General features: G+C 67.9%; 86 protein-coding genes (1 of these 86 cut by a window edge). 33 read left to right on the top strand and 53 right to left on the bottom strand.

Translation table 11 applies throughout. The features are described 5' to 3' along the window. Positions 1-742 precede the first annotated feature (742 nt). The gene (locus tag B7R21_RS19635) at positions 743-982 is read left to right on the top strand and encodes a hypothetical protein (protein ID WP_147305771.1); all 240 of its coding nucleotides are present in this window, start codon (positions 743-745) and stop codon (positions 980-982) included. Positions 983-1,087: 105 nt separating this feature from the next. Here the strand turns inward: B7R21_RS19635 and B7R21_RS01800 are convergent, their stop codons facing one another. The 3 genes from B7R21_RS01800 to B7R21_RS01790 form a co-directional block, all read right to left on the bottom strand. Then, positions 1,088-2,449: an FAD-dependent oxidoreductase gene (locus tag B7R21_RS01800; RefSeq protein WP_116281525.1), complete on the bottom strand. Its 1,362-nt coding sequence runs from the start codon at positions 2,447-2,449 to the stop codon at positions 1,088-1,090. A 162-nt stretch (positions 2,450-2,611) separates the two neighbouring features. After that, the gene (locus tag B7R21_RS01795) at positions 2,612-3,670 is read right to left on the bottom strand and encodes a polyprenyl synthetase family protein (RefSeq protein ID WP_116281550.1); all 1,059 of its coding nucleotides are present in this window, start codon (positions 3,668-3,670) and stop codon (positions 2,612-2,614) included. A gap of 38 nt (positions 3,671-3,708) precedes the next feature. Further along, a complete protein-coding gene (locus B7R21_RS01790; protein ID WP_116281524.1) occupies positions 3,709-4,470 on the bottom strand; it encodes a class I SAM-dependent methyltransferase in 762 nt (253 codons plus the stop codon). A gap of 510 nt (positions 4,471-4,980) precedes the next feature. Here B7R21_RS01790 and B7R21_RS01785 point away from each other — a divergent pair. Beyond that, positions 4,981-6,198: an isochorismate synthase gene (locus tag B7R21_RS01785; RefSeq protein ID WP_116281549.1), complete on the top strand. Its 1,218-nt coding sequence runs from the start codon at positions 4,981-4,983 to the stop codon at positions 6,196-6,198. A gap of 41 nt (positions 6,199-6,239) precedes the next feature. On the opposite strand, the gene B7R21_RS01780 is transcribed toward B7R21_RS01785, so the two are convergent. The 3 genes from B7R21_RS01780 to B7R21_RS01765 all read right to left on the bottom strand — a co-directional run bounded on the left by B7R21_RS01780 (position 6,240) and on the right by B7R21_RS01765 (position 9,847). After that, complete coding sequence (locus tag B7R21_RS01780; protein WP_253259585.1) at positions 6,240-7,064, bottom strand: PPK2 family polyphosphate kinase; 825 nt, start codon at positions 7,062-7,064, stop codon at positions 6,240-6,242. Between the two features lie 471 nt (positions 7,065-7,535). Next, positions 7,536-9,485: a 2-succinyl-5-enolpyruvyl-6-hydroxy-3-cyclohexene-1-carboxylic-acid synthase gene (menD, locus tag B7R21_RS01770; protein WP_116281522.1), complete on the bottom strand. Its 1,950-nt coding sequence runs from the start codon at positions 9,483-9,485 to the stop codon at positions 7,536-7,538. Continuing rightward, complete coding sequence (locus B7R21_RS01765) at positions 9,482-9,847, bottom strand: PLD nuclease N-terminal domain-containing protein (protein ID WP_116281521.1); 366 nt, start codon at positions 9,845-9,847, stop codon at positions 9,482-9,484. The genes menD and B7R21_RS01765 overlap by 4 nt, the downstream gene beginning before the upstream one ends. A gap of 102 nt (positions 9,848-9,949) precedes the next feature. Here B7R21_RS01765 and B7R21_RS01760 point away from each other — a divergent pair, with 102 nt between their 5' ends. Beyond that, the gene (locus B7R21_RS01760; RefSeq protein ID WP_116281520.1) at positions 9,950-10,342 is read left to right on the top strand and encodes a DUF4229 domain-containing protein; all 393 of its coding nucleotides are present in this window, start codon (positions 9,950-9,952) and stop codon (positions 10,340-10,342) included. Here the strand turns inward: B7R21_RS01760 and B7R21_RS01755 are convergent. Together B7R21_RS01755 and B7R21_RS01750 are read right to left on the bottom strand one after the other, a co-directional pair. Then, the gene (locus B7R21_RS01755) at positions 10,339-11,295 is read right to left on the bottom strand and encodes a 1,4-dihydroxy-2-naphthoate polyprenyltransferase (protein WP_367379379.1); all 957 of its coding nucleotides are present in this window, start codon (positions 11,293-11,295) and stop codon (positions 10,339-10,341) included. The genes B7R21_RS01760 and B7R21_RS01755 overlap by 4 nt on opposite strands. Before the next feature lie 76 nt (positions 11,296-11,371). Then, positions 11,372-12,694 (bottom strand): AMP-binding protein, encoded by a 1,323-nt coding sequence (locus B7R21_RS01750; protein ID WP_253259580.1) that lies wholly within the window; start codon positions 12,692-12,694, stop codon positions 11,372-11,374. A gap of 117 nt (positions 12,695-12,811) precedes the next feature. Here B7R21_RS01750 and B7R21_RS01745 point away from each other — a divergent pair, with 117 nt between their 5' ends. Then, the gene (locus B7R21_RS01745) at positions 12,812-13,849 is read left to right on the top strand and encodes an o-succinylbenzoate synthase (RefSeq protein WP_116281519.1); all 1,038 of its coding nucleotides are present in this window, start codon (positions 12,812-12,814) and stop codon (positions 13,847-13,849) included. Between the two features lie 135 nt (positions 13,850-13,984). On the opposite strand, the gene B7R21_RS01740 is transcribed toward B7R21_RS01745, so the two are convergent. From B7R21_RS01740 to B7R21_RS01725, 4 genes are read right to left on the bottom strand one after another with little or no spacing between them, the layout of a single operon-like run. Then, positions 13,985-15,136 (bottom strand): aminotransferase class V-fold PLP-dependent enzyme, encoded by a 1,152-nt coding sequence (locus B7R21_RS01740; protein WP_116281518.1) that lies wholly within the window; start codon positions 15,134-15,136, stop codon positions 13,985-13,987. Next, positions 15,133-15,948 (bottom strand): amino acid ABC transporter ATP-binding protein, encoded by an 816-nt coding sequence (locus tag B7R21_RS01735; protein WP_116281517.1) that lies wholly within the window; start codon positions 15,946-15,948, stop codon positions 15,133-15,135. Before B7R21_RS01735 ends, B7R21_RS01740 begins: the two co-directional genes overlap by 4 nt. Next, positions 15,945-16,880, bottom strand: a complete 936-nt coding sequence (locus B7R21_RS01730; protein WP_116281516.1) for an amino acid ABC transporter permease — start codon at positions 16,878-16,880, stop codon at positions 15,945-15,947. Before B7R21_RS01730 ends, B7R21_RS01735 begins: the two co-directional genes overlap by 4 nt. Continuing rightward, complete coding sequence (locus B7R21_RS01725; protein ID WP_116281515.1) at positions 16,880-17,851, bottom strand: ABC transporter substrate-binding protein; 972 nt, start codon at positions 17,849-17,851, stop codon at positions 16,880-16,882. The genes B7R21_RS01730 and B7R21_RS01725 overlap by 1 nt, the downstream gene beginning before the upstream one ends. A gap of 171 nt (positions 17,852-18,022) precedes the next feature. Between B7R21_RS01725 and B7R21_RS01720 the strand changes: the two genes are divergently transcribed. Then, on the top strand, positions 18,023-18,760 hold the full coding sequence (locus B7R21_RS01720) for a helix-turn-helix transcriptional regulator (RefSeq protein ID WP_116281514.1): 738 nt from the start codon (positions 18,023-18,025) through the stop codon (positions 18,758-18,760). A 61-nt stretch (positions 18,761-18,821) separates the two neighbouring features. On the opposite strand, the gene ccsB is transcribed toward B7R21_RS01720, so the two are convergent. From ccsB to B7R21_RS01695, 5 genes are read right to left on the bottom strand one after another with little or no spacing between them, the layout of a single operon-like run. Beyond that, positions 18,822-19,910: a c-type cytochrome biogenesis protein CcsB gene (gene ccsB / locus B7R21_RS01715; protein WP_253259579.1), complete on the bottom strand. Its 1,089-nt coding sequence runs from the start codon at positions 19,908-19,910 to the stop codon at positions 18,822-18,824. Between the two features lie 9 nt (positions 19,911-19,919). After that, the gene (gene resB / locus B7R21_RS01710; RefSeq protein ID WP_437184170.1) at positions 19,920-21,629 is read right to left on the bottom strand and encodes a cytochrome c biogenesis protein ResB; all 1,710 of its coding nucleotides are present in this window, start codon (positions 21,627-21,629) and stop codon (positions 19,920-19,922) included. Continuing rightward, positions 21,613-22,356: a cytochrome c biogenesis CcdA family protein gene (locus B7R21_RS01705; RefSeq protein ID WP_437184169.1), complete on the bottom strand. Its 744-nt coding sequence runs from the start codon at positions 22,354-22,356 to the stop codon at positions 21,613-21,615. Before B7R21_RS01705 ends, resB begins: the two co-directional genes overlap by 17 nt. A gap of 3 nt (positions 22,357-22,359) precedes the next feature. Continuing rightward, the gene (locus B7R21_RS01700) at positions 22,360-22,980 is read right to left on the bottom strand and encodes a TlpA family protein disulfide reductase (RefSeq protein WP_116281513.1); all 621 of its coding nucleotides are present in this window, start codon (positions 22,978-22,980) and stop codon (positions 22,360-22,362) included. Between the two features lie 3 nt (positions 22,981-22,983). Next, complete coding sequence (locus B7R21_RS01695) at positions 22,984-23,628, bottom strand: histidine phosphatase family protein (protein WP_116281512.1); 645 nt, start codon at positions 23,626-23,628, stop codon at positions 22,984-22,986. 151 nt (positions 23,629-23,779) lie between these two features. Between B7R21_RS01695 and B7R21_RS20835 the strand changes: the two genes are divergently transcribed. Together B7R21_RS20835 and aspS are read left to right on the top strand one after the other, a co-directional pair. Further along, positions 23,780-23,911 carry a hypothetical protein gene (locus B7R21_RS20835; RefSeq protein ID WP_301182541.1) on the top strand — a complete coding sequence of 44 codons (132 nt, stop codon included), beginning with the start codon at positions 23,780-23,782 and terminating at the stop codon, positions 23,909-23,911. 34 nt (positions 23,912-23,945) lie between these two features. Beyond that, positions 23,946-25,274, top strand: a complete 1,329-nt coding sequence (gene aspS / locus B7R21_RS01690; RefSeq protein WP_116281511.1) for an aspartate--tRNA(Asn) ligase — start codon at positions 23,946-23,948, stop codon at positions 25,272-25,274. A 32-nt stretch (positions 25,275-25,306) separates the two neighbouring features. Here the strand turns inward: aspS and B7R21_RS01685 are convergent, their stop codons facing one another. The 3 genes from B7R21_RS01685 to B7R21_RS01675 form a co-directional block, all read right to left on the bottom strand. Next, positions 25,307-26,029 (bottom strand): UPF0758 domain-containing protein, encoded by a 723-nt coding sequence (locus B7R21_RS01685; RefSeq protein ID WP_147305770.1) that lies wholly within the window; start codon positions 26,027-26,029, stop codon positions 25,307-25,309. A 143-nt stretch (positions 26,030-26,172) separates the two neighbouring features. Continuing rightward, positions 26,173-26,472 carry a Dabb family protein gene (locus B7R21_RS01680; RefSeq protein ID WP_116281509.1) on the bottom strand — a complete coding sequence of 100 codons (300 nt, stop codon included), beginning with the start codon at positions 26,470-26,472 and terminating at the stop codon, positions 26,173-26,175. Then, the gene (locus B7R21_RS01675; RefSeq protein ID WP_116281508.1) at positions 26,469-26,738 is read right to left on the bottom strand and encodes a glutaredoxin family protein; all 270 of its coding nucleotides are present in this window, start codon (positions 26,736-26,738) and stop codon (positions 26,469-26,471) included. The genes B7R21_RS01680 and B7R21_RS01675 overlap by 4 nt, the downstream gene beginning before the upstream one ends. A 75-nt stretch (positions 26,739-26,813) precedes the next feature. On the opposite strand from B7R21_RS01675, the gene B7R21_RS01670 reads away from it, so the two are divergent. Continuing rightward, positions 26,814-27,584 (top strand): HAD family hydrolase, encoded by a 771-nt coding sequence (locus tag B7R21_RS01670; RefSeq protein ID WP_116281507.1) that lies wholly within the window; start codon positions 26,814-26,816, stop codon positions 27,582-27,584. Between the two features lie 38 nt (positions 27,585-27,622). On the opposite strand, the gene B7R21_RS01665 is transcribed toward B7R21_RS01670, so the two are convergent. The 4 genes from B7R21_RS01665 to B7R21_RS01650 form a co-directional block, all read right to left on the bottom strand. After that, positions 27,623-27,721, bottom strand: coding sequence for a 30S ribosomal protein bS22 (locus B7R21_RS01665; RefSeq protein WP_003792170.1), 99 nt, complete (start codon positions 27,719-27,721; stop codon positions 27,623-27,625). 95 nt (positions 27,722-27,816) lie between these two features. Beyond that, a complete protein-coding gene (locus B7R21_RS01660; protein WP_116281506.1) occupies positions 27,817-28,038 on the bottom strand; it encodes a helix-turn-helix domain-containing protein in 222 nt (73 codons plus the stop codon). Positions 28,039-28,199: 161 nt separating this feature from the next. Continuing rightward, complete coding sequence (locus tag B7R21_RS01655) at positions 28,200-31,634, bottom strand: S8 family serine peptidase (RefSeq protein ID WP_172592003.1); 3,435 nt, start codon at positions 31,632-31,634, stop codon at positions 28,200-28,202. A gap of 198 nt (positions 31,635-31,832) precedes the next feature. Then, a complete protein-coding gene (locus B7R21_RS01650) occupies positions 31,833-32,342 on the bottom strand; it encodes an ArsR/SmtB family transcription factor (RefSeq protein WP_116281504.1) in 510 nt (169 codons plus the stop codon). A gap of 63 nt (positions 32,343-32,405) precedes the next feature. Between B7R21_RS01650 and B7R21_RS01645 the strand changes: the two genes are divergently transcribed. From B7R21_RS01645 to B7R21_RS01635, 3 genes are all read left to right on the top strand, one after another. Further along, the gene (locus B7R21_RS01645) at positions 32,406-33,854 is read left to right on the top strand and encodes a TrkH family potassium uptake protein (protein ID WP_116281503.1); all 1,449 of its coding nucleotides are present in this window, start codon (positions 32,406-32,408) and stop codon (positions 33,852-33,854) included. Further along, a complete protein-coding gene (locus B7R21_RS01640) occupies positions 33,847-34,518 on the top strand; it encodes a potassium channel family protein (protein WP_116281502.1) in 672 nt (223 codons plus the stop codon). Before B7R21_RS01645 ends, B7R21_RS01640 begins: the two co-directional genes overlap by 8 nt. A 62-nt stretch (positions 34,519-34,580) precedes the next feature. Continuing rightward, entirely contained in the window at positions 34,581-35,543 is a 963-nt protein-coding gene (locus B7R21_RS01635) for a cation diffusion facilitator family transporter (RefSeq protein ID WP_116281501.1), read from the top strand. Between the two features lie 88 nt (positions 35,544-35,631). Here the strand turns inward: B7R21_RS01635 and B7R21_RS01630 are convergent, their stop codons facing one another. From B7R21_RS01630 to tadA, 4 genes are all read right to left on the bottom strand, one after another. Further along, positions 35,632-36,345 (bottom strand): class F sortase, encoded by a 714-nt coding sequence (locus B7R21_RS01630; protein WP_216364075.1) that lies wholly within the window; start codon positions 36,343-36,345, stop codon positions 35,632-35,634. A gap of 5 nt (positions 36,346-36,350) precedes the next feature. Then, positions 36,351-37,322 carry a DUF4397 domain-containing protein gene (locus B7R21_RS01625; protein ID WP_116281500.1) on the bottom strand — a complete coding sequence of 324 codons (972 nt, stop codon included), beginning with the start codon at positions 37,320-37,322 and terminating at the stop codon, positions 36,351-36,353. 111 nt (positions 37,323-37,433) lie between these two features. Next, positions 37,434-38,882, bottom strand: coding sequence for a hypothetical protein (locus tag B7R21_RS01620; RefSeq protein WP_147305769.1), 1,449 nt, complete (start codon positions 38,880-38,882; stop codon positions 37,434-37,436). Positions 38,883-39,060: 178 nt separating this feature from the next. Then, a complete protein-coding gene (gene tadA, locus B7R21_RS01615) occupies positions 39,061-39,537 on the bottom strand; it encodes a tRNA adenosine(34) deaminase TadA (RefSeq protein WP_116281498.1) in 477 nt (158 codons plus the stop codon). Positions 39,538-39,605: 68 nt separating this feature from the next. On the opposite strand from tadA, the gene upp reads away from it, so the two are divergent. The 3 genes from upp (at position 39,606) to fdhA (ending at position 42,744) form a co-directional block, all read left to right on the top strand. Further along, positions 39,606-40,238, top strand: coding sequence for a uracil phosphoribosyltransferase (gene upp, locus B7R21_RS01610; protein ID WP_116281497.1), 633 nt, complete (start codon positions 39,606-39,608; stop codon positions 40,236-40,238). 403 nt (positions 40,239-40,641) lie between these two features. Further along, positions 40,642-41,385, top strand: coding sequence for a winged helix-turn-helix domain-containing protein (locus B7R21_RS01605; RefSeq protein WP_116281496.1), 744 nt, complete (start codon positions 40,642-40,644; stop codon positions 41,383-41,385). Positions 41,386-41,520: 135 nt separating this feature from the next. Beyond that, positions 41,521-42,744 carry a formaldehyde dehydrogenase, glutathione-independent gene (gene fdhA, locus B7R21_RS01600; protein ID WP_116281495.1) on the top strand — a complete coding sequence of 408 codons (1,224 nt, stop codon included), beginning with the start codon at positions 41,521-41,523 and terminating at the stop codon, positions 42,742-42,744. Between the two features lie 140 nt (positions 42,745-42,884). Here the strand turns inward: fdhA and B7R21_RS19630 are convergent, their stop codons facing one another. Beyond that, positions 42,885-43,847, bottom strand: a complete 963-nt coding sequence (locus tag B7R21_RS19630) for a hypothetical protein (protein WP_147305768.1) — start codon at positions 43,845-43,847, stop codon at positions 42,885-42,887. Positions 43,848-44,118: 271 nt separating this feature from the next. Between B7R21_RS19630 and B7R21_RS01595 the strand changes: the two genes are divergently transcribed. Both B7R21_RS01595 and B7R21_RS01590 read left to right on the top strand, forming a co-directional pair. Beyond that, a complete protein-coding gene (locus B7R21_RS01595; RefSeq protein WP_116281494.1) occupies positions 44,119-44,610 on the top strand; it encodes a MarR family winged helix-turn-helix transcriptional regulator in 492 nt (163 codons plus the stop codon). Next, on the top strand, positions 44,610-46,022 hold the full coding sequence (locus tag B7R21_RS01590) for a cryptochrome/photolyase family protein (RefSeq protein ID WP_116281493.1): 1,413 nt from the start codon (positions 44,610-44,612) through the stop codon (positions 46,020-46,022). Before B7R21_RS01595 ends, B7R21_RS01590 begins: the two co-directional genes overlap by 1 nt. A 29-nt stretch (positions 46,023-46,051) precedes the next feature. On the opposite strand, the gene B7R21_RS01585 is transcribed toward B7R21_RS01590, so the two are convergent. After that, the gene (locus B7R21_RS01585) at positions 46,052-47,149 is read right to left on the bottom strand and encodes a hypothetical protein (protein WP_116281492.1); all 1,098 of its coding nucleotides are present in this window, start codon (positions 47,147-47,149) and stop codon (positions 46,052-46,054) included. Positions 47,150-47,233: 84 nt separating this feature from the next. On the opposite strand from B7R21_RS01585, the gene B7R21_RS01580 reads away from it, so the two are divergent. Then, positions 47,234-47,827 carry a molybdopterin-dependent oxidoreductase gene (locus B7R21_RS01580; RefSeq protein WP_116281491.1) on the top strand — a complete coding sequence of 198 codons (594 nt, stop codon included), beginning with the start codon at positions 47,234-47,236 and terminating at the stop codon, positions 47,825-47,827. After that, entirely contained in the window at positions 47,796-48,575 is a 780-nt protein-coding gene (locus B7R21_RS01575; protein WP_253259578.1) for an FAD-binding oxidoreductase, read from the top strand. The genes B7R21_RS01580 and B7R21_RS01575 overlap by 32 nt, the downstream gene beginning before the upstream one ends. Positions 48,576-48,745: 170 nt before the next feature. Here the strand turns inward: B7R21_RS01575 and B7R21_RS01570 are convergent, their stop codons facing one another. From B7R21_RS01570 to B7R21_RS01555, 4 genes are all read right to left on the bottom strand, one after another. Further along, a complete protein-coding gene (locus B7R21_RS01570) occupies positions 48,746-49,498 on the bottom strand; it encodes a dienelactone hydrolase family protein (protein WP_116281490.1) in 753 nt (250 codons plus the stop codon). Positions 49,499-49,631: 133 nt separating this feature from the next. After that, positions 49,632-50,606: a TIGR03557 family F420-dependent LLM class oxidoreductase gene (locus tag B7R21_RS01565; protein ID WP_116281489.1), complete on the bottom strand. Its 975-nt coding sequence runs from the start codon at positions 50,604-50,606 to the stop codon at positions 49,632-49,634. A 107-nt stretch (positions 50,607-50,713) separates the two neighbouring features. Then, complete coding sequence (locus tag B7R21_RS01560; protein ID WP_253259577.1) at positions 50,714-51,301, bottom strand: MOSC domain-containing protein; 588 nt, start codon at positions 51,299-51,301, stop codon at positions 50,714-50,716. Between the two features lie 226 nt (positions 51,302-51,527). Further along, positions 51,528-53,237: a TolB family protein gene (locus B7R21_RS01555; protein WP_116281488.1), complete on the bottom strand. Its 1,710-nt coding sequence runs from the start codon at positions 53,235-53,237 to the stop codon at positions 51,528-51,530. A gap of 170 nt (positions 53,238-53,407) precedes the next feature. On the opposite strand from B7R21_RS01555, the gene B7R21_RS01550 reads away from it, so the two are divergent. Next, positions 53,408-54,199: an endonuclease/exonuclease/phosphatase family protein gene (locus tag B7R21_RS01550; protein ID WP_253259576.1), complete on the top strand. Its 792-nt coding sequence runs from the start codon at positions 53,408-53,410 to the stop codon at positions 54,197-54,199. Between the two features lie 99 nt (positions 54,200-54,298). Here the strand turns inward: B7R21_RS01550 and B7R21_RS01545 are convergent, their stop codons facing one another. Genes B7R21_RS01545 through B7R21_RS01535 form a run of 3 tightly spaced genes read right to left on the bottom strand, consistent with a single transcriptional unit; the run spans position 54,299 to position 57,553 of the window. Beyond that, the gene (locus tag B7R21_RS01545; protein WP_116281487.1) at positions 54,299-55,969 is read right to left on the bottom strand and encodes an FAD-binding oxidoreductase; all 1,671 of its coding nucleotides are present in this window, start codon (positions 55,967-55,969) and stop codon (positions 54,299-54,301) included. Further along, complete coding sequence (locus B7R21_RS01540) at positions 55,966-56,730, bottom strand: lysophospholipid acyltransferase family protein (RefSeq protein ID WP_253259575.1); 765 nt, start codon at positions 56,728-56,730, stop codon at positions 55,966-55,968. Before B7R21_RS01540 ends, B7R21_RS01545 begins: the two co-directional genes overlap by 4 nt. Before the next feature lie 52 nt (positions 56,731-56,782). After that, a complete protein-coding gene (locus tag B7R21_RS01535; protein WP_116281486.1) occupies positions 56,783-57,553 on the bottom strand; it encodes an SDR family NAD(P)-dependent oxidoreductase in 771 nt (256 codons plus the stop codon). A gap of 83 nt (positions 57,554-57,636) precedes the next feature. On the opposite strand from B7R21_RS01535, the gene B7R21_RS01530 reads away from it, so the two are divergent. From B7R21_RS01530 to B7R21_RS01505, 6 genes are all read left to right on the top strand, one after another. Beyond that, positions 57,637-58,452, top strand: coding sequence for a hypothetical protein (locus tag B7R21_RS01530; RefSeq protein WP_116281485.1), 816 nt, complete (start codon positions 57,637-57,639; stop codon positions 58,450-58,452). Then, positions 58,449-60,779, top strand: coding sequence for an HAD-IB family hydrolase (locus B7R21_RS01525; RefSeq protein WP_367379378.1), 2,331 nt, complete (start codon positions 58,449-58,451; stop codon positions 60,777-60,779). The genes B7R21_RS01530 and B7R21_RS01525 overlap by 4 nt, the downstream gene beginning before the upstream one ends. Then, positions 60,772-62,325 carry a lactate racemase domain-containing protein gene (locus B7R21_RS01520; protein WP_116281484.1) on the top strand — a complete coding sequence of 518 codons (1,554 nt, stop codon included), beginning with the start codon at positions 60,772-60,774 and terminating at the stop codon, positions 62,323-62,325. Before B7R21_RS01525 ends, B7R21_RS01520 begins: the two co-directional genes overlap by 8 nt. Further along, positions 62,325-63,017, top strand: a complete 693-nt coding sequence (locus B7R21_RS01515; RefSeq protein WP_116281483.1) for a lysophospholipid acyltransferase family protein — start codon at positions 62,325-62,327, stop codon at positions 63,015-63,017. Before B7R21_RS01520 ends, B7R21_RS01515 begins: the two co-directional genes overlap by 1 nt. Before the next feature lie 149 nt (positions 63,018-63,166). Continuing rightward, positions 63,167-63,964 carry a ferritin-like domain-containing protein gene (locus tag B7R21_RS01510; RefSeq protein ID WP_116281482.1) on the top strand — a complete coding sequence of 266 codons (798 nt, stop codon included), beginning with the start codon at positions 63,167-63,169 and terminating at the stop codon, positions 63,962-63,964. Between the two features lie 20 nt (positions 63,965-63,984). After that, positions 63,985-65,100 (top strand): diacylglycerol/lipid kinase family protein, encoded by a 1,116-nt coding sequence (locus B7R21_RS01505; RefSeq protein WP_147305767.1) that lies wholly within the window; start codon positions 63,985-63,987, stop codon positions 65,098-65,100. A 48-nt stretch (positions 65,101-65,148) separates the two neighbouring features. On the opposite strand, the gene B7R21_RS01500 is transcribed toward B7R21_RS01505, so the two are convergent. Continuing rightward, on the bottom strand, positions 65,149-65,595 hold the full coding sequence (locus tag B7R21_RS01500) for a DUF4440 domain-containing protein (protein WP_116281480.1): 447 nt from the start codon (positions 65,593-65,595) through the stop codon (positions 65,149-65,151). 278 nt (positions 65,596-65,873) lie between these two features. Here B7R21_RS01500 and B7R21_RS01495 point away from each other — a divergent pair, with 278 nt between their 5' ends. From B7R21_RS01495 to B7R21_RS01465, 7 genes are all read left to right on the top strand, one after another. Continuing rightward, complete coding sequence (locus B7R21_RS01495; RefSeq protein ID WP_116281479.1) at positions 65,874-66,434, top strand: hypothetical protein; 561 nt, start codon at positions 65,874-65,876, stop codon at positions 66,432-66,434. Between the two features lie 77 nt (positions 66,435-66,511). Beyond that, entirely contained in the window at positions 66,512-68,059 is a 1,548-nt protein-coding gene (locus tag B7R21_RS01490; protein WP_116281478.1) for a helix-turn-helix transcriptional regulator, read from the top strand. A gap of 112 nt (positions 68,060-68,171) precedes the next feature. Then, complete coding sequence (locus B7R21_RS01485) at positions 68,172-68,408, top strand: hypothetical protein (protein WP_116281477.1); 237 nt, start codon at positions 68,172-68,174, stop codon at positions 68,406-68,408. A gap of 80 nt (positions 68,409-68,488) precedes the next feature. Then, positions 68,489-69,877 carry an LLM class flavin-dependent oxidoreductase gene (locus tag B7R21_RS01480; RefSeq protein WP_116281476.1) on the top strand — a complete coding sequence of 463 codons (1,389 nt, stop codon included), beginning with the start codon at positions 68,489-68,491 and terminating at the stop codon, positions 69,875-69,877. Further along, a complete protein-coding gene (locus B7R21_RS01475) occupies positions 69,834-70,985 on the top strand; it encodes a methionine ABC transporter ATP-binding protein (RefSeq protein ID WP_253259574.1) in 1,152 nt (383 codons plus the stop codon). The genes B7R21_RS01480 and B7R21_RS01475 overlap by 44 nt, the downstream gene beginning before the upstream one ends. Further along, positions 70,982-71,743 (top strand): methionine ABC transporter permease, encoded by a 762-nt coding sequence (locus tag B7R21_RS01470; RefSeq protein WP_116281474.1) that lies wholly within the window; start codon positions 70,982-70,984, stop codon positions 71,741-71,743. The genes B7R21_RS01475 and B7R21_RS01470 overlap by 4 nt, the downstream gene beginning before the upstream one ends. Positions 71,744-71,808: 65 nt before the next feature. Next, the gene (locus B7R21_RS01465; protein ID WP_116281473.1) at positions 71,809-72,723 is read left to right on the top strand and encodes a MetQ/NlpA family ABC transporter substrate-binding protein; all 915 of its coding nucleotides are present in this window, start codon (positions 71,809-71,811) and stop codon (positions 72,721-72,723) included. A 109-nt stretch (positions 72,724-72,832) separates the two neighbouring features. On the opposite strand, the gene B7R21_RS01460 is transcribed toward B7R21_RS01465, so the two are convergent. The 7 genes from B7R21_RS01460 to B7R21_RS01430 all read right to left on the bottom strand — a co-directional run bounded on the left by B7R21_RS01460 (position 72,833) and on the right by B7R21_RS01430 (position 81,734). Beyond that, positions 72,833-74,785 carry a cation:proton antiporter gene (locus B7R21_RS01460; protein WP_116281472.1) on the bottom strand — a complete coding sequence of 651 codons (1,953 nt, stop codon included), beginning with the start codon at positions 74,783-74,785 and terminating at the stop codon, positions 72,833-72,835. A 71-nt stretch (positions 74,786-74,856) separates the two neighbouring features. Beyond that, entirely contained in the window at positions 74,857-75,741 is an 885-nt protein-coding gene (locus B7R21_RS19925; protein ID WP_172592001.1) for a glycerophosphodiester phosphodiesterase, read from the bottom strand. Continuing rightward, complete coding sequence (locus B7R21_RS01450; protein ID WP_116281471.1) at positions 75,738-77,117, bottom strand: ABC transporter substrate-binding protein; 1,380 nt, start codon at positions 77,115-77,117, stop codon at positions 75,738-75,740. The genes B7R21_RS19925 and B7R21_RS01450 overlap by 4 nt, the downstream gene beginning before the upstream one ends. A gap of 80 nt (positions 77,118-77,197) precedes the next feature. Then, a complete protein-coding gene (locus tag B7R21_RS01445; RefSeq protein ID WP_116281470.1) occupies positions 77,198-78,019 on the bottom strand; it encodes a carbohydrate ABC transporter permease in 822 nt (273 codons plus the stop codon). Continuing rightward, positions 78,016-79,053, bottom strand: a complete 1,038-nt coding sequence (locus B7R21_RS01440; protein ID WP_116281469.1) for a carbohydrate ABC transporter permease — start codon at positions 79,051-79,053, stop codon at positions 78,016-78,018. The genes B7R21_RS01445 and B7R21_RS01440 overlap by 4 nt, the downstream gene beginning before the upstream one ends. Positions 79,054-79,284: 231 nt before the next feature. Further along, the gene (locus B7R21_RS01435) at positions 79,285-80,037 is read right to left on the bottom strand and encodes a response regulator (RefSeq protein ID WP_116281468.1); all 753 of its coding nucleotides are present in this window, start codon (positions 80,035-80,037) and stop codon (positions 79,285-79,287) included. Further along, on the bottom strand, positions 80,034-81,734 hold the full coding sequence (locus tag B7R21_RS01430; protein ID WP_116281467.1) for a sensor histidine kinase: 1,701 nt from the start codon (positions 81,732-81,734) through the stop codon (positions 80,034-80,036). Before B7R21_RS01430 ends, B7R21_RS01435 begins: the two co-directional genes overlap by 4 nt. A gap of 195 nt (positions 81,735-81,929) precedes the next feature. Between B7R21_RS01430 and B7R21_RS01425 the strand changes: the two genes are divergently transcribed. Next, on the top strand, positions 81,930-83,414 hold the full coding sequence (locus B7R21_RS01425) for a cation:dicarboxylate symporter family transporter (protein ID WP_116281466.1): 1,485 nt from the start codon (positions 81,930-81,932) through the stop codon (positions 83,412-83,414). 97 nt (positions 83,415-83,511) lie between these two features. Here B7R21_RS01425 and B7R21_RS01420 read toward each other — a convergent pair whose 3' ends face one another. The 8 genes in view from B7R21_RS01420 to B7R21_RS01385 are tightly spaced (at most 47 nt apart) and all read right to left on the bottom strand, a layout consistent with a single transcriptional unit that may run on beyond the window. Next, the gene (locus B7R21_RS01420; RefSeq protein ID WP_116281465.1) at positions 83,512-84,372 is read right to left on the bottom strand and encodes an aldehyde dehydrogenase family protein; all 861 of its coding nucleotides are present in this window, start codon (positions 84,370-84,372) and stop codon (positions 83,512-83,514) included. Beyond that, complete coding sequence (locus B7R21_RS01415; protein WP_116281464.1) at positions 84,369-85,907, bottom strand: aldehyde dehydrogenase family protein; 1,539 nt, start codon at positions 85,905-85,907, stop codon at positions 84,369-84,371. Before B7R21_RS01415 ends, B7R21_RS01420 begins: the two co-directional genes overlap by 4 nt. 47 nt (positions 85,908-85,954) lie before the next feature. Then, positions 85,955-86,959, bottom strand: a complete 1,005-nt coding sequence (gene deoC, locus B7R21_RS01410) for a deoxyribose-phosphate aldolase (protein ID WP_116281463.1) — start codon at positions 86,957-86,959, stop codon at positions 85,955-85,957. A gap of 14 nt (positions 86,960-86,973) precedes the next feature. Beyond that, positions 86,974-88,020 (bottom strand): ABC transporter permease, encoded by a 1,047-nt coding sequence (locus tag B7R21_RS01405; RefSeq protein ID WP_116281462.1) that lies wholly within the window; start codon positions 88,018-88,020, stop codon positions 86,974-86,976. Next, the gene (locus B7R21_RS01400; RefSeq protein WP_116281461.1) at positions 88,017-89,546 is read right to left on the bottom strand and encodes a sugar ABC transporter ATP-binding protein; all 1,530 of its coding nucleotides are present in this window, start codon (positions 89,544-89,546) and stop codon (positions 88,017-88,019) included. The genes B7R21_RS01405 and B7R21_RS01400 overlap by 4 nt, the downstream gene beginning before the upstream one ends. After that, a complete protein-coding gene (locus B7R21_RS01395) occupies positions 89,543-90,493 on the bottom strand; it encodes a sugar-binding transcriptional regulator (RefSeq protein WP_116281460.1) in 951 nt (316 codons plus the stop codon). Before B7R21_RS01395 ends, B7R21_RS01400 begins: the two co-directional genes overlap by 4 nt. Continuing rightward, positions 90,490-92,031: an FGGY-family carbohydrate kinase gene (locus B7R21_RS01390; protein ID WP_116281459.1), complete on the bottom strand. Its 1,542-nt coding sequence runs from the start codon at positions 92,029-92,031 to the stop codon at positions 90,490-90,492. Before B7R21_RS01390 ends, B7R21_RS01395 begins: the two co-directional genes overlap by 4 nt. Position 92,032: 1 nt before the next feature. Further along, a protein-coding gene (locus B7R21_RS01385) for a galactitol-1-phosphate 5-dehydrogenase (protein WP_216364073.1) crosses the window boundary here: on the bottom strand, positions 92,033-92,239 show its final stretch. It continues 882 nt past the right edge of the window; only the last 207 of its 1,089 coding nucleotides appear in the window; the start codon falls outside the window, past its right edge; its stop codon occupies positions 92,033-92,035.

Genomic DNA, 92,239 nt, shown 5'->3' with positions numbered 1-92,239 from the left:
CCCCCCCCCCCCCCCCCCCCCCCCCCCCCGCACCCGCACCAGCTGAGCGCGACCGAGAATGCTGAGTGCCACCGCTGTGGCGCACGCACTCAGCAGATGGGGTCGCGCTCACCGCGCGTCGGCGCGCCACCCGGGGGGCACGCCGACGGTTGACGGGAGGCGGGGGGTCGGACGCCTGGTCCCAGGTGGCGGAGCACAGCGGCGCGTTCTGGGACACGTGGTTCGGGCGGAAGTCCTCGGGGGCCTTCTGGCCCTCCTCGATGAAGCAGAGCTGCGGCAGCACTTGCGCATTCTCGTCCGGGCTGTGGCAACGGGGCCCACCCGAAGGCGAGCCCCTTTGGGGACAGATTGATTCAGTTCTCAGTGCTGGAGGAAATTGATCTGCCAATATGCGTGAAAGAAGGTGGAAGAGGTGACTGGACTCACGAAGGTTCGGGCTAGCTTGAGACCGAGAACACTCTGGTCCCACGTTGAAGCGGTGCACGAACCGGCCGCTTCACCCGCGGCGGCCGAGAAGTACGCTTCCAAAACGCTGCCCCCGACACCGATCCGTAACTTGAGCGGGACCGAACGAAAGTATCCGTTCGTGCAACTGAGGGAGACACGGTACTTCGTGATGTCGCCAGACGCGTAGCCCGTCAAAGCAGCCGGGTCAGCACCCGTGGCAATGAAGAAATCGTTCTGAACCCCAACGACGGGGAAGAACGCCGGAGTATCAAGCGTCGGGGGGGCTTTTGGTGTCTTGGGCGGCGCAGGGGTGCAAGCCGGCGGGGCATCGGGGCCCGAGCAGTTCGCAGGGGCGGCGCTTGCGCCGGAAGCGCCGACCGATACCAATCCGCTGACTGCGATCATGGCGGCGATGGCGAAGCAACTGAAACGTGTGCGTGATCTCATTCTTTTGGTCTCCTCGAAAGGTGTGCCGCCTGCTGACCATTTCAGCCGGGCCGAGGTCAACCCCGCGGCAAAATACTGCACCTTCTAGGAAAAGAGAGTCGAAGAACCTCCATCCACTACGGCAGTTCCGCACATTCCATGCCACACACAATGTGTCGGAAGACGAGGAGGATGTCGCGCGGACGGCGGCGCGTCAGCCGACGGGCTGCTGGTTCGAGACCGCCACCATCTCGTCACGCTCGACGACCTTGATGCGGGTGCGGCCGGCGGCCTCACCGAGGCCGAGCTCGTACTGGTCGAGGTGGTGCCACCCCTCGGTGCTCGTGTAGTCGACACCGCGCGACTGGAGAAGCGCGACGACCGACTCCTCGGAGGGGTCCTCGGGCGCCCACCAGTTCGCCTGGTCGCGGACCACGTGGCTGAGGGTCTCCATGGCGTCGCTCTTCGTGTGGCCGATCAGCCCGACGGGGCCGCGCTTGATCCACCCGGTGGCGTAGACGCCCGGGATGACCTGGTCGTGATCATCCAGAACCTGCCCTTCTCGGTTCGGGATGACGCCGTGCAGCGAATCGAAGGGAACACCGTCGAGCGGCGAACCGAAGTACCCCACTGCGCGGTACAGAGCCTGGATCGGGAAGTCCCGGAACTCGCCCGTGCCCTCGACCCCGCCGGCGCCGTCGGGCCGGGTGCGCTCCATGCGAAGGCCTGCCACACGCCCATCCGAGCCGAGAACCTCGATGGGGCGCGCGTAGAAGTGCAGGTGCAGGCGACGGGAGGCCTCACCCGACGGACGCGTACGCCACTGGTTCATCACACGGTTGATCACCATGACCTGTTTGTTCGAGGCGATCGCGGCCTCCGAGGCGGGGTCGAGGTCGAAGTCCTCGTCGTAGACGACGATGTCGACGTCGTTCACCTCGCCGAGCTCGCGGAGCTCCAGCGGCGTGAACTTCACCTGCGCGGGGCCGCGGCGGCCGAACACGTGCACGTCGGTGACCGGCGACGCCTTCAGACCCTCGTAGACGTTTGCGGGGATCTCGGTGACGAGCAGGTCGTCGGCGTGCTTCGCGAGGATGCGCGCCACGTCGAGCGCGACGTTGCCATTGCCGAGCACAGCGACTTCGCGCGCCTCGAGCGGCCAGGTGCGCGGCACATCGGGGTGCCCGTCGAACCAGCTCACGAACTCGGCAGCGCCGTAGGAGCCGTCGAGGTCGATCCCGGGGATGTCGAGTTCGGCATCTTTGATCGCACCGGTCGCGAAGATCACCGCGTTGTAGTGCTTCTTCAGGTCGTCGAGGGTGAGGTCGATCCCGTAGCGCACATTGCCGAAGAACCGGATGTCGCCCCGGTCGAGCACCTCCCGGAGCGCACCGATGATGCCTTTGATGCGCGGATGATCGGGGGCGACGCCGTAGCGCACCAGGCCGTAGGGCGCAGGCAGGTGGTCGAAGAGGTCGATCGACACGTCGAACGAGCGTTCTGCCTTGATCAGCAGGTCGGCGGCGTAGATGCCGGCCGGTCCTGCGCCGACGATGGCCAGGCGGAGCTTGGTCATGAGGGTGTGTTTCCTTACGTTGTGGGGGCTGCGGCTACGCGGTGGGCGTGGTTCCGACGGGTTGTTCGGAGCCGCGGCCCGGCCCGGCGGGCCAGCGGCTCGGGCCGGTCGCTCGGTTCTGGAGGGTCAGGCCATTCGGCCCGGTCGCGCCGTTCTGGAGATTCAGGCGGATCGCTCCACCATCGTGGCTGCGAAACGGATCAGGGTCTTCTTCACGGTACCGTCGGGCAGCGGGTCGAGTGCGGCGACCGCATCGGCCGCCCAGCGGCGCGACTCGACCTGCGTCTCGAGCGTCACCGGGTGGGCGCGGAGTTCGGCGATCAAGGCGTCGACCTGCGCGGGAGGAGTGGACGCGATCGCCTCGGGGTCGAGCCGCGCGAGCAAGTCGGCGGCTGCCGGGTCGGTCGCCGCATCCCGTCGCAGGTAGAGAAGGGGCAGCGTGACAACGCCGGCCCGGATGTCGGTGCCCGCCGTCTTGCCGGTCGCATCGCTCGGCGGGGCGAGGTCGATGACGTCGTCGACGAGCTGGAACGCGATGCCGATCTTCTCGCCGAAGTCGAACACGGGCTGCTCGTACTCGCTCGGCGCGCGCGACACGAGGATGCCGAGCTGGGCGGAGGCCGCGATCAGCGACCCCGTCTTGTCGGCGAGCACCTGGAGGTAGTGCGTGACCTCGTTCTCGCCCGCGCGGGGACCGACCGTCTCGTGCAGCTGCCCGAGGCAGAGCCGTTCGAACGTGTCGGCCTGCAGGCGGATTGCCCGCTCTCCGAGGATCGACAGGAGTTTCGATGCGCGCGCGAACAGGAGGTCGCCGGTGAGGATCGCGATCGAGTTGCTCCACACGGTATGCGCTGTCGGTACGCCGCGGCGCTGCTCCGCTTCATCCATCACGTCGTCGTGGTAGAGCGAGGCGAGGTGGATCAGCTCGATGGATGTCGCGGCCGTGACCACATCGTCGGTCACTCCTTCGCCGAGCTGGGCTGTGAGGAACGCAAGCAGCGGACGCACCCGCTTGCCGCCCGCGTCGAGCAGGTAGCGCGCGGAGACCTCCGCCATGCCGTCGTGGAAGACGGTCTCGGCGAGCAGCTGGTCTTCGAGCCTCACGATGCCGTCTTCGACAGCCTTCGCCGCGCGGCGGTCGTCACCCGTCGAGAACAGCCGTTCTGCGAGCGAGAACGGAGAAGAGGAGGACGGGCTGCGGCGGGCGCTCTTGCTCGCGATGGAAGCCCCGGACGCGTTCCCGGGCCGGTTGGCCTTGTTCACGAGGTCAAGCCTACTGAGGGTGCGGCGTCGGTGTGAGCGGCGGCACCCGCGGGGGTGCGCGGCTTCGTGCCCCGGTGCAGTGCGACGATGCCGAACGTGAGGTTGCGGTAGCCCACCTCCGTGAACCCTGCGGCGCTCATCCAGCCGGCCAGCGTCTTCTGGTTCGGCCACGCCTCGATGGAGTCGGCGAGGTACGTGTAGGCGTCGGGATTGGATGACGCGAGCTTGGCGATCGCGGGCATGAAACGCTGCAGGTAGGCGGAGTAGCCGAACTTCACGACTCCCACCGGGGGCGTGCTGAACTCGCAGATGACGATGCGGCCGCCGGGCTTCGTCACTCGGTAGAGCTCGGCGAGCGCAGTGCGCGGCTCGACGATGTTGCGGAGGCCGAACGAGATGGTCACGGCGTCGAACTCGTCGTCGGCGAACGGGAGATCCATGCCGTCTGCCACCACGAACTCCACGTTGCGGTTGCCGGCCTGCTGCTTTTTGCCCACCTCGATCATGCCGGGCGAGAAGTCGGCAGCGACGACCTGGGCTCCACCGGCGGCGAGGCTCGCGCTCGACGTGCCGGTGCCGGCGGCGAGGTCGAGGATGCGCTCGCCCCGCTTCGGGGCGACCGCCTTCGTCGTGGCGATCCGCCACAACAGGGCGTTGCCGACCGAGAGCACGTTGTTCGTGCGGTCGTAGTGGGTCGACACATCGTCGAACATCGCAGAAACCTGCGCGGGTTGCTTGCTGAGGTCGGCCTTGGACACTCCTCCAGTTTACGGTGCGTCTCGTCGGCATTCGGCAAAGGCTCAGGATGCGCACAGGGCTTGCGCGAGGCGGCTCTGCTGTGCGGTCTGCGGGCGCGGGGCGGGCGGGCGCGGCAGTTCGCCCGATCATGTGGATGCCGCTCCGGCGAAATTCCCGTCCGGGAGGAGCTGGGCCGATCCGAGGCCGTATACGAGCTGGAGCGGCTGAGCTCCTCCCGGGGTACAACCTGGGAGGAGGGTGCATCCACCTGCGAGAGCCGGGGAGCGCAGCCGGGGGCGAATCGAGCCCGGAGGAAGACGGCGGCCACGCGGCGGGATCGCCGAGCGGGTGCTGTGGGCGCGTGCGGCGGGCGCGCACGCTGCGGGCGCGCAGGCAGTGGGCGAGCGTACGCTGAGATCGTGACTGATTCCCGCGTGACATCCGCACCGCCCGCTGCAGCATCACCCGCCGGTGCATCACCCGCAACGCCCCGCCTGTACGTCGAGACGTTCCCGGTCGGCGACATCCGGATGCTCGTGCCGCTGCTCGACGCGCGGCATCCGCTGCTCTGGATCCGCAAGGGCCAGGGCATGGCCGGCCGGGGTGAAGCGCTCCGGCTGGAGTTCACGGGCGACTCCCGCTTCCGCGACGCCTGTGAAGCGTGGCGGGGGGTCACCGCCGCCGCGACCGTGGTCGACCCGCTCGGCACTCCGGGCACCGGCCTCATCGCCTTCGGGGCGTTCGCGTTCTCGGGGCAGTCCGGTCGCACCAGCGTTCTCATCGTGCCCGAGCTCGTGATCGGCAAGCGCGACGGGGTGTTCTGGCTCACCCGGGTGCGCGTGCTGGCCGAGGGCGAGACGGTGCCGTCCGGGCATCCGGAGTCGGCGCCTGCCGCCCCCGACCTGCCCCCCGCCACGGGTTTCGGGGCCGAGTACCGCATCTCGCTGCTGCCCGGCGCGGCGAACCCCGACACGTATCGCGCCGCCGTCGAGGAGGCTGTGGCCCGCATCACCCACGGCGACCTCGAGAAGGTCGTGCTCGCCCGCGACCTGGTGGGGCGCCTGCCGGGCGACTCCGACCTCCGCCGCGTGATCTTCGACCTCGCGCTCGGCTACCCCGACTGCTGGACGTTCGCGGTCGACGGCCTCATCGGCTCCAGCCCCGAGACGCTCGTGCGGGTCGACCGAGGAACGGTCTCCGCACGCGTGCTCGCTGGCACGATCTCGCGTGGGCGCGACGCCGAGGCCGACCACGACCAGGCCGTCGCTCTCGCGACCAGCGCGAAAGATCTCGACGAGCACCGCTTTGCAGTCGCCAGTGTGATGACCGCGCTCGCACCCCATTCGACAACCCTGATCGCGAGCGAGATCCCGTTCACCCTGAAGCTGCCGAACCTCTGGCACCTCGCGAGCGACGTCGAGGGCGCCCTCAGCGACGGAAGCACCTCGCTCGACCTGATCGCGTCGCTGCACCCGACGGCGGCCGTGGCCGGCACTCCGACTCTGGATGCGCTGGCGCTCATCGAGCGTCTCGAACCCTTCGACCGTGGCCGCTACGCGGGCCCTGTGGGCTGGGTCGGCGCCGACGGTGACGGCGAGTGGGCGGTCGCGCTCCGCTGCGCCCAGGTCGACGATTCGGGGAGCATCACGGCCTACGCCGGGGCCGGGATCGTCGCCGGCTCCGAACCGCAGCACGAACTGCTCGAGACCAAGATGAAGTTCCGGCCGATGGTGGAGGCGTTCGGGTAGCACCGGGCGTTCGGTAGGATCTTGCCGACCCCGGGCATCCGCTAACTCGCGGCCAGCCGTGCCTTCTCGGCCTCGATGTCGTAGTCCGCGGCTGGCCAGCTCTGGTGGAGGTTCTGCAGGGCATCCAGAACCAGGCGCTGCACCGCGAGCCGGGCGTACCACTTGTGATCGGCGGGCACGACATGCCAGGGAGCCGCCTCGGTGGAGGTGCGGTCGAAGACGACCTGGTAGGCGTCCTGGTACTGGTTCCAGAGCAGGCGCGAGTCGATGTCGTTGGGGTTGTACTTCCAGTGCTTGTCGGGGCGTTCGAGCCGCGCTCCGAGGCGGGCCTTCTGCTCGTCGGGGCTGATGTTCAGGAACACCTTGACCACCGTGGTGCCGTGGTCGGTGAGTTCGCGCTCGAAATCGTTGATCACGCCGTAGCGGCCGTCGATCTCCTCGGGGCTCGCAAGGTTCAGCACGCGGCCGGCGAGAACGTCCTCGTAGTGGGACCGGTCGAACACGCCGATCTGGCCGTCGGCTGGCAGGTGCTTGCGGATGCGCCACAGGAAGTCATGGCTGAGTTCCTCGTCGGTGGGCTTCTTGAACGAGGCGTGGGTGACGCCGCCGGGGTCGACGGATCCGACCACGTGCCGCACGATGCCGCCCTTGCCGGAGGAGTCCATTCCCTGCAGCACGAGCAGGATCGAGCGGTGCTGGTCGGGTCCCTCGAACAGGCTGTTGGCGAAGAGCTTCTCCTGCAGGCTGTCGACCTCCGCGGCCGCAGTCGCGAGGTCGCGCTGCCCGTCGGACTTGTGGCCCTCGTAGCCGGGGGTCGCCCGCGTGTCGGTCTCGCTCAGACGAAAACCGGCCCCGACCCCGAGCAACGGTGTCGGATCGGCGACCCACGCGGTGGCGGGGAGGGCGGGCGTGCCGGCGGTGGGATCGGCCGGGTTCTTCGCGTGCTTGGCCTCTGCCTCGGCGGCTTCGGCCTTCGCGTCCTTCACCTTCGCGGCCTGCTCCGCAGACGTGGGCTTCGACCCCTTCGCCTTCGAGCCCCCAGCGCCCTTCGACTTCGAGCCCTTCGACTTCGAGCCCTCCGACTTCGAGCCCCCTGACTTCGAGCCCCCTGACTTCGAGCCCTTCGACTTCTTCGTGGCCACGTCGCCCGCCTTCCGTTTCGCGTTCCCTCAGCCTATGCCGCGCATCCCCCGATCGAGTGGGCAGTTCGGGCCCCTTCGTCGCCGGTTTTGGGCCGGAACTGCCCACTCGATCGCGGTGGAGCGCGGGTGGGGGCGGCGCGGCGGGGGGCCGGGCGGGCGGGCGGGACGGGACGGGGCGGCGTCGGGGCGCGGGCGTCAGCGCGGGAGGGGGACCTCGAGGAGGGTGGGGCCCGCGAGGGGCGCGGTGAGGGCACGGTCGAGCTCGACGCGGGTGGATGCGCGGGCGTACGACCAGCCGTAGGCCTTCGCGAGCGCCTCCAGGTCGACGGTCTGCGGGGTGAGCATGACCCGGTCGAAGGCGGCCCTGTCGGCGGTGGCCGCGACCTCGAGGGTGTCGAAGATGGTTCCGCCGCCGTCGTTCGCCACGATGAGCTGGATGCGCGGGCGGGCCTCCCCCGTGCCGAACAGCAGCGCCCCCGCATCGTGGAGCAGCGTCAGGTCACCGAGCAGCACGCGGGTGACCCCGTGCTCGGTCGCCGGATCGCGCTGGCTCGACAGGGCGATGCCGATGGCCGTCGACACGGTTCCGTCGATGCCGGCGAGCCCGCGGTTGGCGTGCACGCGGATGTTCTTGCCGGGAGCGACCCGATCCAGATCCCGGATGAGGCGCGATGCACCCAGAATCAGCCGATCGTGCGGCCAGGTCGCCTGCCACACGGCGAGCGCCAGGGTGCGCCTGGTCACGGGCGCCTTGAGCGCTGCCGTCTCGGCGAGGCGGTAGGCGCGGCGCTCGGCGATGTCCGGGGAGTTCGCGAACTCGATGTTCGGAGCCGGGATCGGATCGTCGGCACCCTGCTCGTCGATCAGCGCCCTGCTCGCCAGCACCCAGGAGCGCAGCCAGTCACGCTCCTCGCTGATCGCATCTGTGCCACCAGCTGTACCACCAGCGCCAGCAACACCAGCTGTACGACCAACGCCAGCGGTTCCAGCCGCGCTGGCGGCCGCCACCTCCACCCCCGTCACGAACGTACTCACACGGTGCCCCGGGTTGTAGGCATCGAGCACCACCTCACCGGGCTCCGCGGATGCCGCGGCGGGCGTCACGACGACGGTCTCGACATCCTCGCGGAGCGACAGCGCGGGAACCTCCCGCGACAGCGTCGGGTGCCCGAACACGATCGCCCGCTCCACCCGGCCGCCGAAGTCGGCATCGCGCAGCAGCTCTCGGGAGGCGACGATCAGGTTCCGTCCGAAACGGGATCCGCTCGACGGCTCGGCAATCAGCGGCCAGCCGCCCCGGTGCGCGAGCTCCTCAGCGGCCGGACCCGCGTCGTGGCCCGCGATGACGACGGTGCGGGGCCCGCGCGCGAGCACGAGAGGCGTGCGGGCGCTGTCCTCCGCAGCAGCGACGCCCGTCTCGACGCCGACAGCGGCACCGCCACCGTCAGCGGCACCGCCACCGTCACCGTCACCGTCACCGTCACCGGCACCCACACGAGCACCGGCACCCCCGGGCATCCACTCCCCCGACGCGAGCAGCGCCACCAGGTCGGGCACCGTTCCCGAGAGGGGCTCCCGCAGCTGCAGGTTCAGGTGCACCGGCCCCGGGTTGCCGGTGTGGGTGCCGAGGGCCGCCTCGACGGCCGACACGGCGAGCTGGGCCGCGAGCGCGCCCTCGGCCGGGTCGCCGGAGGGCGCCGGCACGTCGACCGCCAGCCGCACGAATCGGCCGAAGATGCCGGGCTGCCACGTGGTCTGGTTGCCGGCGGTGCCGCGCATCGACTCGGGGCGATCGGAGGTCAGCAGCAGCATCGGAACCCGGCTGTGGTGCGCTTCGAGCACCGCCGGGAGGAGGTTGGCGACGGCTGTGCCCGACGTGGTGACGACGATGGCGGGCCGGGCTGTCTCCACTCCGAGACCGAGTGCGGTGAACCCCGCGACACGTTCGTCGACGCGAACCTGGAGGTCGAGCATCCGTGCCCGGTGCAGTTCGGCGAGCGTGAGGGCGAGTGCCTGCGAGCGGGATCCGGGGGTGAGCACGGCGTCCGTCACACCGAGGCCGACAAGTTCAGCGAGAACGGCGAGGGAGAAGTCTGCGGCGGGACTGGATGAGGGGCTGCCTGCGGGGCCGGCCGCCGCGTTCACCGTTCGGTTCTGCCGTTGTCGGTCTTCTTGCTGTCGGGGTCGTCGTCGACCTCTGCCAGCTGCTGCTCGAGGTCGCGGAGCTGCGCGTCGGTCACCGGATCGGCCTTCAGCCCACCGAGGAACTCGGGATCGTCATCCGGACCGATCGTGCGGTAGACAGGCCCGCGCGCCGAGCGCTTCCGGCCCCGGCCCACCAGGAACCACAGCACCCCGCCGATCACCGGGAACAGCACCACGATGAACACCCAGGCGATCTTCGGAAGGCCCCGCACCCGGAACCGCGGGAAGAGCAGGCAGTCGACGAGCGCATACACGTAGAAAGCTGCCGCGAGTGCGGCTACACCAACCAGGAGACGTGCCATAGAGAAACCATACGCCTTGAAATTGAGGGTTTCCTCCCGGTCTTCGAATGTGCTCGAACGGCTTGCAGCGGGCGGTCAGACCGGGTCGCCTAAGCTGCATACGTGAAAACAGGACGTACGTGGCTGGTGTACACGCTGATCCGCCTCGGCATCTTCGTGGTGGTGCTCGTTGTGCTGCTGCTGACGCAGATGACCCCGTGGATCGCGGCCGCTCTCGCAGCCGTCATCTCCCTCTGTGCGTCGTACATCTTCCTGCGGAAGCCGCGGGAGGAACTCGCCGCCGGGCTCTACGAGGCACGGCACGGCGAGGGCAGGGCCGCGAAGCGTGCGCCCGAGAAGGCGGGCTCCGACGAGGAGAACGAGGACGCGGTGGTGGACGGCGCGGCAGTGGACGGCGCGGCAGTGGACGGCGCGGCAGTGGACGGCACGGCAGTGGACGGCGCAGTGGTGGATCGCGCACCCGCCGACGACCAGCCCGGCAGCTCACCCCGCTAGAACGCGATCGCGGCCCCCAGGCCGAGGCCGAACAGCAGCCCGGCGAAACTCGTGAGCTTCAACGCGAGGATGAGTTCCTTCGAGGTCGTGGCCGTCAGCGTGATGATGGCCGCCGGCAGGGTCAGCAGCAGCGTGAAGAACACCAGCGGCGCGAGCGGGAACAGCAGCGAGAAGTAGAACAGCACCGCGTAGGCGATCGCCAGGAACACGACGAACACGATCCTGGCTGCCCGGTTTCCGATCAGCACCGCGAGTGTGCGCTTCTTCGCGACCCTGTCCTGGGCGATGTCCCGGATGTTGTTGACCATCAGCACAGCGCAGGCGATCGCTCCCGCCGCAATGCTCGCGTACACCGCGATCGTGTCGAAGGTTCCCGCCACGATGTAGGTCGTGCCGACCGTCGCCACCACGCCGAAGAACAGGAAGACGAACACCTCGCCGAACCCGTAGTAGCCGTAGGGCCGCTTGCCGCCGGTGTAGAAGTAGGCAGCCGCAATGGCGAGGGCTCCCGGGATGAGCAGCCAGTAGTACCCGGTGAGGATCACGATCGCGATGCCTGCGAGGGCTCCCAGGCCGAAGAACACGAGCGCGACGGCGAGCACCCGCTTCGGGTTGGCGACACCCGACCCGGTGAGGCGCGGCGGCCCCACCCGGAACTCGTCGGTGCCCCGAACGCCATCCGAGTAGTCGTTGGAGTAGTTCACCCCGATCTGCAGGAACAGCGCCACCGCAAGGCTGAGCAGCACGAGGCCCCAGTCGAGCGAGCCGACTCCGCCGACCAGCAGCGCCGCGGCCCCCGTACCGAGGGCGACCGGAGCCACCGCCAGGGGGAGCGTGCGGATGCGGGCTCCCGCGATCCACATCGCCGGGGTCGGCTTCACGAGTGCATTCGGGGCCGAGTGATGTTTCTTGCCGGCCGGGTGACCCGACGTCTTCTTCTTGGTTTGCGCCACCAGAAGATTCTAGTGACGCGAGCAGGGTCATCGGCTGGGTCGGCGACTGCGGTCATCTTCTGGCTGCGGCAGCCGTTCAGTCGAGTGGATGCGCGGCCAGCGACCTCGCAACCGAGAGCCGGTCGGGCTTGCCCGAGCTCAGGGTCGGGATGCTCGGCAGCAGCACGATCCGCGTGGGCGCAGCAGCCCGTCCGACGAGCTCGGTGACCCGGGCGCGGAGCTGGTCGAGGGCGCCGGGCCCGTAGGGCTCTGCCGTGACGACCACCGGCGTCTGCCCCCACTCCGCGCTCGGCTGCGGAACGACGATCGCGGTATGGAAACCCTCCTGGGCCTGGACGGCGCGCTCGACCCGGTCGAGGGCGACCTTGATGCCGCCGGAGATGATGACGTTGTCGATCCGGCCCGTGACCGTGACCGTCACCCCGGGGCTGCCCGCTTCAGCGCTGCCCGTCACGTCGCCGCTGTCGGCCGTGCGGTACCAGCGCACCCCGGCGTCGGTGTAGAACTTGCGTGCCGTGAGCTCGTCGTCGCCGAGATAGCCCTCGGCGAGCATCGGGCCCGAGAGCTCGAGCTCCCCTCCGGTGATCCGCACCACGGTACGGCCGATCGGATGCCCGTCGTAGACGCAGCCGCCGGCGGTCTCGCTCGAACCGTACGTGCGCATCACACTCAGCCCGAGGTCGTTCGCCCGGGAGAACAGCGCGGCGGGCACGGCCTGGCCGCCGATCAGCAGGGCATCCAGCCGACCGAGCGATTCGCGCACCCCGTTGTCGTTCTCGGCTGCATCGACGAGCCGGGCGAGCTGGGCCGGCACGATCGACGAGAACTTCAACGGCGCGGTGAGCGTGTCGACCAGGCCGGCGAACGAGCGGGCGCTGAAGTGGCCGGGCGGCATCACGACGGGGTCGGTTCCGGCGACGATCGAGCGCACGAGCACCTGGACTCCGGCGATGTAGTGCGACGGCAGAGCGAGCAGCCACTGCCCGCCTCCCCCGAGGTGAGCCTCGGTCGCTGCGGCGCTCGCCAGCAGGGCGTCGGCGCTCAGTGCCACGCGTTTCGGCACTCCCGAACTCCCCGAGGTCTCGATGACGAGCGCGACGTTCTTCGCGACCTCCGCGGGCACGGGATGCGCGTCGCCGACGGCGACGAGGCTCGCGTGGCGGGCGGCCTGGGTCGTGTTCGCTGGCGGCAGCTCCCCCACAGGCATCTCCCCGGCACGCACATCCGCCGCACGCACCTCCCCCGCACGCACCTCACGCACCTGACCGGTCGCCGCAGGCGCCGCAGTGCCCGCTTCCCGCGGCAGGATGGCCGGACCACTGCCGTCCAACGCCGCGCGGAGCGCTGCTCCGACCTCGACCGGGTCGGCTCCGCCCAACACCTCGAGTCGTCTCGTCATCCACCAACCCTAGGCTGCACCCCCGAGACGGCGCGAGCCCCGGCGGGGCGACACGCGTGAATGAGGCCAGAACGGCGTGGGCTCGCCCCCACGACCCCCGGGGCGCGACAATGGGGCATGACCGCAACGCCCCGCCCCCTGCCGACGCTGGCAGAACTCCTCGAACTGGCGAGCGTCGTCTCGCTGCCGCTGCACACGACCTTCCGGGGCGTGGACACCCGCGAGGCCCTGATCCTGCGGGGGCCCGAGGGCGCATCCGAGTTCTCGCCCTTCGTCGAGTACAGCGACGAGGAGGCCGCCGCCTGGCTCGCAGCGGCGATCGACTTCGGGTGGGTGGCAACGCCGCCGACGCTCCGCGACCGCATTCCGGTCAATGCGACGCTGCCCGCTGTCGGAGTGGAGGACATCGGCAGTGTCCTCGACCGTTACCCCGGCTGCCGCACGATCAAGATCAAGGTGGCAGAGCACGGGCAGACGCTGGGCGATGACATCGCCCGGGTGCGCGAAGCCCGGAACCGCCTGGGAGCAGACGGCCGCATCCGCCTCGACGCCAACGGCGGCTGGAACGTCGACGAGGCCGAGCACGCCATCCATGCTCTGGCCGAGTTCGATCTCGAATACGTCGAACAGCCCTGTGCGAGCGTGGACGATCTGTGGGAGATCCGACAGCGCGTGAAGTACATGGGCATCCCCGTCGCCGCCGACGAGAGCGTGCGCAAGGCCGATGACCCGCTCGACGTCGCACGCCGGGGTGCCGCCGATCTGCTGGTGATCAAGGCACAACCCCTGGGCGGCATCCGCTCGGCCCTCGACATCGTCGAGCGTGCGGGCCTGCCGGTGGTCGTCTCGTCGGCTCTCGACACCTCCATCGGCATCGCCATGGGAGCGCACCTCGCGGCCTGTATTCCCGAACTGGAATACGACTGCGGGCTGGCCACAGCAGCACTGTTGGTCGCCGACGTGACCGCCGAGCCTCTGGTTCCCGTCGACGGCTCGATCCCCGTGGTGCGGCCGGAACTAGACGAGACTCTGGTGCAGCAGAGCCTCGCATCCACCGACCGTGACCTGTGGTGGCGGCAACGTCTGGAGCGCGTCTACGGGGTGCTGCAGGGGTGGTCGGAGTCGACGGGTCGGCACGCCGCGCCCACGGAGTAGCCCGGTCGACCTACTGCGGAGCCGACCGCTCAGCTGGCTGGGCGGGGCGGCGTGGGCCGCTTCGGCGTTTTGCAGTGCCTGCGTGGTGTGGGGCGGTGAGCTGCGGGATGGGCAGCATCGGCGCCGTCGTCGCGGTCATACGAACTCCCCCAGAGTCTCGGCGACCGTCGTGAACACAGCTGGGTCGGTCGTGGCGTGCACGGCGATCCGGATCCGATCGGCGCCGTGCAGTGTGGTGGTGACGCCATGGGCGGCGAGGGCAGCATGCGCGGCGGCGGCACGGCCACCAGCACCTCCGAGCGGAACCGCGACGATACCCGCGCGGAGTTCGCGCTCACGCGGCGACGCGGGAACGATACCCACCTCGGCGAGCGCTGCAATGAGCAGGTCGACGATGTCAGCGATGCGCGCCTCGATCGAAGCGACTGTTGCCGACTCGACCAACTCCAGTGCGGTGGCGAACGAGCCGGTCGCGAACGGCGACAGATTGGAGATGCCGAAAGCGAGCGCGTCACCTCGCAGCGGATGCTCGGTGCCGTCGTAGTGCGACGGCTGCTCGACCCCTGTCCAGCCGCCGAGGACCGGGCGGATACGTTCGAGCCCCGCCTCGGAGAACGCGAGCGCACCGGCGCCCCAGCCCGCCCGCAGCCACTTCTGGCCGCCGACCACGAGCGCGTCAGCGAGCGCCCACGGCTGCTCGATCACCCCGAAACCCTGGATCCCGTCGACGACCAACAGCCGGTCCGGCCCGATCACGTCGCGGATGCCGGCGAGGTCGGCGCGGAATCCGGTGCGGAAGTCGACGGCGCTCACCGTGACCGCCGTCACCTCAGGGGCGAGCGCGCGGGCGATGACTTCCGGGGTGACAGGTTCGCCGACGGCACCGATCAGCCGGGCATCCGAGAGCCCGACCTGGTTCGCACGGAGCCACGGGTACAGATTCGACGGGAACTCGGAGCGGCCGACCAGCACGGTACCCCCGGTGATTCCGAAGGCGACCTGAAAGAGTCCCAGCGAGGTGTGCGGAACCAGCGAGACAGCATCGACGCCGAATCCGCTGAGCCGCGCAAAGGCGCCCCGGGCGCGAAGATCTTCGCCGTGCATCCGCTCGCTCGCACCCGGAGCTCCGGCGATGGCGGTTGCGAGCAACCCGGCCGTCGTCTCGGCGACGGCATGAGACGGGGGGCCGTAGCTTGCGAAGTTGAGGTAGCCCTGCTCCTCGCCGAAGCTGCCGAGGTAGGCGTCGAACGCAGAGGCGGCGCGGGCGCCGGCGGCCACGTCGCTCACGCCAGCACCCGCTCGAGGAACCGCTTCGTGCGAGCCTCCCGCGGGTTCACCAGAACCTCGTCGACCGTTCCCTGTTCGACGATCCCGCCGTCGGCCATGAAGACGACCCTGTCGGCGACCTCGCGGGCGAAACCCATCTCATGGGTCACCACCAACATCGTCATGCCATCGGCGGCAAGCCCCGCCATCACGGTGAGCACTTCGCCCACCAGTTCCGGGTCGAGCGCACTCGTCGGCTCGTCGAACAGCAGAAACAGCGGCTTCATCGCCACGGCCCGAGCGATGGCGACGCGCTGGCGCTGCCCGCCGGAGAGCTGGCTGGGGTAGCTGTCGATCTTGTCGCCGAGCCCGACCCGCTCGAGCACCGCGCGCGCCTCGGCGTCCACGGTCCTGGACGCACGTTTCTGCACGCGCACCGGCCCCTCCATGACGTTGCCGAGCACGGTGAGGTGCGGGAAGAGGTTGAAGTGCTGGAAGACCATTCCGGTGGAGGCCCTCTGCTTCGAGAGTTTCCGCTCGGTCAACTCGTACAGCTTGCCGTCGCGCTCCTCGAAGCCCATCGCCTGCCCGTCAACCCATACCTCCCCCGCATCGGGCACCTCGAGACGGTTGATGCAGCGCAGGAAGGTCGACTTGCCGGCGCCCGACGGCCCGATGATGCAGACGACCTCCCCCGCGGCGACCTGCAGCGAGACATCCTTCAGCACCTCGTTCGAGCCGTAGTGCTTGCTGACACGTACCGCGTCGAGGAGGGGTCGAAGCGGACGTTGCGGCTCGGCCTGGCCAACCGTGCCCGGGTGGATGTTCGTCATGGGTGGCTCCTCACGAGCGGTGGTGTCACGAGATCACGGGCGAGCCTGCGCCGGGCGCGACGCGTGGGCCCACCCCGTGCGCGGTCGCTGCGATCGAACGAGCGCTCGAGGTAGGACTGCCCCACACTCGCCACACTGACGATCACCATGTACCAGAAAGCCGCCGCGATCAGCGTCTCCATGACCTGCAGGTTGAAGGAGGCGATGTTGTTCGCCGCCCTGATCAGCTCGACATAGCCGATGACCGAAGCCATCGCCGTACCCTTCAGCATGTTGATGAAGTCGTTGCCTGTCGGCGGGATGATCACCCTCATCGCCTGCGGGAGGACGATCCGCCACATCCGCTGCAGGGGCGTCTCACCGATGGACTGGGCGGCCTCGATCTGGCCGCGGTCGACACTGTTCAGCCCGGCCCGCACGATTTCGGCCATATAGGCGCTCTCGTTCAGCATGAGGCCGAGGAACGCCGCCACAAAGGTGGTCATGACCGCGTTCGTGGAGAGGTCGACGAATACCACGTCGGTGAACGGGATGCCCAGCTGCAGCCGGGGGAAGATGAGCGCGAGGTTGTACCAGAGCAGGATCTGCAGAAGCACGGGCAGCCCGCGGAAGAGCCACGTGTAGGCCGCCGCGAACCACTTCGCCACCGGGTTCTCTGAGATGCGCATCAGGGCGATGATCACCCCGAGGATCACCGCCGACACCTGGGCCGCAACGGCCAGGATGATCGTGTTGACCAGTCCCTGCAGGATGATCGGCGAGATGACGTAGTACGGGATGTCACGCCAGGAGATGTCGCCCTGCGACGCTCCGTAGGCGAGCGCGCCGAGGATGACGAGGATGACCGCCGCGATCACCCACCTGCCCCAGTGGCGAAGGCGCACCTGGGGCAGGAGTTCCCGCACGGATTCCCGCGCAGAGGGGGTCGACATCACTTGCCGCCGTTGACGACCGCGCTGGTCACCTTGCCCGAGGAGATGCCCCAGGCATCGAGGATCTTGCCGTACGTACCGTCTTCGATCAGCTGGTCGAGAGCCTTGGCGATCGCGTCGCGGAGGCCGGGGTTGTCCTTGTTCACACCGATGCCGTACGGGGCGCCGTCGATGACGTCACCGGGCACGACCTCGAATGCGTTTCCGTCCTGGGTGGTCTTCGAGATATAGACGGCGCTCGGCAGGTCGTTCACGATCGCATCGATGCGGCCGGTGCGCAGCTGAGTCTGGTTCTGGCTGTCGCTGTCCGTCACCGAGATGTTCAGGGCGGCCTTGCCATCTGCGACGCACTTTGTGCTGGTGTCCTCGGCGAAGGTCTGCTGACTCGTTCCGGTGACAACGGCGATGTTCTTGCCGCAGAGCGTGTCGGGCCCGGTGATACCGGCCGGGTTGCCCTTCTGCACCATGAGCGTGATGCCGCTGGTGAGGTAGTCGACGAAGTCGATCGACTGCTGGCGCGTGGCGGTGTCGTTCATAGCAGCGATGGTGGTGTCGACGCGGCCGGACTGGAGGCTCGTGATGAGGGCGCCGAAGTCGAGGTTCGAGTACGTTGCCGTGAGGCCGAGTTTGGTGCCGATCGCAGTGATGATGTCGTGGTCGGAGCCGATGACCGTCGATCCGTCGGCCGCGAAGAAGTTGTTCGGCGCCGACTGCACGTTCGAACCCACCTTGAGCTCCTTCGTCGACGCGATTGCCTCCGGCACCATGGCGGCGAGTGTCGTGTCCTTGCTGACGGCCGAGAGCAGCGCGGAGGTGTCGGGGATGGTGCTCGAGCCACCACCGGCGGAAGCATCCGAGGCGCCCGCGGCACCGGGCTGGGGTGCGGAAGGTCCGCCGCAGGCGGAGAGCAGGATGGCCAGGGAAGCTGCGGCGAGCGTGGTCGCCAGCGCTGTTCTGCGAGTGGTTCGCATGGGGGATTCGTCCTTTTGGTCGTCTTCGGCAAAGAGGCTGAGGAGCACGCTCTGGCGCTCCGGGCCTTACATTAGTCCATTTTTTGCACGATAATAGTTATTTATTATGCCGATGATGACTTTTTACCGGAACGAAACAATCCACCCTCAGACGTCGGGCAAGATGTGCCCATGACCGTTTCCGCACATGCTGAGCCAGAGCGGCAGATCAGGACCGAGTTCGAGCCCTACCTCGCGCTCCTGCCTTTTCTCGCCTCGTTGATGGGTTCGCGCACCGAGATCGTGCTGCACGACACCAGCGACCTCTCGCGCTCGATCATCGCCGTCGAGAACGGTGAGATGAGCGGCCGGAGTGTTGGCGGGCCGGCCACCGACCTCGTTCTGAAGATCCTGCAGAACCGCGACTACCTCGAACGCGACTACCTCACCAACTACCTGGCGCAGTCGCAGACCGGAGGCTACTTCCGGTCCTCGACATTCTTCGTCCGCGATGACGCGGGCCAGGTGATCGGGATGCTCTGCCTCAACGTCGACGACGGGCCCCTCCACGAGGCGCGACAGCTGCTCGAGTCGATCACGCGCACCACAGGACTCCTGAAGTCGTCGGGCCAGGCTCCGGATGCGCCGCCCGCCGTCTCGGCGGCCGCCTCATCGTCCAGCACCGAGGTCGCCGAGCGCCTCAGCCTGAGCGTCGACGAGCTCACCCGCGACAACGTGGCCCGGACGGTCTCCCGGCTGGGCGTCGACGGATCACGAATGACGCCCGACGAGAAAGTCCAGGCCGTGCGAGAGCTCGACTCCGCCGGGATCTTCCTCATGAAGGGTGCCGTCTCGCACGCCGCCGTCGAGCTGCACGTCTCGGAGCCCACTGTCTACCGCTACCTCAAGCTGGCCCGCGGCCAGCGCTGAGCAGTCCGCTGCGGCGTGCAGCCGCAGGGGGCTGGGAGCGAGCGCAGCGCGAGAGGGCGGCCTACAGGCCGGAGTACGAGTGCAGGCCGTGGAAGAAGACGTTGACGATGCCGAAGTTGAACAGCACCGCGGCGAAGCCGATGATCGCCAGCACTGCCGAGCGGGATCCGCGCCAGCCGCGGGTTGCCCGTGCGTGGATGTAGCCGGCGTAGATGACCCAGATGATGAAGGTCCAGACCTCCTTGGTGTCCCAGCCCCAGTAGCGACCCCAGGCACGTTCGGCCCAGACGGCGCCCGCGATCAGGGTGAAGGTCCAGAACACGAAGCCGACGATGTTCACCCGGTAGGCGAGGTTCTCGAGACGGTTCGAGTCGGGCAGGGACGCCATGAACTTGAGGCGCCAGAACTTCGCGCCCTCAACGATCGACTCTCGGCGGTACTGCACAAGCTGGATGGCCGACAGGGCGAACCCGAGGGCGAAGAACGCTGTGCCGAGGCTGGCGACGAAGACGTGGATGACGAGCCACGCCGACTGGAGCGCCGGCGGCAGAGGGGAGACGCCGACGTAGTAGTTCACCGTCGAGATGCCCAGCAGGATGAGAACGAGACCGGTGATGAAGGTACCGAGGAACCGGAGGTCGACCCGGGTGATGACCACCAGGAAGACGCCGACGATCAACACGGTCCCGGTCATCGAGAACTCGTACATGTTCGCCCACGGAACCCGGGCGGCCGCGATGCCGCGAAGGATGTCGGCGGTCGCCTCGAGCAGGAACCCGATCAGCGTGAACGCCACACCGAGCCGCAGGCTGAGGGAGCGCTTCGTCGTGCCGGTACCGGAACCACCGTCGATGGATGCCGGATCGCCGCCGCGCGAGAACAGGCTCCGGCGCGGGGGAGTCGACACCCCGACAGCGGATCCGCCTCCGACCGCCGATCCGTTCACCGAAAGAGGCGCACCCGCGCCGACCTTCTCGAGCACACGTTCGTCGGCGGTCGTCACCGAGCCGTCGACACCGACCCTGTTGCCGGCGCCCACCTGGGCGGAACGACGGGCCAGATCGAGCGCGAAGGCGATGAAGGCCATCGCGTACACCGCCATGGCGGCATACAGGAAGAAGACCGAGTACTCATCGATGGTTTGGGTCACGTGGATAGCCTAAGCGTTAGATTCCGGCGGCGGTTGGCTGCCGATCAATTTGGTGTGGCGGTCTGCGATCTCGGCGACGGCAGGCACGAGCCGGGGGTCTTCGCCCCGGGCGAGGCCCGCGTATTCGAGAGTGACGGTGCCGTCGTCCCGCTCCGTCGCCTTGACCCACACGCGACGCCTCGGAATGAAGAGCGAGACGAGCAGACCGAGCAGGGCGAGCGTGGCGAACAGCAGCACATACCCCTGGGTGGGGTCGTGGTGGATGTCGAGGGAGGCGAAGCGGGAGACCTTGTCGAAGCTGACGGTTCCGAGGCCGTTCGGCAGTTCCGTGCTGTCGCCGGGCTTGAGCTCGATCGACTTCGTGCCCGTCGATCCACCGGTCAACTGCGTGAGGGTGTCGGTGTCGAGGGAGTAGACCGACGTGGGCGTTCCGCCGTTCAGGCCGAGGTCGCCCTGGTAGACGTTCAGCGTCAGCACGGGATAGTCGTCGTCGGGATACGTCGAGTAGAAGGCGCCGGTTGTCGAGACGGCCTGGGTCGGGTAGAAGAACCCGATCATGCCGAGCTGTTCGGTGAGGCCATCCGGAACCTTGACCACACCGACACTCGTGAGGCTCGCATCCTGCGGCAGGAAGGGGATCGAGTCGGTGAACACGACCTTCCCGGTTGGGTCCTTCACCGTGATCGTCGGGGCGTAGCCGTTGCCGAGGAGGTAGACGTCTGTTCCCCCGATACGCAACGGCGAGTTCACTTTGATGTCTGCCTGCTGCTCGGCGCCGCCCTGCTCCTGGGTCGTCACCTGTGCGTTGTAGTCGAGCGGTTGGCCGAACGCGCCGTCGGCCTTGGTCTCGTAGGTGGCCGAGAACTGGTCGAGCTTCATCGTGTAGGGGGTGAGAGAACTCTCAGTGAAGAATCTGCCGGGGTTGAAGGAGTCGAAGGCACTGAGCGTGTTCACGAACGTCTGGCCGTTCTCGACCAGCACCCGCTGGCCGCTGAAACCGAACCCGCCGCCGACGCCGACGGTGATCAGGATGCCCACCAGCGCGGCGTGGAAGACGAGATTGCCCGTCTCCCGCGCGTAGCCGCGCTCGGCCGACACCGACGTGACCTCGCCGCCGTTCCGGCCCGGTGCGCTGAAGACCACGGTGCGGTACCCCGACCGACGGAGCATCGCCCGCGCAGCCTCAATCGCCTCGGCACCGTTCGTGCCCGGCCCCGCCTCGCGCTGCTGGAAACCGGCCAGACGGGAGAGCCTGGCGGGTGTGCGCGGCGGCTTCGCCCGCAGGGCATCGAAGTGGTGCTTCGCCCGCGGAATGACACAGCCCACAAGCGAGATGAACAACAGCAGGTAGATGCTCGAGAACCACACCGAGGTGTACACGTCGAAGGCCTGCACCTTGTCGAGCACGGGCGCAAGGTCGGGGTTGTCGACGAAGTACTGCGTGACCCCGTTCGGGTCGGCGGCCCGCTGCGGAACGAGCGAACCGGGCACCGCCGCAAGCGCGAGCAGGAGCAGGAGGAACAGCGCGGTGCGCATGCTCGTGAGCTGCCGCCAGAACCAGCGGAGCCAGCCCACGACGCCGAGCTTCGGCTGCAGGATGTCGCCACCGGCGGTTCCGTCGGTGGCGCCGGAACCCGTGCCGTCGGTCGCTCTGCCGCCGGCGGAGCGCTCGGCCAGGGCCGGATCGGGTGAGTCGTAGTGGTCAGATGGCCGGGACAAAACCGGTGATCACCGCCTGCAGTTGGTAGGTCCAGGCAGTCCAGAGACCGCTGACCATGAGGATTCCGATGACCACGAGGCCGACTCCCCCAAGGATGTTGATGACGCGGATGTGCCGCTTGAGAAAGCTGATCGTGTGGGTGACCCAGTTGAGTCCGAGGGCTACGAGCAGGAAGGGCACACCGAGGCCGAAGCAGTAGAAGAGACCGAGGAGGGCACCGTTCCAAGCGGATCCGCCGGTGAGGCTCAGCGCCTGGATCGCGCCGAGGGTCGGGCCGATGCAGGGCGTCCAGCCGAGGCCGAAGACGATACCGAGGATGGGAGCGCCGGCCAGGCCCGTCGCCGGGCGCCAGGTGGTCTTGAAGGTGCGCTGGAAGAAGCTGAACTGCCCGATGAAGACCAGCCCCAGCAGGATCACCACCACGCCGAGCACCCGGGTGATGACCTCGCCCCACACCAGGAGCCAGACCCCGAGAGCCCCGAACAGGGTGGATGCCGCCACGAACACGAGTGAGAACCCGAGCACGAACAGGCTGATGCCGAGCAGCACCCGACGGCGGTTGCTCGCGGCGCCCGGCTCGCTCAGCCCGCCCACATAGGCGAGGTAGCCCGGCACGAGCGGCAGCACACACGGCGACGCGAACGAGACGAGACCGGCGAGCATCGCAATCGGGATGGCGACGATCAGTTGGCCGTTCAGCACGGCGTCGGCGAAGGGGTTGACCACGCCTCAGCTCGTTTCGGCGATGGTGCTCGAGATCAGCGTGTCGAGGATGCTCGGGGCCGTCGCCTGCCCGAGGATCCGTGCGGCCACCCGGCCCTGCTTGTCGATGACGAGGGTGGTGGGCACGGCATTCGGCGCCACGACCCCGCTCATCGCGAGCTGCACGGCACCGTCGGTGTCGATCACCGATGGGTAGGTCACGCCGAAGGAGGTGCCGAAGGCGACCGCCGTCGCAGCCTGGTCGCGCACGTTCACGCCGAGGAACGAAGCCCCGTTGTCGGTGTACTTCGTGTTGAGGGTCTCGAGCGCGGGCGCCTCGGCGCGGCACGGCGCGCAGCCGGCGTACCAGAAGTTCAGCACCAGCACCTGCCCGAGGTACTGCGACGAATCGACCGATGCGCCGGTCTCCGTGGTGCCCGTGAACGAGACGGGGGCAGCGCGGTCGGCGAGGGGGATCTCGGTGACGGTGCCGTCGCCGGCGATGTACTGCTTGCTGTCACCGCTTCTGTACTGGGCCGCGAGAGGGTCGCTCGAGCATCCGGCGAGCACGCCGAGGGCGATCGCCGCCGCGGCCACCGCGAGGGCGGCGCGCCTGGTGGCTCGAATGTCGGTGCCGAAGAGTGCCATGGCTCAGACCGCCCCGTCGTCGACAGCAGCTGCCAGGAGCAACCCGGCCGGGTCTTCGTAGCCGACCTCGACGAACCGGGCACCCCGACGTTCGAAGGAGGTGATGCTCGAGAGGTTGCACCGGCGCTTGCGAGGGTCGTGCCAGAGGCGCTGCCCCGTGATCTGGAGGTGTGTCGACCAGATCGGGAGCTGGTGGCTCACCATGACGACATCGCCCCCCTCCACCGAATCGTAGGCGTCGTTCATGGCGGCGATCATCCGGGTGGTGATGCTCACGTAGGGCTCCCCCCAGCTGGGCTGGAAGGGATTGCGCACCCAGTGCCAGTTCTTCGGGTTGCGGAGGGCGCGGTTCCGCACGGCGGGGCTCATTCCCTCGAACCGGTTCGTCGGTTCGATGATGCGCGGCTCGGTCTGGATGGTGATCCCGAAGGCGCGTTCGAGGGGCGCGGCCGATTCCTGGGCGCGCTGGAGCGGCGACGCGAAGAGCGCAGAGACGGGTCGACCCCGCTCGACGAGCTCGTCGGCGGCCGACTGGGCGATGCGTACTCCGAGCTCGGAGAGACCGAATCCGGGCAGGCGCCCATAGAGCACGTGCTCGGGGTTGAAGACCTCGCCGTGACGCACGAGATGAAGTTGGCTGGCTACCACAGCGACAAGTCTACGGAGCGTAGAAGTCATCAAGCTGCCCGCCACCTGAATGCGCCTCCAAATGTGTAGCTCTGCTTCATGAAAACTCAAGATGAAAGAGATTGTGCTGAACAGTTGTCGAGGGAAGTATTGAGTCCGGAAAGGTTCACTCATGGCACTCATCATCGTTCTCTCCGTCTTCGCACTGCTCGCCCTCGTCGGCATCGTCGCGGCCATCATCCAGACCGCGACCGACGGCTACGGCCACGTCGCAACCCGCTCGTACTTCCGCCGTCTCCCCTGAGGCTGCCCGGGCGGACCGCATAGGATGAGTGCCCGTGACTGAACGCGTTCTCATCAAAGACCTGCCCGCTCTCGCCGACGGAACCGTCACGGTCTCCGGCTGGGTCGAGACCGTCCGCGACCAGAAGAAGGTGCAGTTCGTCGTTCTCCGCGACGAGTCCGGCGCCGTGCAACTGGTGAACCCTCGCACGTCGGATGCTGACGGCGTCGTGGTCGCCGACGAGCCGGCCACGACGATCTCGTCTTTGACCCAGGGCTCGTTCGTCACGGCGACCGGTGAGCTGAAGCACGACGAACGGGTCAAGCTCGGTGGCCTCGAGGTGAAGCTGGCTTCGCTCACGGTCTCCGCTCTGGCCGACCCGGCCACGCCCATCGCCGCCGACAGCGGGATCGACAAGCGGATGGACTGGCGCTTCCTCGACCTGCGGGTTCCGCGGAACGCTCTCATCTTCCGCATCCAGACGACGCTGGAACACGCGTTCCGTACCTACTGGATCGACCGCGACTACGTCGAGATCCACACCCCCAAGCTGATGGCGAGCCCGTCGGAGTCGAATGCCGAGCTCTTCAAGCTCGACTACTTCGACACCACTGCCTACCTCGCGCAGAGTCCGCAATTCTTCAAGCAGATGGCCCAGTCGGCCGGGTTCGGCAAGATCTTCGACATCGGCCCGGTCTTCCGCGCAGATCCGTCGTTCACCTCGCGTCACGCCACCGAGTACACCGGTGTCGACGCGGAGATCAGCTGGATCGACAGTCACGAAGACGTCATGGCGATGCAGGAGGAACTGCTCGTCGCAGGATTCAGTGCCGTCAAAGCGAAGCACGGGGCTGAGATCTCGGAACTCTTCGGCATCGACATCGTCGTGCCGAGCATCCCGTTCCCGCGCATCCCGCTGCTCGAGGCGAAGCAGATCGTCGCCGCCCGCGGTCACGTCATCGACCGCGCAGACGACGACCTCGACCCCGAGGGCGAGCGCCAGATCGCGGCCCACGTCGAGGAGACCTTCGGGCACCAGTTCGTCTTCCTCACCGAGTACCCGACGAGCATCAGGCCGTTCTACCACATGCACAGCGACGAGGATCCGGCTCTCACGAAGAGCTACGACCTCATCTTCCGCGGCACGGAGATCACCACCGGAGCGCAGCGCGAGCACCGCGTCGACATCCTCGAGGCCCAGGCTGCCCAGAAGGGGCTCGACCCGCGGGAACTCGACTACTACCTCGACTTCTTCCGCCACGGCGTGCCGCCGCACGGCGGTTTCGGCATGGGCCTCGCCCGTGTGCTGATGCTGATGCTCGACCAGGGGAACCTCCGCGAGGTCACGTACCTCTTCCGCGGCCCGACGCGCCTCACTCCCTAGCCGCCTCACGCGCTCGGGGCGCTCGGGGCTGGTCACGCGAGGGGCGCCCAGTCGTCTTCGGCCACGACGACGGTCGACAGACAGCGCAGTCCCACGGTCGTCGACGCAAGCTTCAGCACGTCGCGGATGGCGCGGAGCTCGTCGGTCGGCTCTGGATGCTCGCCGGGAACGAGAGCCAGCGCGAATGCCGAACCCCCGCGGTACAGCACCTCGTGCAGGGTCGCCGCGACGAGCGCGTGCATGGTCATGGGTGCGGATGCGGATGCCGGAGCGGAGACCGGCACCAGCGCGCCGACGAGCGGCACCACCTGTCGCAGCCGGAGTTCGCTGTCGGCCACCACAACCACGAGCGCAGGCGCGGCGCCGCCGTTGACCGGCCCCGCGCGTTCCGCCGCGAGGAACGCCCGCACCGCGCGCACCACATGCTGGGGCGTCTCGAGCACGTCACCCGGCGGCGGGTCGTTCGCGCGGCGCCAGAGCTCGGCCACGGCGACGATCCGCCCCGCGGTGGCCACGCCGACGCCCGCCAGCGACCGCAGTTCGCTCACGGTCATGCTCATCAGTTCGGTGACACCGCCCGTCTGACGAAGGAGCGACCCGGCACTGTCGAGAACGTTCACCCCGGGCATCCCGGAACCGAGAACGAGCGCAACGAGCTCGGCGTCACTCAGACCACCCGGGCCCAACCGGGCGAGTCTTTCGCGCGGCCGGTCTTCTGGAGCGACTGTCCAGAGCGATTCACGAGGCGTTGTCATGCGGCAACGGTAGAGCTGCCCGGCCTCCGATACCGGGCCGGGCCCTGAACTGTGGAGAAACTCTCGTCGGAAGCGCCTGTGGACGAGAAGACAGCCTCCGCAGGGCAGCGGGCGGCTCAGCCCACGAAAGGAACCAGCCTCGCTCAGACCTCGAAGTCGATGGCAGCCCGCCCCGAGAAGAGCGGCTTGATCGACGACGACACCCGCACGTGGTCAGGATGCACCTGGTACCGCTCCAACGCCGCCTGGTCTTCGTAGTCCGAGATCAGGGCGACGTGGGCATTGCCCGGCGTCGCGTGCACGTCGGTCACCACGTCGAGCGCGATGATCTCGGAAACGACCCCCACCAGCGAGCGCAACTGGCTGGCGACGAACGACGCCTGTTCCGCGCGCTTCTCGGGCGAGGGATCGGCGAGGGTGAACGTGACGATGTGACGGATCATGAGGCTCCCAGGAGTGCCGAGGTGAGACGCGCCGGGTCGACGCGCCAGAAGGTGTGGACCCGGCCGTCGATCAGCACGACCGGAATGTCTTCGACGTGCTCGTCGTAGAGCGCCTGGTCGTCGAAGATCGACACTTCGTGCACGTCGACCACCACGGACGGTTCGCGCCGCGCAAGACCTTCGACCACAGTTTCGATCACGGACCGCGCATCGTCGCAGAGGTGGCACCCCGGCTTCGAGACGAGGGTGAGTTCGGTTCGGGCCACGATTTCACTCTAGCGCGGCAGATCGCGGCGCACCCCGGGCGACCGCCTGTAACCCGGACTCGCTAGCATGGCGCCATGCTTCCCGCCGACAGACGCCCCGCCATCGCGTTCTTCGACATCGACAACACCCTCGTGCGCGGTGCCACCGTGTACTTCGTCGGGTTCGGCGCCTGGCGCCTGCGCCTGCTCAACGTGCGGGATGTCGCGACCTTCGCCTGGCAACAGGCACGCTTCATCTCGGTCGGCGAGAACATGCGCCACACCGAGAGCATGAAGACCCGCACCCTGCAGATGCTGTCGGGGCACACCGAAGACGAGCTGCTGCGGCTCGGCGAAGACGTCTACGACCGCCAGATCGCCGCCCGGCTCTGGCCCGACGTCGTCGCGAAGGCGCACGAGCACCTCGAGCAGGGGGACCAAGTCTGGCTGGTCTCGGCCACCGGCGAGATCGTCGCGCAGGTCATCGCCCGCAGGCTCGGCCTCACCGGAGCGCTCGGCACGCGCTTCGAGGCGGCCGACGGGGTCTTCACGGGCCGGCTCGACGGCGAGATGCTGCACGGCGGCGCCAAGGCGGAGGCCGCACGGAGCCTCGCCGCAGAGAACGGGGTCGATCTCGAGGACTGCTGGGCCTACTCCGACTCCGCGAACGACCTGCCTCTGCTCGGGATGGTCGGGCATCCGGTGGCCGTCAACCCTGACGACCGCCTCCGCGTCGAGGCATCCACCCGGGGCTGGCCGGTGATTGACCTGACCAGGAAGCGCAGGCAGCGTACGCGGAGCCCGCAACGCCGCAACCCCGCACCGGGCACGCACCGACACAAAAAGCGCCAGACCGGATCATCCTGAGAGGAGACGGTTCTGACGCTGATTGGCTGAAGTAGGAGCTACTTCTTGTTGCGTCGCTGGTGGCGCGTCTTACGAAGCAGCTTGCGGTGCTTCTTCTTCGCCATGCGCTTACGACGCTTCTTAATTACGGAGCCCACATGTACCTCACAAGATTGGGGAGTGGCCACACCGGCGAGAACATGCTGCCGCGCGCAACCGAGAAGGAAAAATTGCCTCGCAGCAGTCTAGCGCACTACCGCGCCTGCTGATTCTCCGCGGCCGGGGGCAGGGAGGAAGCGGGCCGCGCGAGCACCTCGGCGACGGCCGTCTCCGGCACCCGGAAGGAGCGCCCGAACCGGATGGCCGGCAGCTCACCCGAGTGCACCAGCCGGTAGACGGTCATCTTCGAGACACGCATCATGTCGGCCACTTCGGCGACGGTGAGAAAACGCACGTCAGCCAGATCGTTCGGCATTGCGTACGCCTTTCACAGAGCCGTGCGGGAGAGAAGAAGGTGGATGTTGCCTGAGTGAACTCTAGGGGCTGGTGTGAACCGCTGTAAAGCGCTGGTACACGGGAGGAGGGCCGGGCCCCGCACCTTGCGATGCAGAACCCGGCCCCGATCATCTGCGACTGCTACTCGTCGCTGCTGTCCGCCCGGCCGACGCGGCGCTGGTGGCGCACAACGAGGGCTGCGATGCCGGCGAGCAACAGGATGCCCGCCAGTCCGATCGGCACGATGGTGCTGAGACCGGTGCTGGCGAGGCCACCACTGGGGTCTCCGCCGCCGTCACCCGGAACCGGGGTCGCGGTGGGCGTTCCCGGGCCACCGGTCGGCAGCGGAACAGCCGTCGAGGTGGGCGTCGCCGTGGGAGTCGGCGTCGGTGTGGGCGCTGCCTCCGTGCTCACTCCGACGAAGGTCGAGACTCCCGAGTCACCGTAGGCGACAAGCCCGAGGTACTTCGAGGAGTAGTCGAGACCCGTCCACGATGCGGTGTAGGTGACCGGCGTGCCCTGCACTCCTTCGACGGTCGCCGGCGCGGTGAAGGCCCCGTCTCCGCTGTCCGGTGTGACGTAGAACGCGTTGAGGTCCATCGCTGCATCGGCCTGGCCTGTCGGCAGGGCGAACACATCGGCGCGCACGGCATACTTTCCCGCCTCAGGGGCCGGAATGTCGACACGTTCGTCGGCCGCCCCTGTCGCCGAGCTGTAGGTCGCGATGACCGTACCGTCGGCGTCGAGCTGGTCGACGGTCAGGTCGAGGTCAGCACCTTCTTCTGCCGTCGTGATCGACTTCAGGTCGAAGCGTGCCTCGGTGAGACCTGCCGGAATGGTGACCGCGAACGTCGCCGTGCCCTTCAGCGGCGTGACCGCCGAGTGACCGTCGAGCGGGATGGCCGGGTCCTGGTTGTCGGCGACCAGCAGGTCGGCCTTCGCCAGTCCTTCGACCACGAGCGGGATGGCGCCGTCGGAGCCGGGCGTCACCGAGACATCCACCGAACCGGTGGTGCCGGTTCCGTCGACCTCGTAGGGCGCGGCGATCGGAACGGGCTGCAGCGCGATGGGGCTGCGAACCGTCTGGTCACCGTTCGCCCAGGTGAGGTACCCGGTCGTGAACTCGTTCAGTGGGGCATCCGTGCGGGTGAACGACACCGTGTAAGTCTTCGACTCGCCAGCAGCCGAGAAGGAGAGCGTCGACGGGGTCACGACAGTGTCGATGCCGGGAACCGTGACGGGCAGAGCGGTGAAGGTACCCGCCTCTGTCGACGTGACCGTGCGGGTCACCGTCTGGGTTCCGGTCAGCGAACCGATCGCGATCGACGCCAGGTTCAGGTCGCTCGCATCGATCGGCTTCGGGGTGCGTCCGACGTCGTAGCCGATGCCCTCGAGGTAGGAGTACCAGTCGTCGACGCCGTTCAGGTAGAGCAGACCCGGGTTGAAGTACTTCGTCGGGGTCACCTCACCGGCACCCTGGCCGAAGACGTCTTCGACGGGCTTTCCGTCAGACGAGACAGTGTCGGTCGCGGTGGTCATCATCGCACTCTTGATCTCCGACACCGAGGCCTTCGGATGCACACCGAGGTAGAGCGCGGCCAGACCGGCGATGTGCGGGGCGGCCATGGAGGTTCCGGAGAGGAACTCCCACGTCGGCGACGCACCTTCGGCGTTCGCAGCGGCGGCGAGGATCGCCACACCCGGGGCCGTGATGTCCGGCTTCAGGATGTCGCTGCCGTCCGCGACAACGGGTCCGTGGCTGGAGAATCCGGCCAGAACGGGAACGGCGGGCGAGGCGCCTGCCGTGTTGCCCTTGGTGAACGTGACGGTCGCGCCGGCCTTCGCTGCGTAGGCGTAGGTCGCATCCCACGCCGGAGCGTCGAGGTGCACGGTGGGCACGGAGTGCTCGTCGAGGTCGATCGAGGAGCCGGTCTTGTTCACCAGCAGCATGCCGATACCACCGGCGCGCTTCACCTCGGCCGACTTGGCCGTGCGGTCGTAGACCCCCCGCTGGCAGAAGACGATCTTGCCGTCGACCTTTGTGGGGTCGAGCGATTTCGGCGCGCAGAGCAGTGCGTCGGCGACACTGGCGGTGTCGGCCTTCACGAGGTCGGCACGAACGAGGTCGCCCTCGACGGGAGCCTCGTCACCCGGCTGCACGGTGATCGATCCGCCGGCGTACTTGCTGCCGTCGCCGAGGGTGGCGGTGGCTTCGTAGCTCGGGATCGTGGATGCCGCCACCGTGGTGTACCACGGCGAGGCGTTGTCCAGGGTGGAGGCCCCGGGGCCGGAGTTGCCCGCGGAGGCTGCGACGAAGATACCGGCCGAGGCCGCTCCGAGGAACGCCTGGTCGGTCAGCGACACGGTCGTCTGTGCGGAGCTGCCGCCGATAGAGAAGTTCAGCACGTCGACGCCGTCGAGCACTGCCTGGTCGATCGCGGCGAGCATGTCGGCCGTCGAGCATCCGTCGTCTGCCGTTCCGACGGGGTCGGGGCCCGACCAGCAGACCTTGTAGACCGCGATCTTCGCCGCCGGGGCGACACCGCTGATGTTACCGAAGCTGTTGCCGGCGATGGTCGCATCGGTGGCGTTGTTGCCACCCGCGGTGCTGGCGGTGTGCGAACCATGGCCGTCGCCGTCACGCGGGGAGACGTACTCGCCGGTGGCTGCGGTGCCGATGTTGGCCTTTCCGAAACCGTCGAGGTAGTAGCGCGCCCCGACGATCTTGGTCGTGCAGTCGCTCGCGTCGAACTGCTCACCGGTGACACAGGCGCCGTAGAAGGTGCTGCCGTCTGCCTTGTTGAAACGGATGTCCGTGTCGTTGTGCGCCGGGTCGACCTCGTCGGTCAGGTACGGCGCGTCGCCCGGCGTGGTGCCGAGCTGGTCGCCTGAGAAGGAGGGGTTCTCGGGGGCGATGCCGGTATCGAGGTCGCCGATGACGATCCCCTTGCCCGCATCCGCCACGCCGCCGTGCTGCGCCCAGACGCCCGTGTCGCCGTCGAGGCCGAGGTAGGTGGTGGAGGGTTCAGCGGCGGTGATGTGCTGGATCTCGTCATGGGTGACCTGGGCGACATCCTTGCTCGAGGTCAGGGCCGAGGCCTGCTCGGGCGTGAGGTTCGCCGAGAACGCGTTGAGGGAGAGCGTGTACGAATAGTCGATGCTGACTCCCGCAGACGCTGCGACATCCTTCTGGCGGCCGGCGAGGAAGTCGGTGTAGCTGGAGACCGGCGCCGAGCGGGCGTTCATCTGGTCACCGGCCGACGGCTTGGTGGCTGCGAAGCCGTCGATGCCTCCGCTGTAGGTGGCCGCCGAGGGGTTCGTCAGAGTGACGATGTAGCGCCCTGCCGTGAAGTCGGTCGAGGGCTTCGTCGCACCACCCGGGAGGGGAACGAGGCCGACAGCCCTGTCGGTCTGCGCTGAGACGGCTGCAGATGTCGCTGCGGGCGTGAAGGCCGCAGCACTTCCTGCTGCACCGGCGACGGCGAGCACGAGCGCAGCCGCTGCGGCGACGACACCGCCCCGCCTGGAGAATGAACGGGGATGGGGCGCAGGAATACGTCGCCGGGAACTACTCACGTAGGAACCTCTATCTGTAGACGAACAGTGTCTGGGCGCGGGACAGGCCCGCACTCGTTCGTCCACCCTAAGCAAATTCCCGGCATATACAAGGGAAAGCTATGTTTCCGTTGTGTTAAGGATGTGAGCTGGCACAGAATCTTTGCGCTCACAGTGCTTTCTCAGCGCGTATGTCGCGCGGACGAAAGATTCCCGCGACTAATCGCTACTTCTTGTAATGTTCGGAAATCTCCGAGTGACTTCTTCGAAGATCGAGCGGGCACGACCGGTCGCCGTGGCGACAGACTGGCCGACCCGCTCCCCCACGATCGACGCCTGCGACTTGCCCTGCTCGGCCAAATCGGCGAGGTTCCCCTCGACGCCCGACCCGTCCTCCTGCTCGACCTCGTCGAAGTCGGCACTCAGGAACGGGATCAGCCAGTCCTCGACCTCTTCGAGTGGCGACGCTTCGAGCGCGTAGTATCGATGCTGCCCGACCTCGCGAACGCTCACGAGCCCGGCATCCCGCAGCACCTTCAGGTGCTTGGAGACCGTCGGCTGGCTCAGTTCCAACTGGGCGACCAGCTCGGAGACGCCGATCGCGCCGAACGGTTCGGCGCCCTCGCCGTCGCCCTCGTCATCGCGGTCGGCTGCGACGTATCTCTTCAACAGCAGCGAGAGCACGTGGCGGCGCGTGGGGTCAGCTATCACAGAGAAGATGTCGGCCATGGCTACAGGGTAGTGCGCCGCGCCGCGTTGTGTCCGCCGTACGCGGGTGCCAAGCTGGGGGGCATGGACCAGGGCGCACCCGTCAGAGCGCCCCGCTACGGTGTGCGGTCGGGTTCGAGGCGGGTCAGGGACGCCATCGAGGACTTCTCGGGCAGGTCACCCTCACGCTTCGCGGTGCTCGTCTTCCTGCTCCTGATCGTGCTGTTCACGTTCCTCTTCTCGTTGCCGATCTCGAGCGCGACCGGCACGTCGACGAATCTGGCGGACTCACTCTTCACCGCCGTCACCGTGATCTGCGTCACCGGTCTCTCCACCGTCGACATGGCCACCCACTGGTCGTTCTTCGGCGAGGTGGTCATCTACATCGGTGTGCAGATCGGCGCCGTCGGAGTGCTGACTCTGGCGTCGATCCTCGGCCTCGTCGTCTCGCGGCGCCTCGGCCTCCGTTCGCGCATCCTCGCGGCAGGCGAGGCCGATCCCTCACGTACCCACTCGGGCGTGGCCGGTGCCAGCCAGGCCGTGCGGCTCGGCGAGGTGGGCGGGCTGCTCGCCACCGTGGCCGTGAGCGCGCTGGTGATCGAGGGCGGCCTGGCGCTCCTCCTCTTCCCCCGGCTGCTCATCGCCGGCGTACCCGTCGGCACCGCCGCACTCGAGAGCCTCTACTACTCGGCGATGGCCTTCACCAACACGGGCTTCACCCCGAACTCCGAGGGGCTCACACCGTTCGCGTCGGACTACTACTTCCTCACGGTCCTCATGATCGGCGTCTTCCTCGGCAGCATCGGCTTTCCCGTGATCTACGCCTTCTCGCGGGCGCTCCGCACGCCTGGCCGCAACCAGTGGTCGCTGCACGTCAAGCTGACGCTCGTCACCTCGGTCATCCTGCTGGGCGCCGGCGCCGTTCTGTACTTCGCTCTCGAGTTCGCGAATCCGGCGACCTTCGGGCCGATGAACGGGTTCGACAAGGGCTTCCAGTCGCTGTTCCTGTCGACGATGACCCGGTCGGGCGGTTTCTCGACGATCCCCATCGACCAGCTCAACGGATCGAGCATGCTCGTGACCGACATGCTGATGTTCATCGGCGGAGGTTCGGCATCCACAGCCGGCGGCATCAAGGTGACCACGCTCGCGATCCTCTTCCTCGCCGCCGTCGCCGAGGCGCGCGGCAACAACCAGGTGCAGGCGTTCCGCCGCCGCATCCCCGTCGACATCCTCCGCCTCGCGGTGAGCGTGGTGCTCTGGGGCGCGAGCACCATCGCCGTCTCGGCCATCATCATCCTGCAGATCTCGAAGGCCCCCCTCGACAACGTGCTCTTCGACGTGATCTCGGCCTTCGGAACGTCCGGCCTCTCGACAGGGCTCACCGCACAGCTTCCGGATGCCGGGGTCTACGTCTTGGCGGCCACGATGTTCATGGGACGCATTGGTACAGTGACGTTCGCCGCCGCACTGGCGCTCAGGCAGCGGCGACAGCTCTACCAGAACCCCGAGGAGAGGCCGATCGTTGGCTAGAGACAGATCCAGTGGCGCTCCGGTGCTGGTCATCGGGCTCGGCAGGTTCGGTGCTGCCGCCGCCGACAAGCTCGAACAGCTCGGGCGCGAGGTGCTCGTGATCGACACCGACGCGATGCTCGTGCAGAAGTGGGCGACGCGCGTGACCCATGTCGTGCAGGCCGATGCGACGGATCTGGATGCCCTGCGGCAGATCGGCGGGCAGGACTTCGACGTGGCGGTCATGGCGGTCGGATCATCCGTCGAGGGCAGCGTGCTCATCACCGCGAACCTGGTTGACCTCGGCATCTCGCAGATCTGGGCGAAGGCGATGTCGAAGTCGCACGGCACGATCCTGGAGCGGATCGGTGCGAATCACGTGATCTACCCCGAGGCGGAGTCGGGCGACCGGATCGCCCATCTCGTGTCGGGCCAGGTGCTCGACTTCATCGAGTTCGACGACGAACTCTCGCTTGCGAAGCTCCGCCCACCGGAGGTGGCTCGCGGCGGGCCGCTGCAGGAGCTCGGGCTCCGTCGCCGGTTCGGCATCACGGTGGTGGGCGTCAAGTCTCACGGCGCACCGTTCGTCTACGCGGGTGCGAGCACCCAGGTGGGGGCCGAGGACTTCATCGTCGTCTCCGGCACCGCGTCCGACATCGACGCGTTCGCTCGGCTGCCGCGCTGACCTGCGGAGCCTGTCGGCTCTAAACTTGGCCCTCAGGGCTCGATCGAACGAGGGAACATCACGTGAGCACAGGCGGCGGCAACAGGGCGATCTTCGCAGCCCTCGGGGCGAACATCGGCATCGCGGTCATCAAGTTCATCGCCTTCGTCTTCTCGGGGTCGTCGTCGATGCTCGCCGAGAGCGTGCACTCCCTCGCCGACTCGGGAAACCAGCTGCTCCTGCTACTCGGCGGCCGGAAGGCCAAGAAGGCGGCTGACAGCGAACACCCGTTCGGCTACGGCCGGGAACGCTATGTCTACGCCTTCGTCGTGTCGATCATCCTGTTCTCCGTCGGCGGGGTCTTCTCGCTCTACGAGGGGATCGAGAAGATCGGGCATCCGCACCCGATCGAGACACCGTGGCTGCCGATCGCCGTGCTGCTGGCCGCGATGGTGCTCGAGGGCTTCTCGCTCCGCACCGCGATGAAGGAGAGCAACCACACCCGCGGAAAGCAGAGCTGGGTGCAGTTCGTCCGCCGCGCAAAGGCTCCCGAACTGCCGGTCGTGCTGCTCGAGGACTTCGCTGCGCTGGTGGGCCTCGCGCTCGCCTTCGTCGGTGTTCTGCTCGCCATCATCACCGGCAACGGGGTCTTCGACGGCATCGGCACGGTCGGCATCGGGGTGCTGCTGATCCTCGTGGCACTCGTGCTCGGCATGGAGACCAAGAGCCTGCTGGTGGGCGAAGGCGCCGGCGAGGTCGACACCCGCGCCATCCTCGAAGCCATCGAGTCGGGCGACGACGTGGAGCGCGTCATCCACATGAAGACCCTCTACCTCGGGCCGGAGGAACTCCTGGTGGCGACCAAGGTCGCCATGCCGGCCAGCGCGCGGCTCGAGGATGTCGCGAGCGCGATCAACTCGGTGGAAGCGCGCATCCGGGCCGCTGTGCCGATCGCGCGGGTGATCTACATCGAACCCGACGTGTACATCGCACCCGTCGACCCGGCGACGCCCACGGAGGCGATCGTCATCCGGGCCTCGGACTGAGTCCTCGGGTCGACTGAGTCCCGGGGTCGCCGGCTGGTCAGGGCTGAGTGCTGACCAGGGCTGAGTGCCGGTCAGGGCTGGATGCCGATCAGGGCTGAGTGCTGATCGCCGTCTCCGAGGCGAACACCACGACGTTGTCGAGGTAGTGCCCCCAGTCGTCGTCGAACACGCCGCCGCACGTGATCAGTCGCAGCTGCGCGGTCGGGACGGCCCCGTAGACCTCTGCCGTGGGGAAGTCGGCCTTGGCGACCTGGATCACCCGGTCGACGGTGAAGGTCGCCACGCGCCCATCGGACAGAGTGACTCCCACGGGATCCCCCGCGGCCAGCGACGACAACCGGGAGAAGACGGCGGGGCCGACCGACGAATCGATGTGACCGGCGATCACGGCGGGGCCGACAGCGCCGGGCACCACTCCCCCGCTGTACCAGCCCGCTGAGGCGAAGTCCACGGGCGGCAGAAGGGAGCCGCCGCCATCCTTCTCGAGCGATTCCAGGGCCGAATCGACGCCGATCGAGGCGATCTGCACACGGACGGGCCGCGCAGATCCGTCGACCACAGCGGGCCCGGGTGCAGCGCCGAGGTCGGGGTTCTGCACGCTGCCGGTGCCGCCGCGGTCTGCCGTTCCGCCCGGCGACGCGATCCCCGGTGCGGCGGTCCCCGGTTCGGCGGTGCCGGATGCCCCGACCGGCAGCGCCCCGGGCGATACAGCGGTCGAGCATCCGGTGACGCCCCACAGACCGCCGACGAGCATCAGCGACGCGACGCCGCGAACCGCCGCCGAACCGATCGTGAAGCGCATTCGAATCAGCGCCTTTCCGACTCGCTGCTGCTCTCGGACAACCGAGTGCGACGACGGCGGACGAGGATCACGACCGTGGCAACCAGCACGCAGACAACACCCGTTCCGACGTCGATGATGCGCCGATTGCTGTCACCGGCGGGACTCGTGTGCACGAGGGCAGTGCCGCCTGCACCCGTCTGCACGCCGCCCACCGGGAGGTCTCCGGCGCTGGAGGAGTCCAGCACCGGCTTCAGCGCCAGCCCCCCCGAGGCAGTGTCGAGCACGAAGAGCGTGGAGATGGATCCCTGCGCCAGATCGACATCGGCCGTCGACTGAACCGCGCCAGCGGTGAGATCGAGCTTCCAAGGCCCGCCCGGAACACTCGCGTAGTCGGTGGCGACACCCTGGGCGACGTCGGTCGCGATCGAGCGTCCGGTCGACGTGGCGACACTCACAGTCGGCACGATCGTCGAGGCCTGAACCACCCGGACCCGCGCCTGCCCCGCCGGCGGGGTGGTCAGATCGTCACGGTAGACGGCGGCCCTGAGATCTGCATTCTTCCCGAAGGCCGCGACAGTCAGCGGCTGGCCGGCGACCACGGTCACGGAGGTCTGGATGATCGGCTGGGTGAAGTCGCCTCCGCTCGGAACCATCGCGACGACGTAGGTGCCGGGAGTAAGCGCCATGTAGGCCGACACCCCTCCGTAGCCGATGTCGGAGAGCGACTGCGTGAGCGTTCCACCGGCGAGGGCGGAGAGCCGGATGTCGACCGCAGACGTGTCGGGTGAGAGATGCGCGAGCCGCAGCCAACCGGTCGTCACCGCGGCGGGGGAAGCCCCGGCGGCCGGAGCCAGAGCGGCGGAGGAGGTCGTCGCGGCCGAAGCTCCGACGCTGCCGAACCCGAGAAGGGAGGCGGCCAGAGCGATGGTGGCCGCCGCCACAGCCGCGGGGAGCCTCCCTGCGATCGAGGAGCCGGTGCGGGAGTGCGATGCCATGGGATGGTCCTTCCGAGGTGGGAGTGCTGTGGGCCGCCACGCGGTGGAGGCGGGCGGGGGGGGGTGCGCGAAGAGCGTGGAGAGCGGCCTTCCGGGAGCGGAGGCCTTCGATCAGGGTCCCTGGCCGGCGGGCAACAGGTCGACCGGTTCGCCGAATGGGAAGGTCACGAGCACTCCGTCGCCCGCGCTCGCCACCTCCGCCCCGCCGAGAGGCGGCGCGAGGTTCTCGAAATATGCCGAGACGTCGTTCCGTACTGCGGTGCTGCCCGTCGACGACCGGCCGCCGAGCGAGGAAATGGTGATCTGCCGACGCGGGGCGCCGACCTCGCCGGCGACCGCCGGGAAATCGGCGACCGCGACAGGTGTGGAAGCAAGAAGCTGTGCGAGCGCGAGCACGGAACGCACATCGACATCGCCGGCGACCAGCTCAGCAGTGGCCTCGGCGGAGAGCTGCAACTGCGGGTTCGTGCTCAACTGCAGGCCGAGGGATGCCCGGGCCAGGGCCTCCGCCCCGGCGAGGGCCTGGCCGCCTCCCGCTTCTGCCGCGGGGGCCGTCGGATCGCCCGTCCCCGGAGCGGGGGCACCGGCCGATGCCGGCGGCGTCGGAGCGGCCGCGGCATCCCCGGCGACCTCGGACTGCGCGGGCGCCGGAACAGCCCCGGGTTGCCCGGGCTGCCCGCCCGGCGAACCCTCCAGCAGCGTGCGATACCCCGGCGCGAGCGCGGGAGCGGCGAAAATGAACACACCCACCACGGCGACCAGGAAGATTCCGGCCACGATCTCCAGCCAGACGGCCGTGAAACCGGCCTCCCACGCGGCCTGCGTCGCGGCCTGCACGGTGGCGGCGACGAGGAGCGCCGCGAGCGGCAGCCACAGGGCGGCAGCCGGCACAGGCGTGTCCGCTCCGGGGCGGAGGGCAAGAAGGACCAGCCCGAGCGAGACCACACCGAACGGTCTCAGGCGGGCCACCGCGAGAGCCACAACCGAACAGCCTGCGCCGAGAATCAGAATCGCGGGATCGAGGTCCCACCACCTCCCGATCACCGACGACGTTGCGGGCGCACCCGACGCGGCCAGCTCGAGGAGCAGCACGACAGCCAGCAGGGCGGCGACGACGGCACCCACGATCATCCGGAGCCTCGTGGTTCTGCGCGGATCGACGACGACGATGACGCCCGCCAGGAGTACGGGCGCAGCAGCGTTCTCGAGCGACGGCGTCGTGTGCGCGGTGAGTGCCAGCGGTGACAGGAGGAAGACGAAGACCGCAAGGGCGGCAGCCGGCTGAGTGAGATTCAGGCGGCGCGCGAGCATCCAGAGAAGCAGGGCGGCCACTGTTGCCAAGCCGGCCGCCGCGACCGCCGCGGGAAGGTCATCCGGAGCGGCTCGGGCTTTCAGCACCGCGGCATGCACAGCGGTTCCGAGGGCGATCGGCGGAACGAACCAGCCGAGCGACACCGCATGCCCGCCGAACCAGAGTCGCGCACGGCGGGTACCGGATACTGCAGGCTCGGCGGAGGCGAGGTCGCGCTCAGCTCCGCTGGCAGTCGACCTCTCGGTCACGCGTTGAACATCGAGGGACGAGTCCACGAGAAACTCACCGTCTGCGGCCGGTTTCGGATCGGCCACGAACCCGCGCAGGAAACGCGAGAGGAATGCTAGGAGGTCTCATTCTGCGACATGACGGCGAAAAAAGCTCGCAAACGCCTGCACCCCTTCGGGGGAGTTGTGCCGGGTGGTCCTATGCCTGAAGATGTTCGCGGAAGAAGCCGCTGAGCAGTTCGCCGCTCTCCTCGGCGCGAACCCCGGCGAACACTTCGACACGATGATTCAGCCGACGATCGCGCAGCACGTCGTAGACAGATCCGGCAGCCCCGGCCTTGTCGTCCCAGGCGCCGAAGACCACGCGCGCGACGCGGGCGGCCAGGATGGCTCCGGCGCACATCACGCAGGGCTCGAGTGTCACGACGAGCGTGCTGCCTGCCAGCTGCCAGTCCCCGAGAAGTGCGGCCGCCCGCCTCAGCGCGACGATCTCGGCATGGGCTGTCGGATCGTTCAGCAGCTCCCGCTCGTTGTGCCCGCGGGCCAGCAGCTCACCGTTCGCGCCGACGACGACCGCGCCGACCGGCACATCAGCCGTGCGCAACGCCTGCCGGGCCTCCGCGAGGGCTTCGAGCATCCACCCGTCGTGTTCGGGCGAGGCAGGCGGAAGCGGCATGGGCACGTGCGCTCCTCCAGCCGTTCCGGGACGGTGCCGCGGCAGCGGCACACCTGTAGATTGAGCCTATGCGAGTACACGTTGCCGACCACCCGCTCATCACGCACAAACTGACAGTGCTGCGCGACAAGACCACGCCGTCGGCGACGTTCCGGGCACTCACCGAGGAGCTCGTCACGCTGCTGGCCTATGAGGCGACGCGGAACGTGCGCATCAACGAGGTCACCATCGAGACACCCGTGACGACCACCACCGGTGTGGCCCTCAGCGAGCCGCGGCCCCTGGTCGTGCCGATCCTCCGCGCCGGGCTCGGCATGCTCGAAGGCATGGTGAAACTCGTGCCCACGGCCGAGGTCGGTTTTCTCGGCATGGTTCGGAACGAAGAGACCCTGCAGCCCACGACATATGCCGAGCGGCTGCCCGACGACCTCAGCGACCGGCAGTGCTTCGTGCTCGACCCGATGCTCGCCACGGGCGGGTCGCTGAGCGCGGCCATCGACTTCCTCTTCGACCGGGGCGCCGTCGACGTCACGGCGATCTGCCTGCTCGCCGCTCCCGAGGGCGTGGAGATGCTCGAGAAGCGCACAGAGGGCCGCGATGTCACGCTGGTGCTCGGCGCACTGGATGAGCGACTGAACGAGAACGGCTACATCGTGCCCGGGCTGGGCGACGCGGGAGACCGGCTCTACGGCCTGGTGTAGCACGCAGTGTTCGCCACTGCCCTGAGGCGAACTGCCGCAGCATCCAGCGATTCGGCCCGGATACGCGCAAAAGAATTGACATGGGCGCCGATAATCGGCTTTACTCATGAGTATGTATGACAATGCGACCGCCCCAACCTCCTTCGAGGCTCTGAGGAACGCCGGCATGATGATGCCCGGCGGCGCGGCCATGCGTTGTCGAATGTGTCGCTGACGAGAACACCCCTCGCCGAGCCCTGACGCTCACCGCACCCGCACTCTGTGGGCGTGGCCGTCGTACGGCTCCCGGATGCCGCGCCGCCGTCATCCGTTCTCCGGCTCCTGCCGACTCGACTCACAGCACCGCTCGCCAGGCCCCTCGTGGCCGCCGGTGCACAGCATCATCACCCGAAGGAACATCCCCGTGTCCATTGCACACCTGACCAGCCCCCGCACCACCTCCTACGTCGCCCCGGCCGAGACCCCGGCCATCCACTCGGCGCCACTGTCGACCGCTGCCCCGGCCCCCCACATCCGTGCGGTGCCCGCCGGCACCGAGGCCCGCGGCTTCGTCGTGTATGTAGGGCTCGACGAGGAGAAGGCCGAAGCCGACGGAACCTCGCTCGGCTCGATCGTCTCGCAGATCAGGGCGCTCGTCGCCCAGCTCGCCCCGAGCTCCGAGACCTACGCCGCCGTCGCCCTGGCGCCGCGCGGATCCGGAGGTCGTGACGTCGAGGTCGTGCGCCTCGCGCTGCAGGATCCGTCCGCACTCGCCAAGCACCGCCAGAACACCGAGCCCGGAGCCGATCCGTCCGATCGTGCCCGTGACGGAGTGGTCGTCGACCTCTCCCGCAAGCGCGTGCTACTCGACAATGAAGCCGCGAACCTGACCTACAAGGAGTTCGAGCTGCTGCAGTACCTGGTGCTCCGCGAGGGTCGCACCATCGAGCGCGCCGAACTCATCTCGTCTCTCTGGGGCGCAGGCCACGAAGATCTCGACGACATCCCCAATGAGCGCACCATCGACGTGCACGTGCGCCGCCTCCGCGCGAAGCTCGGCGACTACGAGGACATCGTGCGCACCGTGCGCGGCGTCGGCTACCGTTTCGACCGTCACGCTGACGTCTCGGTGCGCCAGAGTTCGACCCCGTCCCCCGACCTGATCTAGCCCTTCTCCCTCTGTTCGTTCGATAGTGGGATGGGGCGAAACTGTCAATCGGATTCGTGATCTGACCGCACGCGGCGTGCCCGCCATAGGCTGGGCAGACCGGCCCCAACCGGGCCGTTGATCAAGGAGGATCACGTGGCAGAGAACAGAGCAGTCGCCTACAAGGCACCCGGAGTCGTCGAAGTCATCGACATCGACTACCCCACGTTCGAGCTGAAGGACGGGCCGGGCGTGAACCCGGCGAACATCGGCCGGAAGGTTCCGCACGGTGCGATCATCCGCACCGTCGCGACCAACATCTGCGGATCCGACCAGCACATGGTGCGCGGCAGGACGACCGCACCCGTCAACCTCGTGCTCGGCCACGAGATCACGGGCGAGGTGGTGGAGGTCGGCCCCGGCGTCGAGTTCATCAAGGTCGGCGACATCGTCTCGGTGCCGTTCAACATCGCCTGCGGGCGCTGTCGCAACTGCAAGGAGCGGAAGACCGGCATCTGCCTGAACGTCAACCCCGACCGCCCGGGCAGCGCCTACGGGTATGTCGACATGGGCGGCTGGGTCGGCGGCCAGGCCGAATTCGTGCTGGTGCCGTACGCCGACTGGAACCTGCTGAAGTTCCCGGATCGCGACCAGGCCCTCGAGAAGATCCTCGACCTGACGATGCTCTCCGACATCTTCCCGACGGGCTTCCACGGCGCGGTGACCGCGGGCGTGGGCGTCGGCTCGACGGTGTACGTCGCAGGCGCGGGGCCCGTCGGACTGGCGGCCGCGACATCCGCTCTGCTTCTCGGTGCGGCCGCGGTGATCGTCGGCGACATGAACGCCGGACGCCTGGAGCAGGCCAGGAGCTTCGGATGCGAGACGATCGACCTCAGCCAGGGCGACATCGTCGACCAGATCGAGCAGATCCTCGGCATCCCGGAGGTCGACTGCGGCATCGACGCCGTCGGCTTCGAGGCGCGAGGCCAGGGCCACGGTGCCGATGCGGCGGAGGCACCCGCAACGGTGCTCAACTCGCTCATGGACATCACGGCAGCGGGCGGCGCCCTGGGCATCCCCGGACTGTATGTGACCGGAGACCCGGGCGGAATCGACGAGGCCGCCAAGAAGGGCTCCCTCAGCCTGAGCCTCGGCACCGGCTGGGCCAAGTCGCTCTCGTTCACGACGGGCCAGTGCCCGGTGATGAAGTACAACCACGGCCTGATGCAGGCGATCCTGCACGACCGGGTGCACATCGCGAAGAACGTGAACGCGCAGGCGATCACCCTTGAGGATGCTCCCCGGGGCTACGCCGAATTCGACGCCGGTGCCGCCACGAAGTACGTTCTGAACCCGAACGGGTACCTCGACGCGGCGTAGCTGCTGAATGAGCGTGATTCTGTGGATTAGATGAAGGGCACAATTCGCAGGCAGCAACTGAGTGCACAACTCGAAGATTGTCCTCGGGTTGTGCACTCTCGCTGCCCGGGATCACCCGCCACCCCCACGAAACCCGAACTTCAAAGTGGTGTGATCCTGTAGAGATTGCTGACTGTCACCGGCCGATTTAGAGCAACAACGCCGTCAACGACATGTACCTTTTGAAATCCCGAAGCGGACACTGCAATATCAACGGGAGTGCCGCCAGGTAGGTCATTTTCTTGACTCAGCACCAGCACGACCGTCACCGTCTGTCCGGCGTTCAGCCCGTTGTAGGAGCAAATGAGCCCCTCCAAGGGCACACAATTCATACCCGCGGGAAGAGTTGGAATCGTGTCGATCGAATATCCCGCCAGTCCGAGATCAATCTCCGCATAGTTGTTTGAGGTACCCGCGTTCGTGACGTCGACTCGAAGGAGGAACTTCTTAGCGGGCAGGGAAGATGTTGCGCCATGCGCCACTATCGAGCCTCGAACACCCGCAGGGACAGGATCGGTTGAGCCAGGCATAGCGAGGAAGAGACTCCCGCCGAGATTCTCATACGTCGGGCCGCCCGAAGATTGGGCACAATCGAAGTAGACAAACTCGTGGCTACCCCAGGATCGATTGAGGAGATCTACCGTCATGACGAAGCTGCTGTCGTCGCGAAAAGTGATGGAGATTCGACCAGCGAACTTTCCGTTCTTCTGGAACACAGTCTGATTAATGTGCTGCCTACCCACCATGAAGTCATTTGTCTTACTTGGCAGAGTCTGCAGGTAATCGAAGAGACCTGCGGGCAGGTTGGCGTTGCTCCATCCATACCTGCACGCTCCGGGCGCCGACCCCCACGCGCCGCCACCCTCTCCTTCAATTCCCCCATCGCCCTCAACGGTGGGGCATGAGATTCCGACCTTGGCAGCGGCCGCTCCCAGGCTGGGTCCGAGCACGCAGCCGAGTGCGGATGAACTCGAGGCTGGAATGACGATGAATATTGCTGCCGCGACGACCGTGCAGGCGCTGAGAGCGAGGGACCTGAGGAACCTCTTGATCAAAATGAGCATACGTCATGTTATCGGAAGGGGCCGAAACGTCCTCTGGGCAAACTCTTGGAAAAATAACGATTGGGTAACTAGCGCTCCGTTACGCAACCGTTATATAGTTCAAGAGCGTTAGTTGTTTGCTGTGGCAGCGAAGCGCGGAATGTGATTGCAGGACACTCTTGGTGCAAGGGAAAGAGCCGGTCGTTAGCCTCTACGACCGGCTCTTGTCCGTTTAACGGCCCACGCGCGCAACCCACCCGGCCCGACACCACCGACGAACTACCCTGTAGTCATGACTGACAGAACCCTTGTGACAAAGGTGTCGCCGATCGCCTCGTGGGAGTCCCTCTTCCGCGCCCAGGTGCAGGTGATGCGCACTCTCGCAGAAGATTTTCCCTTCAAAGGGGTCTCCTTCACCGAGTACGACGTGCTGTACACGCTGTCGTTCCAGCCGAAACGGCGGATGCGCATCCGCGACCTGAACTCCCGCACGCTCCTCACCCAGCCGAGCGTCTCGCGGCTGGTCGACCGGCTCGCCCTGCGGGGTCTTGTCGCCAAATCCGTCGACCCCACCGACGGGCGCGGCACGATCGTCGCGCTGACCGAGAAGGGCTTCGACGTCTACCGTGATGCCGCACGCACCCACGGCCGCTCCATCACCGGCCAGATGACCAAGGCGCTCACCGACGACGAACTCGCCCAGCTGGCGGCGCTCTGCGACAAGCTCCGCATCGGCGCGAGCGGTGTCGACGACGACTGCATCGTCGAAACCCCGGGCGCCTGATGGCCTCCCCCAGCATCGTCTGGTTCCGCGACGACCTGCGGGTGGGCGATCATCCGGCCCTGCACGCCGCCGCCGAACGCGGCGAACCGATTGTCTGCGTCTACGTCTTCGACGAAGAGACCGACTACTCGAACGCGGATGTCTTCAGCGACGACTCCCCCGGCATCAGGCCGAACGGCGGGGCCGCGAAGTGGTGGCTGCACCATTCGCTCACCGCTCTCGCCGATCAACTGGATGCCCGGGGCCTCAGCCTCACCCTCCGCTCCGGCCCCGCTGCCGATGTCATCGCCGGACTGCAGCGGGAGACGAAGGCCGGCGCGGTGTACTGGAACCGCCGTTACGGTCTCGCGGAGCGGGAACTCGACGCGTCGATCAAGACCAGTCTGAAGGAGGCGGGCGTCGAGGCACGGAGCTTCCAGGCCAACCTGCTCTTCGAACCGTGGACGCTCCGCACGGGGCAGGGCCAGCCGTACAAGGTGTTCACCCCGTTCTGGCGGGCATGCCTCGGCGCGCCCACCCCGCGGCATCCACTGCCTGCACCCTCGGCCGGCCACGTCACCGGTGCGACCGGCGCGAACGGAGCGAAGGCTGTGTCGAGTGAGGAGCTCGGCGACTGGGGCTTCCTGCCGACCAGGCCCGACTGGGCCGCCGGACTCCGCGACACGTGGACGCCCGGCGAGAAGGCAGCCCATGCCGAACTCCGCGCCTTCGAGAAGGAGGGGCTCGGCGACTACCAGCGCGAGCGCGACTTCCCCTCGAAGGATTCGACCTCCAGAATGTCGCCACGGCTCCGGCACGGGGAGATGAGCCCGTTCCAGGTCTGGCACGGGATGCGGGATGCGTCGTCGGCCGACGGTGCGGCATCCTTCCTCCGGGAGATCGGCTGGCGCGAGTTCGCCTACCACCTGCTCTACCACTGGCCGAAGCTCGGCACAGAGAACATGCGCCCGGCGTTCAACGCGTTCCCGTGGAACGACCCCGATCCCGAGGTGCTCGGACGCTGGCAGCAGGGCCAGACGGGCATTCCGATCGTCGATGCCGGCATGCGGGAGCTCTGGCAGACCGGGGTGATGCACAACCGCATCCGGATGGTCACCGCCTCGTTCCTCGTCAAGAATCTGCTGCTCGACTGGCGGCTCGGCGAGGCCTGGTTCTGGGACACCCTGGTCGATGCCGACCCGGCCAGCAACACGATGAACTGGCAGTGGGTCGCGGGTTCGGGAGCGGATGCCGCACCCTACTTCCGCGTGTTCAATCCGGAGCTGCAGGCGAAGAAGTTCGACGGCGGCGGAGAGTACATCAACCAGTACGTGCCCGAGGCGGGAACGCCCGGGTATCCGGAGCCGATCGTCGACCTCGGCGAGTCGCGGAAGCGCGCGCTGGCGGCGTACGAGACGATCCGGGGCAGCTGAGACCCGGGCATCCGGTTGTGAGTCGGCGCCTACCCGCCCGCGACCGGGGCCGGGGCGGGCGGCGGAGTCGGTGGCACCTGGAGCGTGCTGTCGAGGCTTCGCCCGAGCTCCTGGGCCTGTGAATTGAGTGCCTCGAGCTGGTCTCGCAGAGCGTTGTACGCCGTGATGTCGTTCTGGATCCCCGTGTAACGAGTCGCAAGGTCGGCTTGGCGTCCCTCCAGCGCCGCGCGCTGCCGGTCGAATTCGGCACGGCTCACGATGTCGCCGGCCGAGGCCCTGCTGTTGAAGTCGGCAACATCCTGGCTGAGAGTGTCGCTGTCGGCGGAGTACTGCGCACTCTCGCGGTCGATGGCGTCACCGGCAGCGCTGACCTGGGCGGCGAGCGCGCTCTCCTGGTCGTGGATCTGGTTGAATACCGCCTCGAACGAAGCGTTCAGCGCGACGACCTTGCTGCGATCGGTGAAGTATTTCGCGTAGTGGGCTTCGAGAGCAGGGCTGAGACCGGCAACCTCCGTACCGAAGATGGAGTGCAGCTCGTTGTCGCGCTGGCCCGGCTCCGTTGTGGCGTAGCTCAGCATGCGGGCGGCGAGGTCCGGGTCGTCTTTGTGCGCCTCGTACTGCTGCTCGAGCAGCACGTCGAGATCACTGCGGTCGGAGTCGCTCAGCCGCGCGTAGACCGCGTGCAGCATCTCGTGCGCGGCGGTCACGCCCCGGATGCCGCTCAGCCGGGCATCCGCCACATCGAAGACATGGATGCTCGAACCGGTGTAGCACCCGAGCAGCACGAAATCGTCGCTCGACGAACCGCAGACACTCTGGAAGTCGGCAGCGTTCTCGACCGTCGGCGCGCTGGCGTAGAAATAGAACCGGCCCTCGTCGCTCATGCCGGATTCGGCAGCCATCTCACTGATCGCCGGGCTCGGGCGGTACTGCCAGACCTCGACCTGGTCTTCGACGCGCTGGTACACGAAACTCCATGCCACGGCCCCCACCGGCACCCCGATGATCACCGCTATCACGACGATCAGGGCGATGCGGCGGATCAGCACCGCCGCCCGGCTGCGCGGCACCGGCGGCTCAGGCGGCTCGAATCCGTCGCCCGGTGCGTCGAAGTCGAAGAGCGTCATGCGAGCTTCCTCCCCCGGATAGAACAGCGCGGGCTTCCCGTTCGCTAGATTGAGTTTAAGATCATCGGGCGAAAGGAAGAGATCATGGGCATTTTCTCTCCAGGCTTTGTCGGCAGGCGGCGTGATGCGAACCCGCTCCTGCCCCCGGGGCAGTACGAGGTGACGAACTTCCCGGTTCTCTCCGCGGGCCCCACGCCGACGATCGCGAAGGACGACTGGGCGTTCTCGGTGCGCGACGCGGGCGGAACGCTCAAGGCGTGGAACTGGGAGACGCTGATGGGCAACCCCGTCGACGACTTCACGGTGGATCTGCACTGCGTGACGCGCTGGTCGCAGTTCGGCATGGGCTGGCGGGGTGTCTCGCTCGATCACCTGCTGGAGGGCGTCGACACCACCCCCGAGTTCGCGATGGCCTCCTGCTACGGCGGGTACACGACGAACGTGCGCACGTCAGACCTGCTCGGCGGCAAGGCGTGGATCGCGTTCCAGTTCGACGGTTCCGACCTCGCACCCGAGCACGGCGGGCCGGCGCGACTGCTGATCCCGCACCTCTACCTCTGGAAGAGCGCGAAGTGGGTCAACAGCATCACCCTGATGAGCCACCACGAGCTGGGGTTCTGGGAGCAGTACGGCTACCACGACATCGGTGACCCGTGGAAAGAGGAACGCTATTCCTGAGTGGCAGGCCGCCCGGCTGGTGGCGGCGCACGATGAGACGGCGACGGCGCGCACCCTGGTGTTCGACGTTCCCGGCTGGCCGGGGCACCTCGCCGGGCAGCACGTCGACATCCGGGTGACGGCGCCCGATGGGTACAGCGCGTCGCGGGAGTACTCGATCGCTTCGGGCGAGGTGGATGCTGCGCCCTCCGGTCTCGCTGAGTCGGGGGTGAATGTGGAGTTCTCGGTGGAGGAGCTCGACGACGGTGAGGTCTCGCCCTACCTGGTGCGCGGGCTCGAGATCGGAGACCACCTCGAGATCCGGGGGCCGGTCGGCGGGTATTTCGTCTGGAAGGTCTCGCAGACCGAACCCGTGCAACTGATCGCCGGCGGGTCGGGGATCGTGCCGCTGATGTCGATGCTCCGCACGCATGCAGCGGCCGGGCATCCCGCGCCGATGCGGCTGCTGTACTCGGTGCGCGGGCCGCAGTTCGCGTTCTACACCGAGGAGCTCCGGCGGCTCGTCGATTCGTCGAGCGGATCGCTGACGGTCGACTACGCGTTCACCCGGGAGGCGCCGACGGGTGCGGACCGTTCGATCGGCCGCGTGATGCGCGACGAACTGGCGATGCTCACCCTGCCGGTCGCTTCGTCGCCCACGACGTATCTCTGCGGGCCGAACAGCTTCGTCGAGGGTATCTCCGGGTGGCTGGTCGAGTTCGGGCATCCGGCTGCGCGCATCCTGACCGAGCGGTTCGGCGGGGCGTAGCGGCCCGGGCGCGGCAGCGTGTGGGCGCGGCAGCGTGTGGGCGCGGCAGCGTGTGGGCGCGGCAGCGTGTGGGCGCGGCAGCGTGTGGGCGCGGCAGCGTGTGGGCGCGGCAGCGTGTGGGCGCGGCAGCGTGTGGGCGCGGCACACGGCGGCGGAAGGGCCGGGCGGCTTCAACCCGCGAGGTGCAGCCCGAAGAAGGCGTCGATGCGGGCCCAGGCATCTGCCGCGGCCTCGGGTTCGGGGCCGGCACCCATGATCGCCTTCATCAGCGGACGGAGCGCCGCAGGGCCTGTGGGGGCATCGTTCAGGAACGAGTGGCCCGCAGCCGGGTACTCCGTGACATCGTGCGGGATGCCACGGGCCTCCAGAGCCGCGTCGAGTTTCGCGGCGGCTCCGCGGAGGGTGTTGTCCCGTCCGCCGTAACTGCCGACGATCGGACACGCACCGATGAGGGCGTCGTCGAGATCGCGCGGAAGCCGGCCGTAGTTCACCGAGGCCACATCGAACCCGCGGTCGGCTGCCGCCACGAGAGCGAATCCGCCGCCCATACAGAAGCCGAGCACGCCGACTCGCCCCGTGCAGTCCTCGCGCCCGACGAGGTACGAGCGGGCCGCCTCGACGTCGATCCACACCCGGCCGTGCCCACTCGTGATCGCTCGGAACGTTGCGCGGAGGCACTTGCGCGGGCCGCCGTCGACGAAGAGGTCGGGCATCAGGACGAGGAAGCCGGCCGCGGCCATCCGTTCGACCTGCCGCTTCATCACCTCAGTGAGCCCGAACGCTTCATGCACCATGACGACGGCGGGCCAGGGGCCCTCACCCGCCGGCACGGCGAGCACTCCGTGAAGGCCCGGGCTCATGCCGACCAGAGCCTGCCCGGTGAGGTCGACGTCGCTGACGGTGGGTGCGCCCAGTTCGCTCATGCGCTGAGCCTACCGACCGCCGCGCGTTGCGTGGCGTCGGAGAAGAGGACCACGCCGGAGGTGGACCTCGACTCGACGCAACGGCCGCCGGGACCTCTTTCACGACGGCTGGATGCGGCGGGGAGGTGCGGCGTCACAGCGCGCGCAGCTTTTCGAGCAGCGGCTCGGCAACGGTGTCGAGGAACTCCTGCTGGCGCTGGTCGCCCACCTGCACGAGTGCGATGTCGATGTAGCCCGCCTCGAGGAACGGCCTGACGCTCTCGGCGAGCTCATCGAGGTCGGGGCCGCAGGCGATGCTGTCGGCCACATCCTCCTCGCGTACGAACTGGCTCGCACCCGCGAAACCCGCCGTCGTCGGCAGATCGGCGTTCACCGACCAGCCGCCAGCGAACCAGCGGAACTGGTCGTGCGCGAGCGAGATCGCCTCGGCTTTGTCGGGGCCCCAGCAGATCGGGACCTGGCCGATGGAACGTGAGGCCGGCTGGTCGCTGCTGCGCGCCGCACTCCAGCCCGAGATCAGGTCGGCCTCGGGCTCCGTCGAGATCAGGTGGTCGCCGAGCGGAGCAAAGCGGGCGATCGACTTCTCTCCCGAGACCGCAAGACCGATCGGAACCCCGCCGTCGGGCAGGTCCCAGATGCGTGCCGAGTCGACACGGAAGTACTCCCCCTCCCAGGTCACGAGTTCGCCCTTGTGGAGTTCGCGGATGATCTGCACAGCCTCTTCGAGCATGTCCTGCCGGGCATCCACCATCGGCCAGCCCTCACCGACCACGTGCTCGTTGAGGTTCTCGCCGGCGCCCAACCCGAGGATGAAGCGGCCGTCGGCGAGCAACTGCAGGGTTGCCGCCTTCTGCGCGACGATCGCGGGGTGGTACCGCACGGTCGGGCACGTGACGTAGGTGGCCAGTTCGACCCGGTTCGTCGCCTGCGCGACGGCGCCGAGCACGGTCCAGGCGTAGGAAGCATGCCCCTGCGACACCAGCCACGGCGAGTAGTGATCGCTCGAGACCTCGAAGTCGAAGCCGGCGTTCTCGGCGTCGACGGCGTACTTCACCAGTTCCTTCGGTCCACTCTGCTCGGTCATCAGCGTGTATCCCCAGCGGGTCATGATTCCTCCTGTAGGCAGTGTCTTCACGGTGTGCTCGCGTGGGCGTGCGCGCGCTTTCTCCCACGTTTCGCCTCCCGTCCAAACCTGTCAACCCATTGCTGTCGGCCTCAGAAGAGCACTGACCCGTTGGTCTCGAGGGCGATGGATGATCGGAGCACCGCCCGGCCCACCGCCAGGGTTCCACTGCTGACCGGCTCGCACCGCACACCGCCTCGCCCCCGGAGGGCCTGGTGTGCTCCCAGGGCGAGCATCACGTCCATCCACGCACACGGATTCGCCGGCCGATGCCCGCGGAACTCGACTGCACCCTGGCCGGAGTCCAGACTGAACCGGGCCTTCTTGAGCAGATCGACGTCGACTCCTCGGAGCAGGATGTTGCGTCGTGTGGCATACGGATCGAGCGGTGCCGCAAGCCCGAGCACCCGTTCGACGTGTTCGACCGATTCGACGGCCATCACCGTCACGGAGGCGCTGCGGTGCGCCGCATGCCCGAAGTGCCGGTCGCCGACAATGCCGAGGTGCGCCCGCAGCTGGATGCTCTGCCGCACCTCATCGGGAGCTCCGGTCGGCACGGGCCGCGGCCCGTCGCCCGGCCGCCCCTCGTACCGGTGCAGCGGCGACGCCAGCAGGTGCGCGATCTCGACCTCGTAACGGTAGTCCAGCTCACCGCTGCCACCATTGTCTGCCTGCTGCACCCTCCCAGCGTACGCCGGGGCCGGTGACTCTCCGGCGGGGCGGGCGGGCGGATTGCAGTCGGCGAGCGGAGTTGGGAGTGGAGCCGCGACCGTCCTCTGGGGGGGGTGGGGGTGGTGGCCGCGGCTCCGGCCATGACTCGCGGCCGACGCCCGGGGGGAGTGAGCGAAGGCCGCGAGAGCTGAGGGTATGGGGGCGGCAATGGCCGGTTGCCACCGCCCTGCGGTATTACTCGGGATCCACCGAGCGTGCCGCCTGCTTCTTGCGGCGAGCCGCCCGCGATCCTAGGAGGATCGACCCACCGACAAGCGCGAGCGCCGCAGCGGCCACCCCCGCAGCGATGATCGGCGCCTGGCTCAGGCCGGTCGACGCGAGTTGCCCTCCGTCTGTGCCTGAGCCACCCCGGTCGCTGCCTCCAGCGCCCCCGCCTGTTCCCGTGGTCGGCGCACCCGTCGTCGACGGTGATCCGGTCGAACCCGTGGTTCCGGTACCGGTCGGCGTCGGCGTCGGCGGTGCAGTCGTCGTAGGCGGAGTCGTCGTAGGCGGAGTGACGGCAGTTATGGCTCGCAGGTAGGTCTGCGCATCCAACGACCCAGCCGTCTCGGACAGACCGGGAGCCAGCGAGGTGAACCCGACATAGTTGCCGTCGCCCGAAAGTGCTGCCTGGTTCGAGTCAGCCGTTCCACCGGCAGCGGGATTCGCGCGCTGCACACTCACCACCCGGGTCCTCGAGACATCGATGTTCCGTGTGTAGACCTGTGTCTTCGCCGAGGTCGGTATCGTCGTGAGGCCCTGGGAAATCGAGGTGAACGCAACGACATCGCCCCTGGCGGAGATCGAGGGTGCAGACGAGTCGCCCGTGGCACCCGCACTGTTGCTCGAATCGAAGGACACAAGGATGTTCTGCTCCCGAACACTGTCGTACCGGAACACCTGTCGCGACCGACCGACAATGACTCCGACGAGGTTGGTCGCTTTCGAGTCGTAGGCCACACGAGAACCGTCGAAGGAGGCCGACGGATGGTCGGACGACCCGTCACCGAATTCAGTGCGATCACCTGCGGCGTAGGTGATCAACGTCGTGGTCGAGGCCAGCACACTGTGCACGTAGATCTGAGTCTGGCCATTGCCGGTCTCCGCGGTGATGTCACTCGCTGCACTGGCGAATGCCACCGACTGCCCGTCACCGGACAGGGAAGGGTGGGTCGAGTCGTCGTTGGGAAGAGTGATGGGCAGACCGTCCCGGGCACTTCCCAGCTGAATGGCCGGGTCGGTCGCGTTCTGGGCGACGTAGACCTGGGTGTCGGTCGTCGCCAGGCCGGGCAGGATATTCGTCGCCGCCGACTGGAAGGCCACTCTCGATCCATCTGCCGAGATCGACGACCATTCCGAGTCACCGTTGCCGCCGGAGAGCTGACGGGGCGTCAGGCTGACCTTTCGCGTCACGCCGGTGAGCGTGTCGCGGATGAAGACCTGCTTGTGGTCGTCGGCAAGGTCAAGTGGTAGGGCGAGGTTGTGGGCTGAGGAGGTGAACGACACGAAGCGGCCATCAGCGGAAATCGATGGGTCGGTCGCATCGGCATTGGCTGAGTCCGTTCCGGCCAGTGCCGCGCTCACGAGCGTGGTGACTCCGGTGAGCTGGTCTCGCTTGTAGACCTGTGACTTCTCGTGGTTGCCGACGGAGACAAGATCGTCTGACAGAGATGAGAACGCGACGAATCGACCATCGGACGACACGCTGCTCTCACCAGAAGCGTGGTCCCCTGCGTTGGGCGGCGACGCGGGCGTGACGCTCGTCATCACCGTCTGGTCGAGGGTCGGAAGCACCGCGAGAGCGGCCCCTGAAGCGCACAGGCAGACCGCGCCGACGGTGACCGCAGCACCGCCGAGAGCGATCAGGCGACGAAGCCGCGAGGCGGAAAGGGTGGGCTGGGGCATGGCGTCCTCGGGTCGTAGGTCAAACAGTGAGCATTGGTCAGCTAAGCTACAGGACGCCGCGAGGAAGCCGCAACCCCGCGACCAAACCGCAGCGCAGACGCCTACGAATACCACGCTGTATGCGAGCGAGAGTTCGCACGAGCCCCTCAGCGAAGCTGGTTAGACTACTGGTGACAGACAGGGGTGCAAGAGTTGGGTGGTTCGTCCTGAAGATCATGAGCTACAACCTGCGGCGGCATGCAGCCGTCGCCGAGTTGGAAGAGTTGGTCCTGCGCCACCCCGTCGATGCCCTGTGCCTGCAGGAGGGCGAGGGCACGCGTATGCCCGAGCAGATCGGTGAGCTGCAGTTGAGCGCGGCCACCTACAAGAGCGAACTCGGGCTCGCGATCTACTACCGCCCCGACCGCTTCACGGCGCTCGACTCCCACGCCTTCACGCTGCGGAAGGCACTGCACGACCGCGTGCTGCTGCCCGGCATCGAACGCCTGCTCACCACGCGACTCGTCGACCTGCAGTCCGGACAGGATGTGCAACTGGCCTCGTTCCACGCCTCACCGCTCTCGGCGACGAATCTCCTCCGCCGACAGCAGATCGCCCAGGCACACGTTCATCTGACCGAACTGACGGGCGACGTCCCCACGGTCATGACCGGTGACTTCAACTATCCGCTCCTTCGCAGCCGGCTCATCAAGCAGGTCGAGAAGGCGGGGTTCTCGCTCTCGCTGAGCGACGGGCCGACCTACTACTACTCGAAGTCGATCGCCTACCACTTCGACTTCGCAACCTCCAAGGGCATGGATGTGCAGCTCGTCGAGACCCTCCCGAAGGGCCTCTCCGACCACCGCCCCATCCTCATCACGGCAGAGATCCTGAAGCGCCAGAACCTGCACGAGCAGCAGGCGCAGGATCTCCAGGACGCGGGCCACGACCCGCAGGATCCCGTCCTGGGCGGCGTCGAGTAACCGCGGAGCGAAGCCAGGCACGAAATGGCCCCGGAGGGGCCCTTCAGGCCTTGAACAGACACAAAAAAGGGGCCCCAGCTGGGGCCCCTTTTTTGACGCTCAGTCCCGGCGGAGGATCTTCCCCGGGTTCAGGTTCTTGCCCGGGTCCACGGCCGTGAACATGCCCTGGATGAGGTCTGCGCCGGCCACCGAGATGTCCTGCTCCGTCCACTGGGAATGTTCGACACCGACGCTGTGGTGGTGCGAGAGCGTTCCGCCCGAATCGATGAAGGCCTGCTGGATGGCGGACTTCACCACGTCGTACTGTGCGAGGGGATCCACGCCGTCGTGCGTGAAGGCGAAGGTGAAGTAGAGGCAGGCGCCGGAGTGCATCGAGTGCGAGAGGTGGCACATGATCCAGCCGCTCTCGCCGAGCGAGTCATAGGCCTTGTTGGCCGCCGCGAAGACGTTGTCGTAGAGGGGCTTCAGGCGGGACCACGGGGCGGAGGTCTCCGAGACATCCGCCGCCGCACCGCGGTCGAGGAGGAAGTCGCGGAGGTAGGGCGTGTCGAACTTCTTCTGGTCGTAGAGGGTACCCGGGCCCTTGCCGAGGGTGATCGCCCCGTGCTTCTTCACGATGCTGCCGACCAGGCTCTTCTGGTGTGCGACGTTGGCGGCCGAACCCTCGTAGCCGATGAAGGAGAGGCAGACCTCGTCGAGGTTCCAGCTGCGCTTCTGCAGGAACGCGAACAGCGCCTTCTGCACCTGGCCACTGATGCCGTGCGAGGCCTTCGAGGTCGAGAACGAGAACGCAGTCTCACGGGCATCCGAGACCCGGGTGATGGAGGGCGCGGCATCGCTGGTGTTGATGTCGTGCATGGCGGCGAGGCCGGACTCCCAGTCGCGGAAGAGGTAGCCGATGACCTCGCGCTTCTCGGGCAGGCGGTGCACCTGCACGGTGGCCTCGGTGATGATGCCGAGACGACCCTCGCTGCCGAGGATGGCCTCCCGCACGCTCGGGCCTGTGGCAGACGAGGGGATGGGGCGGACGACCAGCAGCTTGCCCGGCTGCACGACCCGGAGGCCCTTCGTGATGTCGGCGATGTCGCCGTATTTGTCGCTCTGCATGCCCGATGAGCGGGTTGCGATCCAGCCACCGAGGGTGGAGTAGGTGAAGCTGTCGGGCTGGTGGCCCATGGTCCAGCCACGGGCCTGCAGCTGCTCCTCCATGTCGGGGCCGAGGACGCCCGCCTGGATGACCGCGAGCCCGGAGTACTCGTCGATGTCGAGCACGCGCGAGAGCCGGCCCATGTCCAGCGAGATCACGGTACGGGTCTCGGTGGGCATCGGCTCGAGCGAACCGACGATGTTGCTGCCGCCGCCGAACGGGATGACCACGGCGTCGAGCGACACCGCGAGGTCGACGATGCGCTGCACCGCACTCTCGTCTGCCGGGTAGACCACGACGTCGGGCACCCGCGCGAACGTGCTGGCACGCACACGGATCAGGTCACGGATGCTCTTGCCGTACGTGTGCACGACGCGCTCTTCATCGTCGACGGTCGAGAACTCGGGCCCGACGATCGTCGTGAGGGCTTCGAGGAGCTCTGCGGGTGCCTGGGATGCGGGAACGTCGAGTTCGGAGAAGGCGACCGGGGGAACCGGCTCCCGCCACACATCGATGCCGACGGCGTTGACGACGAACGGCGCGAAGCCCGGCTTGTCCTCGTGGTGGAACCCCACCCCTTCGACGCCCCAGCCCCACCATTTCATGTGCTTGACGTCGGTCATGCGGCTCCTTCACGGGGGTGCTCGTCGGAGTCGCCGGTTGCATCGGCAGATTCGACAGTGGGGTGATTGTGGACGTTGGCGCCCGTCTCGGCGAGGAACAGCGCGAACTCGGCCGCGTGCATCTCGCGCACGACCTTCTCGATGCGGTCGTTGAAGTCGGTGACGTTCTCGCCTTCGGCGGCGATGAGCGGCTGGCCGAAGCGCACCCGGACGGGCGGCCTTCCGGGCACGGGCCAGTTGCGGCCGCGCGGCATGGCCTGCGTGGCGCCGACGAGGGCCATCGGGATGCACGGGATGCCCGCCTTGAGGCAGAGCGCGGCGGCGCCGCCCTTGAACGGGGCGATCGTGCCGTCTTTCGAGCGCGTGCCCTCGGGGAAGACGAGCAGCGGCACTCCAGCCTTCAGGAGCTTGCCCGTGAAGCCGGTCGACCGGGCGTTCGCGCTGCGGTCGACCGGGAAGGCGTTGAAGAACAGCGCGGTGAGGCCTTTCCGCCACCACACGTCGAAGAAGTAGTCCGCCGCAGCAGCGGCCGCGAGGTAGCGGGAGAGGCGCGAGGGCATCGACCCGAGGATGAGGGGCGCATCCAGGTGGCTGGAATGGTTCGCCACCACGATGTACGGGCCCCTGACGTCTTTGAGAAGGGCGCGATCGGTGATGGTCACATGCACCATCGACCAGATGACCGGCTTCAGCAGCAGGCGCTGGGCGACGAAGCGGGCACCCGCTTGGGCCTTAGAGGTGTATCTGTTGCCGAACTGCACCAACCCAGAGTACCCACTCCGCCTGTGGAACCGAAACGCGTGCGGCACCCTGTCAGTCGTTGCGGCTGGACGAGATCTTTCCCGACGCCCAGCGGATTCCGCTCCGCGGAGCGTGCTTGATCACGAACATCAGGAACTGGAACCGGCGGGAGGGCACCGAGATGACCTTGCCCTTCTGCACATCGGCCAGGCATGCCGCCACCAGCTCGTCGACATCGACCCAGAGGAAGTTCGGGATCGACGACTCCCGGATGCCCGCCCGGGCGTGGAACTCGGTCTTCACCCAGCCGGGGCAGAGCGTCGTGACCTGCACTCCCGAACCTCGGAGCTCGACCGAGAGGCCCTGGCTGTAGGACGCGACCCAGGCCTTGACGGCCGAGTAGCTCCCCATCGTGATGAAGCCGGCCACGCTCGACACGTTGACGATCGTTCCCGACCCGCGCTCACGCATCGTGCGCCCGGCAGCGGCCCCCAGCATGAGCACGCCGCGGATCATCACCTCGATCGCGCGCTCGTGCGGCGTCGTGTCGACGGCCAGAAGAGAGGCGTGCACGCCGAAACCTGCGTTGTTCACCAGCATGTCGATGGGCGAGGAGGTGTCTTCGAGACGGGCGGCCACGCGCAGCACATCGGCGCGCTCACCGAGGTCGGCCGAGATCGTCTCGACATCGATGCCGTATTCTGTGCGCAGCGACTCGGCGGTCTCGGCGAGTCGTGTTTCGTCGCGTGCGACGATGACCAGGTTGTCACCCCGGTCTGCCAGTGCGCGCGCGAACGCCGCACCGATACCCGAGGTGCCACCCGTGACCATTGCCGTAACCATGGCAATCACGATACGTGATGGCGACGAACGACTGATGCACCGCTGTATGAATACTCACTTCCTCTGCCCGACCGGAGACCACCATGACCTCTGACTTCGACATCCGCGAATACACCCGCACCGCGGCGGGCAGCCACGAGGCGACCCTGCCGCTGGCGGCGTTCGCCGAGCATCCGCTCACCGACCAGACGCTTCAGACGCTGGCGTACCTGCGCGACCTCGAGGACTTCACGATGCACCACATGCGCGACGTGCTGGTGACCCCGAGCCACAAGGATGCGCGGCTCACGGCGTTCCTCGCGACGTGGGCGTTTGAGAAGTTCTGGATCGCGGATGCGTTCGACCGCATCATCGCCGTGCACCCGGATTTCGCTCCCGTGACGCACCGCGCACGCTCCGGTGTCGTGCGATTCACCCGGGAGGCCATCGACAGGGTGTCGCCGATCGTCACGGCCATCCGCTCGAACCTGATCGGTGAGGACATCATCGCGGGCCACGTCACTCGCGGCTACATCGACGAGCTGGTGAGCCGGGTGTCCTACTCCCAGCTGTCGAAGAACGACCCGAATCCCGCGCTGGTCGAGGTTCTGGCCGCCTTCCAGAAGCTCCGCGACCGGCATCTGCAGTTCTTCGAAGGCGAAACCGTGCGAAGACTGGAAGAATCGGTATCGGCTCGGAAGCTCACCCGGTCGTCGCTCAGGCGCTCGTGGGTGCCGACGGGCACGCACGAGCAACCGATCCAGGAGACCCGATTGATGATGAAGTACCTGTTCAGTGACGCCGAGGGGCGTGCTGGAGTCTTCGGCGTCGACCGGGGTGTCGATGCACTTCCGGGCCTGGGCGGGCTGAAGGTCATGACGAGGGCGACCAGGCGCTACGGCGTGAAGGCAGCCGCGTGAGCGCCTTCTCCCCCCTCGAGGGCCAGCACATCATGCTCACCGGCGCGACCGGTTTCGTGGGCCAGGCCATTCTCGAGAAGCTCCTCGCCGACTACCCCACGACACGGATGACCCTCCTCATCAGGCCGAAGGGTTCGCTCACCGGCCAGGCGCGGCTGAAGAGCCTGCTGCGAAAGCCCGTCTTCTCGAAGTGGCGTGAACGCGTCGGCCAGGAGGAGGTCGACCGTGCGATGACGGAGCGAATCTCCGTCATCGAGTCGAGCATGGGATCGGTGGCGGGCCTTCCTGCGGACCTCGACGTGCTCATCCACAGCGCCTCGACCGTCTCCTTCGACCCGCCCATCGACGAGGCGTTCAAGACGAACGTCGGCGGTGCCGTCGGCCTCTACGAAGCTCTGCTCGCGACGGGCAGCGACCCGCACGTCGTGCACGTGTCGACCGCGTACGTCGGCGGCATCAACAAGGGCACGGTTCTCGAGGCCAGCCTGAAGCACACCATCCAGTGGCGTGACGAGATGGCGGCCGCGCTGGCCGCCCGCACCACGGTCGAGGCCTCCTCGAGGCGCCCCGAGGTGCTCCGCAAGATGATCGCCGACGCGAAGCTCGACAACGGCAAGGTCGGCCCGCACGCCGTCGCCATCGCGGCCGAGATCGGTCGCACCGAATGGGTCACGAAGCGCCTCGTCGACTACGGGCGCACCCGCGCGCAGAGCGTCGGCTGGGCGGATGTGTACGCCTTCACGAAATCGATGAGCGAGCGGGTCGCCGAGGAGCTCTGGGCCGGCAACGGCCACCGGCTCTCCGTCGTGCGCCCCGCGATCATCGAGAGCGCCCTGAAGCACCCGTTCCCGGGCTGGATCGACGGCTTCAAGGTGGCGGATCCGCTCATCATCGCCTACGGCCGCGGGCTCGTCCCCGAATTCCCGGGACTGCCCGACAGCATCCTCGACATCATCCCGGTCGACATCGTCGTGAACGCGACGCTCGCCGTGGCGGCCAACCCGCCGGCCCCCGCCGACCCGAAGTACTTCCACCTCTCCTCCGGTGGGCGCAACCCGCTGACCTTCCGCGAGATCTACGAGAACGTGCTGAAGTACTTCCGCGCGAATCCGATCCCCGACGAGCAGCGCGGCCACATCCGCACCCCCTACTGGGACTTCCCCGGCGCCCGGGCGATCGCGCGGAGCCTCCGCACGGGTGAGCGTGCGAACAAGCTGCTGCAGCGCACGCTGCTCCGCCTGCCCTCCACCCAGACCACCCGCAGTTTCATGCGGCAGGCCTCCGCCCGGCAGACCGATCTCGAGCTCCTCCGTGCCTACAGCGACCTCTACCAGAACTACACGCAGGCCGAGATCATCTACGACGACTCCCGCACGGCGGCGCTGAACGACACGCTGCCGCCGGATGCCCGGCAGACGTTCGGCTTCGACGCCACCGAGATCGACTGGGACAACTACCTGCAGGAGGTTCACTTCCCGGCCGTCACGACGCTGATGCGCACCTTCAGCTCGCGGCCCCGCGCGAAGGCCCAGGTCGAGAAGCCCCTGCCCCAGAACCCCGAGGCGGCCGCGTTCTTCGACCTCGAGGGCACCGTTCTCGCCTCGAACATCGTCGAGCAGTACCTCTGGGTGCGGCTCGCCAGCCTCGATCGTGCGAAGTGGCCGCAGGAGCTCGCGAACCTGTTCGGCTCGCTCCCGAAGTACCTCGCCGCCGACCGACGCGACCGGGGCGAGTTCATCCGCACGTTCTACCGGCGGTACGAGGGTGTCGACGAGCAGGCGCTCCGCCAGCTGATCCACGACACCGTCGGCGACGTGCTGCTGCAGCGGATCCGCCCGGAGGCCGTGCGCCAGATCCGGAAGCACCGCGAGGCCGGGCACCGCACGATCCTCGTCACCGGGGCCATCGATGTGCTCGTCGAACCGTTCGTCACCCTGTTCGACGAGGTCGTGTCGAGCCACATGCACTCGAAGGACGGCATCTGGACGGGCCACCTCTCGAAGCCCCCGCTCGTCGACGAGGCCCGGGCCGCGTGGCTCCGCCTCTACGGGGAGCGTGAGGGCATCGACCTGAAGAAGTCGTACGCGTACGGTGACAGCATCGCCGACCGTGCCTGGCTCGAACTCGTCGGCAACCCGCAGGCTGTCAACCCCGACGCCGCACTGTTCCAGCACGCGACCCAGAAGCACTGGCGCATCCACCAGTGGAGCGACCACAACCACAGCCGATTCGACACCGTCGGCGAGCTGCTGCGCGGCGACATCGTGCAGAGCGCATCCTCCACCCCGGCCCTCGGCCCGAGCCCGAAAGAAATCACCCATGAGTAGACCAGGCTTCGTTCTGAGCGTCGATGCCCAGACTCCTCCGCTCGTCGTGTTCCAGGGCGAGAAGGTTCTTCTCGAGCGGCTCCCGGTCGATGCGAGCGTGCTGTACCCGCCCGAGGCGCTGCAGGGCATCCGCTCGCTCGACGAGGCGATCAGCCGTGCACTCGACGCCCCCGTCGACAGCGAACCGCTCCGTGCGCTCCTGAAGCGTGGTTCCCGCGTCACGATCGTGTTCGAAGACCTCTCGCAGCCGGTCACGAGCCGTACGGCTCCGGATGTGCGGCAGCGCGTCATCGAACTCGTGCTCGAACGGGCGGCGGCAGCCGGCGTCGACGACGTCGAGCTCATCGCGGCGACAGGGCTCCGGCGCCGCCTCACCGCGCACGACCTGCAGCGCGTGCTGGGCGAGCGCGTGTACGCCTCGTTCGCACCCGACCACGTGCGAAGCCACGACGCCGAAGACGAGAACCTCCAGGTGGTCGGCGAGCTGGCAGACGGAACCCCGATCGAGGTCAACGGTCGGGTCGCGTCGAGCGACCTCGTCATCTCGGTGCGCCTCGCCACGGCGGTCGGCAACGAGGGCGCTGCGGCCGTTGCGACCAAGCTGATCGGTGCGAAGACGGCGCGGGCCCGCGGCTCGTTCGCGGTACGCACGGCGGCAGCGGCAGCTGAAATCAGCACAGACGCGTTCGACGACCTCGTCGACACCATCGGCGACAAGGCCCAGGTCTTCACCGTCGACGTCACCCTCACCCCGGAGCCCACCGGCCCCGCCTCCGCCTTCCTCAGCAAGCGCGAGCGGGAGTGGAGCCTCACCGACCGCGCCCTCTCCGCCGGGCTCCAGGCTGCCACGCGCATCCTTCCCGCCCGCGCCCGGATCGGCCTGGCTCAGGTCTCGGGGGTCGGCTACGGGGTCACCTCGGTGGTCGCGGGAAAACCCAGCTCCGTGCATCCGCTGACCGAGGCGTTCCTGGCCCAGCAGCAGGTCGCCCAGTTCGACAGGCCGGCGGATGTCGCGCTGTTCGGCATCCCGAACCCGGGAACCATCGGGTCGAGCCTGAACCCCGTCACGGCGGCAGCCCTCGGACTCGGCCAGATCTTCAACGGGGCTACCGCGGAGCCCGTCGTGCGGGCCGGCGGAACCGCGATCTTCTACCACCCGCTGACCCCGTGGTTCCACCCGCTCCACGACCCCGCCTACATCGACTTCTTCGCCGAGGTACTGACCCAGAGCACCGATCCGGCCGTCATCTCGGAGCAGTTCGAGGAGAAGTTCGCAGCCGACCCGTGGTACCGGCACGTCTACCAGACCAGCTCGTCGAACCATGCGCTGCACCCGTTCCACGCCTGGTACTCCGCTGCTCCGGCCATCGCCCACCTCGGCGAGATCATCTTCGTGGGCGGCGACCACGGCTCGACCAGGCGCCTCGGCTTCAAGTCGGCCTCGACCCTCGCCGACGCCCTCGAGATGGCCTCCGGCTCGGTCGGGCTCGCCCCGGCGATCACCTACGTGCACGGTGCACCGGTGAGTATCTCCGAGGTCAGCTGATGGCCGGGCTCGCGATCCGGCTCGCCGTCACGCCGTCCGTCCACGGTCTCGAACACGTGAAGGAGCAGGGCGGGCCGTTCATCTTCGTGGCGAACCACCCGTCGGAGCTCGACGAGGCGCTGGTGCGGAATGCCCTCCGAAGCGTCGTGCCACGGCTGGTCTCGGTTGCCGTGGAACCGCGGGGCGGCATCCGGGGCCTCGTGGACCAGGCCCTCAGCCTCCGGTCGGCCAGCCGCCTCTCCGCCCTGCTGAAGAGCGGCACCAGCGTGCTGCTGTTCGCCGAGACGACCCGCACCGGCGATGGATCGCTCGCTCCGCTCGACCTCGGGGCAGCCGCTCTCGGCATCCGCACCGGTGTGCCGCTCGTGCCGGTGGCGCTCCTCGGCACCTTCCGGGCCCTCCCGCCGTGGCGCCTCACGGTGGAGCCCGGGCGTCCCCGCGTCTCGGTGCTGTTCTCCCGACCAATCCGAGCGGGCTCCGGCGACGAATCATCCGCAGTGACCGAGAGTATCGCCCAGGCGATCGAGGTCGGGCTGGCCGAGGAGTCTCGAGGCTGGTACGGCGCACGGAGGTCGCCGGCCGACGTCGTCGTTCCCCGGGAGACCGAGGGGCAGCCAGAGGCCGGCTGGCGGCGGATGTGGAAGGCCACAGCGACACCGACCGGCCCGACCAGACGCCGAGTGTGGCAGTAGAAGTCTCACAACCGATGCTGCTCAGCCGGCATGGCTACAATTTTCAGATTCACCCCGCACAATAGGTAGAACCCGACCGCCAGAACTTGGCACTTTCAGAAACAGGAGGATGAGGCACCGCCCGGCAACGTGCACCGCCTCAAGCGCCCATGGCCTTCGACATCGACAACTACACGAAGACGTCGAAGAACGTCGCCTGGGAAGACCTCGACTTCGAGACGTTCCGCACGAATCCGCTGCCGGACGACACCCTCCGCGTCATCCGGTACATGGCCGACGTCGAATACCACACGGTCTGCTACATGCGCGACATGCTCGTCACCCCCTCGCACCGCGACAAAGACGTGACCGGCTTCATGACGATGTGGAACCGTGAGGAGTTCTGGCACGGCGAAGCTCTCGCCGATGTGCTCCGGATGCACGACATCGAGCTCGAGTTCGACGAGCTGAAGTCGAAGCGCCTGAAGCTCGGCTGGAAGGATCGCATCGATCCCGTGAAGCAGTCGGTGCTCTCGAACCTGGTCGGCAAGGACTTCATCGCCGTGCACATGATCTGGGGCGCCGCGAACGAGTGGTCGGCCGTGGCCGCCTACAAGCGACTCGCCGAGATCGAGGGCCACCCCGTGCTCGCCGAGCTACTGAAGCGCATCGCGATGCAGGAGGCCCGCCACGTGGCCTTCTACGCGACCCAGGCCCGTGAGCGACTTGGCAAGAGCCTGCTCGCCCAGAAGTTCGCGCGGTTCGCGCTCGGCAAGTTCTGGGGCCCGGTGGGTTCGACCATCATGGACCAGACCGAGGTCAAGCACGTGATGGGCCACATCTTCGGTGGCATCGACGGTCGTAAGGCCATCAACGCAATCGACGCCCACATCGCCAAGATGCCCGGGCTCAAGGGGCTCACGATCGTCGCCGATTCTCTCGACGGCCACGGCATCGCCGCGGTCTGACCGGTGAGCTGAGCGCGGCCGTGTCCACTCCGGGGGGAGTGCCCGCCGAAAGGCGTGGGCCGACGGCCGCGATCGTCTACAACCCGACGAAGGTCACGGAGAAACGTCTTCGCGCGATGGTCGCCGCGGTGGAGGCCGAGAAGGGCTGGGCTCCGTCGCTCTGGGCCGCCACCACGGTGGAGGATCCGGGGCACGATGCCGCACTCCGCCTGCTGGAGTCCTCCCCCGACGTGGTGATCGCTGCCGGCGGCGACGGCACCGTCAGCGCTGTCGCCCAGGCCCTCACCCACCAGCAGGTTCCGCTCGGAATCCTGCCGACCGGAACGACGAACCTCTTCGCACGGGCACTCGGCCTGCCGCTCGGCGTGATCGGCCTGCCGTTCGTGAACGCCCGGAAGGCGCTGCGGGCAGCGTTCAGCGAGACGGTCCGCACGGTGGACGTCGGCCGGGTGGACGCCGTGCTCGACTCCGGCGAGACGATCAGCCGCGCGTTCACCGTCATGGCAGGCATGGGCGTCGATGCCCAGATGGTGGTCAACACCTCGCCCAAGGGCAAGGACACCCTCGGCTGGACCGGGTACGTCGGCGCGATCCTCGACTCCTTCGTTCGCAACCGACGCTTCGACCTCAGCTACACGCTCGACGGCGTGACACTGCCCGAGACCCCGGCCCACACGATCGTGCTCGGCAATGCGGGCGTGCTGCCGGCGGGCATCCGGATGATCCCCGGTGCCCTGATCGACGACGGCCAGCTCGACGTGGTGGTGCTGAGCCCCCTCGGTGCCGGCGAGTGGGCCCGGGCGATCCACTGGTTCTGGCGCACCAACACCGCGTATCTGCCCCGGAAGCCCGCTGCGCGCGCCGCAGCCGACGGATCGGCCCCCGTCACGACTTCGTCGGTGCGCCACGCGCGGGCGAATGCGATCACGTTCGCCGTGACTGAGGCGCAGGACTTCGAGATCGACGGCGAGTACCTCGGCCGGGTGACCTCGGCCACGGCGTGGATCGAGGCGGGCGCGCTCCGCGTACGCGGTTCGTTCGGCGGCCGGGCACTGCCGGCCTCGAGCCTGCCCGCCGTCGAGGCAGAGGCCGCATCTTCCCGTTCGGGAGGAACACAGCCCACGTCAGCCGAATAGGGCGGCACGTCGGCTGAGCTCCTCCCGAAGGGGAACGGACGCGCGACGTCAGGCGAGGCGGGTGCCCTGGTGGAAGACGCACCGGAGACCGGCCTCGGTCTCCCGCCAGATCGACGAGCGGCGAGTGAGGCCGGATCCGCTTCGGAGCAGGTACGTGAGCAGGTACAGCTCCGGAGCGAGGGCCTCGACGCGCGGATCCGAGAACTCGTGCGCATCGAGGGTCGAGGACATGTCGAGGGTCGCGAGCGCCGCCACCATCTCCGGGCGCGACCAGAGCCGCCCCGACTGCCCGATCTCGCGGAACTCCGGGTCGAGCAGCGCCTCGACAGCCTCCGGGTCGAGCCGCACGACCGGATCGAGCAGCCGTCGTTCGCACAGGATCACGGCCTGCTCGACATGCTCGGCACGCGACAGCTCATCCACCTCGCCCGGGGCGGCAGCGCCCCGGAACTCGTGCTCCCGGCGCTCGGCCGGAAGCTCCCCACGTTCATCCATCGATCAACCGTACGTCGCGCCGAGCGGGCCCCGCCAGTCCCCCGGCAGAGGCACACCGCCGGCGGTACGGGACTCCGGCCTGCTCGAGGCTGCGCTCGCCAGGCCCCTCCGGGTTAAAGCAGGGGTGAAAAATCGGGTATCCGGCCGGGGGCGTCGAGCTGCACTGCGAGTGTGGGCCGACGATGTGAATCCTTGGGGCTGATTCTTCTCGCGTCGAGAAGCGCGGTTCAGGGCCTTCATTCCGCGACCACGAACTCCGACCTGAAAGGCCACTCCTCATGGGCTTCACCCCTACCGACGGCGAACTTCTCACCTCCCCCCAGACCCAGAAGGGTCTGACAAGGCGCCAGGTCGCCGTCGGCGCGGCTTGGTCGCTGCCCGTGATCGCCCTTGCCGTCGCAGCCCCCGCTCACGCGGCGAGCGCTCCTGTTGTGGTGCCCGGCCAGCCCGCCACATACCCGGATGCCACCTTCTCGGCCACGACGCAGCTGTTCAGCAACCCGAGCCTGAAGAGCGCCACATCGACCGGGTTCGCGAAGACCACGTTCACAGCGGCGACCGAAGAGCAGGAATATGCGTCGTACAAGCCCGGATGGACGTTCGTCGTGTCCTCGACGGCACCCCTCACGAACATCACCTTCGACACTTCGACGCTGTCGTCCACGGGTTCGACGATCGTGAACGGTCAGTATGTCTACAGTTGGGTGCTCAACACCGCGACGATCAGCACTTTCGTCCGGGTCAAGCCGAGCGCCTTCCCGCAGAGCATCTCCTTCGCTCTCACCGACACCACGGCCGGGGTCGTCGTCGGGGAAGCGACCGCGACCGTTCAGCCCTGACCTCCGGCAACCGGTTCACCGCCGCGGGCAATACAGTCTGGGGCTCGGGCACGATGAGCGTTGGATAGGCTGCGGGAATGGGGACAGAAGCGGTGGAAGACGCCATCCGGGAACATATGGTCGGCAGGGAATGGGAAGACGCCATCGCACTCGTCGAAGTGCACTGGCCGGCCCTCTCCCAGCACCGACTCGAGTTCCTCGGCACCTTCCTGAATGCGGTCCCGGAAGGATTTCTCCGAACAAGCCCCCGGCTCGTTGCGGCGAAGGACTACGCCAACTTCCTTCCCGCGGCCGGCAACGTGCGTCCGAACCGATATCAACACAGCCCCACGCATCGCGGCGGACTGTTGGACGTGTTGGCTGAACTGACAAGCCAGAGCGTCGCCGCACGATTCGCAGGCAGGTTCAGTGATTCCGTCGCAGCCGTCCGCGAGGCCCAAGCCACGATCCGCGACGTTTCCGACACGACACTCGCAACGATCTGGCCCGTGCTTCCGGACATCCGACTGCAGTGGGCCATCACCCTGGAACTGGGTGGGATGCTCTCAGACGCATCCCGGTGCTACGAAGAGACCTATGACGAAGCTCTGCAGTTCGGTAACAATCGCATCGCGGTCGAAGCCGCAGGGACGATCGCCTTCAACTACGGATTCTCCGGCGACAGGAAGCGGGCGGAGAACTGGCTCGCCCGTCGGCCGACCCTCAGTGAGTCGCAGACCGACACGGTGAGAGTCATGGGCGAACTGGGGCAAGCCCTGCTCGCAGCCACCGCCCTGGAACCGGAACAAGCCCGAGCATCGCTCGACTCGGCACTGTCCGACGACATCGCGCCCGAGCCATGGGCTCTCCGCCTGTACACCGAGTCCATCCTCGCCGTCGTCGACGGTGACCTCCGGGCCCAGCTGGCTCGGCTCAGTTCAACCAGAGGTGCGCATCCCGAGAGCGCCTGGAACAACGGACTGAACGCGGAGATCCTCGCTCTCGCTGAGGCCGAACTGAGTCTTTCAAGCGGGGACATGCACGCAACCCAGCGGGCCCTCACCGCGGTGACCTGGTCGGGAGACCTGAAACCACACGCCACAGTCCTTCGTGCATGGGCAGAACTTCGCCGAGGAGGTGCCCAGAAGGCCGTCGCTCTCGCGGGGACGAACACAGGCCGGCAGGTCCATGTGCGCGTGACGGCGGAGCGCCTGGCAGTCCTCGCCGCCGCGAATCTCGCGCTCGCGCAACCGAAGGAAGCCGCCGCCCATTTCCGGTCCCTCATCAGGCTCGTGCTCCAGGAGAAGCTCTATTCGGTTCTCCTCCGTTTCACCCGCACAGAACTGGAGACCCTCATCGCCGACACCGACGAGGCCCACTCCCCTGAACTCACCCGCGTCGTGACGTCTCTCAGCCTGACGCTCCGGCAGCAGAGAACGCTGTCCCTCCCGAATCTCAGCCCACGAGAACGCGTCGTTCTGCGCCACCTGGTCACTGACCAGACGATCCAGCAGATAGCCACGACCGAGCATCTGTCTCCGAACACGATCAAATCCCAGGCTCGCACCATCTACCGGAAACTCGGAGTGACGAACCGCGAGCAAGCTCTCCGCACGGTCGCAGCCACACCCGAGATACTCACCTGACCGCCAGCCCGCCAGCCCACAGACCACAGACGCGAATTCGACGTTGCACACCGTCGGGAGGCTGTGCGCAAGGGGGGTTCGCCGGCGGGCCCCGCCGGGTAGCGTCGGAGACATGAACGCATCAGAGATCCGCTGGAACGACGAAGCCCGCGCCAAAGTGCTCACCGACGCCGACAACGTGCTCCGCGACGCGGTCGTCGAGTTGAACGGCAGCATGCAGGGAAAGCCGTCCGATGAGATCTACGCCGCCCTCAACGAGCGCCTCAAGGATCGGTTCATCGACTACGAGCCGGGCCCGGATGTGCGCAAGTACGCCGACGCGATCGCTCGGGGCGACATCGAGGCGTAGCCCGCTCGGGGGGATCTGGTTTGTGACGCCGTGTAACGCGGGCGGATGCGCGGCAGCGCGGCTTCGCTCAGGATGTCCCTATGACCAAGCAGATCCGCTTCAATGCCTTCGACATGAACTGTGTCGCCCACCAGTCGTCGGGCATGTGGCGCCACCCCCAGGACCAGTCATGGCGCTACAAGGAGCTCTCCTACTGGACGGAGCTCGCGAAGCTGCTCGAGCGCGGCAGGTTCGACGGCATCTTCATCGCCGACGTGCTCGGCACGTATGACGTGTACGGCGGGTCGAACGAAGCCGCGATCCGGCACGGGGCGCAGGTTCCAGTCAACGACCCGATCCTGCTGGTCAGCGCGATGGCTGCGGTCACCGAGAACCTCGGTTTCGGCATCACAGCCGGCACGGCCTACGAGCATCCGTACCCCTTCGCACGTCGCATGTCGACGCTCGACCACCTGACGAAGGGGCGGGTCGGCTGGAACGTCGTCACGGGCTACCTGCCGAGCGCTGCCCGCAACATGGGGCACGACGACCAGCTCGAACACGACGACCGCTATGACGTGGCGGATGAGTACCTCGAGGTGCTGTACAAGCTGTGGGAGGGATCCTGGGAGGACGACGCCGTCATCCGCAACCGGGAGACGGGTGTCTTCACCGACCCGGCCAAGGTGCACGAGATCGGGCACTACGGCAAGAACTACACCGTTCCGGGCATCCACCTGTCGGAGCCGTCGACGCAGCGCACGCCCGTGATCTACCAGGCGGGGGCCTCGCCCCGTGGCATCCGGTTCGCCGCCGGCAACGCCGAAGCGATCTTCGTGGCCGCCTCCACGAAGGCCGGGCTGAAGGAGACGGTGGGCAGGATCCGCGACGCGCTCGAAGCGGCCGGCCGCGACCGGAACTCGGCGAAGATCTACACACTGCTGACGATCATCACCGACGAGACCAGCGAGAAGGCGCACGCCAAGCACCAGGACTACCTGTCATATGCCAGCGAAGAGGGCGCCCTGGTCTTCATGTCGGGCTGGATGGGCATCGACCTGTCGCAGTACGACCTCGACGAGCCGATCGGCAATGTGAAGAGCAACGCGATCCAGTCGACCGTGGCGAACTTCCAGGCCGCGAACGAGGACGGCAGCGAGTGGAAGGTGCGCGACATCGCCAAGCTCGGCGCGATCGGCGGACTCGGCCCGTTCATCGTCGGCTCACCCTCCGAGGTGGCCGACCACCTGCAGGAGTGGGTGGCCGACACCGACGTCGACGGGTTCAACCTCGCCTACGCGATCACGCCCGGCACGTTCGAGGACGTGGTCGAGTTCATCATCCCCGAGCTCCAGGCGCGCGGCGCGTATCCGACCGACTACGTGGAGGGAACGCTCCGCAACAAGCTGCACGGCCGGGGTGACCGCCTGCCGTCGGAGCACCTCGGTGCCCAGTACCGGGTGGGGCAACCCGCCTCCGTCGGGTCGTGACCGGATGATCGCCCTCGAGAAGCTCACGAAGGTCTACGGGCAGGGACCCTCGGCGGTCACCGTGCTCGACAACCTCGACTTCAGCGTTGCGGCGGGCGAGATCTTTGCGGTCGTCGGGCCGAGCGGGGCCGGCAAGTCGACCCTCGCGCAGTGCGTCAACCTCCTGGAGCGGCCCACCTCCGGCTCGGTCGTCGTGAACGGCGAGAACCTGTCGTCTCTCTCCGAGGAGAAACTCCGGATCGCGCGCCGTCGCATCGGCACGATCTTCCAGTCCGACGGGCTGTTCAGCCGGCGCACTGCCGCCGAGAACGTCGCCCTGCCACTCGGGTATCTCGGCGTGACCGCCAGGGAGTCGAAGAAGCGCGTCACCGAACTGCTCGACCGGGTCGGGCTGTCGTCGCGGGCGAACCACTACCCGCACGAGCTCTCGGGCGGGCAGCGGCAGCGGGTCGGGATCGCGCGGGCTCTCGCGCTCCGGCCGTCGATCCTGCTCGCCGACGAGGCCACCTCGGGGCTCGACCCCGAATCGACGACGTCGATCACGACGCTGCTGAAGGAGCTGCGCGACGACCTCGGGCTCTCGATCCTGTTCATCACTCATGAGATGGAGACCGTGCTTAAGGTCGCCGATTCGGTCGCGCGGCTCGACCACGGCCACATCGTGGAGTCGGGGCGGGTCGTCGACCTGCTGCGCGACGCGTCGTCGCCGCTCGGGCTGGCGCTGAACCCGGTGCGGGTGCCGCTGGCAGGCGGCCTCGACGAGGCGGCCTGGGTGGTCAGCTACACGTCGTCGGCCGTGCCGACCGACTGGGTCACGCGGCTCTCCAGCGCCCTGTCGACGCCGGTCTCGCTGCTGGGAGCGTCGATCGAGACGATCAACGGTTCGGTCGTCGGCAACGCGACGATCGGGCTGCGGGCGTCGGACGCGAGCGCCGTCGTTGCTGCGGCCGCGGCGCTGGGTCTGGACGCCCGGCCGGGCGTTCTCGCTCCGGTCCCCGCGTCGGCCGCTCCGGACGCCGCTTCCGACGCCGCCGAGAACGCCGCTCCGGACGCCGCTCCCGACGCCGCCGAGAACGCCGCCCGCGAGCCGGCGGAGGTCGCCGCATGAGCGTTCTGGCGAACAACCAGGTGCCGCTCGCGGACATCCCCGCGCTGGTCTTCCCCGCGCTCGGGGAGACCCTGATCATGGTCGGCATCGTCATGGCGATCGTGGTGGTGGTGGGCATCCCGCTCGGGTCGATCATCCACAACCTCGCGCCCGGCGGGCTGTTCGAGAACCCGGCGCTCCACCAGGTGCTGAGCTGGATCGTCAGCATCGGGCGATCGCTCCCGTTCCTGATCCTGATGGCGTCGATCGTGCCGTTCACGCGCTTCATCACCGGCACGAACATCGGGATCGCGGCCGCCGTCGTGCCGATGTCGATCGCCGGGATCGCGTTCTTCACGCGCATCGTCGAGAACTCGTTGCGGAGCGTTCCGCCGTCGCTGGTGCGTGTGGCGAAGGCCTCGGGCGGGTCACGGTTGCAGATCATTCGCACCGCGCAGCTCGCTGAGGCGATCCCGTCGCTGATCGGCGGGCTCACCATCAACACCATCGCGATGATCGAGTACTCGGCCATCGCCGGCACGATCGGGGCCGGCGGCATCGGCTACGTCGCCGTGACGTACGGCTACCAGCGGTTCGACAACACGGTGATGGGAGCGACGATCATCATCCTCGTCGCGACCGTCGCGCTGGTTCAGGTCACCGGCGACCGGCTGGTGCGAATGACCACGCCGCACGCGGCCACGGCCAGCGGGCGGCGGTATGCGCGGCGCATCGCGCGCGCCGACATCGAAGCGGCGAACGCGACGTCACCGGCGTAGGCCCGGTACGCGCTCCACCCTTTTCTCCTTCTTTTCTCACAGCATCCACGAGAGGTACTACCCCCATGTCCGAAACACCCTCACACAGCTCCGGCCCCGACTCCGAGCTCGGATTCGAGCTCAAGAAGCGCCGCCGCTGGCCCTTTGTCGCCGGTGCCGCAGTGGTCGTCGTCGGCGTCGCCGCCGCGATCACCATCCCGCTGCTCAGCCCGACCGCCTCAGCGAACGACACGGCCGGCGCAACCCTCTATGTGGCCACCGCGGAAGGCAACGCCTCGGAGCAGGCACTTGTGAATTTCGTCGCCGCGAACGTCGCGCCCAAGTACGGCATCAACGTGCAGTTCAAGGGCCTGAGCGACAGCAACACGATCAACCGCGCGGTGAGTGACGGCGAAGTCGCTGCAACTGTGTACCAGCACAAGCTCTGGCTCGGGCAGGTGCTCGAGTCGAACCCCGACTTCAAGGAGGAGGCAGCGACGCCGGTGTTCCGCTGGGGCTTCGGGCTCTGGAGCGACAAGTACACCGACGTCTCCGAGATTCCCGACGGCGGAACGATCTCGCTGTACTCCGACCCGGCAAACGAGGCGCAGGGGCTGTGGATCCTCGACAGCGCCGGCCTCATCACCCTGAAGCCGGGCACCAGCAAGGGCACTGCGACACAGGACGACATCGCCTCCAATCCGAAGAACCTGAAGTTCACGCTGCTCGACTTCGCGGCCCAGTCCCGTTCACTGCCCGACCTCGACGCGGCCGTCGGCTACACCGAGTACTACCTGGCGGCGAACATCCCGATCGCCAAGCAGATCTTCGCCCCGCAGGCGCCCGACGAGTTCGCCGGGCAGCTCACGATCGGATCGGACTTCAAGGACACCGACAACATCAAGAAGCTGGTCGCCGCGTTCCAGGACCCGGCCGTGCAGAACTTCCTCGCCACGGATCCGTCGGTCGCGGGCATCCTCCTCCCCCTCACCGCCCCCTGACCCTCCCCCCTCCCCTCCCCTTTTCCAATCGAGTGGGCAGTTTGGGCCCCAAAACCGCAAGGTTGGGGCCCAAACTGCCCACTCGATTTGTGTTGGGGGGGGGGTGGGGTCAGGGGGTGGGGGTGGGGGGCTGGAGTTGGAGGGCTATTTGATCGGCGTCCAGGGCCGAGAGGGCCGCGTCGAGGGTGTCGGCGTTGAAGGTGCCGTCGTCGCGGGCGTCGAGCAGCACGGTTCGCTTCGCCGCGATGAGGGCCAGCGCCTGCTGCTTCGGGGTGCGGTCTGCGTCGGGTACGTCGTCCGAGTCCTCCGAGGTGGTGGTCGTGCTGTCCACGGCTTCCGGATGATCATCCAGCGTCGTCTCGCTGAGCAGCGTGAACAAGCGGGCCCGTTCGTCCGCAGCGAGGTCCGCGTCGAGGGGTGCGAGCTTCAGCCACCGGATGACCAGCGGCAGTGTTCCGCCCTGGACCAGCAGCGACAGGGCAGCGACGACGAACGCGATGAGCACAAGGAGCGAGCGGTTCGGGGTCTCCTGCGGAAGGGTCTGGGCCGCTGCGACCGTCACCGCTCCGCGCATGCCGGCCCAGACGACGACCGCGCCGTCTCGCCAACCGAGCGGCGCCTGCACGAGGTAGTCGATGTCGGCGAGGGTGCGGGTGATGCGCGTGGTGAACCGGGTCATGTCGGCGACGGTCGGTGGGCGGCGCCTCCGCAGTCGCCGCTTGATGCGTCGCCGGGCGCGGTCGCTGAGGTCTGCGCGGAGGGCGAGATCGGAGGTCGCTCCGCCGTTCCGTGCGGCCGCACCCCGCCCGAAGCCGGGCCCGCCCACGACCTCGCCCGGCGCCCATCCCGCGCCGGGCGCCTGCGGGATGCCGGGGGTCCGCGGAACGTCTGCATCGGCACCGGCATCAACGTCGGCACCGACCGCACCGGCCCCGAGGGCGCGCAGCCGCTCCGCGCCCTGCCCCGCACGCGCAGCCTCGATCATCCCCGATGCGCGCTGGGCTGCGGCGGCCGGGTCGGCGAGCGCCGATGCCATCCGGGTCAGGCGCGGCTTCATGCTCGCCGTGCGCTCCGAGCGTTTCTTCAGCCCTCGCAACAGCGGTGCGACATAGGCGGCCCGTACCAGAATCGTCAGCAACAGGGCGCCGAGCGCGATCAGCAGTGTCGGTCCGACGCCGATCCGCTCCTGGCCCACCTCCGCGAAGATCGACGAGAGTTCGAGCCCCATCAGGAGGAAGACGGCGCCCTCGAGCACCAGCTCGACCGTGTTCCAGTTCTGGGTGTCCGACTGGCGGCTCTGCGGCGACAGCACCCGGGGCCCGAGGCGGCCGGTCACGAGGCCGGCCACGACGGCGGCGACGAGACCGGATGCGCCCAGCAGCTCGGCCGGGATCGACGCCAGGAACGGCACCGTGAACGAGATGACCGTGCCCACCGTCGCGTTCTGGATGCGCGCGCGCACGAACAGGTTCAGGCGGCCCACCACGAATCCGAGCGCAGCGGCGACGGCGACCGCGAAGGCGAACTCGCCGATCGTGCCCCAGAGGGAGACGGAGGCGGCCGCTCCCGCGACGGCTGTACGCAGCAGCACGAGGGCCGTCGCGTCGTTCAGCAGGCTCTCGCCCTCGAGGATCGCCACCGCACGGGAGGAGACAGGCGATCTCTTGACGATCGAGGTGGCCACCGCATCCGTGGGGCTCACGATCGCACCGAGCGCGATGCCCCACCAGAGGTCGAGCCCCGGGATCACCCAGGCGAAGAACAGGCCGAGCACCACCGACGAGGCGATCACCAGCACGATCGAGAGCCCGCTGATCGCGGCGAACTCCCGGCGGAAGTTCATCGCCGGCATCGAGACCGACGCCGAGTAGAGCAGCGGCGGGAGCACGCCCGCCAGGATCAACTCCGGCTCGACCTGGAACGCCGGCACCACCGGCAGGAAGCTCACCGCGATGCCGAGCGCGACGAGCACCAGCGGCGAGGCGATCCGCACCTTGGGCCCGAGCAGGGCAGCGCCGGCGATGCCCAGGAGGGCGCACACCCCCGCGATCAACAGTTCCATCACGTCACCAGCCTGTCATGGGCTGGCTCCGGATGCCCGGAGTCCACGCAGGCGCAGACGCAGGCGCGGGCTCAGGCGCCCGTGCCCGTCCCCTCACCCTCCGCCCAGGCCGCGAGGTCCTGGGGCCGGTTGGTGATGATCCCGTCGACACCCGCCGACACGGCGAGCTCCCACTGTCGGGGCTCATCCAGCGTCCAGGGCGTCACCGAGTACCCGGCCGCCCGGAGATCGGCGGCGAGCTCCGGATGCTCGACGAGCAGTAGCCCGTACGGATTGCACCCGGCGGCGCCCAGCTCGCCCAGCAGACGAACGAGCTCCGCAGTCGCCGCAGCCGCAGCCTCCGCTGCTCCCACCGCCGCCGCCTCCGCATCGGCCACGCCGGGCGGCGTGACGGCGGCAGCCTCCGCAGCCCCTATCCACGCGCGTCGGGCGGGCAACCCCGGCAGCTCCGAAACGAGCAACTCGAGCCGCACATCCGGGGCCGTAGCGCCCAGCGCCCGCACCGTCTCGACGTCGAAGCTCTGCACGACGGTGCGGGGCACCATCCCGGCAAGGCGCACCTTCTCCAGCTCCGGCGCGAGCGAACGCTCCTCCCAGCGGCCCTTGAACTCCAGCAGCCATCCCGTCTCCGGGTGCCGGACGGCCCAGGCGATCAGGTTGTCGAAGGTCGGCACGCGGGTACCCGCGAAGGCCGGGGCGAACCAGCTTCCGGCGTCGGCCGAGGCAAGGGAGCGAGCATCCGTGTCGGCCACCGAGCCGACCAGATCGGTCGTGCGGTCGAGGCGGTCGTCGTGGATGACCACTGCGACCCCGTCGGCTGTGAGCTGCAGATCGACCTCGATGGCGTCGGCTCCGGCCGCGAGCGCGGCGTCGAAGGAGGCGATGGTGTTCTCCGGGGCGACCGACGAAGCGCCGCGGTGGGCGATGATGCGGGGAGCGACAACGAGGGGGCTCACAGGTACGGCACCACGTTCTGCTCGTACGAGGTGGTGATGTCGGCAGATGCCTTCGGGAACACGTCGGCTGCGGCGGAGTTCTGCAGCATGATCTGCTCGAGCGCGGTGGTGAGGTACTTGTCGCCCGACGGCACGAACGAACGCGCCCAGTCCTGCGAGCGCGCGTTCTTCAGCTGGTCGACCGCGGTGCGGAACTGCGGCTTCTGCGTGTAGATCGCACTCATCGTGGCGCCATCCATCGCCGAGGTGCGCACCGGCATGTAGCCGGTCGCCGCCGAGAACGTCGCCGTCTGCTCGGCATCGGTGAGGTACTTGAGGAACATTCCGGCCGCAAGCTGCTGCTCGGGCGTCTTTCCCGCCGGGATCGCCATGCCCGTTCCGCCCGTCGGCGTGAACGCGCCCTTCGGGCCGGCCGGCAGAAAGCCCGTCCCGACGTCGAAGGTCGACGACTTCAGGATGCCCGTGAGTGCACCCGTCGAGGCGACCGTGCAGGCGCTGAGGCCCGCCCCGAAGTCGGCCGCCGAGTCGGTCGCCGACACCGTGGCGCTCTTCTTCTCGTTGATCATCGAGCGGAGGTACTCCCCCGCCTCGAGGGTCTCGGGCTGATCGAGCTTCATGGTCCAGTCGCTCGAGTACGCGCCGCCCTTGCCCCACATGATGTTGCAGAACCACCAGGCGGCCCAGGAGGTGCCCTTGCCGATACCGAGCGGGGCCGCACCGTTCATCACGGCGCTGAGCCTCGGGGCCCATTCGTCGAACTCGTCCCAGGTCGCGGGTGCGCGGTCGGGAAGGCCGGCTGCGCTCCAGAGCGACTTGTTGTAGTAGAACAGCGGCGTCGACCGCGCGTAGGGCATCGCCCAGTGGCTGCCGTTGTACTCGTAGTCGCCGTAGAGGGTGCTGTTGAAGTCGTCGGTGTTCGCGTTGAGGTGCGCGGCGAGGTCGTCGAGCGGGATGATCTGCTGGTTGATCATGTAACGGAACCACCACACGTCGCTCGCGCCCACCAGGTCGGGCACGCTGTCGGTTCCGGATGCCGCCTGGAACTTCTGCGCGATCTCGTCGTAGTTCGCACCGGCCGTGACCATGTTGACGACGATACCCGGGTTCGCCGCCTGGAAGCCGTCGATGATGGCCTGCTCCGTCGCCATCGAGTTGCCGGGGTGGTTGGTCCACCAGGTGATCGAGGAGGCCGGCTTGACGTTCGTCCAGTCCTGGGCGGGAGTGGCGGAGGCGGCAGAACCGACATCGCCGCCCACGGAGGGCCCGGCGCAGGCGGCGAGGAGGGCCGTGCCCGAGAGCGCGGCCCCGAAGGCGAGTACATTGCGGCGCGTCACGCCGTTGGGGAAGGCATTCGAGAGATCGAAACGAGGCGTCATGGTTCTGTCTTTCTGTCAGAGGGCGGGGTGGGGAGAAGGCGAGGGGGGAGCTGGTGAGCGGGGTGCTGGTGCGAGGGGGGCTAACCGGTGACCGCGCCCGCGGTGAGACCGGCGACGATCTTTCGCTGCATCACGAAGAAGACGATGAGGATCGGCAGGGTGACCAGAACCGTGCCGGCCATCAGCACACCCCAGTTCGTGATGCCGTCGGTGTTCTGCAGCAGCGTGAGGCCGATCGGGAGAGTCATCATGTTCGGGCGGTCGACCACCAGGAGCGGCCAGAGGTACTCGTTCCACTCGGTGACCACCGAGACGAGGGCGACCGCTGCGATGGTCGGGGTCGACATCGGCACGACGAAGGCCCAGAGCCGCCGGAGGTGACCCGCGCCGTCGAGCGCCGCCGCTTCGAGCACCGAGGGCGGCAGCGAGAGGAAGTGCTGCCGGAACAGGAAGGTGCCGAACGCACTCGCCAGGCCGGGCACGATGATGCCCTGGTAGGTGTTCAGCCAGCCGAGGCTCGCGACCAGCGTGTAGTTCGGAATGATCACGATCTGCTGCGGAACGAGCAGTGCGAAGATCACGATCGCGAAGAACACCTTCTTGAAGGGCACCTCGATGAACACCAGGGCGTAGGCCGTCATCAGCCCCAGGATGATCTTGATGCCGGCCCCGACGACCGTGGTGATGGCGCTGTTGACGAAGAACGCCCCGAACGGCACCACGTCGAGCGCATCGCTGTAGTTCGTCGGCGCGAACGACGACGGCAGCCACTGGATGGGGAGGGAGTAGATCTCCGTCTGGCCCTTGAAGCTGGCCAACAGCATCCAGACCAGAGGAAGGACCATCGCGGCGACGGCGACCAACAGGGCGAGGTATCCGCCGATCGGGAATCTGCGCATCATGAGTAGTGCACCTTTCGTTCGACGAATCGCAGCTGCACCAGTGTCACGATGAGCAGCACGACAAAGAGGATGGTGGCGACGGCAGACGAGTACCCGGCCCGGCCCGCGACGAAGCCCTCCCGGTAGATCTCGTACATCATCGTGGTGGTGCCCTCGAGCGGGCCGCCCTTCGTCATCGCCTGGATGATGTCGAAACTCTGCAGCGAAGAGAGCAGCGTGGTCACGCTGAGGAAGAAGGAGGTCGGGCCGAGCAGGGGCAGGATGATGCGCCGGAAGGTTCGCACCGGGCCCGCGCCGTCGAGCGCCGCCGCTTCGAGCACATCGGCCTGGATTGCTTGCAGCCCCGCCAGGTAGATCAGCGCAATGTAGCCCACGTTCTTCCAGAGCTGCACGATGATCACCATCACCAGCGCCCACTGAGGGTCGTTGTACCAGGCCGGCGAGGGCAGCCCGATCGCACCGAGAACAGCTGCGACGATGCCGAAGTTCGGGTCGAAGACGAACAGCCAGAGCAGGCCGACGGCGACGCCCGAGAGCACGTAGGGTGCCACGATGATCGTTCGCGCCGGGCCGCGCAGCTTGAGCTTCTGGTTGAGCAGCAGAGCGAGCCCGAGACCGATCACCATGCCGCCGCCGACCGTGGCGAGGGTGAAGATGACCGTCACCCCGACCACCTGCGGGGTCGCCGAATCGGTCAGCCAGTCGGTGTAGTTGCGGAACCCCACATCGATGGCGCGTTGTGAGCCGATGTTCCACTGCAGCGTCGAGTAGTAGAACGACTGCAGCAGCGGTTTGTACGTAAAAGCGATGAGCAGGGCGATGTTCGGGCCGGCGAGCAGCACGAAGAGCAGCCAGTTGCGGGCCTGAGTGCGCCGAGACTGGAGCTTTCGTGCCCGGGCTCGCTCGGCCGGATCGGGCACGTTCCGCTTCGCGGGAGGCACGGTGCCGGGCTGTGCGGCGGGCTGGGCGCCGCGCCCCGTCTCCGCCTGCCCGGGCGTCTCACCCGCCGCTGGGCGCGTCGCTGTCGACGTCATCTGCAACCACCTTCGCTGTTCAGTTCGTCAGCCACGTTAGACGGAGAATGTCCCCCGAATGGGTGAGGAAAGCAGCGTGAACGAACCCGCTGCCTCTCGGTCACGAGCTGTTCAGATTCGGCCGGGGAATTCACCGAGAGGTTGCCCTGCGGCAACCGGTTCTGGAGGATGCCGGATGCTCGGGGAGGTAGAACGGGCGGGCGCGACGGCAGGCGGGCCGACCCGGCCCGATCAGCTCCGCGTGAGCCGGTACTCCACCTCGGGGCGCCCGGGGGTTCCGTAGCGGGAGGTCTTCTCCGCCGCGCCCGACCCGACCAAGTGTTCGAGGTAGCGCCGCGCCGTGACCCGCGACACGGTCGCCGCTTCGCTCACCTCGCTCGCCGACAGCGCCCGGGGAGCCGCGGCGAGCGCCGCCACCACGACCTGCAGCGTTCCTTCGGAGAGGCCTTTGTCGTATGAGACCGGTGCCGCCGAACGGAGGGCCCCGAAGGTGCTGTCGACATCGCCCTGTGTCGCCAGCGGGCGGTCGGCGTCGAACGTGTGCCGAAAATCGAGGTAGCTCCGCATCCGCTCGGCGAACGTGGCATAGGCGAACGGCTTGATCAGGTACTGCACGATACCGAGCGACACGGATGCCCGCACCACCGCCATCTCGCGCACCGCCGTGATGGCGATCACGTCGATCTCGAGCCCCGCGCTGCGCACCTGGCGACAGAGGTCGAGCCCGTACATGTCGGGGAGATTCATGTCGAGCAGGATCAGGTCGATCGGCGCCGGTCGAGGTTCGGGATGCCGTGGGTCCACCCCGGCCGGAGGCTCGGTTCCGCGTGCCGCCGCGGCACGGAGCTGCCGGATGGCCTCCTGCCCGGTGTGCGCGATGCCCGCCACCTCGAACCCGCCGACTCGGCCGAGGTAGGCGGCATGGGCGCTGGCCGTGATCTCCTCGTCGTCCACCACGAGCACCCGGACGGGACCGGGAGTCATCGGGGCGCCGTCTCGCGCGCGGACGGCCGGTGAGCGCCCCGCGGCAGCGTAACCGTCACCACGGCGCCCCCGTCCGCTTCGACGCCGATGCTGCCGCCCAGGCGCCGCACGCTCTGGCCCACCAGCGCCAGGCCGAATCCGCGCCCGTGCGGCCCTGCCGCCTTCGACGAGTAGCCCCGCTCGAAGGCGCGGCCGACGTCGTCGATGCCCGGTCCGTTGTCGGAGACGCGGATGACCACGAGCTCTTCTGCGGAGTCCGCCGCCGAGGGGCCCCCGCTCACAGCCACGACGACCCGCGGATGCCCCGTGCCGCCGTCGATCGCCGCGTCGAGGGCGTTGTCGACGAGGTTGCCCACGATCGTGATGAGGTCGTCGGCGGGCACTCCCAGCGGTCCGAGCTCCGGTGCGATCACCAGCTCGAGCTCCGCCCCTCTCTCCCGGGCCTCGGCCGATTTGCCCACGAGGAGCGCGGCGAGCACCGGCTCCTCGACAGCCTCGATGAGCCGGTCGGCGAGGTTCTGGCCGCGATCGAGTTCCCCGGCGGCCAGCGCGATCGCCTCCTCGCCGCGACCCAGCTCGATCAGAGCCACGATCGTGTGGAGCCGGTTCGCGTGCTCGTGCGTCTGCGAGCGAAGCGCGTCGGAGAGCGTCCGCATGTTCTGCAGCTCACCCGAGATGCGGAGCAGATCGGTGTGATCCCGGAGGGTCGTCACCGTGCCCATCACGCGACGCGACGTGCCGCGCCCCGGCGCCACTGCAACCGCGGGCTCCTGGTTCACCACCAGCACCCGGTTCTCGGTGACGAAGATCTCGTCGACGGCACGGTCTCCGCCGGCGAGCAGGCTCCGCAGGGCATCCGGAATCTGCAGCTCGGAGACCGCCACCGGCACACTCCCCGACGGCGGAAGGCCGAGCAACTCGGCCGCCCGGTCGTTGTGCAGCACCAGGCGGCCGCGGGAGTCGACGAGCACGAGACCCTCCCGGACGGAGTGCAGTACGCCCTCGTAGTACGAGAACATGCGGCTCATCTCCTCGGGCCCACGGCCCCAGGTCACCCGCTGCAGGTACCGGCTCAGCAGCCACGACGCGAGGGCGCCGAAGAGCAGCGTGAGGCCGGCGAATCCGAACACGAGCGGCAGCCGCTCGGCCAGAGCACCCGACACCTTCGACACCGTCACCCCGGCCGCCACCAGCGCGACGACGCTTCCCTGGTGGTTCAGGATGGGCACCACCGCGCGCACCGACGGCCCCAGAGTGCCGGTGTACGTCTCGGTGAAGGTGCGGCCCTCGAGCGCCGGTTCGATGGTGCCGACGAACGGCCAGCCGATCTCCTCCACGTTCGGGTGCGTGAAACGCGTGCGGTCGGGCGCCATGATCGTGATGAAGTCGGTCGCGGTGTCGGCCATCAGGTTCTCGGCATACGGCTCGAGCAGAACGCTCGGATCGGCACCGGCGATTCCGCTGCCGGCCGACCCCGCGGCATCCGGACCCGCCGCCTGGATCGCCTCGAGCACGAACGGATTGTCGGCGATCGAGGTCGCCACCGACAGGCTGTGGTCGGTGGCGCTCGTCTCGACGATTCCACGGGCATCGTTCCAGAGCCAGGCCAGCGCCGCCGCCGTGAGCAGCAGGATGAACACGAACTGCAGCGCGAAGAGTCGCCGGGAGATGCTCCAGCGACGGATCCAGGCGATCATGCGGCGTGCCCACCTGCCCTGTTCTGCTCTCGCGACGGTGCGAAACGTTCGGTCACCCTCAGGGTAGACGCCGCGGGCAGAGGATGCTCGCGAACACTATGAACAGAACCCCGAAGCCCCTCGTGGTGTGCCGGAGGATTGCCCCACTGAAGAGCGCTCACGACGTCGTGCGGCGACATTCGAAAGGGAACACTCATGGCAAAGACGCCCCCCACGGCCGGCTCCGCCGGTACAGCCCGCACGCCCGGCTCCGGCTCCGGTTCTGTTGCCGGCCGCCCCAGACGGCGCCTCGACCGCGCACACTACCTCTACCTGTTCGTCATCGTCGCCGTCGCAGCGGGCATCGCGGTCGGGCTCCTCGCCCCCGAGTTCGCCAAGGGACTGAAGCCGCTCGGCGACGGGTTCGTCGCACTGATCAAGATGATGATCGCGCCCATCATCTTCTGCACCATCGTGCTCGGTGTCGGATCCATCGCCAAAGCGGCCACGGTCGGCAAGATCGGCGGGCTGGCGCTCGGCTACTTCATCCTCATGTCGACGTTCGCGCTCGGCATCGGGCTGGTCGTCGGCAACGTCATCCACCCCGGCGACGGGCTGAACATCGCCAACGCGACCTATGACACCTCCGCGCTGGCCCCGGCGGATTCCACGCAGTTCGTGCTGGGGATCATCCCGACGTCGCTCCTCTCGTCGCTCACTGCGGGCAACATCCTGCAGGTGCTGTTCGTCGCTCTGCTCGTCGGCTTCGCCCTGCAGCACCTCGGCGCGAAGGGCAAGCCGATCCTGAACGCGATCGGGCAGATCCAGGTGCTGGTGTTCCGCATCCTGTCGATGATCATGTGGGTTGCGCCGATCGGTGCGTTCGGTGCGATCGCGGCGGTCGTCGGCTCGAGCGGCGCGGCCGCCCTGGTGAGCCTCGGCACGCTGATGATCGCCTTCTACATCACCTGCGCGCTGTTCATCGTCGTCATCCTGGGCGGTCTGCTCTGGATCGCGGCACGCACCAACATCTTCCAGCTGATGCGCTACCTCGGCCGGGAGTACCTGCTGATCGTGTCGACGTCGTCGAGCGAAGTCGCGCTGCCGCGTCTCATCGCGAAGATGGAGCACGTGGGCGTCACGAAGTCGGTGGTGGGCATCACGGTTCCCACCGGGTACTCGTTCAACCTCGACGGGACCGCGATCTACCTCACGATGTCGTCGCTGTTCATCGCCAACGCCATGGGGACGCCGCTCAGCATCGGGGAGCAGATCTCGCTGCTGCTGTTCATGATGATCGCCTCCAAGGGTGCCGCCGGGGTGTCCGGTGCCGGAATCGCCACCCTCGCCGGCGGCCTCCAGGCGCACCGTCCCGACCTCGTCAACGGCGTCGGCGTGATCGTCGGTATCGACCGGTTCATGTCGGAGGCCCGCGCACTGACGAACTTCACCGGGAACGCGGTGGCGACCATCCTGATCGGCACCTGGACGAAGCAGATCGACCACGAGCGCGTCCGGGCGGTGCTCTCGCGGCAGCTCCCGTTCGATGAGGCGACGATGAGCACGGAGGACGACGAGCCGGTTCTGGATGCCGCGGGCCACGGTGCCGTCGCCGACACAACCTCTGACGGGGAGCGGGTCTCGACGTCGCAGCTCGCCGCCATCGTCGAGGGCCCGGTCGGCAGCCGGCGCCCGCGCTGACGCGTCGCGCCGCTCCCCCCGGGAGGAGCTGAGCCAACGTGACCCGCATACGGCCGCGGATCGGCTCAGCTCCTCCCGGGCGAGCAGCCCGCGGCTGTCAGATCAGGCTCTTGGTGTGCCAGACCGTCTTCGTCTCGGTGAAGGCCTGGATGCGGGCGAGGGCGGGGGCCGCGGCATCCGAACCCGACTCGGGTGGGAGCACACGCTTGAGGGTGTCTGCGGCCGCGATCTCGAGGGAGATCCAGTCGAGCGCGTTGGCGCCGACCAGGTCGAGCGCGTTGACGTCGGCGTGGGAGGCCAGCCAGGGCGCGACATCCCGGGCCGAACCGGTGAGGATGTTCACCACCCCACCCGGCACATCACTCGTCGCAAGCACCTCGGCGAAACTGATGGCCGAGAGGGGAAAGCGCTCGCTCGCGAGGATGACGACGGTGTTTCCACTGACGAGAGCCGGGGCGAGCGCACTGACGAACCCGAGCAGCGACGAGTCCTGCGGGGCGACGACGGCGACGACGCCGGTGGGCTCGGGCACCGAGATGTTGAAGTAGGGCCCGGCGACCGGGTTCGCGTTGCCACTCACCTGCGTGTATTTGTCGCACCAGCCCGCGTACCAGACCCAGCGGTCGATCGCCTCGTCGACCTGTGTGCCGGCGGCGGCGGCCGACACGTTCTCACTCGCAACGATCTCTGCGACGAACTGCGCCCGGCGCCCCTCGAGCACCTCGGCGATGCGGTAGAGCACCTGGCCGCGGTTGTATGCGGTCGCACCCGACCACTTCGAGACGGCGGAGCGAGCGGCGACGACCGCATCCCTGGCGTCTTTACGGGAGGCCTTGGCCGCGTTGGCGAGGAAGGTTCCGGATGCGCTCAGCACCTCGGTCGTGTAGCCCGACTCGCTGCGGGGGAACGCCCCACCGATGTAGAGCTTGTAGGTCTTCTGTACAGCAAGGTGGCTCATTTGGCGGCCTTCTTCCGGGCGGAGGTGGAGCGGGGAGCAGTGACGGCGGGGGTGGCCGGGGCAGCAGGGGTGGCAGGAGCAGCAGCCGAACTGCCGAGCGGCGCCGGCTTCAGGTACGCCGCCAGACCCGGGCGACCGCCCTCGCGGCCATAGCCCGACTCCTTGTAGCCGCCGAACGGCGACGCGGGATCGAACTTGTTGAAGGTGTTCGCCCAGACGACGCCCGCCCGCAGCTTGTCGGCGACGGCCAGCACGCGGCTGCCCTTGTCGCTCCAGATACCGGCGGACAGTCCGTAGGGCGTGTTGTTCGCCTTGGCGATCGCCTCGGCGGGCGTGCGGAACGACAGCACCGACAGCACCGGCCCGAAGATCTCGTCGCGGGCGATGCGGTGGCTGGCCTGCACGTTCGTGAAGATCGTGGGCGCGAACCAGAACCCCTCGGAAGGCAAGTCGCACGAAGGGCTCCAGCGCACAGCGCCCTCAGCCTCGCCGGCCGCCGTCAGTTCTGTGACACGGGCGAGCTGCGCCGCACTGTTGATCGCGCCGACATCGGTGTTCTTGTCGAGCGGATCTCCGACCCGCAGGGTCGACAGGCGCTCCTTGAGCCTTGCGACGACCTCATCGTGGATGTTCTCCTGCACCAGCAAGCGCGACCCCGCGCAGCAGACCTGGCCCTGGTTGAAGAAGATGCCGTTGACGATGCCCTCGATCGCCTGGTCGATGGGTGCGTCGTCGAACACGATGTTCGCCGCCTTGCCACCGAGCTCGAGGGTGATCTTCTTCGAGGTTCCGGCGAGTGACCGAGCGATCTCCCGGCCGACGGCTGTCGAACCGGTGAAGGCGACCTTGTTCACATCGGGGTGGTTGACCAGCGTGCGGCCGGTCGCGCCGGCACCGGTGACGATGTTCACCACACCGGCGGGCAGGTCGGCCTGCTGCAGGATCTCCGCGAACAGCAGCGCGGTGAGCGACGTGGTCTCCGCGGGCTTCAGTACCACGGTGTTGCCGGCGGCGAGCGCCGGCGCGACCTTCCACGCCAGCATCATCAGCGGGAAGTTCCACGGGATGACCTGGGCCGCCACACCCAGTGAGGAGGGGTTGGCTCCGAGGCCGGCGTGGTCGAGTTTGTCGGCCCAGCCGGCGTAGTAGAAGAACCAGGCCGCGACCGTTGGGATGTCGAAGTCGCGACTCTCCTTGATGGGTTTGCCGTTGTCGAGGGATTCGGCGACGGCGAGCTCGCGGGCCCTCTCCTGCACGAGCCGCGCGATGCGGAAGAGGTACTTGCCACGGTCCCGCCCCGACAGGCGTGACCAGGTCGAGTCGTAGGCGCGGCGTGCGGCGGCGACCGCGGCATCCACATCCTCGTCCGATGCCGTGGAGATCAGGGCGATGGTCTTCTCGGTGGCCGGGGAGATGGTGGCGAACGACTCGCCGCGGGCTTCGACGAACTCACCGTCGATGAAGAGCCCGTAGGAGTCTTTGAGGTTCAGCAGGCCCGTCGATTCGGGGGCAGGTGCGTATTCGAGAAATGTCATGGGTACGGTTCCTTGCAAGATCAGTCGGGAAAGATCAGTCTGAGAGATCAGTCGATGGTGACGTAGTCGGCGCCGGAGTAGTGCCCGGTCGTGAGCTTCTGGCGCTGCAACAGCACGTCGTTCAGCAGGCTCGACGCCCCGAACCGGAACAGGTGCGGCGTCAGCCACTCCTCCCCCACGGTCTCGGCGACGGTCACGAGGTACTTGATCGCGTCTTTCGACGAACGGATGCCGCCGGCCGGCTTCACACCGATCTTCTGGCCGGTCAGGCGGTGCCAGTCGCGCACGACCTCGAGCATCGAGAGTGTCACGGGCAGGGTCGCGGCGGGCGCCACCTTGCCCGTCGAAGTCTTGATGAAGTCGCCGCCGGCGAGGATCGAGAGCCAGGATGCCCGGCGCACGTTGTCGTACGTGTTCAGCTCGCCGGTCTCGAGGATCACCTTCAGGTGTGCGAAGCTGCCGTCGGCACGGCGGCAGGCCTCCTTCACCGCGACGATCTGGTCGTAGACCAACCCGTAGCGGCCGGAGAGGAACGCGCCCCGGTCGATGACCATGTCGATCTCGTCTGCACCCGCCGAGACGGCGTCGGCAGTGTCGGCCAGCTTCACGGCGAGCGAGGCACGACCGCTCGGGAACGCGGTGGCGACCGCAGCGACGCTGATGCCGCCGTGGTCGGGGTCGCCGTGCGAGGCGCCGAGCGCAGTCACCGCGTCACCGACCATGTCGCCATACACGCAGACAGCGGCAACCCGCGGGGTGGTGGGGTCCGAGGCATCCGGAACCATCGCCTTGGCGACGAGCGAACGCACCTTGCCGGGGGTGTCGGCGCCTTCGAGCGTCGTGAGGTCGATCAGCTGGATGATGCGGTCGAGGGCCCAGGCCTTCGATGTGGTCTTGATCGACCGGGTTCCGAGTGAGGCGGCACGCTGCTCGAGTCCCACAGCGTCGATTCCCGGGATGCCTTCGAGGTAGCGGCGCAGGTTCGCGTCGGTGACGTCGCCGCCCACCAGGTTGCGGGCCAGCGCGCCGGCCGTCAGAGTGTCAATTGTCATGGGTTCTCCAACCATCAGGAAATGTTCCGCGCACGCGAATCGATGAACTTGTTCAGAATGAGGGCCAGCAGCAGGATGAGCCCGGTCGCGACCATCTGGAAGAACGAACCGATACCCATCAGGTTGAAGAGGTTCTTCAGAACGGAGAGCAACAGCACGGCAATGAAGGTTCCGCCGATACCGCCGCGCCCGCCAGCGAGGGCTGCACCGCCGAGAACCACCGCTGCGATGCCGTCGAGTTCGGCCCCGGTGAACGACGTGGGCTGCGCGATGGTGAGCCGACTGGTGAGCAGGATGCCCGCCAGGGCAGCGGTCAGGCCCGAGATGCCGAACACGGCCATCTGCACCCACTTCACCGGCACACCGGAGAGGCGCGCAGCCTCCTCGTTGCTGCCGACAGCGTAGATGTACTCACCGAACGTGGTGAAGCGCAGCAGCGCCGCCGCGAGAAGGGCGACCACGATGAAGATCAGGCCGGTGATGGGGATGAAACCCATGTAGCCGCCGCCGATCAGGGTGAACGACTCGGGCAGGTTCTGGCCGACCGGCCGGCCGTCGGTGGTCAGATAGGCGGCACCGCGGATGGCCGTGAGCCCTGCAAGCGTGACGATGAAGGCAGGCAGCCTGATCCACGCCGCGATGGCGCCCATCACGAGCCCCACGGCAAGGCCGACCACGAGCGCGAGCAGAATGGCGAGCGGAATCGGCACAGAGCCGTCGAGGGTGATGGCCACGATCATCCCGCTCAGCGCAGCCGTACTGCCCACCGACAGGTCGATGCCGGAGGTCAGGATGACCAGGGTCATGCCGATCGCGATGATGCCGGTGAGGCTCGACTGCTGCAACAGGTTGGAGAGGTTCCGCACGGTCAGGAAGTCGGGCGAGAGCAGCGAGGCGATCACCACGATGACCACGAAGACGATCAGGAGGTTGCCCTTGACGAGCCAGCTGGAGCCGCGGCGCCTCCAAGGGGAGGCGGCGGCCTTCTCGGCTGAGGCAGAGGCCGAGGCAGAACTGTCGGCGTCGACGTCGACGGCCGGGGGTGTGTTCACAGTTGTCATGAGATCTTCCCGCTGATGATTGCGTGGGTGATGGATTCTTCGGAGGCCAGGCGCGGGTCGAACTCGCCGACCTTCCGCCCTTCGTGCAGCACGATGATGCGATCGGCATTGGCCACGAGCTCGCTGAGCTCACTGGACGCGACCAGAACCGCCGCACCGTTGTCGGCGAGGGCGCGCACCTGGCGGTAGAGATCGGCTTTCGCGCCGATGTCCAGACCCCGCGTGGGTTCGTCAAGCAGTAGCACGCGGATGCCGCGGGTCAGCCATTTGGCCAGCACGACCTTCTGCTGGTTGCCGCCACTCAGCTGCCCGACGGCCTGGTTCACACTGGCGTACTTCACACCGAGGCCCGCGAGCACCGGGGTGGAGAGAGCCCTGCCCCGGCGGTGCGGCATCAGCCACGGCGGGGCGCCGATCGAGGAGATCGAGGCATTGCGGCCGATGGAGAGTCCCAGCATGAGCCCCTCGGTCTTCCGTGACTCGGGCACGAGGCCGAAGCCCGCGGCCGTGGCGTCCCGCACCGAGCGGATGGTGAGCGGCTTCCCGGCCAGCCGGAGAGAGCTGCTGGAGCGCCGGGCTCCGAACACCGCGGAGAGGAAGGTCGTTCGGCCCGCTCCGCCGAGACCTGCCAGGCCGACGATCTCGCCCGGGCGCACCGAGACATCCGAGATGTCGATGACTCCCTTGATGGTGACGCGTTCGATCTCCAGCAGCGGCTCACCGGTCGGCGCGGGCCGGTCGGTCACCGCGGTCAGCTCCTTCTTCTTCTCACCGATCATGTCGGCGATCCACTCATCGGGAGTGCTGTCGGCGACCCGGTGTTCGGCCACGTTCGCTCCGTCGCGGAGCACGGTGATGCGATCGCCGATCTCCTTCACCTCGTCGAGCCGGTGCGAGATGTAGACGACACTCCGCCCCTCGGCGACGAGGCTCCGGATGACCGTGTGCACCTTCTCCACGTCGGCATCGCCGAGCGTGGCGGTCGGTTCGTCCATCACGATCAGCCGGGCATCGGCGGTGAGCGCGCGGGCGATGGCGGTGAGCTGCTGGTCGGCGATGGGCAGCAGGCCGACGATGGCATCGGGCGAGAAGGTGGCCCCCACCCGCTTCAGGATCTCCCGGGCATCCGCTCGCCGCCGGCGACCGCGAACGATGCCGCCCACGCTCGGCGAGTGGCCGAGGTAGAGGTTCTGCGCGACGGTCAGGTCGGGGAAGAGGTCGAGCTCCTGGTAGATGACCGCGATACCGGCCGCGATGCCGTCGAGCGGGTTGGCGAACGATACGTCGACGCCGTCGATGGCGATCACCCCGCTGTCGGGCTGGTACGACCCGGAGAGGATCTTCATCAGGGTGGACTTGCCGGCCCCGTTCTCACCCAGCAGGCAGTGCACCTCACCGGGTCGCACCTCGAGCCGGGTGTCGCGACAGGCGTGGGTGCCGGGGAACGACTTGTTGATGCCGGACATTCTCAGCCGCAGCACACCGGCGCCGGCGCTGGTGTCGGGCTGGAGCAGGGTGGTACTCATCGGTGAGCCTCCAAGAGGAAAGTGGCGGTGTCTTCGTCGGTGACGAGCACGGTGCAGAGCCCGTTGGAGACGACGGTGCGACAGATCTCGTGCTTCGAGCGGCCGGCGATCACGGCGATCGCACTCGACGACTCACGGAGGGCATCGATCGAGAGACCGACCGTGCGGTCGTCGAGGCCCTGGTCGATGATGTTGCCGTCGGCGTCGATGAAGCGCCCCACCACATCGGCGACCGCTCCCTTACGGACGAGCGCCGCGACCTCGGCCGAGGTGAGGTAGCCGCTCTCGACGAGCACCGACTTGACGTCGACAGCACCGGCGCTGTACATGAACGTCGAGGCGGCGATGCCCGCATCCAGCACTGCCCGAACGGCCCGATCGCTCTCGATCGCACGCTTCGTGGCGGCCTCCTGCAGGATGGCGGGGCTCGGCAGGAGCGTCGCCGTACCGCCGCCCTTCTGGGCGATCGTCACGGCCGTGTTCGCCGCAGAGCTCGCCCGCTTGTTCAGGCTCACACCGCCGTTGATCTGCACCACGTTGACGCCGCGCGCCCAACCGCTCGGGAGGTGGGTCGCGACGTCGTGCATCGTGCGGCCCCAGCTGATGCCGAGCGTCTTCGGCGCAGGGCGGAGCGAGGTGAGGTATTCGGCGGCACCGCTTGCGACCCTCGAGCGGAGTTCGGTCTCGTCGTCGGAGTCCGAACTCGGCACCACGACCGCGTCTGCCAGCCCGAAACGGGCCCGGAGTTCGCGCTCGAGAGGGAGCTTCCGCGCCCGGGGGTGCACGATCTCGATACGGATGAAGCCCTCCTGCCGGGCCTGGGTCAGCAACCGGCCGACCTTCCAGCGCGTGAGGTGCAGCAGAGCGCCGATCTCGTCCTGGGTCTTGTCGTCTTCGTAGTACAGCTCTGCGGCTTTGACGGCCAGCAGCTCGTCGTCGGCGTTCATGCGAGGACTCCCACGTTCGAGGGCTCCGCGCTGTGGCGGGACACCAGCGAGTGCAGCGCGTGGTGTGTCGCCCTGGTCGCAGTCGTGGCGTCGACGTAGAGCGCGTAGGCCTCATCGAACACCACGCGGTTGCCCTCGTTCGGCATGACGACCGTGTGCCCGGGCTTGAACGTCCTCGCCGCCTCCTCGAGGCTCGGATACTCGCCGGCCGCCGTCGCCGCGATGGCCGCACAGGCGAGAAGGGTGAGGTTCTCCCCGGCCACGAGGTTCAGGGGCCGGGCGAGCACGTCAGCTGTGGTCTGCAACCAGAGGGCGTTGTGCCGGATGCCGCCGGTGATGAACACGTCGGAGGCGTCGACTCCCGCATCGACGAACGAATCCAGCACCTGACGGGTTCCGTAGGCCACCGACTCCACACTCGCCCGATAGAGCTGGGCCGGCGTCGTGCCGAGGCTCGCCCCGAGGATGGCGCCCCGCAACTGCGGGTCGCGGAGCGGCGTGCGGTTGCCCATGAAGTTGTCGAGAATCAGCAGACCGTGGGTCACAGCATCCAACTCGCTCGCATCGGAGATGAGCGCCTGCACCCGGTCACGCCCGAAGCCCAGGATGCGTTCGGCCAGCCAGGTGAGCGAGGAACCGGCCGAGACCTGGCCGCCCTCGACGAGCCACTTGCCCTGGGTGAGGGCGTGCGGGTAGGGGCCCCAGATGGTGGAGGAGAAGACCGGCTCGTCGAGTTCGGCGATGAACGCGTTCGAGGTGCCGGCGACGATGGAGACCGGATGCTCGCTCAACCCCTGCAGCGGAATGAGGGAGAGGTGCGCATCGATGCCGCCGACACCCACGACCGGGCGGTTGCGGAGCCCCAGCTTGGCGGCGGCCTCAGCGCTCAGAAGCCCGGCGACCGCGCCGACAGCCCGGATGTCGCTCGGAAGCTTCGAGCCGAGGTCTGGCACTCCGAGAAGCTCGTACAGGTCGTGCGGCAGGTCTTCCTCGCGGCAGTCGAAATTCCATTTGCAGGTCGCGTTGAGGCGGGAGCCCAGCCACTGTCCGGTGAGCCTGAACGTCATGTAGTCGACGGATTCGCCGATGTAGCGCGAGCGCGCATAGATCTCCGGCTGGTGGGTGGCGACCCACATCGCCTTCGGCACCAGCCACTCCGATGAATCCGACCCGCCGGAGAACTTCATCGCGGCGTGCGTGACGTCTGCGGTGCGCTGGGATTCGACCGAGCTGCGGGCGTCCATCCAGAGCAGGGCGGGCCGGAGCGATCGGCCCTCGTCGTCGAGGAACACCACCGAGGAGGAGGTGGTGGCGACACTGATGCCGGCCACTTCGTCGACCCGGGCCTCCGCCAGGGCCTGGCGCGCAGCATCCGCGGCACTGTTCCACCAGTCGATGGGGTTCTGCTCGGCCCAGCCGGGCCTCGGGAAGGTCGTGACGTAGGCGGCGCTGCCGTCGCCCACGCGAAGGCCCTCGTCGGTGAAGACGGCGCACCGGGCACTCTCGGTGCCGATGTCGATTGCGAGGTAGTGGGTCATGTCATCCAGCGTTCCGGTTCGGGAAGAAGAGCACCTTCGAACTGAAGATAGACCGCTCGGCCAGTGCCTTCATCGTTTCGGGAACCGCGTCGAGGCCGAGTTCGTGGGTGATCATGAACTCCCACTTCAGTTCGCCGTTCGCGAGCTTCTCGGCCGATTCGGTCCATTCGCGGCCCGGGAACGGTGCGGAGAACGAGTTCCAGCTGCC

Source organism: Subtercola boreus (assembly GCF_003399625.1).
In the GTDB taxonomy this organism is placed as follows: domain Bacteria; phylum Actinomycetota; class Actinomycetes; order Actinomycetales; family Microbacteriaceae; genus Subtercola; species Subtercola boreus_C.
This window is presented reverse-complemented; position numbering and strand designations above follow the sequence as displayed.

Bases quoted from the DNA above. Each gene is read 5' to 3' on its own strand.
- B7R21_RS01800 (WP_116281525.1), bottom strand. From the start codon at position 2,449: ATGACCAAGCTCCGCCTGGCCATCGTCGGCGCAGGACCGGCCGGCATC.
- B7R21_RS01785 (WP_116281549.1), top strand. From the start codon at position 4,981: ATGCTCGTGCCGCTGCTCGACGCGCGGCATCCGCTGCTCTGGATCCGC.
- B7R21_RS01765 (WP_116281521.1), bottom strand. From the start codon at position 9,847: ATGGCACGTCTCCTGGTTGGTGTAGCCGCACTCGCGGCAGCTTTCTAC.
- B7R21_RS01750 (WP_253259580.1), bottom strand. From the start codon at position 12,694: ATGACGAGACGACTCGAGGTGTTGGGCGGAGCCGACCCGGTCGAGGTC.
- B7R21_RS01745 (WP_116281519.1), top strand. From the start codon at position 12,812: ATGACCGCAACGCCCCGCCCCCTGCCGACGCTGGCAGAACTCCTCGAA.
- B7R21_RS01735 (WP_116281517.1), bottom strand. From the start codon at position 15,948: ATGACGAACATCCACCCGGGCACGGTTGGCCAGGCCGAGCCGCAACGT.
- B7R21_RS01730 (WP_116281516.1), bottom strand. From the start codon at position 16,880: ATGTCGACCCCCTCTGCGCGGGAATCCGTGCGGGAACTCCTGCCCCAG.
- B7R21_RS01725 (WP_116281515.1), bottom strand. From the start codon at position 17,851: ATGCGAACCACTCGCAGAACAGCGCTGGCGACCACGCTCGCCGCAGCT.
- B7R21_RS01720 (WP_116281514.1), top strand. From the start codon at position 18,023: ATGACCGTTTCCGCACATGCTGAGCCAGAGCGGCAGATCAGGACCGAG.
- B7R21_RS01700 (WP_116281513.1), bottom strand. From the start codon at position 22,980: ATGGCACTCTTCGGCACCGACATTCGAGCCACCAGGCGCGCCGCCCTC.
- B7R21_RS20835 (WP_301182541.1), top strand. From the start codon at position 23,780: ATGGCACTCATCATCGTTCTCTCCGTCTTCGCACTGCTCGCCCTCGTC.
- B7R21_RS01685 (WP_147305770.1), bottom strand. From the start codon at position 26,029: ATGACAACGCCTCGTGAATCGCTCTGGACAGTCGCTCCAGAAGACCGG.
- B7R21_RS01680 (WP_116281509.1), bottom strand. From the start codon at position 26,472: ATGATCCGTCACATCGTCACGTTCACCCTCGCCGATCCCTCGCCCGAG.
- B7R21_RS01670 (WP_116281507.1), top strand. From the start codon at position 26,814: ATGCTTCCCGCCGACAGACGCCCCGCCATCGCGTTCTTCGACATCGAC.
- B7R21_RS01660 (WP_116281506.1), bottom strand. From the start codon at position 28,038: ATGCCGAACGATCTGGCTGACGTGCGTTTTCTCACCGTCGCCGAAGTG.
- B7R21_RS01650 (WP_116281504.1), bottom strand. From the start codon at position 32,342: ATGGCCGACATCTTCTCTGTGATAGCTGACCCCACGCGCCGCCACGTG.
- B7R21_RS01645 (WP_116281503.1), top strand. From the start codon at position 32,406: ATGGACCAGGGCGCACCCGTCAGAGCGCCCCGCTACGGTGTGCGGTCG.
- B7R21_RS01630 (WP_216364075.1), bottom strand. From the start codon at position 36,345: ATGCGCTTCACGATCGGTTCGGCGGCGGTTCGCGGCGTCGCGTCGCTG.
- B7R21_RS01625 (WP_116281500.1), bottom strand. From the start codon at position 37,322: ATGGCATCGCACTCCCGCACCGGCTCCTCGATCGCAGGGAGGCTCCCC.
- tadA (WP_116281498.1), bottom strand. From the start codon at position 39,537: ATGCCGCTTCCGCCTGCCTCGCCCGAACACGACGGGTGGATGCTCGAA.
- upp (WP_116281497.1), top strand. From the start codon at position 39,606: ATGCGAGTACACGTTGCCGACCACCCGCTCATCACGCACAAACTGACA.
- B7R21_RS19630 (WP_147305768.1), bottom strand. From the start codon at position 43,847: ATGCTCATTTTGATCAAGAGGTTCCTCAGGTCCCTCGCTCTCAGCGCC.
- B7R21_RS01595 (WP_116281494.1), top strand. From the start codon at position 44,119: ATGACTGACAGAACCCTTGTGACAAAGGTGTCGCCGATCGCCTCGTGG.
- B7R21_RS01590 (WP_116281493.1), top strand. From the start codon at position 44,610: ATGGCCTCCCCCAGCATCGTCTGGTTCCGCGACGACCTGCGGGTGGGC.
- B7R21_RS01585 (WP_116281492.1), bottom strand. From the start codon at position 47,149: ATGACGCTCTTCGACTTCGACGCACCGGGCGACGGATTCGAGCCGCCT.
- B7R21_RS01580 (WP_116281491.1), top strand. From the start codon at position 47,234: ATGGGCATTTTCTCTCCAGGCTTTGTCGGCAGGCGGCGTGATGCGAAC.
- B7R21_RS01570 (WP_116281490.1), bottom strand. From the start codon at position 49,498: ATGAGCGAACTGGGCGCACCCACCGTCAGCGACGTCGACCTCACCGGG.
- B7R21_RS01565 (WP_116281489.1), bottom strand. From the start codon at position 50,606: ATGACCCGCTGGGGATACACGCTGATGACCGAGCAGAGTGGACCGAAG.
- B7R21_RS01555 (WP_116281488.1), bottom strand. From the start codon at position 53,237: ATGCCCCAGCCCACCCTTTCCGCCTCGCGGCTTCGTCGCCTGATCGCT.
- B7R21_RS01545 (WP_116281487.1), bottom strand. From the start codon at position 55,969: ATGACCGACGTCAAGCACATGAAATGGTGGGGCTGGGGCGTCGAAGGG.
- B7R21_RS01535 (WP_116281486.1), bottom strand. From the start codon at position 57,553: ATGGTTACGGCAATGGTCACGGGTGGCACCTCGGGTATCGGTGCGGCG.
- B7R21_RS01530 (WP_116281485.1), top strand. From the start codon at position 57,637: ATGACCTCTGACTTCGACATCCGCGAATACACCCGCACCGCGGCGGGC.
- B7R21_RS01520 (WP_116281484.1), top strand. From the start codon at position 60,772: ATGAGTAGACCAGGCTTCGTTCTGAGCGTCGATGCCCAGACTCCTCCG.
- B7R21_RS01515 (WP_116281483.1), top strand. From the start codon at position 62,325: ATGGCCGGGCTCGCGATCCGGCTCGCCGTCACGCCGTCCGTCCACGGT.
- B7R21_RS01510 (WP_116281482.1), top strand. From the start codon at position 63,167: ATGGCCTTCGACATCGACAACTACACGAAGACGTCGAAGAACGTCGCC.
- B7R21_RS01500 (WP_116281480.1), bottom strand. From the start codon at position 65,595: ATGGATGAACGTGGGGAGCTTCCGGCCGAGCGCCGGGAGCACGAGTTC.
- B7R21_RS01495 (WP_116281479.1), top strand. From the start codon at position 65,874: ATGGGCTTCACCCCTACCGACGGCGAACTTCTCACCTCCCCCCAGACC.
- B7R21_RS01490 (WP_116281478.1), top strand. From the start codon at position 66,512: ATGGGGACAGAAGCGGTGGAAGACGCCATCCGGGAACATATGGTCGGC.
- B7R21_RS01485 (WP_116281477.1), top strand. From the start codon at position 68,172: ATGAACGCATCAGAGATCCGCTGGAACGACGAAGCCCGCGCCAAAGTG.
- B7R21_RS01480 (WP_116281476.1), top strand. From the start codon at position 68,489: ATGACCAAGCAGATCCGCTTCAATGCCTTCGACATGAACTGTGTCGCC.
- B7R21_RS01470 (WP_116281474.1), top strand. From the start codon at position 70,982: ATGAGCGTTCTGGCGAACAACCAGGTGCCGCTCGCGGACATCCCCGCG.
- B7R21_RS01465 (WP_116281473.1), top strand. From the start codon at position 71,809: ATGTCCGAAACACCCTCACACAGCTCCGGCCCCGACTCCGAGCTCGGA.
- B7R21_RS01460 (WP_116281472.1), bottom strand. From the start codon at position 74,785: ATGGAACTGTTGATCGCGGGGGTGTGCGCCCTCCTGGGCATCGCCGGC.
- B7R21_RS01450 (WP_116281471.1), bottom strand. From the start codon at position 77,117: ATGACGCCTCGTTTCGATCTCTCGAATGCCTTCCCCAACGGCGTGACG.
- B7R21_RS01445 (WP_116281470.1), bottom strand. From the start codon at position 78,019: ATGATGCGCAGATTCCCGATCGGCGGATACCTCGCCCTGTTGGTCGCC.
- B7R21_RS01440 (WP_116281469.1), bottom strand. From the start codon at position 79,053: ATGACGTCGACAGCGACGCGCCCAGCGGCGGGTGAGACGCCCGGGCAG.
- B7R21_RS01435 (WP_116281468.1), bottom strand. From the start codon at position 80,037: ATGACTCCCGGTCCCGTCCGGGTGCTCGTGGTGGACGACGAGGAGATC.
- B7R21_RS01430 (WP_116281467.1), bottom strand. From the start codon at position 81,734: ATGATCGCCTGGATCCGTCGCTGGAGCATCTCCCGGCGACTCTTCGCG.
- B7R21_RS01425 (WP_116281466.1), top strand. From the start codon at position 81,930: ATGGCAAAGACGCCCCCCACGGCCGGCTCCGCCGGTACAGCCCGCACG.
- B7R21_RS01420 (WP_116281465.1), bottom strand. From the start codon at position 84,372: ATGAGCCACCTTGCTGTACAGAAGACCTACAAGCTCTACATCGGTGGG.
- B7R21_RS01415 (WP_116281464.1), bottom strand. From the start codon at position 85,907: ATGACATTTCTCGAATACGCACCTGCCCCCGAATCGACGGGCCTGCTG.
- deoC (WP_116281463.1), bottom strand. From the start codon at position 86,959: ATGACAATTGACACTCTGACGGCCGGCGCGCTGGCCCGCAACCTGGTG.
- B7R21_RS01405 (WP_116281462.1), bottom strand. From the start codon at position 88,020: ATGACAACTGTGAACACACCCCCGGCCGTCGACGTCGACGCCGACAGT.
- B7R21_RS01400 (WP_116281461.1), bottom strand. From the start codon at position 89,546: ATGAGTACCACCCTGCTCCAGCCCGACACCAGCGCCGGCGCCGGTGTG.
- B7R21_RS01395 (WP_116281460.1), bottom strand. From the start codon at position 90,493: ATGAACGCCGACGACGAGCTGCTGGCCGTCAAAGCCGCAGAGCTGTAC.
- B7R21_RS01390 (WP_116281459.1), bottom strand. From the start codon at position 92,031: ATGACCCACTACCTCGCAATCGACATCGGCACCGAGAGTGCCCGGTGC.